Source organism: Rhodococcus jostii RHA1 (assembly GCF_000014565.1).
Lineage (GTDB): Bacteria > Actinomycetota > Actinomycetes > Mycobacteriales > Mycobacteriaceae > Rhodococcus_F > Rhodococcus_F jostii_A.
In genome coordinates, this window is the sequence record NC_008268.1 from 6,764,415 (window position 1) to 6,877,115 (window position 112,701).

Annotated in this window: 116 protein-coding genes (2 of these 116 running past the window's edge); 69 read left to right on the top strand and 47 right to left on the bottom strand. The window is 68.4% G+C overall.

Translation table 11 applies throughout. From position 1 onward, the window contains the following. Positions 1–295, bottom strand: partial view of an ATP-dependent helicase gene (locus RHA1_RS30660; RefSeq protein ID WP_193384941.1) — the 5' portion only. Its footprint begins 4,214 nt before the window's first position; the window shows 295 of its 4,509 coding nt (coding positions 1–295); its start codon is at positions 293–295; its stop codon lies off the left edge, out of view. A gap of 102 nt (positions 296–397) precedes the next feature. Here RHA1_RS30660 and RHA1_RS52085 point away from each other — a divergent pair, with 102 nt between their 5' ends. Then, the gene (locus RHA1_RS52085; protein WP_237726973.1) at positions 398–1,390 is read left to right on the top strand and encodes a DUF222 domain-containing protein; all 993 of its coding nucleotides are present in this window, start codon (positions 398–400) and stop codon (positions 1,388–1,390) included. Then, the gene (locus RHA1_RS52090) at positions 1,336–1,623 is read left to right on the top strand and encodes an HNH endonuclease (protein WP_237726974.1); all 288 of its coding nucleotides are present in this window, start codon (positions 1,336–1,338) and stop codon (positions 1,621–1,623) included. Before RHA1_RS52085 ends, RHA1_RS52090 begins: the two co-directional genes overlap by 55 nt. 14 nt (positions 1,624–1,637) lie before the next feature. Here RHA1_RS52090 and RHA1_RS52960 read toward each other — a convergent pair whose 3' ends face one another. After that, on the bottom strand, positions 1,638–1,769 hold the full coding sequence (locus tag RHA1_RS52960; RefSeq protein ID WP_272942764.1) for a hypothetical protein: 132 nt from the start codon (positions 1,767–1,769) through the stop codon (positions 1,638–1,640). A 95-nt stretch (positions 1,770–1,864) separates the two neighbouring features. Between RHA1_RS52960 and RHA1_RS30670 the strand changes: the two genes are divergently transcribed. Continuing rightward, positions 1,865–2,257 (top strand): hypothetical protein, encoded by a 393-nt coding sequence (locus tag RHA1_RS30670; protein ID WP_011598227.1) that lies wholly within the window; start codon positions 1,865–1,867, stop codon positions 2,255–2,257. Here RHA1_RS30670 and RHA1_RS30675 read toward each other — a convergent pair. Next, positions 2,254–3,258 carry an acyl-CoA dehydrogenase family protein gene (locus RHA1_RS30675; RefSeq protein ID WP_081437485.1) on the bottom strand — a complete coding sequence of 335 codons (1,005 nt, stop codon included), beginning with the start codon at positions 3,256–3,258 and terminating at the stop codon, positions 2,254–2,256. The genes RHA1_RS30670 and RHA1_RS30675 overlap by 4 nt on opposite strands. Positions 3,259–3,288: 30 nt before the next feature. After that, entirely contained in the window at positions 3,289–4,806 is a 1,518-nt protein-coding gene (gene amaB / locus RHA1_RS30680) for an L-piperidine-6-carboxylate dehydrogenase (protein WP_009479482.1), read from the bottom strand. Positions 4,807–5,015: 209 nt separating this feature from the next. Between amaB and RHA1_RS30685 the strand changes: the two genes are divergently transcribed. The 3 genes from RHA1_RS30685 to RHA1_RS30695 all read left to right on the top strand — a co-directional run bounded on the left by RHA1_RS30685 (position 5,016) and on the right by RHA1_RS30695 (position 7,674). Continuing rightward, a complete protein-coding gene (locus RHA1_RS30685; RefSeq protein ID WP_011598229.1) occupies positions 5,016–5,480 on the top strand; it encodes an Lrp/AsnC family transcriptional regulator in 465 nt (154 codons plus the stop codon). Positions 5,481–5,545: 65 nt separating this feature from the next. Continuing rightward, positions 5,546–6,889: an L-lysine 6-transaminase gene (gene lat / locus RHA1_RS30690; protein WP_011598230.1), complete on the top strand. Its 1,344-nt coding sequence runs from the start codon at positions 5,546–5,548 to the stop codon at positions 6,887–6,889. Further along, positions 6,886–7,674, top strand: a complete 789-nt coding sequence (locus RHA1_RS30695) for a tyrosine-protein phosphatase (protein WP_011598231.1) — start codon at positions 6,886–6,888, stop codon at positions 7,672–7,674. The genes lat and RHA1_RS30695 overlap by 4 nt, the downstream gene beginning before the upstream one ends. Here RHA1_RS30695 and RHA1_RS30700 read toward each other — a convergent pair. The 7 genes from RHA1_RS30700 to RHA1_RS30730 all read right to left on the bottom strand — a co-directional run bounded on the left by RHA1_RS30700 (position 7,638) and on the right by RHA1_RS30730 (position 13,425). Continuing rightward, entirely contained in the window at positions 7,638–7,970 is a 333-nt protein-coding gene (locus RHA1_RS30700) for a VanZ family protein (RefSeq protein WP_009479486.1), read from the bottom strand. The two genes, RHA1_RS30695 and RHA1_RS30700, sit on opposite strands and share 37 nt — an antisense overlap. A gap of 2 nt (positions 7,971–7,972) precedes the next feature. Further along, positions 7,973–8,311: a hypothetical protein gene (locus RHA1_RS30705; RefSeq protein WP_009479487.1), complete on the bottom strand. Its 339-nt coding sequence runs from the start codon at positions 8,309–8,311 to the stop codon at positions 7,973–7,975. Position 8,312: 1 nt separating this feature from the next. Then, positions 8,313–8,723, bottom strand: coding sequence for a DUF1707 SHOCT-like domain-containing protein (locus RHA1_RS30710; RefSeq protein ID WP_011598232.1), 411 nt, complete (start codon positions 8,721–8,723; stop codon positions 8,313–8,315). Between the two features lie 68 nt (positions 8,724–8,791). Further along, positions 8,792–10,582 (bottom strand): acetyl/propionyl/methylcrotonyl-CoA carboxylase subunit alpha, encoded by a 1,791-nt coding sequence (locus tag RHA1_RS30715; protein ID WP_050787429.1) that lies wholly within the window; start codon positions 10,580–10,582, stop codon positions 8,792–8,794. A gap of 132 nt (positions 10,583–10,714) precedes the next feature. Next, positions 10,715–12,091: a condensation domain-containing protein gene (locus tag RHA1_RS30720; protein ID WP_011598234.1), complete on the bottom strand. Its 1,377-nt coding sequence runs from the start codon at positions 12,089–12,091 to the stop codon at positions 10,715–10,717. A 21-nt stretch (positions 12,092–12,112) separates the two neighbouring features. Continuing rightward, entirely contained in the window at positions 12,113–12,529 is a 417-nt protein-coding gene (locus RHA1_RS30725) for a SufE family protein (protein WP_011598235.1), read from the bottom strand. Further along, positions 12,526–13,425 carry a sulfurtransferase gene (locus RHA1_RS30730; RefSeq protein ID WP_011598236.1) on the bottom strand — a complete coding sequence of 300 codons (900 nt, stop codon included), beginning with the start codon at positions 13,423–13,425 and terminating at the stop codon, positions 12,526–12,528. Before RHA1_RS30730 ends, RHA1_RS30725 begins: the two co-directional genes overlap by 4 nt. A gap of 147 nt (positions 13,426–13,572) precedes the next feature. Between RHA1_RS30730 and RHA1_RS30735 the strand changes: the two genes are divergently transcribed. Next, on the top strand, positions 13,573–13,989 hold the full coding sequence (locus RHA1_RS30735; protein WP_011598237.1) for a group III truncated hemoglobin: 417 nt from the start codon (positions 13,573–13,575) through the stop codon (positions 13,987–13,989). Here RHA1_RS30735 and RHA1_RS30740 read toward each other — a convergent pair. After that, on the bottom strand, positions 13,949–15,391 hold the full coding sequence (locus RHA1_RS30740) for a condensation domain-containing protein (RefSeq protein WP_011598238.1): 1,443 nt from the start codon (positions 15,389–15,391) through the stop codon (positions 13,949–13,951). The genes RHA1_RS30735 and RHA1_RS30740 overlap by 41 nt on opposite strands. Beyond that, entirely contained in the window at positions 15,391–16,908 is a 1,518-nt protein-coding gene (locus tag RHA1_RS30745; RefSeq protein ID WP_011598239.1) for a condensation domain-containing protein, read from the bottom strand. Before RHA1_RS30745 ends, RHA1_RS30740 begins: the two co-directional genes overlap by 1 nt. 248 nt (positions 16,909–17,156) lie before the next feature. Between RHA1_RS30745 and RHA1_RS30750 the strand changes: the two genes are divergently transcribed. Beyond that, positions 17,157–18,875 carry an MFS transporter gene (locus RHA1_RS30750; protein WP_011598240.1) on the top strand — a complete coding sequence of 573 codons (1,719 nt, stop codon included), beginning with the start codon at positions 17,157–17,159 and terminating at the stop codon, positions 18,873–18,875. Here RHA1_RS30750 and RHA1_RS30755 read toward each other — a convergent pair. From RHA1_RS30755 to RHA1_RS30765, 3 genes are read right to left on the bottom strand one after another with little or no spacing between them, the layout of a single operon-like run. Further along, entirely contained in the window at positions 18,858–19,502 is a 645-nt protein-coding gene (locus tag RHA1_RS30755) for a Maf family protein (RefSeq protein WP_009479497.1), read from the bottom strand. The genes RHA1_RS30750 and RHA1_RS30755 overlap by 18 nt on opposite strands. A gap of 10 nt (positions 19,503–19,512) precedes the next feature. Then, positions 19,513–19,875 (bottom strand): acyl-CoA carboxylase subunit epsilon, encoded by a 363-nt coding sequence (locus RHA1_RS30760; RefSeq protein WP_011598241.1) that lies wholly within the window; start codon positions 19,873–19,875, stop codon positions 19,513–19,515. Then, a complete protein-coding gene (locus RHA1_RS30765) occupies positions 19,872–21,512 on the bottom strand; it encodes an acyl-CoA carboxylase subunit beta (RefSeq protein WP_011598242.1) in 1,641 nt (546 codons plus the stop codon). The genes RHA1_RS30760 and RHA1_RS30765 overlap by 4 nt, the downstream gene beginning before the upstream one ends. Before the next feature lie 116 nt (positions 21,513–21,628). Here RHA1_RS30765 and RHA1_RS30770 point away from each other — a divergent pair, with 116 nt between their 5' ends. The 5 genes from RHA1_RS30770 to RHA1_RS30790 are packed head-to-tail and all read left to right on the top strand — an operon-like array spanning position 21,629 to position 25,687. Beyond that, positions 21,629–22,477: a biotin--[acetyl-CoA-carboxylase] ligase gene (locus RHA1_RS30770; RefSeq protein ID WP_011598243.1), complete on the top strand. Its 849-nt coding sequence runs from the start codon at positions 21,629–21,631 to the stop codon at positions 22,475–22,477. A 16-nt stretch (positions 22,478–22,493) separates the two neighbouring features. Further along, a complete protein-coding gene (locus RHA1_RS30775; RefSeq protein WP_009479500.1) occupies positions 22,494–23,051 on the top strand; it encodes an HdeD family acid-resistance protein in 558 nt (185 codons plus the stop codon). 15 nt (positions 23,052–23,066) lie between these two features. Next, positions 23,067–23,624 (top strand): PH domain-containing protein, encoded by a 558-nt coding sequence (locus RHA1_RS30780; protein WP_009479501.1) that lies wholly within the window; start codon positions 23,067–23,069, stop codon positions 23,622–23,624. Positions 23,625–23,663: 39 nt separating this feature from the next. Then, entirely contained in the window at positions 23,664–24,344 is a 681-nt protein-coding gene (locus RHA1_RS30785; protein WP_025432276.1) for a response regulator transcription factor, read from the top strand. Between the two features lie 8 nt (positions 24,345–24,352). Then, positions 24,353–25,687 carry a sensor histidine kinase gene (locus RHA1_RS30790; RefSeq protein WP_011598244.1) on the top strand — a complete coding sequence of 445 codons (1,335 nt, stop codon included), beginning with the start codon at positions 24,353–24,355 and terminating at the stop codon, positions 25,685–25,687. Positions 25,688–25,690: 3 nt separating this feature from the next. Here RHA1_RS30790 and RHA1_RS30795 read toward each other — a convergent pair whose 3' ends face one another. Continuing rightward, the gene (locus RHA1_RS30795) at positions 25,691–26,236 is read right to left on the bottom strand and encodes a GtrA family protein (protein ID WP_037179117.1); all 546 of its coding nucleotides are present in this window, start codon (positions 26,234–26,236) and stop codon (positions 25,691–25,693) included. A 130-nt stretch (positions 26,237–26,366) separates the two neighbouring features. Between RHA1_RS30795 and RHA1_RS30800 the strand changes: the two genes are divergently transcribed. Together RHA1_RS30800 and purE are read left to right on the top strand one after the other, a co-directional pair. Further along, entirely contained in the window at positions 26,367–27,626 is a 1,260-nt protein-coding gene (locus tag RHA1_RS30800) for a 5-(carboxyamino)imidazole ribonucleotide synthase (protein ID WP_009479505.1), read from the top strand. Continuing rightward, positions 27,610–28,137 (top strand): 5-(carboxyamino)imidazole ribonucleotide mutase, encoded by a 528-nt coding sequence (gene purE, locus RHA1_RS30805; RefSeq protein WP_005563291.1) that lies wholly within the window; start codon positions 27,610–27,612, stop codon positions 28,135–28,137. The genes RHA1_RS30800 and purE overlap by 17 nt, the downstream gene beginning before the upstream one ends. Positions 28,138–28,215: 78 nt before the next feature. On the opposite strand, the gene RHA1_RS30810 is transcribed toward purE, so the two are convergent. Continuing rightward, positions 28,216–28,935 carry an endonuclease domain-containing protein gene (locus tag RHA1_RS30810; RefSeq protein ID WP_011598247.1) on the bottom strand — a complete coding sequence of 240 codons (720 nt, stop codon included), beginning with the start codon at positions 28,933–28,935 and terminating at the stop codon, positions 28,216–28,218. Positions 28,936–29,117: 182 nt separating this feature from the next. Between RHA1_RS30810 and RHA1_RS30815 the strand changes: the two genes are divergently transcribed. After that, positions 29,118–29,531, top strand: a complete 414-nt coding sequence (locus tag RHA1_RS30815; protein ID WP_050787535.1) for a hypothetical protein — start codon at positions 29,118–29,120, stop codon at positions 29,529–29,531. Here the strand turns inward: RHA1_RS30815 and RHA1_RS30820 are convergent. Continuing rightward, the gene (locus RHA1_RS30820) at positions 29,516–30,235 is read right to left on the bottom strand and encodes a TIGR03089 family protein (protein WP_011598249.1); all 720 of its coding nucleotides are present in this window, start codon (positions 30,233–30,235) and stop codon (positions 29,516–29,518) included. The genes RHA1_RS30815 and RHA1_RS30820 overlap by 16 nt on opposite strands. A 23-nt stretch (positions 30,236–30,258) precedes the next feature. Next, positions 30,259–31,788, bottom strand: a complete 1,530-nt coding sequence (locus tag RHA1_RS30825; protein WP_518525572.1) for an LCP family protein — start codon at positions 31,786–31,788, stop codon at positions 30,259–30,261. 68 nt (positions 31,789–31,856) lie between these two features. Here RHA1_RS30825 and RHA1_RS30830 point away from each other — a divergent pair, with 68 nt between their 5' ends. The 3 genes from RHA1_RS30830 to manB are packed head-to-tail and all read left to right on the top strand — an operon-like array spanning position 31,857 to position 34,648. After that, positions 31,857–32,645, top strand: coding sequence for an SDR family oxidoreductase (locus RHA1_RS30830; protein ID WP_011598251.1), 789 nt, complete (start codon positions 31,857–31,859; stop codon positions 32,643–32,645). 34 nt (positions 32,646–32,679) lie between these two features. Continuing rightward, on the top strand, positions 32,680–33,579 hold the full coding sequence (locus RHA1_RS30835; RefSeq protein WP_005264672.1) for a glycosyltransferase family 2 protein: 900 nt from the start codon (positions 32,680–32,682) through the stop codon (positions 33,577–33,579). Continuing rightward, a complete protein-coding gene (manB, locus tag RHA1_RS30840) occupies positions 33,569–34,648 on the top strand; it encodes a mannose-1-phosphate guanylyltransferase ManB (RefSeq protein ID WP_009479513.1) in 1,080 nt (359 codons plus the stop codon). Before RHA1_RS30835 ends, manB begins: the two co-directional genes overlap by 11 nt. A gap of 90 nt (positions 34,649–34,738) precedes the next feature. Here manB and RHA1_RS52095 read toward each other — a convergent pair whose 3' ends face one another. Then, a complete protein-coding gene (locus tag RHA1_RS52095; protein ID WP_337461514.1) occupies positions 34,739–34,852 on the bottom strand; it encodes a hypothetical protein in 114 nt (37 codons plus the stop codon). Beyond that, on the bottom strand, positions 34,801–35,583 hold the full coding sequence (locus RHA1_RS30845; protein ID WP_050787430.1) for a transposase: 783 nt from the start codon (positions 35,581–35,583) through the stop codon (positions 34,801–34,803). Before RHA1_RS30845 ends, RHA1_RS52095 begins: the two co-directional genes overlap by 52 nt. Here RHA1_RS30845 and RHA1_RS53665 point away from each other — a divergent pair. Beyond that, positions 35,582–35,914 carry a hypothetical protein gene (locus RHA1_RS53665; RefSeq protein WP_167540957.1) on the top strand — a complete coding sequence of 111 codons (333 nt, stop codon included), beginning with the start codon at positions 35,582–35,584 and terminating at the stop codon, positions 35,912–35,914. The genes RHA1_RS30845 and RHA1_RS53665 overlap by 2 nt on opposite strands. A 274-nt stretch (positions 35,915–36,188) precedes the next feature. Here RHA1_RS53665 and RHA1_RS30850 read toward each other — a convergent pair whose 3' ends face one another. From RHA1_RS30850 to cofD, 3 genes are read right to left on the bottom strand one after another with little or no spacing between them, the layout of a single operon-like run. Further along, the gene (locus RHA1_RS30850) at positions 36,189–36,737 is read right to left on the bottom strand and encodes an NUDIX hydrolase (RefSeq protein WP_005240029.1); all 549 of its coding nucleotides are present in this window, start codon (positions 36,735–36,737) and stop codon (positions 36,189–36,191) included. A 10-nt stretch (positions 36,738–36,747) separates the two neighbouring features. After that, entirely contained in the window at positions 36,748–38,112 is a 1,365-nt protein-coding gene (locus RHA1_RS30855; RefSeq protein ID WP_011598255.1) for a coenzyme F420-0:L-glutamate ligase, read from the bottom strand. Then, positions 38,109–39,098 carry a 2-phospho-L-lactate transferase gene (gene cofD / locus RHA1_RS30860; protein WP_029539457.1) on the bottom strand — a complete coding sequence of 330 codons (990 nt, stop codon included), beginning with the start codon at positions 39,096–39,098 and terminating at the stop codon, positions 38,109–38,111. Before cofD ends, RHA1_RS30855 begins: the two co-directional genes overlap by 4 nt. A 482-nt stretch (positions 39,099–39,580) precedes the next feature. Here cofD and RHA1_RS30865 point away from each other — a divergent pair, with 482 nt between their 5' ends. Next, positions 39,581–39,841 carry a WhiB family transcriptional regulator gene (locus RHA1_RS30865; protein ID WP_166680705.1) on the top strand — a complete coding sequence of 87 codons (261 nt, stop codon included), beginning with the start codon at positions 39,581–39,583 and terminating at the stop codon, positions 39,839–39,841. A 1-nt stretch (position 39,842) separates the two neighbouring features. Here the strand turns inward: RHA1_RS30865 and RHA1_RS30870 are convergent, their stop codons facing one another. Then, a complete protein-coding gene (locus RHA1_RS30870) occupies positions 39,843–40,334 on the bottom strand; it encodes a metallopeptidase family protein (RefSeq protein WP_029539455.1) in 492 nt (163 codons plus the stop codon). Between the two features lie 80 nt (positions 40,335–40,414). On the opposite strand from RHA1_RS30870, the gene RHA1_RS30875 reads away from it, so the two are divergent. From RHA1_RS30875 to secA, 15 genes are all read left to right on the top strand, one after another. After that, complete coding sequence (locus RHA1_RS30875) at positions 40,415–40,810, top strand: DUF3499 domain-containing protein (RefSeq protein WP_009479520.1); 396 nt, start codon at positions 40,415–40,417, stop codon at positions 40,808–40,810. Positions 40,811–40,914: 104 nt separating this feature from the next. Then, positions 40,915–42,282, top strand: a complete 1,368-nt coding sequence (locus RHA1_RS30880) for a phosphomannomutase/phosphoglucomutase (protein ID WP_011598258.1) — start codon at positions 40,915–40,917, stop codon at positions 42,280–42,282. Positions 42,283–42,359: 77 nt separating this feature from the next. Then, a complete protein-coding gene (locus RHA1_RS30885; RefSeq protein WP_009479522.1) occupies positions 42,360–43,439 on the top strand; it encodes a hypothetical protein in 1,080 nt (359 codons plus the stop codon). Then, positions 43,439–44,671, top strand: coding sequence for a mannose-6-phosphate isomerase, class I (gene manA / locus RHA1_RS30890; RefSeq protein ID WP_009479523.1), 1,233 nt, complete (start codon positions 43,439–43,441; stop codon positions 44,669–44,671). Before RHA1_RS30885 ends, manA begins: the two co-directional genes overlap by 1 nt. Positions 44,672–44,749: 78 nt before the next feature. After that, positions 44,750–45,676: a cation diffusion facilitator family transporter gene (locus tag RHA1_RS30895; RefSeq protein WP_011598259.1), complete on the top strand. Its 927-nt coding sequence runs from the start codon at positions 44,750–44,752 to the stop codon at positions 45,674–45,676. Positions 45,677–45,704: 28 nt separating this feature from the next. Then, entirely contained in the window at positions 45,705–47,213 is a 1,509-nt protein-coding gene (locus tag RHA1_RS30900; RefSeq protein ID WP_009479525.1) for an amino acid permease, read from the top strand. 84 nt (positions 47,214–47,297) lie between these two features. Continuing rightward, positions 47,298–47,918 (top strand): TetR/AcrR family transcriptional regulator, encoded by a 621-nt coding sequence (locus RHA1_RS30905; RefSeq protein ID WP_016883174.1) that lies wholly within the window; start codon positions 47,298–47,300, stop codon positions 47,916–47,918. A gap of 90 nt (positions 47,919–48,008) precedes the next feature. Further along, a complete protein-coding gene (gene ahcY / locus RHA1_RS30910; protein ID WP_011598261.1) occupies positions 48,009–49,493 on the top strand; it encodes an adenosylhomocysteinase in 1,485 nt (494 codons plus the stop codon). A 56-nt stretch (positions 49,494–49,549) separates the two neighbouring features. Next, the gene (locus RHA1_RS30915) at positions 49,550–50,233 is read left to right on the top strand and encodes a dTMP kinase (RefSeq protein ID WP_011598262.1); all 684 of its coding nucleotides are present in this window, start codon (positions 49,550–49,552) and stop codon (positions 50,231–50,233) included. A gap of 45 nt (positions 50,234–50,278) precedes the next feature. Then, positions 50,279–50,956: an MtrAB system response regulator MtrA gene (gene mtrA / locus RHA1_RS30920; protein ID WP_005240059.1), complete on the top strand. Its 678-nt coding sequence runs from the start codon at positions 50,279–50,281 to the stop codon at positions 50,954–50,956. After that, complete coding sequence (gene mtrB, locus RHA1_RS30925; protein WP_011598263.1) at positions 50,953–52,725, top strand: MtrAB system histidine kinase MtrB; 1,773 nt, start codon at positions 50,953–50,955, stop codon at positions 52,723–52,725. The genes mtrA and mtrB overlap by 4 nt, the downstream gene beginning before the upstream one ends. Continuing rightward, positions 52,722–54,515 carry an MtrAB system accessory lipoprotein LpqB gene (gene lpqB / locus RHA1_RS30930; protein ID WP_009479530.1) on the top strand — a complete coding sequence of 598 codons (1,794 nt, stop codon included), beginning with the start codon at positions 52,722–52,724 and terminating at the stop codon, positions 54,513–54,515. Before mtrB ends, lpqB begins: the two co-directional genes overlap by 4 nt. Before the next feature lie 31 nt (positions 54,516–54,546). Continuing rightward, positions 54,547–55,245 (top strand): ComF family protein, encoded by a 699-nt coding sequence (locus tag RHA1_RS30935; protein ID WP_009479531.1) that lies wholly within the window; start codon positions 54,547–54,549, stop codon positions 55,243–55,245. A 171-nt stretch (positions 55,246–55,416) separates the two neighbouring features. Further along, the gene (gene hpf, locus RHA1_RS30940) at positions 55,417–56,094 is read left to right on the top strand and encodes a ribosome hibernation-promoting factor, HPF/YfiA family (protein WP_009479532.1); all 678 of its coding nucleotides are present in this window, start codon (positions 55,417–55,419) and stop codon (positions 56,092–56,094) included. Positions 56,095–56,245: 151 nt separating this feature from the next. Continuing rightward, a complete protein-coding gene (gene secA, locus RHA1_RS30945) occupies positions 56,246–59,113 on the top strand; it encodes a preprotein translocase subunit SecA (RefSeq protein ID WP_011598264.1) in 2,868 nt (955 codons plus the stop codon). Between the two features lie 16 nt (positions 59,114–59,129). Here the strand turns inward: secA and RHA1_RS30950 are convergent, their stop codons facing one another. Next, entirely contained in the window at positions 59,130–59,654 is a 525-nt protein-coding gene (locus RHA1_RS30950) for an Rv3235 family protein (RefSeq protein ID WP_009479534.1), read from the bottom strand. 106 nt (positions 59,655–59,760) lie between these two features. Here RHA1_RS30950 and RHA1_RS30955 point away from each other — a divergent pair, with 106 nt between their 5' ends. The 6 genes from RHA1_RS30955 (at position 59,761) to RHA1_RS30980 (ending at position 66,035) form a co-directional block, all read left to right on the top strand. Next, a complete protein-coding gene (locus tag RHA1_RS30955; RefSeq protein WP_011598265.1) occupies positions 59,761–60,198 on the top strand; it encodes an HAD-IA family hydrolase in 438 nt (145 codons plus the stop codon). Next, positions 60,192–61,616 carry a WS/DGAT/MGAT family O-acyltransferase gene (locus tag RHA1_RS30960; RefSeq protein WP_009479536.1) on the top strand — a complete coding sequence of 475 codons (1,425 nt, stop codon included), beginning with the start codon at positions 60,192–60,194 and terminating at the stop codon, positions 61,614–61,616. Before RHA1_RS30955 ends, RHA1_RS30960 begins: the two co-directional genes overlap by 7 nt. 30 nt (positions 61,617–61,646) lie before the next feature. Beyond that, complete coding sequence (locus tag RHA1_RS30965) at positions 61,647–62,159, top strand: DUF6912 family protein (protein ID WP_020476818.1); 513 nt, start codon at positions 61,647–61,649, stop codon at positions 62,157–62,159. A gap of 91 nt (positions 62,160–62,250) precedes the next feature. Then, positions 62,251–63,366 (top strand): ferredoxin reductase, encoded by a 1,116-nt coding sequence (locus tag RHA1_RS30970; protein ID WP_011598267.1) that lies wholly within the window; start codon positions 62,251–62,253, stop codon positions 63,364–63,366. A gap of 62 nt (positions 63,367–63,428) precedes the next feature. Further along, entirely contained in the window at positions 63,429–64,685 is a 1,257-nt protein-coding gene (locus RHA1_RS30975) for a fatty acid desaturase family protein (RefSeq protein WP_011598268.1), read from the top strand. A 111-nt stretch (positions 64,686–64,796) separates the two neighbouring features. Then, positions 64,797–66,035 carry a fatty acid desaturase family protein gene (locus RHA1_RS30980; protein ID WP_009479540.1) on the top strand — a complete coding sequence of 413 codons (1,239 nt, stop codon included), beginning with the start codon at positions 64,797–64,799 and terminating at the stop codon, positions 66,033–66,035. A 30-nt stretch (positions 66,036–66,065) separates the two neighbouring features. Here RHA1_RS30980 and rsgA read toward each other — a convergent pair whose 3' ends face one another. Next, on the bottom strand, positions 66,066–67,106 hold the full coding sequence (gene rsgA, locus RHA1_RS30985) for a ribosome small subunit-dependent GTPase A (RefSeq protein ID WP_081437487.1): 1,041 nt from the start codon (positions 67,104–67,106) through the stop codon (positions 66,066–66,068). Beyond that, positions 67,052–68,368 carry a 3-phosphoshikimate 1-carboxyvinyltransferase gene (gene aroA / locus RHA1_RS30990; protein ID WP_011598270.1) on the bottom strand — a complete coding sequence of 439 codons (1,317 nt, stop codon included), beginning with the start codon at positions 68,366–68,368 and terminating at the stop codon, positions 67,052–67,054. Before aroA ends, rsgA begins: the two co-directional genes overlap by 55 nt. A 78-nt stretch (positions 68,369–68,446) precedes the next feature. Between aroA and RHA1_RS30995 the strand changes: the two genes are divergently transcribed. Then, the gene (locus tag RHA1_RS30995; RefSeq protein WP_011598271.1) at positions 68,447–69,205 is read left to right on the top strand and encodes an SOS response-associated peptidase; all 759 of its coding nucleotides are present in this window, start codon (positions 68,447–68,449) and stop codon (positions 69,203–69,205) included. On the opposite strand, the gene ybaK is transcribed toward RHA1_RS30995, so the two are convergent. Then, the gene (ybaK, locus tag RHA1_RS31000; protein ID WP_011598272.1) at positions 69,192–69,686 is read right to left on the bottom strand and encodes a Cys-tRNA(Pro) deacylase; all 495 of its coding nucleotides are present in this window, start codon (positions 69,684–69,686) and stop codon (positions 69,192–69,194) included. The genes RHA1_RS30995 and ybaK overlap by 14 nt on opposite strands. Before the next feature lie 112 nt (positions 69,687–69,798). Here ybaK and RHA1_RS31005 point away from each other — a divergent pair, with 112 nt between their 5' ends. Beyond that, the gene (locus RHA1_RS31005; RefSeq protein ID WP_237726975.1) at positions 69,799–70,524 is read left to right on the top strand and encodes a sigma-70 family RNA polymerase sigma factor; all 726 of its coding nucleotides are present in this window, start codon (positions 69,799–69,801) and stop codon (positions 70,522–70,524) included. Further along, on the top strand, positions 70,521–70,802 hold the full coding sequence (gene rsrA, locus RHA1_RS31010; protein WP_009479546.1) for a mycothiol system anti-sigma-R factor: 282 nt from the start codon (positions 70,521–70,523) through the stop codon (positions 70,800–70,802). Before RHA1_RS31005 ends, rsrA begins: the two co-directional genes overlap by 4 nt. 70 nt (positions 70,803–70,872) lie before the next feature. On the opposite strand, the gene RHA1_RS53670 is transcribed toward rsrA, so the two are convergent. Further along, the gene (locus RHA1_RS53670) at positions 70,873–70,947 is read right to left on the bottom strand and encodes a 50S ribosomal protein bL37 (protein ID WP_022597109.1); all 75 of its coding nucleotides are present in this window, start codon (positions 70,945–70,947) and stop codon (positions 70,873–70,875) included. Between the two features lie 94 nt (positions 70,948–71,041). On the opposite strand from RHA1_RS53670, the gene RHA1_RS31015 reads away from it, so the two are divergent. Both RHA1_RS31015 and RHA1_RS31020 read left to right on the top strand, forming a co-directional pair. Continuing rightward, entirely contained in the window at positions 71,042–71,257 is a 216-nt protein-coding gene (locus tag RHA1_RS31015; protein ID WP_005240095.1) for a biotin/lipoyl-binding carrier protein, read from the top strand. 17 nt (positions 71,258–71,274) lie between these two features. Further along, on the top strand, positions 71,275–72,777 hold the full coding sequence (locus RHA1_RS31020; protein ID WP_011598274.1) for a sensor histidine kinase: 1,503 nt from the start codon (positions 71,275–71,277) through the stop codon (positions 72,775–72,777). A 60-nt stretch (positions 72,778–72,837) separates the two neighbouring features. Here RHA1_RS31020 and RHA1_RS31025 read toward each other — a convergent pair whose 3' ends face one another. Next, positions 72,838–73,092, bottom strand: coding sequence for a WhiB family transcriptional regulator (locus tag RHA1_RS31025; protein WP_005240099.1), 255 nt, complete (start codon positions 73,090–73,092; stop codon positions 72,838–72,840). A gap of 239 nt (positions 73,093–73,331) precedes the next feature. Beyond that, entirely contained in the window at positions 73,332–74,288 is a 957-nt protein-coding gene (locus tag RHA1_RS31030; RefSeq protein WP_009479548.1) for a diacylglycerol/lipid kinase family protein, read from the bottom strand. Positions 74,289–74,364: 76 nt separating this feature from the next. Between RHA1_RS31030 and RHA1_RS31035 the strand changes: the two genes are divergently transcribed. Next, on the top strand, positions 74,365–74,802 hold the full coding sequence (locus RHA1_RS31035; RefSeq protein WP_005240102.1) for a hypothetical protein: 438 nt from the start codon (positions 74,365–74,367) through the stop codon (positions 74,800–74,802). On the opposite strand, the gene RHA1_RS31040 is transcribed toward RHA1_RS31035, so the two are convergent. Then, complete coding sequence (locus tag RHA1_RS31040) at positions 74,799–75,278, bottom strand: GNAT family N-acetyltransferase (RefSeq protein ID WP_009479549.1); 480 nt, start codon at positions 75,276–75,278, stop codon at positions 74,799–74,801. The genes RHA1_RS31035 and RHA1_RS31040 overlap by 4 nt on opposite strands. After that, positions 75,275–75,889, bottom strand: coding sequence for an acid phosphatase (locus tag RHA1_RS31045; protein WP_029539453.1), 615 nt, complete (start codon positions 75,887–75,889; stop codon positions 75,275–75,277). The genes RHA1_RS31040 and RHA1_RS31045 overlap by 4 nt, the downstream gene beginning before the upstream one ends. Positions 75,890–75,958: 69 nt before the next feature. Here RHA1_RS31045 and RHA1_RS31050 point away from each other — a divergent pair, with 69 nt between their 5' ends. Then, entirely contained in the window at positions 75,959–76,756 is a 798-nt protein-coding gene (locus RHA1_RS31050; protein WP_009479551.1) for a ParA family protein, read from the top strand. Here the strand turns inward: RHA1_RS31050 and RHA1_RS31055 are convergent. After that, positions 76,728–77,558 carry an SDR family oxidoreductase gene (locus RHA1_RS31055; RefSeq protein ID WP_011598278.1) on the bottom strand — a complete coding sequence of 277 codons (831 nt, stop codon included), beginning with the start codon at positions 77,556–77,558 and terminating at the stop codon, positions 76,728–76,730. The genes RHA1_RS31050 and RHA1_RS31055 overlap by 29 nt on opposite strands. Before the next feature lie 8 nt (positions 77,559–77,566). Next, on the bottom strand, positions 77,567–78,397 hold the full coding sequence (locus tag RHA1_RS31060; RefSeq protein ID WP_011598279.1) for an NAD(P)H-dependent oxidoreductase: 831 nt from the start codon (positions 78,395–78,397) through the stop codon (positions 77,567–77,569). Positions 78,398–78,496: 99 nt separating this feature from the next. Here RHA1_RS31060 and RHA1_RS31065 point away from each other — a divergent pair, with 99 nt between their 5' ends. Both RHA1_RS31065 and RHA1_RS31070 read left to right on the top strand, forming a co-directional pair. Beyond that, entirely contained in the window at positions 78,497–79,483 is a 987-nt protein-coding gene (locus RHA1_RS31065) for a GlxA family transcriptional regulator (protein ID WP_011598280.1), read from the top strand. A 54-nt stretch (positions 79,484–79,537) separates the two neighbouring features. After that, positions 79,538–79,951, top strand: a complete 414-nt coding sequence (locus RHA1_RS31070; protein WP_011598281.1) for a VOC family protein — start codon at positions 79,538–79,540, stop codon at positions 79,949–79,951. A gap of 9 nt (positions 79,952–79,960) precedes the next feature. On the opposite strand, the gene RHA1_RS31075 is transcribed toward RHA1_RS31070, so the two are convergent. Both RHA1_RS31075 and RHA1_RS31080 read right to left on the bottom strand, forming a co-directional pair. Beyond that, entirely contained in the window at positions 79,961–81,175 is a 1,215-nt protein-coding gene (locus tag RHA1_RS31075; RefSeq protein WP_011598282.1) for an Rv3212 family protein, read from the bottom strand. A gap of 9 nt (positions 81,176–81,184) precedes the next feature. Beyond that, positions 81,185–82,852: a DEAD/DEAH box helicase gene (locus RHA1_RS31080; RefSeq protein ID WP_011598283.1), complete on the bottom strand. Its 1,668-nt coding sequence runs from the start codon at positions 82,850–82,852 to the stop codon at positions 81,185–81,187. Between the two features lie 321 nt (positions 82,853–83,173). Here RHA1_RS31080 and RHA1_RS31085 point away from each other — a divergent pair, with 321 nt between their 5' ends. Both RHA1_RS31085 and RHA1_RS31090 read left to right on the top strand, forming a co-directional pair. Continuing rightward, positions 83,174–83,854, top strand: a complete 681-nt coding sequence (locus RHA1_RS31085) for a ferritin-like fold-containing protein (protein ID WP_009479559.1) — start codon at positions 83,174–83,176, stop codon at positions 83,852–83,854. 131 nt (positions 83,855–83,985) lie between these two features. Continuing rightward, complete coding sequence (locus RHA1_RS31090) at positions 83,986–84,216, top strand: DUF3107 domain-containing protein (RefSeq protein WP_009479560.1); 231 nt, start codon at positions 83,986–83,988, stop codon at positions 84,214–84,216. A gap of 57 nt (positions 84,217–84,273) precedes the next feature. On the opposite strand, the gene fasR is transcribed toward RHA1_RS31090, so the two are convergent. After that, a complete protein-coding gene (gene fasR, locus RHA1_RS31095; RefSeq protein ID WP_009479561.1) occupies positions 84,274–84,945 on the bottom strand; it encodes an HTH-type transcriptional activator FasR in 672 nt (223 codons plus the stop codon). 224 nt (positions 84,946–85,169) lie between these two features. Here fasR and RHA1_RS31100 point away from each other — a divergent pair, with 224 nt between their 5' ends. From RHA1_RS31100 to RHA1_RS31110, 3 genes are all read left to right on the top strand, one after another. Further along, entirely contained in the window at positions 85,170–86,309 is a 1,140-nt protein-coding gene (locus tag RHA1_RS31100; protein ID WP_016883160.1) for a DUF3152 domain-containing protein, read from the top strand. A 134-nt stretch (positions 86,310–86,443) separates the two neighbouring features. Beyond that, complete coding sequence (gene moeZ / locus RHA1_RS31105; protein WP_016883159.1) at positions 86,444–87,628, top strand: adenylyltransferase/sulfurtransferase MoeZ; 1,185 nt, start codon at positions 86,444–86,446, stop codon at positions 87,626–87,628. 81 nt (positions 87,629–87,709) lie between these two features. Beyond that, positions 87,710–88,564 (top strand): TIGR02569 family protein, encoded by an 855-nt coding sequence (locus tag RHA1_RS31110; RefSeq protein WP_011598286.1) that lies wholly within the window; start codon positions 87,710–87,712, stop codon positions 88,562–88,564. Here RHA1_RS31110 and RHA1_RS31115 read toward each other — a convergent pair. Beyond that, on the bottom strand, positions 88,561–89,226 hold the full coding sequence (locus RHA1_RS31115; RefSeq protein WP_009479566.1) for a FadR/GntR family transcriptional regulator: 666 nt from the start codon (positions 89,224–89,226) through the stop codon (positions 88,561–88,563). The two genes, RHA1_RS31110 and RHA1_RS31115, sit on opposite strands and share 4 nt — an antisense overlap. An 11-nt stretch (positions 89,227–89,237) precedes the next feature. Between RHA1_RS31115 and RHA1_RS31120 the strand changes: the two genes are divergently transcribed. The 6 genes from RHA1_RS31120 to RHA1_RS31145 all read left to right on the top strand — a co-directional run bounded on the left by RHA1_RS31120 (position 89,238) and on the right by RHA1_RS31145 (position 96,930). Beyond that, complete coding sequence (locus RHA1_RS31120; RefSeq protein WP_011598287.1) at positions 89,238–90,485, top strand: CynX/NimT family MFS transporter; 1,248 nt, start codon at positions 89,238–89,240, stop codon at positions 90,483–90,485. A 131-nt stretch (positions 90,486–90,616) separates the two neighbouring features. Further along, entirely contained in the window at positions 90,617–92,029 is a 1,413-nt protein-coding gene (locus RHA1_RS31125) for an MFS transporter (RefSeq protein ID WP_009479568.1), read from the top strand. A 52-nt stretch (positions 92,030–92,081) separates the two neighbouring features. Continuing rightward, positions 92,082–94,592: a nitrite reductase large subunit NirB gene (gene nirB / locus RHA1_RS31130; protein WP_011598288.1), complete on the top strand. Its 2,511-nt coding sequence runs from the start codon at positions 92,082–92,084 to the stop codon at positions 94,590–94,592. A gap of 81 nt (positions 94,593–94,673) precedes the next feature. Beyond that, on the top strand, positions 94,674–95,075 hold the full coding sequence (gene nirD, locus RHA1_RS31135; protein ID WP_011598289.1) for a nitrite reductase small subunit NirD: 402 nt from the start codon (positions 94,674–94,676) through the stop codon (positions 95,073–95,075). Next, entirely contained in the window at positions 95,072–96,229 is a 1,158-nt protein-coding gene (locus RHA1_RS31140) for a uroporphyrinogen-III synthase (RefSeq protein WP_011598290.1), read from the top strand. The genes nirD and RHA1_RS31140 overlap by 4 nt, the downstream gene beginning before the upstream one ends. Beyond that, the gene (locus RHA1_RS31145) at positions 96,226–96,930 is read left to right on the top strand and encodes a sirohydrochlorin chelatase (RefSeq protein ID WP_011598291.1); all 705 of its coding nucleotides are present in this window, start codon (positions 96,226–96,228) and stop codon (positions 96,928–96,930) included. Before RHA1_RS31140 ends, RHA1_RS31145 begins: the two co-directional genes overlap by 4 nt. A gap of 4 nt (positions 96,931–96,934) precedes the next feature. Here the strand turns inward: RHA1_RS31145 and RHA1_RS31150 are convergent, their stop codons facing one another. Together RHA1_RS31150 and RHA1_RS52965 are read right to left on the bottom strand one after the other, a co-directional pair. Further along, a complete protein-coding gene (locus RHA1_RS31150; RefSeq protein WP_011598292.1) occupies positions 96,935–98,683 on the bottom strand; it encodes an NTP transferase domain-containing protein in 1,749 nt (582 codons plus the stop codon). Positions 98,684–98,705: 22 nt separating this feature from the next. Next, a complete protein-coding gene (locus RHA1_RS52965; protein WP_272942765.1) occupies positions 98,706–98,831 on the bottom strand; it encodes a hypothetical protein in 126 nt (41 codons plus the stop codon). A gap of 61 nt (positions 98,832–98,892) precedes the next feature. Here RHA1_RS52965 and yczR point away from each other — a divergent pair, with 61 nt between their 5' ends. Then, entirely contained in the window at positions 98,893–100,338 is a 1,446-nt protein-coding gene (yczR, locus tag RHA1_RS31155) for a MocR-like transcription factor YczR (RefSeq protein WP_011598293.1), read from the top strand. Between the two features lie 140 nt (positions 100,339–100,478). After that, on the top strand, positions 100,479–101,744 hold the full coding sequence (locus tag RHA1_RS31160) for a lipase family protein (RefSeq protein ID WP_009479576.1): 1,266 nt from the start codon (positions 100,479–100,481) through the stop codon (positions 101,742–101,744). Positions 101,745–101,757: 13 nt separating this feature from the next. Here RHA1_RS31160 and RHA1_RS31165 read toward each other — a convergent pair whose 3' ends face one another. Together RHA1_RS31165 and RHA1_RS31170 are read right to left on the bottom strand one after the other, a co-directional pair. After that, positions 101,758–102,066 (bottom strand): MGMT family protein, encoded by a 309-nt coding sequence (locus RHA1_RS31165; RefSeq protein ID WP_009479577.1) that lies wholly within the window; start codon positions 102,064–102,066, stop codon positions 101,758–101,760. A gap of 10 nt (positions 102,067–102,076) precedes the next feature. Next, positions 102,077–102,862 carry an alpha/beta fold hydrolase gene (locus tag RHA1_RS31170; protein ID WP_011598294.1) on the bottom strand — a complete coding sequence of 262 codons (786 nt, stop codon included), beginning with the start codon at positions 102,860–102,862 and terminating at the stop codon, positions 102,077–102,079. A 56-nt stretch (positions 102,863–102,918) separates the two neighbouring features. Here RHA1_RS31170 and RHA1_RS31175 point away from each other — a divergent pair, with 56 nt between their 5' ends. Together RHA1_RS31175 and RHA1_RS31180 are read left to right on the top strand one after the other, a co-directional pair. Next, entirely contained in the window at positions 102,919–106,215 is a 3,297-nt protein-coding gene (locus RHA1_RS31175; protein WP_011598295.1) for an ATP-dependent helicase, read from the top strand. Further along, positions 106,212–109,559 carry an ATP-dependent helicase gene (locus tag RHA1_RS31180; RefSeq protein ID WP_011598296.1) on the top strand — a complete coding sequence of 1,116 codons (3,348 nt, stop codon included), beginning with the start codon at positions 106,212–106,214 and terminating at the stop codon, positions 109,557–109,559. The genes RHA1_RS31175 and RHA1_RS31180 overlap by 4 nt, the downstream gene beginning before the upstream one ends. Here the strand turns inward: RHA1_RS31180 and RHA1_RS31185 are convergent. Next, positions 109,525–109,923: a DoxX family protein gene (locus RHA1_RS31185; RefSeq protein ID WP_011598297.1), complete on the bottom strand. Its 399-nt coding sequence runs from the start codon at positions 109,921–109,923 to the stop codon at positions 109,525–109,527. The genes RHA1_RS31180 and RHA1_RS31185 overlap by 35 nt on opposite strands. A 121-nt stretch (positions 109,924–110,044) precedes the next feature. Here RHA1_RS31185 and RHA1_RS31190 point away from each other — a divergent pair, with 121 nt between their 5' ends. Then, entirely contained in the window at positions 110,045–111,112 is a 1,068-nt protein-coding gene (locus RHA1_RS31190; protein WP_009479578.1) for a potassium channel family protein, read from the top strand. A 20-nt stretch (positions 111,113–111,132) separates the two neighbouring features. Then, entirely contained in the window at positions 111,133–112,044 is a 912-nt protein-coding gene (nudC, locus tag RHA1_RS31195) for an NAD(+) diphosphatase (RefSeq protein WP_011598298.1), read from the top strand. On the opposite strand, the gene RHA1_RS31200 is transcribed toward nudC, so the two are convergent. Next, positions 112,041–112,295 carry a mycoredoxin gene (locus RHA1_RS31200; protein ID WP_011598299.1) on the bottom strand — a complete coding sequence of 85 codons (255 nt, stop codon included), beginning with the start codon at positions 112,293–112,295 and terminating at the stop codon, positions 112,041–112,043. The genes nudC and RHA1_RS31200 overlap by 4 nt on opposite strands. A gap of 80 nt (positions 112,296–112,375) precedes the next feature. On the opposite strand from RHA1_RS31200, the gene RHA1_RS31205 reads away from it, so the two are divergent. Further along, positions 112,376–112,701 carry the beginning of an ATP-dependent DNA helicase UvrD2 gene (locus RHA1_RS31205; RefSeq protein WP_009479581.1) on the top strand. The gene runs 1,813 nt beyond the window's last position, so 326 of the gene's 2,139 nt are visible here — the first part of the coding sequence; the start codon lies at positions 112,376–112,378; its stop codon lies off the right edge, out of view.

The following is a 112,701-nucleotide window of genomic DNA, read 5'->3' on the forward strand; positions in this document are numbered from 1 at the left end:
TGATCCCGACCAGTGGGGCGCGCAGGTTGCGTTCGACGTCGACACCCAGGGCCTTGAGCGGAGAAATGTAGAGGACCTTGGTCTTGCGGTCCTTCCCGTCGGTGGCGGCGAGTTGGTCGAGGGACCACAGGAACGCGGACAGCGTCTTGCCCGAACCGGTCGGCGCGACGACGAGCGTGTGCGCCCGGCTGGCGATCGACTCCCACGCACCGAGCTGCGCGGCCGTCGGCGCCGGGAAGGCGCCGTCGAACCACTCGCGGGTGGCAGCGGAGAACCTGCCCAGGACGTCGGTCACCGTTCCATAGTGCACCGGGGGTACGACAGGCAGCGGGAACATACCGTGCGGTCCACAACCCGGTTGGGCGAACGTGTCGGTGGGGCGCAGTATTATTCGAACATGAGTTCGACTGGGGGGTTGGCGTCAGATCAGGTGAGGGAACACCTGACGGCGTTGGACGATGCCGTGTCAGGCCTGCTCGACGCAGACCTCAGTGCTGTGTCGGATTCTGATGTGGTGCTGATCATGCAGCAGCTCGAGAAGTCCGTCCGCCGCGCCGGTGCAGTCTCGCTGCGGCTGATCGTCGAGAGTGCCGAGCGCTCGTTACCCGCGACGCTCGGGTTCAACTCACCGAACAAGCTCCTGGTCGAGGTGCTGCGCGTGTCGGCGGCAGACGCGTCTGCACGGGTGGCGGCCGCCCGCGACCTCGGTCTGTTTCATACAACTTCGGGCGAGCAGATGGAGGCAGCGCTGCCGGAAACCGCCTCCGCGCAACGGGATGGCGACATCGGTGCCGACCATGCACGCGTAATCCGGAAGATCATGCGAAAGATCCCGCATGCGGTCACCAACGCCGACGTCGCATCGGCGGAGTCGATCCTGGCGCAGTGTGCGAGAGGAGGTACGCCCGAAGATGTCGAGAGTGCCGGCCACCGACTCCTCGCTCATCTCGATCCCGACGGAAACCTGGGTGACGATCGTGATCGCTTCCGGCGGCGTGGTGTTTCGTTGGGCCGTCAAGATTCCGAATCCGGGATCCTGGGCCGGCATCGGGGTCTGCCCGTCACGGTGATCGTCACCACGACTCTCGACCAACTCGAGAAGGACGCAGGCGGCGTGACCACCACGGCCAGCGGCGGACTCCTTCCCCTCGGCGACGCGCTGAAGCTCGCCGAACGCGCCCACCCGGTGCTCGTCCTGTTCGACCCGACGGCCGGCCCCTGCATCTGGGACGGCGCCGACGAGTGGCGAGCACGGACCAACGCCGCGCTCTCATCGGCGCCGAAGGCGGATGCACACGACCTGGTTGCGCGGCGGCCCCGGCCAGCATGTGCGCGGTGCACCACGTGCTGGAGTGGCGCAACGGCGGATCCACCGACATCGACTCACTGACGCTCGCGTGCGATGCCTGCCACGCCCAGGTCCACGACGGGCCCACAGGCTGGGCGACCACCCGCGCGGCAGCGGGTGACACGTATGCGGGGTGCACCGAATGGATTCCGCCACCGCACATCGACCCGGACGGAAACCCGCGAATCAATCACCGACATCACGCCGGTGAGCTGATCGCTCGCGCTCGCCGGAAAGCCCGTGACCGGCCACGAGCCGAGGACGGTGTGCCCTAGCAGTGCGCCGCCCCTCACGCGGGCGTGAGGTCCGCTGTCGCCGGAACGAACGACGGCGGCGGCAACTCGACGGTGGCGGGCTCGTGCTCGGAGACCACCGCATAGGCGCCCACAGCGAGCAGCGCCAGAGCAACTGCGCGGATCATCCTGAACACGTTGTCTCGCTTCGGTCGAAGGGGCGGTGCGTCACGGGTGGAGCCGTCACACAGTAGGCGAGGGCACCGACAGCTGCGGTGGAGCCATGACTGCTGCAGGGGACAGCCACGAACTCGACCGACTCCGCGAGGCCGCGCAAGCCCGCCTCGAGAAGGGGGTGGGAGACGGAAAGCTCACATGGGAGGAGTATTCGGAGCACGCCGCGATCGTCTGGTCACGTGACGTCGACGTCGAGCGTCTTCGGCGGCTGGTTCCCGTCGAGGCTCCGACGGCACCGGTGTCGCGACCTCAGTCCACGATCATCGGAATCTTCGGCGACACCAAGCGTTCCGGCCGCTGGTCGCTCGCCGTGAAGACACTGGCCCTGCTCGTGTTCGGGGACGTGAAGCTCGACCTCCGGTCGGCCGTGATCGGCGCCCGCACATCGACGATCACGCTTGTCACACTGTTCGGTGACCTGAGGGTCCACACCCGCTAGTCGCGGCCCAGGCGCTGCAGTAACGCCGACTTGATCGCCGGACGTCCCGCCGCGACGAGCGTGAAGGTGGCTTCACGCATGAGACGTTCGGCGGTGTTCCCGGCGAGCAGTGACGAGCTGCCCTTCGCCGTGACGAGGGCGGTGGCGGTGCGGATGGCGAGTTCCGAAGCGCGGGCCCGTGCTTCGGCGATCTCCGCCCGGCCTTCGAGTGCGGCGTTGAGGTCGAGTCGTGCCCGCGCGGCCTGCTCTTCGAACGGGTCGGCGTCGACGCCGAGAGCCTCCAGTTCGCTGATCGCCCGCCGGGTGATCCCCATCGCCATGCACCCGTTGATCCACGACCCGACCAGCTGGCTCTTCGCGAAATCCTCGGGGGAGACGACGGCACTCACCAGATCGCGTGGCACGGCGAGTCCGTCGAATTTCAACCGGACCGTGTTGGACCCGCGGGCCGCGATCAGTGGGAGTTCCTCGGCGGTGAGTCCCCGAAGCGGTTGTGCGGGAATGATGACATGCACGATGGAGTCGTCGAATTCGTCGCGCGCCGACACCTGGAGCAGATCGACGATGCCCCAGCCGGTGACGAACGGCGACACCCCGTCGAGCACGTAGCCGTCGTCGACGCTGCGTGCCCACAGCGTGGGCGGGACGGGAATCGCGCCGGCCAGGGCGACACCGGCCCGCACGGTGCCGTCGACGAGTCCGTCGAGATAGCGATCCTGCAGGGCCGTGTTCGGGGACGCGGCGAGACCGGCGACGACGCCGTGATGCTGCATCCACGTGAACGCCGTCGCGAGGCAGCCGCCGCACAACGTCTCCATCACGTCGACCAGCACCGACGGCGTCACACCTTCTTCACCCGGTGCCGCCAGTCCGTAGAAGCCGTCGGCGGCAAGAGTCTCGAAGTGACTGTCGGGAATCTCGCCGTCGGCATCGACGCTGTCGGCCACCGGGAACAACACGTTCTCGGCAATCTCACGCGCCATCTCGGTCCAGTTGCTCACGCCCCGAGAGTAGCCGGTCGACGCCGCCGATCAGGTGAACTCCACCCCCTGTGCGAGCGGGAGTCGATCGGAGTAGTTGACGGTGTTCGTCGCGCGGCGCATGTACGCCTTCCATGCGTCGGATCCGGACTCGCGTCCGCCGCCCGTCTCCTTCTCGCCACCGAATGCGCCGCCGATCTCCGCACCCGACGTGCCGATGTTGACGTTCGCGATGCCGCAGTCGGAACCGTCTGCCGCGAGGAATCTCTCGGCCTCACGCTGATCGGTGGTGAAGATCGACGACGAGAGGCCTTGGGGCACTTCGTTGTGCAATGTGATCGCCTGATCGAAGTCGTCGTAGGTGAGGACGTAGAGGATCGGTGCGAACGTCTCCTCCTGCACCACCGACGTCTGCGCAGGCATCCGGACGAGGGCGGGCGAGACGTAGTAGGCGGAGTCGCTACCTCCGCTGCGTTCGCCGCCGCAGACGACGGTCCCGCCGTCGGCGCGGGCCTTGTCCAACGCGGTCTGCATGGCCTCGAACGCGGAGCCGTTCACCAGCGGACCGACGAGGACGCCGTCGTCGAACGGATTCCCGACCTTCAACTGGCCGTACGCGGAAGAGATGCGCTGCACCAGTTCGTCGGCGACGGACGAGTGCACGATCAGCCGCCGCAGTGACGTGCATCGCTGGCCCGCAGTGCCCGCGGCGGAGAAGACGATTCCCCGCACGGCGAGGTCGAGATCGGCGGACGGAGCTACCACCGCGGCGTTGTTGCCGCCCAGTTCGAGCAGGCATTTGCCGAACCGCGCGGCGACGCGCGGACCCACGGCGCGACCCATCCGCACCGACCCGGTGGCGCTGACCAGAGCCACGCGTGCGTCGTCGACGAGACGCTCACCGACGTCCCCCGCGCCCTGGACCACGGCGTGGATCCCCGCGGGTGCACCGACGTCACGGGCGGCGCGCGCCAGCAGCGCATCGCAGGCGATTGCGGTGAGCGGAGTCCGGTCCGACGGCTTCCACACCACCGTGTCACCGCAGACCAGCGCGACGGCGGTGTTCCACGACCACACGGCCACGGGGAAGTTGAACGCGGAGATCACCCCGACGACTCCCAGCGGGTGCCACGTCTCCATCAGCCGGTGTCCCGGACGTTCCGAGGCCATCGTCCTGCCGTACAACTGGCGTGACAGACCGACCGCGAATTCGCAGATGTCGATCATCTCCTGCACTTCACCCTGCGCCTCGGACGGAATCTTGCCCGCCTCGAGGGTGACCAGCTCCGCCAGATCCGTCTTGTGTTCCGTCAGAAGCTGACCCAGGCGACGCACGACCGCGCCGCGCTGGGGTGCGGGGACGGTACGCCACTCGAGAAAGGCCTCGTGCGCCGCGGTGATCGCCCGGTCCACGTCGTCCGCGCTGCTCGCTGTCACCGTGCGCAGTTCGGTCCCGGTGATCGGGGTGCGCGCGACGAGCGGTCCACCGGCGTCGGTGATCTCGGCGCCGCACCTGATCAGTGCTTCCTCGGCGCGGCGGCACAACTCCTCGGGGGCGGGAAGGTTCACGATGCTGTCCTCTCGGGTTCGATCCTGCTGCTGTCAATGGAGCGTGAACGGGTCGTGCACGGGCCGGCCGAGTGTCTCGGCGAGCCGCGGTAGGTGGGAGAAGTACGCCGGCGCCCTCGCCTCGAATTCGGCTTCCGCGCCGGGGCAAGACGGGCGCGGAGGTCTGACGTTTCGAGCATGAGGCATCTCCGCTGGGCTAGCCTGCGCTGGTGGTGGATTCTTTTCGTAGCGACGCACCCCATACTCCTCTCGACGACATCGATCGGGTACTGATGCAGGAGTTGGTGGCCGACGGCCGGGCGACTCTGGCGACACTCGCCGAGAAGGCAGGGCTGTCGATCTCCGCCGTGCAGTCCAGGGTGCGCAGGCTCGAGGCCCGCAAAGTGATCCGCGGGTACACCGCGAAGATCGATCCGGATGCGCTCGGGCACGGTCTGTCCGCATTCGTCGCGATCACCCCTCTCGATCCGTCGCAGCCCGACGATGCCCCGGCCCGGTTGCGGAACCTCCCCGCGATCGAAGCGTGTCACTCGGTCGCGGGGGAGGAGAGCTACGTGCTGCTGGTGCGCGTCGCCTCCCCACGGGAGCTGGAACACCTGCTGCAGGAGATCCGTGCCACCGCCAACGTACACACGCGCAGCACCATTATCTTGCAAACATTTTACGACAGGTGAGCGATGTGCCGGATATGTTTCCGAATCGTCGCCGGTTCACAGGAATTTTGACGTAATCTCTGGGTATGAGCACAGCGATTCGATTTACCGGAGATGGGGGCGGGCTGCCGGCTAGCCAGGTACACGACGTGCTGCGCGAGCGCATTCTGGTCGACGGTTTCGACCTGGTGCTCGACTTGGAACGCTCACGCGGTACGCATCTCGTCGACCAGCGGGACGGCACCAGCTATCTGGACATGTTCGGATTCTTCGCCTCGTCGGCGCTGGGGATGAACCATCCGGCACTGGCGGACGACGACGCCTTTCGCCGGGAACTGGCAGCGACGGCGATCAACAAACCGAGCAACTCCGACATCTATACCGTCCCGATGGCACGGTTCGTCGAGACGTTCGCCCGGGTGCTGGGCGATCCCGCGCTGCCGCATCTCTTCTTCATCGACGGTGGCGCACTCGCCGTCGAGAACGCTCTGAAGGTGGCGTTCGACTGGAAGAGCAGGCTCAACGAGAGCCGAGGCCTCGACCCGGCGCTCGGCACCAAGGTGCTCCATCTGACCGAGGCGTTCCACGGGCGCAGTGGATACACCATGTCGCTGACCAACACCGAGCCGGGCAAGGTGGCGCGGTACCCCAAATTCGACTGGCCGCGCCTCGACTCCCCATACCTCGCGGACGGGCGGGACGTCGTGGAAGCCGAGCGCCATGCGCTGGACCAGGCGCGGCGCGCGTTCGCCGAGAACCCCTCGGACGTGGCGTGTTTCATCGCCGAACCGATCCAGGGTGAGGGCGGCGACCACCACTTCCGCCCGGAGTTCTTCCAGGCGATGGAGGCGCTCTGCCGGGAGAACGACGCCCTCTTCATATTCGACGAGGTGCAGACCGGATGCGGTCTCACCGGCACCGCCTGGGCGTACCAGCAATTGGGAGTACACCCGGACGTCGTCGCGTTCGGCAAGAAGACTCAGGTCTGCGGCATCATGGCCGGCGGCCGGGTGGATGACATCCCCGACAACGTGTTCGCCGTGAGCTCCCGGATCAACTCCACCTGGGGTGGCAACCTCACCGACATGGTGCGATCCCGCCGGATCCTCGAGATCGTCGAGGAGGACAGGCTCGTCGACCGAGCCCGGATGACCGGGGCGCATCTTCTCGAACGACTGCGGGAACTCGCACGCGCGAACGCCGAGGTGACCGAGCCGCGGGGACGCGGCCTCATGTGCGCGATCACGCTTCCCACCCCGCAGCGGCGGGACCGCGTCGTCGCCGACCTCAGGGACCGGGAGCGTGTGCTGATCCTGCCGACCGGCAAGCGCGGGATCAGGTTCCGTCCGCCGCTGACGGTGACGACGGCCGAACTCGACGCCGCCGTGGATGCACTGGCCCGAGTGCTGGGCGGTACCGTCGACGCATGACGCCGATACCGCTCACGTCCGTGCCCAATCTGCGAGACGTCGGTGGCTACCGAACCCGGGACGGCGCGAAAGTGCGCACCGGCGTGTACTTCCGTTCGACCGATCTCAGCCGGGTCGCGGACACGGACATGCCGCTGCTCGACGGTCTCGGGATCCGGACGGTGTACGACCTGCGCACCGCGGACGAGCGTGACGCGGCACCCGACAAACTCCCGGACGGCGCCCGCGCGGTTGCGTTGGACGTGCTCGCCGACAAGGGGATCCGGTCGATTCCCGCGCAGATGCTCCAGGTGATCGCCGACCCGATGATCGCCGAACGGGAACTCGGCGGCGGGCGCGCGATCGAATACTTCGAGGGCAGTTACCGCGACTTCGTCGTGATGCCGAGCGCGGTCTCCTCCTACCGGGAGCTGTTCGGCGGCCTGGCCTCGAACAGCAACACTCCTGCTCTCGTGCACTGCACCACCGGCAAGGACCGGACAGGATGGGCCACGGCGGCACTACTGCTGCTCCTCGGAGTCAGCGAGGAAGACGTGTTCCACGACTACCTGCTGACCAACGAACTCCTGCTTCCGTCGTTCGCGGGCGTGTTCGAGAAGTTCGTCGACGCGGGTGGAGATCCGGCGTTGCTCGAGCCCGTGCTCGGAGTCCGTGAGCAGTATCTGGAGGTGTCCCTGGCCGTCATGCGGGAGCAGTACGGGACCGTCGAGCGGTACTTCTCCGACGGACTCGGCCTCGACGCCGGGGTTCAGACCCTGCTGCGGGAGCGCATGATCGCGGACTGAGCGGACAAGCCGAGCGCCACGCCGACCATGTCGGCGCAGAGATCCCAGACCGATCCGTGCCGGCCGATCGGCAGCACGCCCTGCAGAATCTCGGTGATCACCGCGAACGCCGCGAGCCAGAGCACGGTGATCCGTGGCGTCAGAAGCGCATACCGGGAGGCGGCCGCGAGCGCCGCGAACAGCAGGGCGTGCACCACCTTGTCGGCATGCTCGGGACCCGACGGCGTCGCGGACGCGGGGGACAGCAGCATGACCAGTGCCAGCGCGGTGAGGGCTGCCACCGGAACGGATCGCATACTCACCGCTCGACCGTCAACCCCAACGCGCCCTCCGCAAACCGTTGCACCGCATCCGATCCGCTCGCGAGCGCGTCCTCGTGGCCGGTCCGCGCCCAGCCGGTGAGGGTCGCGGAGTCCCCGGACGGAGTGAGCCCCACCTCGGCGAGCAGTTCGCCGGTGTTGGGCTGGCAGATCGCCCACGAATAGTGCTCGTCGCTCAACCACTGCGCGGTTCGGCGGGCGACATATTCGGGTTCGGCGATTCCACCGTCCGCGAGCGCCGGACGATCGTCGACCCGTTCGTCAGCCCGCAGCGCGCGCAGGTACCAGCCACCCGCATTGACCTCGACAGGTTCCACGTCAGCGGTCCCGGTCTCGGCGGCGATCCCGGCCGTGGCGGTCGTCGCGGGTGCCGAACAGGATGGCGCCGGCGGCAGGGATCATCAGGAAGAACAGCCAGCTGTTGTCGACAGGGACGACGAAGAACAGCACGAGAGCGACGAGCGGGATCACCGACATCACGATGCGGCGCCAGTTCTGGTCGTTGTCGGCGCCGGCCGACTCGGCCTTGGCGGGCGTGCCGACCGTGGTCGCGGGGAGGTCGGTGAACACTCGATCGAGCTCGCCGCGGGTGGTGGCATTCGTGACCGCGCGACTGCGCTCGTCGAACTCGGGGACCGTCAGACGGCCCGCCGCGAAATGTTCGCTCAATACGTTCAGGGCCTGCTCACGTTCGGCAGTGCCGATACGGATCTCGGGAACGTCAGACATGCGTACAGACTACTGTGAGTCCTTCTCGACCCCGGGGGCCGAGAAGGACTCACGAGTGGTGCTGGCGCCTATTTCAGTTCGGCGAGGACGGTGCCCTGGGTGATGGCGGCGCCGGGTTCGACGGCGAGGCCGGTGACGGTGCCGGCCTTGTGGGCGTTGACGGGGTTTTCCATCTTCATGGCCTCGAGGACGGCGATGAGGTCGCCCTCGGCGACTTGTTGGCCTTCTTCGACGGCGACCTTGACGACGGTGCCCTGCATGGGGGCGGTGACGGCGTCACCGGAGGCGGCGCCGCCGTGGGCGCCGCCGCGGGTGCGGGCCTTGGGCTTCTTGCGGACCGCCCCGGGTGCGGCACCGCCGCCGGTGCCGAGGGTGAACTGGCCGGGCAGGGACACCTCGACGCGGCGGCCGCCGACCTCGACGACGACGTTCTGCCGGGGCAGGGTTTCGTCCTCGTCGATCGGCTGGGTGCCGGTGAACGGTTCGATCTGGTTGTCCCATTCGGTTTCGATCCACTTGGTGTAGACGTCGAATGAGGTGCCGTCGCCGATGAAGGCGGGGTCGGCGACGACGGCCCGGTGGAACGGGATGACGGTGGCCAGTCCTTCGACCTGGAATTCGGCGAGGGCGCGGCGGGCGCGGGCCAGGGCCTCGTCGCGGGTGGCGCCGGTGACGATGAGTTTGGCGAGCATGGAGTCGAACTGGCCGCCGATCACCGAGCCGGTTTCGACGCCGGAGTCCATCCGGACGCCGGGGCCGGTGGGGGGCACGAACTTGGTGACCGGGCCGGGGGCGGGCAGGAAGCCGCGGCCGGCGTCCTCGCCGTTGATGCGGAATTCGAAGGCGTGGCCGCGGGGGGTGGGGTCCTCGGTGAGGTCGAGGCGTTCGCCGTTGGCGATCTTGAACTGTTGCAGGACCAGGTCGATGCCGGCGGTTTCCTCGGTGACGGGGTGTTCGACCTGCAGGCGGGTGTTGACCTCGAGGAAGGAGACGGTGTCGCCCTGGACGAGGTATTCGACGGTGCCGGCGCCGTAGTAGCCGGCCTCTTTGCAGATGGCCTTGGCGGAGGTGTGGATGCGGTGGCGTTGGTCGTCGGTGAGGAACGGGGCGGGGGCCTCCTCTACGAGTTTCTGGAAGCGGCGTTGCAGGGAGCAGTCGCGGGTGCCGGCGACGATGACGTTGCCGTGCTGGTCGGCGATGACCTGGGCTTCGACGTGGCGGGCCTTGTCCAGATACTGTTCGACGAAGCATTCGCCGCGGCCGAACGCGGCGACGGCCTCGCGGGTGGCGGAGTCGAACAGTTCGGGGATTTCCTCGATGGTGTGGGCGACCTTCATGCCGCGGCCGCCGCCGCCGAACGCGGCCTTGATGGCGACGGGGACCCCGTATTCCTGGGCGAAGGCGATGACCTCGTCGGCGTTCTTGACGGGGTCCTTGGTGCCGGCGGCCATCGGGGCCTTGGCTTTTTCGGCGATGTGCCGGGCGGTGACCTTGTCACCGAGGTCGCGGATCGATTGCGGGGAGGGGCCGATCCAGATCAGGCCGGCGTCGATCACGGCCTGCGCGAAGTCGGCGTTCTCGGAGAGGAAGCCGTAGCCGGGGTGGATGGCGTCGGCGCCGGACTTGGCGGCGGCGTCCAAGATTTTGTCGAACACCAGGTAGGACTCGGCGGAGGTCTGCCCGCCGAGGGCGAATGCTTCGTCGGCCAGGCGCACGAACGGGGCGTCGGCGTCGGGTTCGGCGTAGACGGCGACGCTGGCCAGGCCGGCATCGGCGGCGGCCCGGATCACCCGCACTGCAATCTCACCGCGGTTCGCGACGAGCACCTTCGTGATGTGCGCGCTGGCATGACTGGGCACTGAGCCTCCTGTGGTTCGCATGGTCTGTCTCCGCGGTGGCTCCCGTGGGTGTCACCAGCGGTCGTTTACGGCGTCACTTCGGAGTCTAGGCACCGAACCGATCCGTGTTGTCACCGGACCGAATTTTCCCGGTCAGGGCTGTCCGACGCTTCGCAACCCTACCGATGGGTAGCTGGTTGAAACCTGTTCCAGTTGCCGGCGGAGGCTTCCGACCCACGTGTGGACGCTCGCGGCAGCGATGTCGTTGCCCGGATATCGGACCGCCAGATTGACGCCTCGGGGGGTGCGATTGATCCACGCGTACACGTCGTGGGTGTACTGCCGACTCCGCAGCGCCCGGGCGTTGCGCTCGTGCCAGCGGCCTGCTTCGGGCACGAACCTGACGTCCATGTAGGAGACGACGAAGCGCGGCCGGATGGGGATGTCGAGTTCCTTCTCGATCCGGTCGAACGGGACCACCGAGATCGGTTTCGTCCGGGCCACGCTCTCGGCGGCCTCGCGGGCGACGGCGGCGAAGTCGTCCGACGTCACCTCGAAGTCGATCGGGCTCAGACCCACGAACCATCCCAGCGCGGACGCCCACTGCGGGGAATGCCGCGTATGGACCGGAGTGACCGTCCGAAAGCGTTGATGCCCCGCCACTTCCGACCCGGCCATCCCCAGACACGCGAGCAGGCCGGGGAAGAAACCCACATCCGCTTCGCGGCACGCCGAGTTGAACGCCGCAGCCTGGTCGGCATCGAGAATCCAGGCAGACAGGTTCTGCTGGGCGTACGAGGTGCGCGGGCCGACCTCGAGCGGGAACTCGGGGAGTCCCGGTCCCTCGAGTGCCGACCGCCACACGTCGAGCGCCTCCCGTTTGACCTCGGCGTCGGTGGAGTTCTCACGTTCCTCACGCCCGAAGTCGATGTAGCTGCCGACGGGGAACAGGTTGGCCGTGCGACCGGACAGTGCCTCCTCGTACAGGGTGGTCAACTCGTGGGCGACGAGCACGATGGAGAACCCGTCGATGATCGAGTGGTCTGCCGCGAAGAACACCGTGAATCGGTCGCGTTGGACGGTTTCGAGCGTCGCGAAGACGTACGACGGCCAACTGTGCGGCGAGGCGTACTCGTCGAACAGTTGCTGCAGGTGCGCGAAGTTGTCGCCGCCGGCGGCGTCGTACCCGTGGCTGACGACCCCGACGTGCAGCCCGCCCTGCGGCACGGTGCGCCGGCGCACGCGCTCGGTCTCCGCGTCGAACGCCGTGTGGGAGCGCAGCACCTCGTGACGATCGGTCCACTTCTCCAGCGCCGACCGGAAAGCGGTGACGTTCAGCGTGCCGTGGATCTCGAAGGCGGTGCCCAGCCAGGATTCGCGACCACCGGAGTCGGAGCACCGGCGCAGGTGCGCCTCGTGGATGTACGAGGCCGGGCGGGGATCGTCCACCCATTCCGAGCGGGCGCACGGCAACCACTCGGTGAGCGCGCCCACCGGAACGGGGTAGTCGGCAAGTTCGGTGAATTCCATCAGTGTGTGTTCAGACCCTGCCTAGCCGCGAAGATGCCGCTTGATTCGCGCGAGCATCGCGGACATGCCGCGCAGTCGCAGGGGACTGACGGCGTCGGCGAGCCCGAGCGCGGAATAGAAATCGTCCGGAACGCTGAGGATGGTGGCAGCACTGTGCCCGTCCAGGCCCTGGTGCAGGATCGACGCGAAACCCCGCGTCGTCGGCGCTTCCGCGGGCGCGCTGAAATGCAGACGCACGTGTTCCGGATCGGAGTCGTCGACCGACAGGAAGAGCGGAGACTGGCACTCGGGCACCGGTTCCATCGCGTCCTGCTCGAGTTCGGCAGGCAGAGGCGCCAGTTCGCGGCTGAACTCGAGCAGCAACTGCAGCTTGTCCGAGCCGTCGACGGCAGCGAAGTCGTCGACGATCTCGGCAAGCGAATCGGGTAGTTCGGTCATGACGATGCGCCGGGAACGTCTCCCGGCTCTTCACCCCTGACGATCGGAACGCGAACCATGTTGCCCCACTCCGTCCACGAACCGTCGTAGTTGCGGACGCTGGGGTAACCGAGCAGGTGGGTGAGGACGAACCAGGTGTGGCTGGAACGCTCACCGATGCGGCAGTACGCCACGATGTCGTCGTCGGCGGACACGCCGCCGTAGATCTCGTTCAGTTCACCGCGCGAGCGGAAACGGCTGTCGGGGGCTGCGGCCTTGGCCCACGGAATGCTCAGCGCGCTCGGGATGTGGCCGCCGCGCAGCGCGCCCTCCTCGGGGTAGTCGGGCATGTGGGTGCGTTCGCCGGTGTATTCCTGGGGCGAACGCACGTCGATCAGCGGACCCTTGCCGAGGTGATCGAGCACGTCGTCCTTGAACGCGCGGATCGGGGCGTCGTTGCGCTCGACCACCGGGTAGTCGGTGGGGGAGGTCTCGGGAACGTCGAACGCGGTGTCCCGGTTCTCGGCGATCCACGCGTCGCGGCCGCCGTCGAGGAGACGGACGTCCTCGTGTCCGAACAGCGTGAACACCCAGAGGGCGTATGCCGCCCACCAGTTGCTCTTGTCGCCGTAGATCACGACGGTGTCGTCGCGGCTGATGCCCTTGCGGCTCATCAGGTCGGCGAACTGCTCGCCGTCGATATAGTCACGGGTCACCGGATCGTTGAGGTCGAGGTGCCAGTCGACCTTGACGGCGCCGGGGATGTGGCCGACGTCGTAGAGGAGCACGTCCTCGTCCGACTCCACCACCTTGAGGCCGGGTGTGCCCAGATTCGCGGACAGCCACTCCGTCGACACGAGCCGACCGGGGTTGGCGTACTCGGCGAAGGACTGGGTGGGATCTGGCGCTACGGGCACGGGTGGGCTCCTGGGGCAGATGCGACGGGGACGGCGTCAATTCTAGGCGGACGCCGGAGGTTCTTCCGACCGGCGTTCACACTTACCTTCCGTGGACGGTGAGGGAGGCCGGCCGGGCGCGTAGATTCGCACCCGAACGGAGGCCTCATGCCCGACATCTCGACGCGCGCCGACCTGGAACTGCTGCTCCGGCACTTCTACGGCCGGGCATTCGCCGACCCGGTCCTCGAACCGGCCTTCGAGACGCTCGCGGTGATCGGCATCGACGACCACCTGCCCGTCATGTGCGACTTCTGGGAGACGATCCTGCTGCGCACCGCCGTCTACCGCGGCAGCGCGTTCGCCGTGCACCGGGCGCTGCACGGCCGGCACGGATTCACCGACCGGCACTTCGACCGCTGGGTCGAACTGTGGTCGTCCAGCGTCGACGAGTTGTTCGCAGGCGACGTCGCGGGGCGGGCCAAGGTCGAGGCCGGCAAGATTGCCCGCGCGATGCGGCGGCGACTGTTCGAGCCTCCGGCGGTCAGACGACCGGAGTGCCTTCCAGGTTCAGCTGACTGGTGAGCTCCGCGATGGGAGTGACGCCGTTCTCGCAGATGTCGTGCATGATCTCCCGCAACCGCACCAGGAATTCCGTGACCGCGCGGCGTGCCGTCGACGTCTCCGGGAACCGCGACCGCAGCGCGAGACCCCGCTGGGTGCGGGAGATCCAGAACTGCGCGTCGTCCGCGACCGTCACGTTGCTGATGTGGTGTGCGTTCAGCTCGTCGTGATCGTCGGTGCCGGGCAGTCTGCGGTAGTCGATGTACGAGACCATGAACACATCGGTGCGGGTGCGGCGGTATCCGTCACCGAGCGCCTCCCGCACCTGGGCCATCGTCACACCCTTGAGCGTGAGGGCTGTGCGGAACGAGGCGTGGGTGTGCGCCAGGGAGGACTGGAAGTCGCAGTCGGGGGTCAGTTCGACCGTCAGCGGCGCGCTCGTCGTGAGCCACCCGATCGCATTGGCCCACTGCGGGTCCTGGCGAATGTGCAGCGGAAACTGCAACGGCATCCGGGAGATGCCGTTGATCGAGTGCACCGCCATGCCCATCGCGGTGAGCGTCCCGGTGAACAGGCTTCCCCCCGAGTCCAGGCAGATTTCCTCGAACCGCTCGGTGTCGGCGGCGTCGAGGAGGGGGCGGACGTCCGCTCCCTGTGGTGCGGGCCTGCCCGCTTCGACACCCAGATCGAGCGGGAAACTGGGCGCGGTGCCGCCGCAGCGTTCGTAGAAGCGTGCCCATTCACGCACCCGGGGGTCGCCGAGCTCGGTGACGGGCGTCTCGGCCTCGAGTTCGCAGTACCGCAGGAAGCTCCCGGGATCGCCGAGTTCTTTCGTCAGGTCCGCTTCCGTGAGTTCGGCCGAGCCGCCGAGCCCGGTGAGTCGCTGGTAGATCTGCCGGAGTTCGCCCAGCGCGATGACGAGCGAGTATCCGTCGACGAGAGTGTGATCGAACGCACTGACCACGGTGTAGTGCGAGTCGCGCTCGATGGTGGCGAACAGGTACGCGGGGAACGTCAGCGGGTCGCACGCCTCGGTGAACCGGTACCGCAGATGGTCGCGGAGCTCGTGCGGCGACGTCGTCACCGAGGACTCGGACGCGACGACGGTGATGTCCTCGGGGTCGAGATCCACGCGCGCCATCGCGTCCGGGCTCACGTCGAAGCCGGTTTGCAGCGTGTCGTGCCGGCGGATGAAGTGCACCAGTGCCTGCGCGAGAGCATCCCGGTCGAGTCGCCCGGGAAGGTCGAAAGCTGCTGCCATCCATACGCTTCGGCCGACGCCGTGGGTGCGGGCGGTGTCGAGATGGAATTGCTGGTTGTACGACGGCGGCACCGCGGACGGGGAGACCTTGCCCGGCGCGACGGACCATTCCGTCACCAGGCCGGGTTCGAGCATGTACCGGTCGATCGACGTGACGTGCACTACTCCACCCCTGCGGCAGTCGCGGAGTCCGCCGCCGGCGCGAACGATGTCACCGTGTAATCGCCCTCGCGGGCAACGGTTTTCATGATGGCCGACAACCGTTCCGCATATGCGGTCACGGACCTGTGCGCCTCTTCGGTATCGGGGTGCGAGACGGCCATCCACGTGCCCTCGAGCATGCGGTTCACCCAGATCGACGCGATCTGCGTGGCCTTGCCGCCGACGATGCCGGTCGCCCGGGTCGACGTGAAACTCTCGGTCTGCGGCAACCGCCTGCCGTCGATGTACGACACGATCGGCGGCGGTGCGAGTGTGGTGGCGTGTTGCGACACCGCCTCGGGGCCGGCGTGAGCGACCACGGTGTCGATCACCTGCTGCACGGACACCTCGCCGAGTGCCTTGCCGGACCGGTAGGCGTCCTGCGCGCGCTGGGCAAGGCCCGTGAACGTCGTGGCGTCCTCGAGGGCGAACCCGACCGGAATGAGATTGATGAACCACCCCTGGGACCAATAGAACTGCGGGTCGTTGCGAGTGGTGAGGGGCGAGAGCGCCATGTAGCGGTCGCGCCCGACCAGTTCGTGTTCGGTGATGGCGAGGGCCGCGAACACGCCGCCGATGAAGTTGGAACCGTGGGCCTTGCACACGGCACCGAACCGCTCGCACTCGTCGGCGTCGGCGAGGTCGAACCGGCTGCCGATGGCTGGTTGGGGTTCGTCGGAAGCGCCGAGGTCGAGGGGAAAGCTCGGGAAGGTCCCGCCGTTTCGGGTGAGGTGACCGATCCAGCCGTGGACCTCGGGGGAGGCGAGGGTCAGCGTCGCCGCCTTCTCCCGTTCCCGCCGGCTGTATTCCACGTAGCTGCCCGGGTCCGGCAGTTCGGGCTCCTCGCCGTCGAGTTCGGCCTGATAGATGGTCCGGGTCTCGGCGAACGTGAGGATCATCGACTGCATGTCGGTGTGCGCATGATCGACGGCATGGAACAGGGTGAAGCTGTCCTCGCTCCCGGGCGCCCCGGTGTCGTAGTGCTCGACCACCCCGAACACGAATGCGGGCCAGGCCAGCGCGCTCGTATCGTTCGCGAAGCGCGCGGCGACGTGGTCGCGGACCTGCTCAGGGGTGGTGAGGGTCTCGCCCTCGTGCGCTGTGAGCGCGATGGAGCCGGCGGGCACGACGTGCCGTCGGACGGCATTGGTGGTGTCCGTGGGGTCGGCGTCCGCGTTCTCGAACGAGAACCAGCTGTGCAACGTGTCGTGCCGCAGGACGTAGCGCTCCAGGGTTCGCGTCATCGCGGCGATGTCGAGGTGACCGGGGAAGTCGAAGGCGATGCCGATCCACGGGGACTGCGTCTCGCCGTTGTTCGCCGCCAGCCGAGCCCGGCGCAGGTGCCTCTCCTGCATGGTGGTCGGCAGTGCCGGATCCACCGGCGCCTCGGCAGCCGCTCGTGCACTCGCGTCCGTGACTTTCCACTCGACGACCCTCCCAGGCTCTGGCTTCCAGTGGGTGATCAAGTTCAAGTCCATCGAGCGGCTCCTGGTCGGATTCGAGTTGCGAGTTCGGTCGGGGGTGGCACGGACTTTCTCGCAACAGGATGCGGCACCGAGTGCCTTACCGCGAGAGGTAAAGAAGTATGAGACTGATTACAGGTCGGTCCCGGTCCAGTCAAGTGTCGGGCAAAAGGGTTCCACGCTGCAAGTTCTTCGCGTAAAATCCAGCAACCTTTGAACTACCTCACAGCATTCCGTGAGGTTCGAGCCGCTAGCCTGTCCGGATGCTTGTGACTCAGCGTGACGCACTCTACCGAGGCGAACTCGGTCGCTGGGTCCCGTGGCTGGGTCTGGCCACCAGTCTCGCCGCCGTGTTCATGCAACTCCTGGACGCGACCATCGTCAACGTCGCGCTTCCGAGCATCGCGGTCGATCTCGGCGCCTCGGTGTCGGCGCAGCTGCTGATGGTGAGCGTCTACACGCTGTCGTTCGCATGTTCGCTGATCACAGCGGCGCGGCTGGGGGATCTGCTCGGCCGACGACGGGTTTTCCTCACCGCACTGGCGGTCTTCATCGTTGCCTCTCTGCTCTGCGGACTGGCCCAGTCGCCGACCGCGCTCGTCGTGTCGCGGGCGTTGCAGGGCCTCGCGGCGGGGTCGATGTCGGCTCAGACGTTCGCCATCATCTCGGGACTCTTTCCGAAACGCTCGCACCCGCGCGTATTCGGAATCTACGGCGCGACCATCGGGCTCGCCACAATCTGCGGTCCGCTCGTCGGCGGACTTCTCATCCAATGGGATCTCTTCGACTGGGGCTGGCGGCTGATCTTCTTCGTCAATCTCCCGATCGGGCTCGCGGCCCTGGTCCTCGGTTACTTCTATCTCGTCGACGCGAAGCCGGACGGCATCCGCCGGCTCGACGTGGGCGGCGCCGTGCTGTCGGCGCTCGGACTGTTCCTCCTGATCTTTCCGCTCGCGGAGGGCCGGGAACGCGGCTGGCCGACGTCGCTCGTGGTGATGCTGCTGTGTTCGGTACCGGTCTTGATCGCGTTCGTCGTCTACGAGTGGCGGCTCGGGCGCCGCGGGGGCGACCCCGTTCTGCGCCTCGAGCTGTTCACCGACCGCGCGTTCTCGCTCGGCGCGGCCATCGCGTTCGTGTTCTTCGGGACTCTCACGTCGTTGATCTTCACCATCTCTCTCACCCTGCAGTTCGGGTTCGGGTTCTCCCCGCTCAGGGCCGGGGTGATGACGCTGCCGTGGGCGCTGGGAACCGGGCTCGCCGCGCTGGCCTCCGCTGCCGTGTACCGGCGCATCGGCAACCTCGTCCTGCCTCTCGGGATGCTGCTCTTCGCCGGCTCCCTCGTCGTGCTGGCGGCGCAACTGCAGCACGAGGGCACCGATCCGCGGTGGTCGGCGCTGGCCGGGCCGCTGTTCATCGGGGGAGCCGGGCTAGGGCTGTTCGTGGCGCCACTGCAGACGGCGATCCTCGCGACCGTGCAACCACGGAACGCCGGGTCGGTGTCGGGGCTGCTCCCGACCGTCCAGCAGGTGGGTAGTTCGATCGGCCTCGCGGTGATCGGCGTCGTGTTCTTCAACCTCGTCGCGACGCAGTCGGCGGACGCGGTGCAAGCCGAGCGGCCTGCGTTGACCGCGCAACTCGCCGGGGCCGGGGTGCCGCCGGCGCTGATCCCGCGCGCCGAGGACACGTTCGTGCGCTGCGCGACGGAGCAACTCGGGTCCACGTCCCCGATGAAGGTGCCCGACGAATGCCGTTCGCCGGCATCCGGGGGTGCGGCGCTCGGCGCCGCTCAGCAGCAAACCGCCGACTCCGCTGTGGTAGCCGCACGGGAATCGACCCGATCAGCGGCAGGCGAGGCGTTTCTCCAGGCAGAGCGCCGCATCCTCTGGATCATCGCGGCCGTCGCGGCGGCTATCGGTGTGGCGTCGTTGACGCTTCCGCGCCGGAACCTGTCGGTCGACGAACAGTCAGTCGACGCGGCCTGACGACGCCCACAGCTCGGCGACGCCGACACCGACCTCCGCGAGCAACCTCCGGACGAGCGGCAGGCCGATACCGATCACGCTGGACGGATCGCCCTCGATGCGGTCCACGAACCAACCCCCGAGGCTGTCCAGAGTGAACGCGCCCGCGACCTGCAGTGGCTCCCCGGTGGCGAGGTAGGCCTCCAGATCGGCGTCCGGCGGGCTCGCGAAATGGACGACGGTGGCGCTGTGATCGTGTGCGTCACCCACCACCGCGCCCTCCGCGATCCGCAGGACGCTGTGCCCGGTGAGCAGGGTCGCGCTACGGCCGGCCATCGCCGACCACCGCGCGCGGGCGACGTCGACGGTTCCGGGCTTGCCCTGCAGGGACCCGTCGATCAGCAACATGGAGTCGCATCCGACGACGACGGCGTCCGAGATCCCGTCCCGCGCGAGAACAGGGAGGACGTCGCTGGCCTTGGCGCGGGCCAGTTCGGTGACGACGTGCTCGGGGGCTGCGTCGGCACCGAGTGCCGCGATGACGGCATCCTCGTCGACTCCGGAGACTCGCACGATCGGCTCCACCCCGGCGCTGCGCAGAACAGCCAGCCGCGCCGGGGAAGCCGAGGCGAGAACGAAGGACGTCACCGGATCCTGATCAACGCCGGTACGCCGACACGTTCGGGAACGCGTACGGCGAGAACGGCGCGACGCTCCGGTGCATCCGCGTCGGGGCGCCCCAGGACTCGGGCGGGACGTGCGAATCCGGTTCACCGCTGCCGGCGGCGGCGACCGCGGACAGCACCGCGACGAGCGCCGCGATGTCCTCGTCGGACGGTGAGCCCTTGACCACCTTCAGGCAAGGCTCACGGGCCGCGTCGGCGGCTGTCCCGTCCGTGTCAGTCGGCAAGTCGGTGGCCGCACCGTCCGCGAGCGTGGTGTCCGCTGCGGAACCGTTGACTGACGACGTCGCGTCCGAACCTGTCGCGGTGCGCACGTCGTCCTCGGTGATAGCGGTCATAGGGGGATGTTCCCATGCTTCTTGGGCGGGAGGGTGACCATCTTGCGTTCGAGGAGGCGCAGGGCGGCCACGATCTGTCCGCGGGTGTGGGACGGGGGGATGACGGCGTCGACGTAGCCGCGTTCGGCGGCGACGTACGGGTTGACGAGGGTGTCCTCGTATTCCTGTTGCAGTTGCAGGCGCAGGGCGTCGACGTCGTCGCCGTTCTTGGCGGCCTCGAGGAGGCGTTTGCGGTAGACGAAGCCGACGGCGCCGGAGGCGCCCATGACGGCGATCTGGGCGGTGGGCCAGGCGAGGTTGACGTCGGCGCCCATGTGCTTGGAGCCCATCACGTCGTAGGCGCCGCCGTAGGCCTTGCGGGTGATGACGGTGATCTTCCCGACGGTGGCCTCGCCGTAGGCGTAGAGCAGTTTCGCGCCGCGGCGGATGATGCCGTTGTATTCCTGGTCGGTGCCGGGCAGGAAGCCGGGGACGTCGACGAGGGTGATGATGGGGACGTTGAACGCGTCGCAGGTGCGCACGAAGCGGGCGGCTTTTTCGGAGGCGTCGATGTCGAGGCAGCCGGCGAAGACGGTGGGCTGGTTGGCGACGATCCCGACGCTCCGGCCGTCGACGCGGCCGAAGCCGACGACGATGTTGCCGGCGCGTTCGGCCTGGACCTCGAGGAATTCGTCGTCGTCGAGGATGCGGCGGATGACCTCGTGCATGTCGTAGGGCTGGTTCGCCGAGTCCGGGATGAGGGTGTCGAGTTCGAGGTCCTCGGCGGTCAGCGAGTCGTCGATGGAGCCGGTGATCGGGTCGGTGGGCAGCATCCGGGGGGCCGCGGCCTGATTGTTGGACGGCAGGTAGGACAGCAGGTCCCTGACGTAGTCGAGGGCGTCTTGTTCGCCGGAGGCGACGTAGTGGGCGACGCCGGACTTGACCATGTGGGTGTGCGCGCCGCCCAGATCTTCCATGGTGACGTCTTCGCCGGTGACGGTTTTGATGACGTCGGGGCCGGTGACGAACATCTGGGAGGTCTGGTCGACCATGACGACGAAGTCGGTCAGGGCGGGGGAGTAGACGTGGCCGCCGGCGGCGGGGCCCATGATCAGGGAGATCTGCGGGATGACCCCGGAGGCCTGGACGTTGCGGTGGAAGATTTCGCCGTAGAGGCCGAGGGAGACGACGCCTTCCTGGATGCGGGCGCCGGCGCCTTCGTTGATGCCGATCAGGGGGCGCCCGGTTTTGAGGGCGAGGTCCATGACCTTGACGATTTTTTCGCCGTAGATTTCGCCGAGGGAGCCGCCGAAGACGGTGGCGTCCTGGGAGAACACGCACACGTCGCGGCCGTCGACGGTGCCGTAGCCGGTGACGACGCCATCGCCGACGGGGCGGTTGTCGGCGAGGCCGAAGTTCACCGAGCGGTGCCGGGCGAGGGCGTCGAGTTCGACGAAGCTGCCCTCGTCGAGCAGGGCGGTGATGCGTTCGCGGGCGGTGAGCTTGCCCTTGGCGTGGACCTTTTCGACCGCGGCTTCACCGCTCGGGTGCTGCGCCTCGGCCTGACGATTACGCAGGTCGGCGAGCTTTCCCGCCGTCGTGTGAATATCGGGCGTACTCGCCGACTCCGCCGCGCTCGGCTCCTGAACAGTGGTCATGACAGGTCAGCTTAACGAGAGCCGGCGAGCTTCTGCCAAGGGAGGTGGTCAGGCGGCGGGTTGCCCGGACCCGGCTACTGACCAGTACCTTTTACAGCTCGTCCTAGGCTGTGGTGATGTGGACCGACCTGAACCGACCCCCTCTCAACGCCGACAATCTGCGCGCGGCGCTCGTCCGAGGTGACGACGACAGCGACACCCGCAGGTTCTGGGCGCGGCTCGACGTGGTGCAGGAGACCGGGTCCACCAACGCCGATCTTCTCGCGCGGGCCGCGACGTCGAACTGCGACCGGCACGTGCTGCTCGCCGAATTCCAGGGCAGCGGCCGGGGCCGCCACTCACGCGCCTGGGTGAGTCCGCCGCAGGCGCAGATCGCGGTCTCCGTGTTGCTGACGATGCCGGGGATGAGCGTCCAGGACATGGGGTGGCTGCCACTGCTGACCGGTGTCGCCGTCGTCGACGCGCTCCGCGCTGCCACCAAGGTTCCTGCGGAACTCAAATGGCCCAACGACGTGCTCATCGACGGCCGCAAGGTCGCCGGCATCCTCGCCGAGGTGTCCGCCACCGCACCGGATCCCGCGGTGGTCGTCGGAATCGGTCTCAACGTGAGTCTCACGAGGGACGAACTGCCCGTCGAGCACGCCACGTCGCTCGTCCTCGAAGGTGCCGAGGTCAGTGACCGCGACACCCTCGTGCGGGCGGTGCTGCGCGCCATCGCCGATCGCTGGCAGCAATGGCACGACGCCAACTGGGACGTCACGGAACTCGCCGAGGCCTACCGCGCCCGCTGCGGCACGCTCGGCCAGCGAGTGCGCGCAGAACTGCCCGGCGGGCGTGAACTGATCGGCATCGCAACGGACGTCGACGCGGAGGGCCGGGTCGTGATCGCCCCCGACGGTCAGCCCGGCACGATCGCCGTCGCCGCAGGTGACATCACACATTTACGCCCGGTGCGCACCGAGTAGTGCGACACTGTGGTACATGAGTACCTCAATTCCGGAGTCCTCCGTCACCGCAGCCCGGCGCACGTTGACCGGTCTCACGGTGGTGCTCGGTCTGCTCACACTGGGTCTCGGCATCGCGGTGCTCGTGTGGCCGCACGTGACGCTCACAGTGCTGGCGGTCCTGATCGCCATCCAGTTCTTCGGCTTCGGGATCGTCCAGATCATCCGGGCGTTCGCCGACGTCGAGGCCGGGGCAGCCGCGCGGACCCTGGTGGGCGTATCCGGCGCCCTGGCAATACTTCTGGCGTTCCTCGTGCTGAGGAGCCCCCTCCAGACCGTCGTGATCATCGCGCTCGTCGTCGGTGCGTGGTGGGTGTTCCGGGGTGTGCTCGAGATCGTGGAAGGCGCCTCGGGTTCGGTCGCGGATCGTGGGCTGACCATCGTGCTCGGCGTGATCAGCGTCGTCGCCGGCGGCTTCGTTCTCCTGCAGCCCGAACTGTCGCTCGAGGTGTTCGTGATCGTGGTCGGAGTGTGGATGGTGCTGTACGGCATCATCATCGTCATCACCCCGATAGTGCTCAGCCGCATGCGATAGAGGCACACTCTTCGCATGGGATATCCGGAGGACGCCCTCGCCGAGGACGAGGAACTGCTGCTTCACCGTCATCCACACTGGAAGATGCTGCTGCTCCCCGCCGTCACGTTTCTGCTGGCGACGGCTGTGGCGGGTTTCGCGGCGGGATTCGCCGAGAACAAACTGGACGGCTCCGCGCTGAACGTCGTGCTCGTCGTCGTCCTCGTGGCATGGCTGGGCCTCGTCGTATGGCGCTGTGTCGCGCCGTTTCTCAGCTGGAAGTTCACCCACTTCATCGTCACCGACCGGCGTGTCCTCATCCGCCAGGGTGTGATGACGCACACCGGGATCGACATTCCGATGGGGCGCATCAGCAACGTCCAGTTCCGGCACGGCCTCCTCGACCGGATGCTGCGCACCGGAACGCTGGTCATCGTGTCGTCCTCGGACGATCCACTGGAATTCGACGACATCCCCGACGTGCAGCGCGTCCACTCGCTGCTCTATCACCAGGTGTTCGACGCGATGGATCTCCACCGCGAACGGGAGCGTGACGACCCGCGCGGCGACGCCGACACCGGCAAAGGCTGGTAACCGGTCACAGCCGTCTTCGCACCTCCGTACGCTGTGGAGGTGACTGCTGTATTGCTTGCCGAAGATGACGAAGCCATTGCCGCCCCGCTGTCGCGGGCACTGGGCCGGGAGGGATACGACGTCACCATCGAGCAGACCGGCCCGGCAGCGCTGGAGCAGGCGCTCGACGGAGCGTACGACCTGTTGATCCTGGACCTCGGACTCCCGGGGATGGACGGTCTCGAGGTGTGCAGGCAGGTACGCGCCCACAGTTCGGAACTGGCGGTGCTCATGCTCACCGCACGCACCGACGAAGTCGACTTCGTCGTCGGACTCGACGCGGGCGCCGACGACTACGTGGGCAAGCCGTTCCGGTTGGCGGAGTTGATGGCACGGGTGCGCGCCCTGCTGCGCCGTCGCGGCGGCGGCGAGGATTCCGTCGTCGAGGTCGGCGGCATCCGGCTCGAGCCGGCAGCCCGGAGGGTGCTCGTGAACGGCACCGAGATCGCCCTCGCCAACAAGGAGTACGAGCTTCTCCGGGTGCTGCTCGAGCACGCGGGGCAGGTGGTGTCCCGCGACACCATCCTCGCGGAGGTCTGGGGCGACGTGGAACTGCGCGGCTCGAAGACACTCGACATGCACATGTCGTGGCTTCGCCGGAAGATCGGTGACGAAGGCCCCGCCGCGGAGCGTCGCATCGCGACGGTCCGCGGCGTCGGCTTCCGCATCAACACCGACTAGGCGGGGTAGTGCGCCGCAGAATTCTCCAGTCGATCCTCGCAGTCGTGATCCTGACGGCGCTGCTGCTCGGGGTGCCGCTCATCTACACGGCGTGGTTGTGGGTCGAGGATTTCAACCGGAGCGATCTCCAGGTCCGGCTCGATCGGATGGCGACGGAGATCATCACCCAGGAGGGCGTCAACGGCGTCGTCGAGGGAGATCTCGACACGAACTCCCTGCGTCTGCTGACGCCCGCCGGGGGCCGCCTGGTGGTGGTCTACCCGACCACCGACGACGGCGCAGCGCGAGTGGACATCGGCGAATCGTCCGTGCAGTCGCCTCTCGTGGAATCACTCGCGATGGGCACATCCGGTTCGCTACGCCTCGAGGTGCCGTCCGACGAGATGCGCACCCAGCAACGCCAGGCGGTCGGTGCCGTCGCGCTGCTGGTGCTCGTGTCCATCGCCGCAGGCACCGTGGTCGCCTACGTCACCGCGAAGCGGCTCGCCGATCCACTGCGGGACGTCGCCAACCGGGCGGCCCGACTCGCGGAGGGCGATTTCCGGCCGGACACCCGGCGTCACGGCATCCCCGAACTCGACCGCGTCTCCGACGTCCTGGACTCCGCGACCGTCGAGATCGCGGGACGGCTGCAGCGCGAACACGCGCTCGTCGCGGACGTCTCCCATCAGCTCCGCAGCCGCCTCACAGCCGTCCGACTCCGGCTCGACGAGCTGTCCGTGCACTCGGACCCCGCGGTCGTGGTCGAGGCCGACGAGGCGATGGCGCAGGTGGACCGTCTCACCATCGCGATCGACGAACTGGTCCGCTCGTCACGCAGCAGCGGCACCGAGACCCAGGTGTCGGTGATCCGGGAGCTCGGCGTGGTCATCGCGGACTGGAAGCGTCCGTTCGAAGACGCCGACCGCGAGTTGCTGCTGCGCGGGGACACGAACGTGATGGCGTCGACCACCGGTTCCCGGCTCCGCGAGGCCGTCGCGGTGCTCGTCGACAACGCACTCATGCACGGGGCGGGAACGTGCACCGTGGCGGTGCGCCTGATCCAGGGTCAGAATCTCAGGACGCCCGGCGAGGAGACGTCGCCCCGCGAGACCATGGTGTGCGTCGAGGTGTCGGACGAAGGAGTCGGGGTCAGCAACGACCTCGCGCCGCACATCTTCGACCGCGGATTCTCGGGGGCCGGTTCGACCGGTGTGGGCCTGGCGCTGGCCCGTGCGCTCATCGAGGCCGACGGCGGCCGGCTGGAACTGCAGCGTCGCCGCCCGGCCCTGTTCGCGATCTTCGTTCCCATCGCCCGCGAGCACGTGCCGACGCGGGTCACCGGGATCCGGGAACCGCGCTGACGATCAGGAGTGGCCGAACTCTTCCTCGACGGCCTCGTCGACGAGGTCCGGATCGATGATGTGCACGTTCTCGTCGGGGAAGGCGAACCGGCGGAGTGCCCAGAAGCGGAACACCATCTGCAGCAGGTTTCCGATGATGTAGTTGAGCACGAAGTCGACGACCACCAGCGTGGTCAGGTTCTCCTGGCTGGCGCGGATGTCGAACACGTTGTTGGCGATCCACAGCGGCGCCGCCGCGAGGAGCACACCGATCCCGCTGATCGTGAAGAACAGCAGGGCCTCGTGGTGACGTTCACGCCCGCCACGGTTCTTGAACGACCATTCGCGATTGAGAATGTAACTCAGGACCGTCGCGAGAATTCCGGACAGAACTTTTGCGACAACGGGCTTCTCTTCGAGAATCGTCAGGCTCAGCGAATAGAAGATCGCGAGGTCGAAAATCATGGTGGTGCCGCCCACAATCGCGAACTTGATCAGTTCGTGATGCCGCAACGCGAGAGCCCGAAAAGGCTGGGGAACGCGTGCTAGGACGCCGTCGACAAATGACACAACGGATGAGTTTACGAAAGTCGGACCGGATACCACCAATTGGCGGCGAGATCATCAGGAGAATCACAGAAACTGCCCACCGGCACCTCGGCGGCGGAACCCCGCGCCGGACGTGACAAACTAGTGACCCGTGACCGGCAACTCTGACTCCACACCGCGTCCCACGACACCCCGCGATCTGACCGCCGGGCAACCCGTCGTGACGATGATCGGTGGCGGCCAACTCGCGCGGATGACCCACCAGGCCGCGATTGCGCTCGGCCAGACCCTGCGGGTGCTCTCCGGCACCGCCGACGAACCCGCAGCCCAGGTGAGCCCCGACGTCGTCCTCGGCAGCCACACCGACCTCGACGCGCTCCGCAGAGCCGCGGTCGGGTCGCACGCGTTGACCTTCGACCACGAGCACGTGCCCACCGAGCACCTCGACGTCCTGGTCGCCGAGGGCGTCAACGTGCAGCCGCCGCCGACGGCGCTCATCTACGCACAGGACAAGCTGGCGATGCGCCGCAAGCTCGCCGAACTCGGCGCACCTGTCCCGGCCTATGCCGAGGTGACCTGGGCCGAGGACGTCGTCAAGTTCGGCGCCGAACACGGATGGCCTGTCGTGATCAAGGCCGTCCGCGGCGGATACGACGGTCGTGGCGTGTGGATCACCGACGATTCCGACGAAGCCGAGCGCATCGTCACCCAGCAACTCGACCAGGGTGTCTCCCTCATCGTCGAGGAAAAGGTCGAGATGCGGCGTGAGCTGTCCGCGATGGTGGCGCGGTCACCGTTCGGTCAGGGCGCCACGTGGCCCGTCGTGGAGACGGTACAACGCCACGGACAGTGCGCCGTGGTCCTCGCCCCCGCCCCGGCGCTGCCCGACTCGGTCGCCGAGGCCGCCGAGGAACTGGCGCTCCGCATCGCTTCCGAACTCGGAGTGGTCGGCGCGATGGCCGTCGAACTGTTCGAAACCACCGACGGCACGCTCGTCGTCAACGAACTAGCGATGCGCCCGCACAACTCCGGTCACTGGACCATGGACGGCGCCCGCACCTCACAGTTCGAGCAGCACCTGCGCGCCGTCCTCGACTACCCGCTCGGCGACACCGCACCGCTCGCACCGATCACGGTGATGGCGAACGTGCTCGGCGCACCGACGGCCCCCGAGATGAGCATGGACGAACGCGTCCACCACCTCTTCGCCCGAATGCCCGACGCAAAGATCCACCTGTACGGCAAGGGGGAACGTGAGGACCGGAAGATCGGCCACGTGAACATCGTCGGCGGACCCGGCTCGATCGACGACCCCGAGTACGTGGCGCGGGTGCGCGAGCGCGCCGAGCGCGCCGCGCACTGGCTCTCGCACGCTGAATGGACCGACGGATGGGATGTACACGGTGAGTGACACGGCAGCACGGCAGGGCGCACAGGTCGGGCTCATCATGGGCAGCGACTCCGACTGGCCCACCATGGAGGCCGCCGCCGAGGCGCTCGCCGAGTTCGGGGTGCGTTTCGAGGTCGGTGTCGTGTCCGCGCACCGCACACCGCAGCGCATGCTCGACTACGCGAAGGACGCGGCCGGCCGCGGCATCCAGGTGATCATCGCCGGCGCCGGGGGCGCCGCACACCTGCCGGGCATGGTGGCATCGGCCACCCCACTGCCCGTCATCGGTGTGCCCGTCCCGCTGAAATACCTCGACGGGATGGACTCGCTGCTCTCGATCGTGCAGATGCCCGCAGGTGTCCCCGTCGCGACCGTGTCCATCGGTGGCGCCCGCAACGCGGGCCTGCTCGCCGTCCGCATCCTCGGCGCCTCCGACCCCGCCCTGCAGCAGCAGATGGTCGCGTTCCAGGACGGGCTCGAGAAGATGGTCCTGGACAAGGACAAGGCACTCCGCGACAAGCTGCTGGGCTGACCGCGTCGAACTGAGCCGCCACTCTTCGCTGCTCCGGGGCTGAACCAGCCCTGGGGGAGCAAGGAGTGGCGGCTCAGTTCACTTCGGGCGCCGACTGCGACGCCGTCGACGCACCGAATCGAAGATCTCGCCGGCGACCACATCGGGATGCGCCAGCACGTCGTAGGCCGCGAAGCGGAGCACCATCCACCCCTCACTGACGAGCCAGTTCTGACGCCGTCGGTCGGTCCGGAACACGTCGGGCTCGCTGTGGAACTCGCGGCCGTCGACCTCGACCACGATCCGCGCCTGCTCGTCGGCGAAATCACCCACGTACGGACCGATCGGGTGGTTGGCCTCGAGCGGGAAACCGCGAAGGCTGAGCTCGCGACCGAAGGCAGCGTGGCCTAACAGCCGTCGTGCCGCGGGCGCGCCGTGCCGGCCGTGGTGAGCGGCGCAGAGGTCACGGTGCGGACCGACGCTCCGGTCGAGTTCGCTGTCGACGAGGGAGGCCACGTCTCCTTCGGGCATGACGCCTGCGCAATCGAAGAGCGCCTGGGCGGGCGACACCGCCGGAAGAAGGGACACCATCGACACCGTGTGCGGTGCGAGGTCGCGGCGGTAACAGCCGAAGCCAGTCCGGCGGCGTGACGCGCAGCCCCGGGGAATCGTCGCCTCGACGACCGCCGGCTCGGGCAACCAGCCGTAGAGCCAGGCCGCGGTGCGGTGGCTCAGGACCGCGGCCGGCCGCCACGCCGACACGGCGGCGCACCGGATGTATGTGTCGGGTTCGACGAGGGAGTACACCGTGGGCAGCACGCGGTGGTAGCTGCCACTTCGGCACAGGGCGGCGATGGTGCTGCGGGGGATCCGGCGTCGGTGAGTTCTTTCAGGGTACGAATGCGTGCGGTCATGATCGGCAGCATCGTGGCGGGCGCGTCATCCCTGCCGCGCGCGAACTGAGACTTCAGGTTGGTCTGTGGATGGGCGAGAAGTTGTGGATGAACGTCGCCTCGAGCACTTATCCTGCGCCTGTGAAACGCAGCCGCGGTGTGCCGATGATCCGAGCGTCGCGGGGGAGCTCGCAGTCCGCGGCGATCACACGGCTGGCGTTGGCGTATGCCCGGCTGTGGGGTGCGCGCATCGCGTTCGACGCCGAGTTCGGCATCTTCGTGTGCAGCGGGATGCGGGGTGGGTACGCGCGCGGCGGGACGACGATCGGCGGCGCATTTCTCACCGGCCGGGAGCCGGCGAGATCGCTCGTGCGACACGAAGCGGTCCACGCCGACCAATGGGCTACGTACGGGTGGACCTTCGCTCTGCGGTACCTGTTCGAGGAGTTGCGGCACCGCGGTGCCCGGAACAGGTTCGAGGTCGCCGCGGGCCTCGCGGACGGCGGCTACCGGGTGAGCTGACGGGTGATCTTCTCGGTGTCGACGCGCCTCGACCGGGCTGCGGCGTCGGCGTTGGTGACCTGCACGAGTGACGCGCCGGCCGCGAAGACCGCCACCAGACCGTCGATCAGGGCGTCGGGGGAGTCCCACGCCTCTTCGGACAGCACCCGGTCGGTCCCGGTGATTCCCTGCGATTCGGCGGAGGCGAGTGCTGCGGCGAGGACGTCGTCGACGCTCTTGCCCGCCAGTGCGGGTCCGGCGACCGTCGGCCGGAACTGGTCGCCGTGGACGCGCACGGACGTGGCGTAGTCGGTGATGCCGACGGGGAGGTCGGGGACGGGCCTGCCGAACGCGTCCAGCGACAGCGCCGCGACCTCGGGTACGTCCTCGACGTCGCCCAGGTGCTGGGCCGAGACGAGTGCGATCTCGGCGTCCGCATCGGCTTCGAGGACGACCTCGGCGCCGGCCCACCATGCGCCGAGCAGAACTGCGGCGGTTTGCCAGTGCGCGGGAAGGAGCACCGCGACGCGGGCGCCGGGCTCGACGCCGAACTCGTCACGCAGCAGGTTGGCGGTCTTGGCCGCCCAGTTGGCGAGGGTGAGGGCCGAGAGTTCGACCCGTTCGCCGGTCGCGTCGTCATAGAACGTGACGCGCGGGCCGGCCGGGTCGTTCTTCAGGATGGGGTCGAGCAGGGCGTCGGTCAGCGTGCGGGACGCATGGTTCATGGACACGATCCGTCTCTCGTTTTCTAGTTCACACAACGCGGGCCCGACGAGCCGGCATCGATGGGCGGGCCGGGCGGTGCCGGGGTGGGGGTCGTTCCTGCTGCGGACGCGGGCTCGAGGCCGGTCTCCGAGGACTCGGACGACGTGGTGGTGCCGGTGGTCTCGGCGGACGTCGGGCCCTGGTAGTCACTCGACAGCACCACCCGCACCGAGCCTTCGGGCAGCGTCGCGTCGGTGTCGGTGGGGAGTCCGCCGAGTGCTGCGGCGACCGCCTTGGCGCTGTCGTCGTCCGCGGAGTGCGCGAAGACGGTGGTCTCGCTCACCGACTGACCTGTGTAGTTGCCGACCTCGCCCTGGCCGTAGCCGAGCGACGTGAGGGCGTCGGCGACGCCGTTCGCGAGGCCCCCGACGTCGCTGGCATTTGCGACGTCGACGGTGACGGTCGAGGCGTCGATCTTGGGCGTCTCGGACGTTGTGGTGTCTTCCGAGTCGGTGGGCTCCTCGCCGACGAGACCGGCCACGTACTTCTTCACGTCCTTCGGCTTGACCTCGACGATGGACTCGCCGTAATCGGTCATGCCGTTGAGATCCGCGACCGGAATCGTCTCGAACTGCACCTTGCCGCCGGCGAGGTCCTGCAGTTGGGTGGCGAATTCGATGATGTCCCAGTCGTCGTCGAGCACCACCGAGCGTTGCACGGCGCCGCTGAGTTCGTTCAGCTTGCCGGGGTCGCTGAGTGTCTTCGCGGACAGCACCTTGCCGACGAGCGAGGCCATGAACACTTGTTGACGCACGATGCGGTCGAGGTCGCCGCGGGGAAGGTCGTGGCGCTGGCGGACGAAGCTCAGTGCGTCGGCACCCTTCAACGTCTGCTCACCGGCGGGGAAGTGCGCGCCGGACATGTCCTCGTCCACCGGTTCGTTGAGGCAGACGTCGACGCCGCCGACGGCGTTGGTGAGGAGGACGAACCCGAGCAGCCCGACCTCGGCGTAGTGGTCGACGGTGACCCCGGTGAGGTCGGCCACCGATTGGATGAGCGCCTCGCGGCCGGCCTTCGTCGACTCCTCCTCGGCTTCCTCGTCGGTGGCGCCGTCCTCGACGAGTTCGAGCCGCTCGGTCTCCTTGGTGGCCCCGTACGCGGCGTTGATCTTCGACATGCCGATGCCCGGCACGTCGACGTAGGAGTCGCGGGGGATCGAGATGGCGGTGGCGGAACTCCCGTCGTTGGGCACGCGGATGAGGACGATGGTGTCGGTGTTGGACGCCACTTCCTCGCCGGCCCGAAGCGAGTCGAGTTCGTCCTGGGACAGGGGGTTACCGTGGGCGTCGGTGCGGCTGTCGGTGCCGACCATGAGGATGTCGACGGCGCCGTCGGCGCTTCCGCCGAGTCCCAGACCGCCCGCGGTTGCCAGATTGTTGCGCAGCGAGTCGATACTCCGCCAGGCGAATCCCGTCACGACGAGGGCGAGCACCGACAGCACCGCCACAGCGATGTGAATCGGCCGCCGAGCCGTGCTCGGGGGTGCGTCTGGTGCGGGTTGCTCGTGTGACACGGAAACCAGGCTACTGGTCGACGCGCCGGGAGCAGGGAGGCGTCGATCGGCGTGCCAGACTGACCCCCGTGACGAAGATCCTTGTGACCGGCGCCCGGGGACAGCTGGGTGGGCACCTCCTCCGACGAGCCGAGGCGACGGGAATTCCCGCCCGGGGGGTGGGGTCCGCTGAGCTCGACATCACCGACCCCGGCGCGGTGAACGAGCAGGTCGAACCCGGATCGGTGGTGATCAACTGCGCGGCGTACACGGCGGTCGACGCTGCGGAGTCGGACGAGGACACCGCCCGGCTGATTCACGTCTCCACCGACTACGTCTTTGCCGGGCAGGGCGACACGCCGTACGAGGTGGACGCCCCGACGGGTCCGGCGACCGCCTACGGACGCACCAAACTCGCCGGCGAACGCGCCGTCCACGCAGCGCTTCCGTCCGCCCACGTCGTGCGCACAGCATGGGTCTACACGGGGGTCGGCTCCGACTTCGTCTCCACCATGCTCCGGCTCGAGCGCGAACGTGACACGGTCGACGTCGTGGACGATCAGGTGGGCTCGCCCACATTCGCCGGCGACCTGGCCGATGCACTGCTCGAACTCGCGGGGCGCAGCGACGTCGACGCGCCGGTGCTGCACGCCACCAATTCGGGCCGGGCGAGTTGGTTCGACCTCGCGCGCGCCGTGTTCGAGGAAGCAGGCGCGGACCCGGAGCGAGTCCGGCCGTGCACGAGTGCCCAGTTCGTGCGGCCCGCCCCGCGACCGGCGTTCTCGGTGCTGTCCGGCCGCGCGTGGGCCGACGCCGGGCTGACCCCGTTGCGGCCGTGGCGAGACGCGTTGCATGCGGCTGTGCGTGAAGCGGTGTGAGGCGGACCTGCTCCCAACGGCTACGCTTGCCCGCGTGAGTTCGAAGCTGGCCGTGGTGACGGTGACCTTTTCGCCAGGTGAGCATCTGGAGCAGTTCCTGGGCACTCTCGCCGAGGCGACGAAAGAAGATCCGCAGGTCGTGATGGCCGACAACGGATCGACGGACGGCGCCCCCGAGGCCGCGGACGCGGCGCACGAGCACGTGCGCCTGCTGCGCACCGGCGGGAACATCGGCTACGGCGGTGCCATCAACAGGGCTGTGGCGGAGATCGACGACGAGATCGAATTCGTCGTCATCGCCAATCCGGATGTTCGCTGGGCGCCCGGATCGATCGACGTACTACTCGCGGCCGCCGAGCGCTGGCCGCGAGCGGGGGCGCTCGGACCTCTCGTTCTGGAACCCGACGGGAGCATCTACCCGTCGGCGCGCCAGGTGCCCGACCTCGTGTCGGGTGCCGGGCACGCGATTCTGGGCACGGTGTGGCCGTCCAACCCGTGGACTGCCGGCTACCGCCAGGAGAACGAGACGGTCAGCGAGCGGTCGGTCGGCTGGTTGTCCGGTTCGTGCCTGCTGATGCGGCGCGCAGCCTTCGACTCGATCAACGGCTTCGATTCCCGCTACTTCATGTACATGGAGGACGTCGACCTCGGCGACCGCCTGGGCAAGGCCGGGTGGCTGAACGTGTACGTGCCCTCCGCCGAGGTCACCCACGCGAAGGGGCACGCCGCGGGCAAGCATCCGGAACTGATGCTGCCCGCTCACCATCAGAGCGCGTACCGGTTCCAGGCCGATCGTCATCCCCACTGGTGGCAGGCGCCGCTTCGGTGGGCACTTCGGGGAGGATTGGCAGTGCGGTCGAAGATCGCCGTGGCTGCCGCAGTCCGGGAACGACGCACGAACCAGAACGAGGGGGGAACGACTCATGGCAATTGAGAAGACGACCGACGCAGTGGTGCTGGTCGGCGGTCAGGGAACGAGGCTCCGCCCGCTGACGTTGTCGGCGCCCAAACCCATGCTGCCGACGGCGGGTCTGCCGTTCCTCCAGCATCTGCTCGCGCGGATCGGGGCGGCCGGGATCAGGCACGTGGTCCTCGGGACGTCCTTCAAGGCGGAGGTCTTCGAGGAGTACTTCGGCGACGGTTCCAAGCTCGGGCTCGAGATCGACTACGTCACCGAGACCGAACCACTCGGCACCGGTGGCGGCATCCGCAACGTTCTGCCGAAGCTGCGCGGTGACCACGCCATGGTCTTCAACGGCGACGTTCTCGGCGGTACCGACCTGGGCGCGATCCTCGACACCCACCGGAACCGGGACGCCGACGTCACCCTGCACCTCGTGCGAGTGGGGGATCCGCGGGCGTTCGGCTGCGTGCCCACCGACGCCGACGGCCGGGTCACCGCGTTCCTGGAGAAGACGCAGGACCCGCCGACCGACCAGATCAACGCCGGCTGTTACGTCTTCAAGCGCGAGATCATCGAACGGATCCCCGAGGGCCGTCCGGTGTCGGTGGAGCGCGAGGTGTTCCCGTCGCTGCTGGCCGAGGACGCCCGCATCTACGGACACGTCGACTCCTCGTACTGGCGCGACATGGGCACCCCCGAGGACTTCGTGCGCGGTTCCGCGGACCTGGTGCGCGGCATCGCTCCGTCGCCTGCGCTCGACGGACCGCGCGGCGAATCGCTCGTCCACCCAGGCGCGGGTGTCGCCCCGGGCGCGCTGCTGATCGGCGGGACCGTAGTCGGCCGCGGCGCCGAGGTGGGTGCGGGCGCGCGACTCGACGGCGCGGTGCTGTTCGACGGCGCCGTGGTCGAGGCCGGAGCGACCGTCGAACGGTCCATCATCGGTTTCGGCGCGCGCATCGGGCCGCGGGCTCTGGTGCGTGACGCGGTGATCGGTGACGGAGCGGACATCGGCGCCCGGTGCGAACTCCTGCGCGGGGCCCGGGTGTGGCCGGGCGTGACGTTGCCCGACGGCGGGGTCCGGTTCAGCACGGACGTGTGAGAGATCAACGTACCCCTGCCCTGAAGGGCCGGGTTTGCCAGTCGCGTCCCCGACTGGCTGTCAGGTGCGCGCCGACCGTAGGCCGGTTGATTAGGCGGCCCAATAGCCGTGCGTCGTGGTCATGTACTTCGCGTATCCCAGGTAGGCGATGTTCAACGCGGCATTGTGATCTGCCTGATCGACATGTCCACACACCCGGCACACAAACCGATCCTGTGTGATCCGGTTCGCCTTGTCCGCGTGTACTTGCCGCGGCGTGCGGTGACCGCCCCACCGGACCAGTCCGCCGACGCAGCGGTGTCATCGGAGGTGACCGCGAGGTTCACGATCCCCAGGTCCACGCCGAGGAACTCCTCGACCACTACCGGTTCGGGTGCCGGGACGTCGACCGTCGCGTGGAGGAACCACATGTTGTCGCGGAACACGAGATCTGTCTCACCACAACAGTGTTCCAGGAGTGCACGCTGCCACGGCGCGCACACGTACCGCACCGCTTTGAGTCGGTCTTCGCTTGTCCAGATACTGATCGTCGAGCCCTGCTGTTTCCAGGACAGGCACCGATCGTCGAACGGTTGCGCCGCCAACGCCCGGAACCCGATCGCCGCGGCGGCGATATCCGTGGCGCGTTTGCCGCCACGCGGACCATAATTACCGGCCTCGAGGTTCGCGCCCCGCGTCGCGTAGGCGTCCGCGACCTTCTTGATCGTGCGGACCGCCGGTTGCGCCGACAGTCCCAACGCCTTCAACTGGTGGTAGACGGCCTTCTGCAGGGCGAACGCGCGGCAATCCTCGCTCGCTTGCGCGACCCGTGACACCACGCCTGCGGCGGTGTTACACAACATCAGCGTGTCGTGCAGCGCATGCGCCTGCGCGTCGGTGGGGGCAAGTTTGATCTTCACCACCCGTCCGATGCTCACCCGCTGTGAGGAGATCATGGCAGAGGTGTGTGACGCGTTCGGTGTGGCGCTGACCGAGTTCAACGCGAAGCACGATCACGTGCATCTGCCGATCCACGACCCACGACCCACGACAGTTGAACCGTCAATTCTGGCACCAGCCTCGAGGGTGTCTCGGCACGGCATCCGCGACAGCAATTTCCCCCGACCACACCCGGGCAAACCTCTGCAGTCACTCTTCGCCACCATCGTATTTCGTTGCCTCCGCCGGAGAGACCCCGCAATCAAACGTCGCCCCATACATCACCAACCAGAAACAGCCCTGATCCCGGGGGAGTCGTGCAGTCCCGGCTCTACCACGCAACTCTGATCGGCTACCTCCGGCTATGAAGGGCCCGGCTTCCGCCGAAGCGCTGGTGAAGTGACGCACGGCTTCACACGCTAAGTGGCGCCCGACGATTCGTTTACGGAGGGATCGGCGATCCGGACCCGAGGCGTCCCAACGGATTACGCGGATGATCGGATCGGGTTGCCGAGCAACGTGCGGCCCGTTCGGGGGATCTCGGCTACGCCGACCCGGCGATCTGGGGAACATCCCCCGGCGACCGTATCTCGGCGAAACGCCCGACGTCGGAACAGCGCCGCTAGCGCAGTCCGGCCAGGTGCACGAGCTGGTCGATCGTGGACTTCTCCGCGTTCGGCGGCAGTGCGTCCACCGGCCACCAGCGGAGGTCCGTCGATTCGGAGCTGCGCACGATGTGGGCGTCGGGCCGCGCGCGGACGAGGAAGCGGAGATCCAGGTGCCGGGTGGGTTGTCCGAGTGAGCACGTGATCGGGTGGGTGTGCGCCGACAGCAGGTCGGGATCGATCCGGAGGTCGGGAATTCCCGATTCCTCGCACGCCTCCCGCAGCGCGGCGTCGACGACGGTCTCGTCGGAAGGCTCGCAGTGCCCGCCCAATTGGATCCACCGGCCGACCCTGGGGTGCAGGGTCAGGAGCACGTGACATCCTCCCTCGTCCAGGACGAGGGAGGACGCCGTGATGTGTCCGGGTGCGTGCTCCCGCAGGCACCCGAGCGGCGCCGACGCGAGGAACGCGAGCATGGTGTGCCGCAATGATTCGTCGTTCTCGTCGAGCGTCTTCCAGCCCTCGAGTGCGGCGGTCGCGGTGCGGTGCAGTGATTCGGCGCTCATTGCGCGTGGGTCATCTCTCGATCAGGGCGTCGCCGGGGTCGGCGGCGTGTCGGGGGGTCAGTGGTTCGAGGGGGTGGCCGACGGCGATCGCGCCGAGGGGTTGCCAGTCGGCGGGCAGGTCGAGGGTGCCGCGGACGGTGTCCGGGGCGAAGATCGTCGACCCGATCCAGCAGCTGCCGATTCCCTTGGTCGCCAACGACACCAGCAGCCCCTGCACCGCGGCACCGACCGCGACGGTGAACATCGTCGACTCCGCCGCCCGCCGGCGCTGATCGGGGTAGTGGTGGGCGCCGTCGGGGACGCAGAACGGGATGATCACCTCGGGTGCGTCGAGCAGGATGTTGCCGCGGGCCACCCGTGTGTCGATCGCGTCGGCGCTCATCGCGTCGGCGGCCAGGTCGGTGCGCCACTGCTCCCGCATCCGGGTCAGCAGTGCGTCGCGGACCGTGCGGGTGCGGATCCACACGAACCGGACCGGTCGGGTGTGGTGCGGGGCGGGCGCGGTCAGCGCGTCCGCGATCGACGCCCGCACCGCGTCCGGGTCGACCGGGTCGGTCGCGAAGTGGCGAACCGAGCGGCGCAGCAGCACCGCCTCCGCCCGTCCCAGCTCGACGGATTCGGCGGTGCCGAGCCAGAACAGGTCCTCGGCGCCGCGGCGGATCAGATCTTGTGCCCGCGAACCGTCGTCGACCAGATCCAGGCCCCGCACCACCGCGACCGGTACCCCACCGAGCTTGCCCTTGACCAGATCGCCCGCGGCGGCGATCTCGTCGGCGACCGCCACCTCCGTCACCACCAGTTCATTGCCCTGACTGTCGCGGGACCCGGCGTACCCGTGCAGCACCGGCAACCCGACCGCACCGATCGCGGCGTCGATCTGACCGTTGCGCCACGCCCGGCCCATGGTGTCGGTGACCACCACCGCCACCCGCACCCCCAACGCCACCTCGATCGCCTCGCGCAGGGCGGCGGCGCTGGCATCGGGATCCTCCGGCAGCAACGCCAGTTCGGAACCCGCCACGTTCGAGCCGTCGATCCCCGACGCGGCCTGCACGATCCCGAGCCGGTTCTCGGTGATCAGGGTCCGGCCCTTGCGGGCCACGATCCGGACCGCTTCCTGCTCGACGAGGCGTCGGCGGGCCGCGTCGCGTTCCTCCGGGTCGGTCGGGGAGGACACGATCCGGCCCTCGACCTTCGAGAACACCTTGCTGGTGACCACCAGCACGTCGCCTTCGGCCAGCCACGGCGCGGCCGCGACGATCGCGGCCGCCAGGTCGTCGCCGGGCCGGAACTCGGGCAGGCCCGCGATGGGCCGGATTTCGATCGCACCGCCCGGGGCGTGATCGAGCCCGGACGCACCCGCGGGTTCGGTCACAACGTCACCCCCGCCACGTCCAGCGCCGCCCGCGCCATCGCCGCGGTGGCGTCCGGGTCGGTCATGATCAGCGGCACACTCCGCACCTGCACCCCGGGGACCTCCGCGGTGTCGGTGTCGTGCACCAGCCAGCCGTCGAGGATCCCGGTCCCGGACCGGGCCCCGTACCAGCGGCCGATCGCCTCCGCCGAGGTGTCCACCCCGATCACGTCGAGGCATTCGTCGGCCATGCCCCGCAACGGTTTTCCGCCGACGATCGGCGAAATCCCGACCACCTTCGCGGCGGTGGTGCGCAGGCCGCCCCGGATCCCCGGCACCGCCAGGATCGCCCCCACACTGACCACCGGATTCGACGGCGCCAGCAACACGATGTCGGCAGTCTCGATCGCCTCGAGCACCCCCGGCGCCGGCGCGGCCTGCTCGGCGCCGATGTGCGCGAAGCTGTGCGTCGGCACCTGGGCGCGGTACCGCACCCACCACTCCTGGAAATGGATCGCCCGCTGCTCCCCGTCCTCGGGATCGGTGATCACGACGTGAGTTTCACTACGATCATCGGTCACCGGCAGCAAGCTCACACCCGGTTGCCACCGGTTGCACAACGCCTCGGTCACCGCCGACAACGGATACCCCGTCCGCAGCATCTGGGTGCGGATCAGATGGGTGGCGATGTCCCGGTCCCCGAGCCCGAACCAATCCGGTTTCGCACCATAGGCGGCGAGTTCCTCCCGGGCGTTCCAGGTTTCCCCGGCATGCCCCCACCCACGCTCGGTGTCGATACCACCGCCGAGGGTGTACATGCAGGTGTCCAGGTCCGGGCAGATCCGCAACCCGTGCATCCACACATCGTCACCGACATTGACCACCGCAGTGATCCGGTGCGCGGAATCGGCGCCCCCACCACCGGGCGCATCGGCCCCCAGAAGTCTCCGCACGCCTTGCAGGAACCGGGCCCCACCCACCCCGCCAACCAATACAGTCACGTTCACGGTGCAAGCCTAGGCGGTGGCCGCCCGCCTCCCGTGTGCTGCTTCCCCGGAGCGAATCGAGAGCGCGAAATAGTAATCGACTTTCAACGGTTAGCTTGACCGCGACACGCTGGGCGTGTCTAATCACAAATATGTCATTCCGACGTTGTGGGCGTGGGATCGCTTGCAGCGGGGATCAATTCGAACGGTTGTTCGAACGGGTGGCAGGGGTGTTCGGTTCGGGGTACATGATCGATCGAAATTTTCTGCGCTATCACAGGTGAGGAGGCGGAACGATGCCCAATGAGCAGATCGAGTCGGAGACTCGCTGGAGCACAGTAAGCGACGAACCGCAGACCAATTCCGAAGCAGGCGCAGCGGACGGCGTCTGTGTTCAAGAAGTCTGTGTTCAAGAAGCCAGTGTGCAAGAAGACAGTGTGAAAGTAATTTCTGTGCCGGAACTCGTTGCACAGGAAGTCGAGACGACGGGCCCCCGCCCGGCGTTGAGTCTGGTGACCGGTTTCGACGAATTGTTCGAGACCATCGAGGATCAGTGGCAGGAGCGCGCGCTCTGTGCGCAGACCGACCCTGAGGCCTTCTTCCCCGAAAAGGGAGGCTCCACCAGGGAAGCGAAGCGCATCTGCCTGGGCTGTGAGGTGCGGGACGAATGCCTCGACTACGCACTGGCCAACGATGAGCGGTTCGGTATCTGGGGTGGCTTGTCGGAGCGTGAGCGCCGGCGCCTGAAGCGGGGGATCGTCTAGTTCAGTCTTCGTCGCCCGGCAGATCCGGGTCGATGACCTCGGGTTCGACTCCGAGGTACGTACTCACCTGCTGTACGAGCACGTCGTGCACCAGGTCGGTGAGATCGTCCGGGTCCTTGGCGCGCTGTTCGAGCGGTCGCCGGAACAGGACGACTCGCGCCCGCGTCGTGGATCCGTGCCGGTCGATGCCGGCCGGGATCAGTCGGGACAGTGGCACGGGCCCGTCCGCCACGACCTCGGCGGGCCAGTTGACCGAATCCGGGTCGAGAGCATGAATCTTCGGGACCTCGTCGACCGCGATGTCCAGCTTCGTCAGGCGTTCGCGCCAGCGCGCGTCGATCGGCGCGAACGCCTCGAGCACCACCAGATCGAACTTCTCTGCGCGGCTCCGTCGTGCCGGCGCGTCCGGAGGGAACACGGACCCGCGGATTCCCCGTCCCCGTCGGTCGACGGATCGGGTGGTCACGGGACGCCTGCGTCGTGCTCTGGACATGGTGTGGACATTACGACAGCCGCACACTCTCGGTGTGTCCGAGTAGGTGTCGGGCCTTCGTGGGGCTAGGCTCCCTAGCTGTGAGATCTCTGCGTCGATGCTGCCGCCCCGGGTGTAAGAACCCCGCTGTCGCGACGCTCACGTACGTCTACTCCGACTCCACCGCCGTCGTCGGCCCGCTCGCCACGGTCGACGAGCCGCACTCGTGGGATCTGTGCGAAACGCACGCGTCGAGGATCACCGCACCCAAGGGCTGGGAACTGGTTCGGTACGAGGGTGGGTTCTCGTCGAGTACCCCGGACGAGGACGACCTGACCGCGCTGGCGGAGGCCGTGCGGGAGGCGGGCCTCGGCGATCGCTGGCGGTCCGAACGGACCGTGTCCACCGAGGATCGCGCGGAGACCGGCACCCAGCCCGGCCCGGCGCGCACCGGTCGCCGCGGCCACCTGCGGGTACTTCCCGACCCTTCCAACTGACGTCCCCGCCTGCTTCCGGGCCTGCGGCCCGCGGCGTGCCGTGCCCGCGACGGGCAGGCATTAGGCTTGCGCCAGCACTGGTGCTCGTAAAGGAGAAACAAGAAGTGGCGCGATCAGCCGAGTCCGTACATGCCGTGATCAAGGCTTACGACGTGCGGGGTGTCGTCGGTGAACACATCGACGCCGCGTTCGTGCAGGATGTGGGTGGCGCATTCGCACGACTCGTTCGCGAGGACAGCGCCACGAAGGTCGTGATCGGCTACGACATGCGCGCGTCGTCCCCGGAACTGGCCCGCGCATTCGCCGACGGCGTCACCGCCCAGGGCCTGGACGTCGTACTCATCGGTCTCGCGTCCACCGATCAGCTGTATTTCGCGTCGGGGCTGTTCGACTGCCCGGGTGCGATGTTCACGGCGAGCCACAACCCGGCGAGGTACAACGGCATCAAGCTGTGCCGCGCAGGCGCGAAGCCGGTGGGGCAGGAGACGGGCCTCGCCACGATCGCGGCCGAGGTCATCGACGGGGTTCCGGTGTTCGACGGCGCTCCCGGCGCGGTGTCCGAGGAGGACGTGCTCGAGCGGTACGCGAGCTTCGTCCGCGGACTGGTGAGCCTGTCCGACCTCCGCCCGCTGACGGTGGCCGTCGACGCGGGCAACGGCATGGGCGGGCACACCGTTCCCGCGGTGTTCGAGCCGATGCCGGTGAAGCTGGAGCCGCTGTACTTCGAGCTCGACGGCACGTTCCCGAACCACGAGGCGAATCCGCTCGACCCGGCGAACCTCGTGGATCTGCAGCGATACGTCCGTGAGACCGGTGCCGACATCGGTCTGGCCTTCGACGGCGACGCCGACCGCTGCTTCGTGGTCGACGAGCTCGGCAACCCCGTGTCGCCGTCCGCCGTCACCGCCCTGGTCGCGGAGCGGGAGCTGGCCAAGGAGCCCGGCGCCACCGTCATCCACAACCTCATCACGTCCCGCGCGGTGCCCGAGCTGGTGACGGAGCTGGGCGGACACCCGGTCCGCACCCGGGTGGGGCATTCGTTCATCAAGCAGCAGATGGCCGAGACGGGCGCGATCTTCGGCGGCGAGCACTCCGCGCACTACTACTTCCGCGACTTCTGGGGCGCCGACTCCGGGATGCTCGCCGGACTGCATGTTCTCGCGGCGCTGGGGGAGCAGGATCGTCCGCTGTCCGAGCTGATGGCGAAGTACGAGCGGTACGCGGCGTCGGGAGAGATCAACTCGACCGTCGCGGACGCCGCCGAAAGGACCGACGCGGTGTTGTCGGCGTTCGCAGACCGCACCACGGTCGTGGACCGGCTCGACGGTGTCACGGTCGAACTCGCGGACGGTGCGTGGTTCAACTTGCGGGCCTCCAACACCGAGCCGCTCCTGCGGCTCAACGTGGAGGCGGCGACGGCGGCCGAGGTAGATGCACTCGTTACCGAGATACTGGGCATCGTCCGAGCCTGACTGCCATAGTTGGAACTACAGGTTCTGCACGTGTTGCGAATGTGGCTTGCACTGACGAAGAAAGGGGGTGCGGTGTCATGACAGCGCCGACGCCCCTGTTCGATCTGGACGACGGGGACGCACTGGTCGCGGCGGACACCGAGGGCGTGTTGCGGTCCGCCGCCATGGGGGGTGCCCAGATCCGGGCCACCCGGTCCGCGGTCGAGGAGGGGGCTCTCGAACGACTGCAGGGGCTGCGTCCGCGCAGCGTGGTGGTGGTGACCGGCGCGGGGCGTGCCAGCCGCGGGGCGGCGATCCTGACGGCGGTCCTCGCCGAACGGATCGGTTTCCCGCTGGTGCGCGCCACCCGGACCCCCGTGTGGGTGGGCCCGCTCGACGTGGTGGTGGTGGCCGGCGACGACGCAGGCGACCCCCGGCTCGTGCAGGCCATCGACGCGGCGGTGCGCCGCGGCGCCGAAGTGGTGGTGGCGGCGCCGGACGAAGGGCCGTTGCAGGCCGCGGCGGCCGGACGGGTCGTCATGTTCGCGCCGCGGGTCCGGGCACTCACCCGGCACGGTCTGCTGCGGTACTTCGCCGTACTGCTGGCCGTCCTTCGGGTGGTCGGTTCGGAACGCTGGGGCGACGAGGTTCCCGACCTCGAGCAGATCGCCGACGCCGTCGACGGTGAGGCGCTGCGTGACAGGCCGAACAGCGAGGTGTTCCACAATCCCGCGAAATCGTTGGCCTCCCGCATGCAGGGACGCCGCATCGTGCTCACGGGTGACACGGAGAGCACGGTGGAACTGGCCCGGCACGGCGCCGAGGCGCTGCTGCACGCGGGTCGTGTGGCGACCGCGTCGGAACTTCCGGACGTTCTGAGCGCGGCGGGCACGTTCCGTGTCGACCAGGCGCTCTCCGCGCACGACTCGATATTCCACGATCCCGAGTTGGACGGTCCGCCCTCGGCCAGCCCGGTGCGCACGTTCGTGTTGTCGGCCGACGCCGATCGTATGCTCGTCGAACGCAGGATCGCCGCCCTGGGCGACGTCGACCTCGTCGTCGCATCCTCGGACGAGGGCCAGGTTCCATCGCAGCGTCCCGAGCTGGAACAGGCGGCGGTTCTCGTCGGCAGGCTCGACATGACTGCCGCGTATCTCCAGTTGATCGGCGGTATCTAGTGCACCGACTCGAAGGTGCGCTCCGGTCCTACGCGTGGGGATCGCGCACAGCCATCGCACAGCTGCGTGGACTTCCGGTTCCCACCGCGCATCCGGAGGCGGAACTGTGGTTGGGCGCGCACCCGGGTGATCCCGCCCGCGTCCTCACCGAGGAGGGGCCCCGGTCCCTTCTGGACCTGGTGCACTCGGAACCCGAACGCCAGCTCGGCAAGCGGAGCGTGGAGACGTTCGGCGATCGCCTCCCGTTCCTGCTGAAGTTGCTCGCGTCGGAGGAACCCCTGTCGTTGCAGGCCCACCCGAGCACCGAGCAGGCGTGGGAGGGGTTCGCCCGGGAGAACGAGGCGGGAATCCCGCTCGAATCCTCGGTGCGCAACTACAAGGACGCCAGCCACAAACCCGAACTCGTCGTGGCCCTCAGCCGGTTCCACGCGCTCGCCGGTTTCCGGGACCCTCAGCGGACGGTCAAGCTGCTCGAGGCGATCGCGGTTCCGGAGCTGCAGCCCTACGTCGGCCTGATTGCCGGACAACCCGACTCGGACGGTCTCCGCGCGCTGTTCACCACGTGGATCACGTTGCCGCAGCCGGTGCTCGGCGCGCTGATGCCGAGGGTGCTCGACGGATGCGTCGCCTATCTGTCGAATACGAAGGACGGCGAGTTCGCAGCGGAGATCCGCACGGCCCTCGAATTGAGTGAGGTGTACCCGGGAGACGCGGGGGTGCTGGCCGCGCTCCTCCTGAACCGGGTCACCCTCGAACCGGGGCAGGGCCTGTACCTCGACGCGGGCAACCTCCACGCCTACCTGCACGGAATGGCCGTGGAGATCATGGCCAACTCCGACAACGTGCTGCGCGGGGGACTCACACCCAAGCACGTGGACGTTCCGGAGTTGCTGCGCGTCCTCGACTTCGACACCGTCGACATTCCGATACTGGAGGCGCAAGAGCGCCCGGGCAGTGGCGAATTCGTGTACTCCACGCCGGCGCCGGAATTCGTTCTCGCGCGGATCGATCTGTCACCGGACGGCCCTACGGAGCACCGGCTCGACTCGGAGGGACCGCATATTCTGCTGTGCACCTCGGGTTCGGTGGAGTTGCGGTGCGGAACCGATGCCCTCGAACTGTCCCAGGGCAACGCCGTCTGGATCGCGGCCGAGGACCCCGAAGTGGTGGTGACCGCGGGCACCGAGTGTGCCCAGTTGTTCAGTGCGAGGGTCGGCCCGCCGATCGCGTAGCCTGTGACCCGCCCTGCGATCCGAGAAGGGCTCCGCGGCCCGTCGTGAGGGTCGTGCGCGACCGAGAGGAGAAGTCAGTTGTCGGCTCATGGGGGAAAGAAGGCGATTCTCGCCGCGCTCGGCGCCAATGCCGGTATCGCGGTAGCCAAGTTCGCCGGCTTCCTGATCACCGGCTCGTCGTCCATGCTGGCGGAATCCGTGCACTCGGTGGCCGATACCTCCAACCAGGGCCTGCTCCTGCTCGGCCAGAAGAAGGCCGAACGCGCCGCAGACGATCTGCACCAGTTCGGGTACGGGCGTAGCCGCTACTTCTACTCGTTCGTCGTCGCGCTCGTGTTGTTCAGCCTCGGTTCGCTGTTCGCGATCTACGAGGGCATCCACAAGATCCAGCACCCCGAGGAACTCACGTCGCCCCTCGTGGCGGTGGTCATCCTGGTGATCGCCATCGGGCTCGAGACGTTCAGCTTCCTCACCGCCGTGCGGGAGTCGCGTCCCCTCAAGGGGACAGCGAGCTGGTGGGGATTCATTCGCACGTCGCGCAGCCCGGAGCTTCCCGTCGTGCTGCTCGAGGACACCGGTGCACTGGTCGGTCTGGTTCTCGCGCTCGGTGGTGTCGGACTGACGATGCTCACCGGGGATCCGGTGTGGGACGGTGTCGGCACCCTCTGCATCGGCGCCCTGCTCGGAATCATCGCGATCATCCTCATCGTCGAGATGCAGAGCCTGCTGATCGGTGAAGGAGCCACCGCCGACGAGGAGTCGCGCATTCTCGCAGCCCTCGTCGACGGCGAGAAGATCGAGCGCGTCATCCATTGCAAGACTCAGTACCTCGGACCCGAGGAAATCCTCGTGGCCGCGAAAGTGGCCGTGGCCGCCGGAGCGGACATCAGCGCGGTCGCCGAAGCCATCGACGAGGCCGAGGCGCGAGTGCGCGGCGCAGTCCCCGCGGCTCGCCGCATCTACATCGAACCCGACCTGTTCCGGGCAACCGAAGGCATAGGCTGAACGGCAACTTTCGATTGAGGAGGCTGATGTGGCCATCCAGGACAAAGGCAGCGGAGAACCGCACCTCGGCGGCAGGCCGACCGGATTGTTCCGCACCAAGTCGATCGAGCAGTCGATCCGAGACACGGACGAACCGGAGACCAAACTCCGCAAGGATCTGACGGCGTGGGACCTGACCGTCTTCGGTGTCGCCGTGGTCATCGGTGCCGGCATCTTCACGCTCACCGCGCGCACGGCAGGCAACGTCGCCGGTCCCTCGGTGTCGGCGGCGTTCGTGATCGCCGCCATCGCGTGCGGGCTCGCCGCGCTCTGCTACGCCGAATTCGCCTCCACCGTTCCGGTCGCGGGCAGTGCGTACACGTTCTCCTACGCGACGTTCGGTGAACTGATCGCGTGGATCATCGGATGGGACCTCATCCTCGAATTCGCGCTCGCCGCGTCGGTCGTGGCCAAGGGCTGGTCGCTCTATCTCGGTGAGGTGATCGGCAACCACACGCCGGTGGCGCAGATCGGCTCGGTCACGTTCGACTGGGGTGCGGTACTCATCGTCGCGATCATCACCGTCGTGCTGGCGACGGGCACCAAGCTGTCGTCGCGGGTCTCCCTCGTGATCACCTCGATCAAGGTGGCCGTGGTGCTCGTGGTGGTGGTCGTCGGCGCGTTCTACATCGACACCGACAACTACTCCCCGTACATTCCCCCGTCCGAGGCGGGCAGCACGGGCGAGGGCATCCACCAGTCCCTGTTCTCCTACGTCACGGGCGCCGGCGGCAGCACGTTCGGCTGGTACGGCCTGCTGGCGGCGGCGAGCCTGGTGTTCTTCGCGTTCATCGGTTTCGACATCGTCGCCACCACCGCCGAGGAGACGAAGGATCCGCAGAAGGCGCTGCCCCGCGGAATTCTGGGATCGCTGCTGATCGTGACGATCCTGTACGTGGCGGTGACGCTGGTGCTCACCGGCATGGTCGACTACCACGAATTGGCCGGGGACAGTTCCAATCTGGCCACCGCGTTCGGCATCCACGGGATCACGTGGGCGAAGAACCTGATCTCGTTCGGTGCGCTCGCGGGCCTCACCACCGTGGTGATGGTGCTGATGCTCGGGCAGACCCGGGTGCTGTTCGCCATGTCCCGCGACGGACTGATGCCGAGGCGGCTCGCGCCGACCGGCAAGCACGGCACACCCGTTCGGATCACCGTGCTCGTCGGTGTCGTGGTGGCGGTGCTCGCGGGGATCTTCCCGATCGGCACCCTCGAGGAGATGGTCAACATCGGAACGCTGTTCGCGTTCGTCCTCGTGTCGGTCGGCGTGATCGTGCTGCGCCGGACGCGACCGGACCTGCCCCGCGGATTTCGTGTCCCACTGGTCCCGTGGGTGCCCGTCCTCGCCGTCCTCGCCTGCCTGTGGTTGATGGTGAATCTGTCCGTCGAGACGTGGATCCGGTTCATCGTGTGGATGGCGCTCGGCGTGATCATCTACTTCGCCTACAGCCGCCGCCACTCGATGATGGAGAGACGAAGCCGCGGCGAGGTCTGACACGCAACGGGATTCGACGTCCGGGTGCCGGAGCGGCAGTACCGGGCGAGTACCCCGGAGGCAGCGGGCACTAGTGTCTTGGCCATGACTTCGTCGCGTGTCCGGGTGCCCTATCAGGAGGCTGCGCGCCTGCTGCTGCGTCAGTCGGTACTCGATGCGATGCGAGATCTCCTGTTCGAGAAGGACTGGTCGGACATCACGATGTCGGATGTCGCGGCCGGCGCCGGGGTGAGCAGGCAGACGCTCTACAACGAGTTCAAGTCCCGGCAGGGGCTGGCGGAGGCGTACGCCCTCCGGCTGGCCGACGAACTGGTCGACGCCGTCGACGAGGCGCTCGTGGCGAATGTCGGGGAAGGTCGTGCCGCGCTGCTCTCCGGGTTCACCGCGTTCTTCGCGGCCAGCCTGTCCGACCCGCTCGTGCAATCACTTCTGCGCGGCGAGACCAAGCCCGATCTGCTGCGTCTGATCACGACCGAGAGCGCGCCGATCATCGAGCGGGCGTCCAGGCGGCTCGCCGACGTCTTCCAGCGGTGCTGGGTGCGGGCGAACCCGTCGGACGCGGGGATTCTCAGCCGCGCCATCGTGCGCCTCGCTATGAGTTACATCTCGATGCCACCCGAATCCGAGGCCAACGTCGCCGAGGATCTGGGAGCTCTTCTGGGGCCTTTCGTGGACGAGGCGGTCGACGGGGCCGATCGGGAGTGACCGCCCCGCGGCGCAGCCTCACGTGAGTGTGACCCTCGGGCCGCAGTACCGATAGCCTTGACCGAAACAGCAGTCAAACAGGAGAGGCAGATGACGACCTCAGTTTCAACCACGCCCGTGGCCGAGAGCCGAAACGGGATCGATTTCAAGGTGGCGGACCTTTCGCTTGCCGAGTTCGGCCGCAAGGAGATCCGGCTCGCCGAGCACGAGATGCCGGGACTGATGGCGCTTCGCCGCGAGTACGCAGAGGTGCTGCCGCTCAAGGGCGCTCGCATTTCCGGTTCGCTGCACATGACCATCCAGACGGCCGTCCTCATCGAGACGCTCACCGCTCTGGGCGCCGAGGTCCGCTGGGCCTCGTGCAACATCTTCTCGACGCAGGATCACGCCGCCGCCGCGATCGTCGTCGGCCCGCACGGCACGCCCGAGGAGCCGCAGGGCACCCCGGTCTTCGCGTGGAAGGGCGAGACGCTCGAGGAGTACTGGTGGGCCGCCGAGAAGATGCTCACCTGGCCGGACGCCGACAAGCCCGCGAACATGATCCTCGACGACGGCGGCGACGCCACGATGCTCGTCCTCAAGGGCGCGCAGTTCGAGAAAGCCGGCGTCGTGCCGCCCACCGACGACGAGCAGGATTCCGACGAGTACAAGGTGTTCCTCGCCCTGTTGCGTCAGTCCCTCGAAGCGGACAAGACCAAGTGGACCAAGGTTGCGCAGTCGGTCCAGGGCGTCACCGAGGAGACCACCACCGGTGTCCTGCGTCTCTACCAGGTCGCGGCCGCCGGTGAGCTCACGTTCCCGGCCATCAACGTCAACGACTCGGTCACCAAGAGCAAGTTCGACAACAAGTACGGCACCCGGCACTCGCTGCTCGACGGCATCAACCGCGGCACCGACGTGCTGATCGGCGGCAAGGCTGCGCTCGTCTGCGGTTACGGCGACGTCGGCAAGGGTTGCGCGGAGGCTCTGCGCGGACAGGGAGCCCGCGTCGCGGTCACCGAGGTCGACCCCATCAACGCCCTCCAGGCGCTGATGGACGGCTTCGAGGTGAAGACGGTCGAGCAGGCCATCGGCTGGGCCGACATCGTCATCACGTCCACGGGCAACAAGGACATCATCACGTTCGAGCACATGAAGCAGATGAAGCACCAGGCCATCCTGGGCAACATCGGCCACTTCGACAACGAGATCGACATGGCCGGCCTCGAGCGTTCCGGCGAGGTCACCCGCATCAACATCAAGCCGCAGGTGGACGAGTTCCGATTCAAGGACGGCCACTCGATCATCGTGCTGTCCGAGGGCCGCCTGCTGAACCTCGGCAACGCCACCGGACACCCCTCGTTCGTGATGAGCAACAGCTTCTCCAACCAGGTGATCGCGCAGATCGAACTGTGGACGAAGCCGGAGGAGTACGACAACGAGGTGTACCGCCTCCCGAAGCACCTCGACGAGAAGGTCGCGAAGATCCACGTCGAAGCGCTCGGTGGCACGCTCAGCAAGCTCACGAAGGAGCAGGCGGAGTACATCGGCGTCGACGTCGAGGGCCCGTTCAAGCCCGAGCACTACCGCTACTAGAGGCCGCGGCGTCCCCCGGCCCGTCGCGTGCGGGCCGGGGGATAGCCTTCTTCCTCGTGGGAAAACTGATTGCGCTGGAAGGCCTGGACGGCGCCGGCAAGCGAACACTCGTCGGCGCAGTGGTGGGACGCCTCACCGAACAGGGCCTGACGGTCGGCACCCTCGACTTTCCGCGGTACGGCAGGTCCGTGCACGCGGATCTGGCGTCCGAGGCCCTCAAGGGCGCGCACGGTGACCTCAGCGACTCCGTGTACGCGATGGCCGTGATGTTCGCGCTGGACCGGTCCGGTGCCGTCGGGGAGCTCGCGGAGCTGCTCGCCGAACACGACCTGGTGATCCTCGACCGCTACGTGGCGTCCAACGCCGCTTACGGTGCGGCCCGGTTGCATCAGGGGGCCGACGGGGAGTTCGTCGGCTGGGTGCAGAACCTCGAATTCGAGCGGCTGGGGCTGCCCCGGCCCGACCTGCAGCTGTACCTCGACGTCCCCGTGGCGCTCGCCGCGCAACGCGCCCGCGGCCGCGAATCGGCGGATGCGAGCCGGTCGCTGGACGCCTACGAACGCGACCGTGGACTGCAGGAACGTACCGGCGAGGTGTACCGCGAGCTGGCCGTGAAGGACTGGATTTCGCCGTGGTGGGTGCTCACCCCGGACACCGATCCGATCACGCTCGCCGAAAACCTGGCACTCTTGAGTGACGACACGGCACGCCGTGACGAGAAAGAACACGGCACGCCGTAACGGCGAACGGGCTGTTACGGCCTCCGAAGATGCAACGATAGGGACATGAAGCCAAGGATTCTGGTTGTCGACGACGACACTGCGCTCGCGGAGATGCTCACGATCGTCCTCCGCGGCGAAGGATTCGATCCGTATGTGGTGGGGGACGGGACCCAGGCGCTCACCGCGGTCCGGGAGACACGCCCGGACCTGGTGCTGCTCGACCTGATGCTGCCCGGCATGAACGGCATCGACGTGTGCCGCGTCCTGCGGGCCGATTCCGGTGTCCCCATCGTGATGCTGACCGCCAAGACGGACACCGTCGACGTGGTCCTCGGATTGGAATCCGGCGCGGACGACTACATCATGAAGCCGTTCAAGCCGAAGGAACTGGTGGCGCGGGTCCGGGCACGGCTTCGCCGGACCGAGGACGAGCCGGCCGAGCTGCTCAGCATCGCCGACATCGTCATCGACGTCCCCGCCCACAAGGTGAGCCGGGGCGAAGAACTGATCTCCCTCACCCCCCTCGAGTTCGATCTCCTGGTGGCTCTGGCGCGCAAACCGCGACAGGTGTTCACCCGTGAGGTCCTGCTCGAGCAGGTGTGGGGTTACCGACATGCAGCCGACACCCGACTGGTCAACGTGCACGTTCAGCGTCTGCGGGCCAAGGTCGAGACTGATCCCGAAAATCCCGAAGTGGTTTTGACGGTCAGGGGGGTCGGCTACAAGGCCGGACCGCCGTGACAGGTGTTTCCCGATGGCGGCGTCGTGTCAACCGACGCGTTTCGCCGATCCTTCGGTGGGGTCACTCACTGAGCAATACCCTCGCGCACACGTGGCGTCGTTCGCTGCAGCTGAGGGTTGTCGTCTCGACGTTGACATTGTCGCTCATCGTCATCGTCGTGCTCGGCGTCGTGCTCACGAGCCAGATCACCGACCGTCTGCTCGAAACGAAGATCAACGCGGCGACCGAGGAGATGGACCGTGCCCGCAGCACGGTCGAGGGGCAGCTGGCCGGCGCGGACGACAGTAGCTCGCCCACCACCCAGCTCGACGGTGCCCGGGCCGCGCTGACGAACCGGGAGCCCGACGCCGGTCAGGCGTCGGGGTCGGCGGGAACGTTCGATCCCGTGCTGATCGTGCCTGGTGACGGCCCCCGCGCCCCGACGTCCAGCGGTCCGGCGGACCAGATCCCGGAATCGCTGCGGGCGTTCGTCCAGGCCGGTCAGGTGGCATACCAGTTCGCCACCGTGAACGATCCCGAAGGCTATTCGGGGCCGGCGTTGATCGTCGGGAGCCCGACCGCGTCCGCGATCTCCACGCTCGAGCTGTATCTCGTGTTCCCACTGGCCAGTGAGGACCGCAGCCTGTCGCTGGTCCGCGGCACGCTGCTGGTGGGTGGTGCGGTGCTCGCCGTGCTGCTCGCGGCCATCGCGCTCCTCGTCGCCCGGCAGGTGGTTCTGCCCATCCGGTCGGCGTCCCGGATCGCCGTGCGCTTCGCCGACGGCCGGCTGAAGGAACGCATGCCTGTGCGCGGCGAGGACGACATGGCACGGCTGGCGATGTCGTTCAACGAGATGGCCGAGAGCCTGTCCAAACAGATCACCCAGCTCGAGGAGTTCGGAAATCTCCAGAAGAGATTCACCTCCGACGTGAGCCACGAGCTGCGGACCCCGCTGACGACCGTGCGCATGGCGGCCGACCTCATCCACGACGGCAGCGACGACCTCGACCCCGTGCTCCGGCGGTCGTCGGAATTGCTGGTCGCCGAACTCGACCGGTTCGAGGGGTTGCTGGCCGACCTCCTCGAGATCAGCAGGCACGACGCCGGTGTGGCGGAACTGGCCGCCGAGCAACTCGACGTCCGGATGTGTGCGCGTGCGGCGGTCTCGACGGTCCGTCACCTCGCGCGCGAGAGCGGGACCGAACTGATCGTGGACCTGCCCGATCAGGCAGTCATGGCCGAGGTGGACCCGCGTCGCGTGGAACGCATTCTGCGGAACCTCCTCGCGAACGCGATCGATCACGGAGAAGGCAAACCGGTGCTGCTGCGCCTGCGCGCCGACGACAGCGCCGCGGCGTTCATCGTGCGCGACCAGGGCGTGGGACTGCGGCCGGGCGAGGAGAAGCTGGTGTTCAACAGGTTCTGGCGGTCCGACCCGTCGCGCGTGCGACGGTCGGGCGGTACCGGCCTCGGGCTCGCGATCAGTGTGGAGGACGCGAATCTCCACGACGGCAGGCTCGAGGCGTGGGGCGAACCCGGCCAAGGTGCCTGCTTCCGGTTGACGCTGCCGCGGGTGCGGGGCCGCAAGGTCGTGTCGAGCCCGTTGCCGCTGAAGCCGGGAACCGCGAAATACGTTCAAGGGCAGCCTGTCCCGGGCGACACCACGTTGCCGGTGCGTAACGGGAGCCCGGAGACGGCGGCCGACGAGTCCCGCACGATTCCCCAGAAGCGTGAGCGAGCACACGTCGGTGACCGAGACGGTTCGCATCGACCGGAGCAGGACCTGTGACGCCCGGCCGGCGATCTGCCCTGCTGTCGCGGTCGGTGTGCGGGGCGATCGTCCTCGCGGTGCTCGTGACGGTCAGTGGGTGCGCGAGCCTCCCGGACTCCTCCACGCCGCAGGCGATCGGCACGATCAACCGTGACTCACCGGGCTCGAGTGTCGCGGCCCCCGCGCCGGGGCGTGAACCCGACCTGCTGCTGCGCGACTTCTTCAAGGCCAGTACCGACCCGTCCAACCGGCATCTCGCGGCCCGCCAGTTCCTCACCCCCGGTGTGTCCGGCAGGTGGGACGACGCGGCCAGCGCAACCATCGTCGACAAGGTCGACGTCCTCCCGGAGACACGGTCGGCCGACCAGGCAACGTACACGATCCGCGCCAACAAGGTGGGGCAGCTCGAGCCCGGTGGGTTGTACGTGGCGGAGGAGGGCAGCTTCGAGACGAAGATCAGTCTCGAGCTGCAGGGCGGTGAGTGGCGGATCTCCGAGCTCCCCGCGGGCGTGATCCTCGACCGAGCGCAGTTCCTCAACACGTACCAGCGCAAATCGCTGTACTTCCTCGACCCGGCCGGGACGACGGTGGTGCCCGATCCGCGCTGGGTGTCGGGCGCTCAGGATCAGATGGCGTCCCAGCTGATCGGCCTGCTGATCGACGGGCCGAAGGCCGCCCTGGCCCCGGCCGTGCGCAACGAGCTCGGTGACGGCGTGTCCGTGCGGGGCCCGATCACGAAGGCCGACGGCCGCACCGCGCAGGTGGGGGTGGGGCTCGGCGGCATCCGGATCGACTTCGCCGGCGTGCCGCCGATGGACGCGCAGGCGAAACAGCTGTTCGCGGCGCAGGTGATCTGGACGCTGGCCAACGCGGAGATCTCGGGCCCCTATGTGCTGCTCGCCGACGGCGAGCCGTTCGACGAGCGGTTCCCGAACGGGTGGACCACCGCCGACGTCGCGTCGATGAATCCGTTCGCGACGTCGAGTGCCACCGTGGGGTTGCACGCGCTGCGCGAGGGGTCGATGGTGAGCGTCACCGAGACCGGTGTCACTCCGGTGCCCGGGTACTTCGGTTCGGCCCGCAACATGCGTTCGCTCGCACTGTCGCAGGACGGAAAGCTGGTCGCCGCCGTCGCGGACACCGGGCGTCCGGCGCCGGAACCCGCGAGTTCGCTCATGGTCGGCGCGTACGAGGACGGTGCCGCGTCGGTGCTCGAGGGCGGCGCGATCACCCGCCCGACCTGGGCACCCGACAATTCGGCGATCTGGGCAGCGGTCAACGGTAACACCGTCATTCGGGTGTTGCGCGAGCCCGGCACCGGCCGCACGTCGGTGGTCAACGTCGACGCCGGCGCCGTCACCGCGCTGGGTGCAACGATCACCGAGTTGCGGCTGTCCCGTGACGGGGTGCGCGCGGCGCTGATCGTCGACGGCAAGGTCTATCTCGCCATCGTCACCCAGATGCCGGGCGGTGAGTACGCGTTGACGAATCCCCGTGCAGTCGCGATCGGTCTGGGCAGCCCGGCGCTGTCGCTGGACTGGAGCACGAGCGACACGATCGTCGTCGCGCGCGCGGCCTCGGACATCCCGGTGGTCCAGGTGGCCGTCGACGGCTCGCGGATGGACGCGCTGCCGAGCCGCAATCTGACCGCGCCGGTGGTGGCCGTGGACGCGTCGACGACCACGGAGTTCGTCGCCGACTCGCGGGCGGTGTTCCAGTTGAACAACAACGATCCGGCGGGCGACCGGTACTGGCGGGAGGTTCCCGGGTTGACGGGTGTGAAGGCGATCCCGGTCCTGCCGGGCTGAGGCTGTCGGTGCGGTCGCCGATACTGCCCGCATGCGCGCCCTGCCCGGCCTCCGGAGTCTGCTCGACCTGATCCTGCCCGCCGAATGCGGCGGGTGCGGGGTCCCGGGCACGCAGTGGTGTGCCCGCTGCGCCACGGAGTTGGCCGACGATCCCGTGTTGCTCCGGCCCCGCGTGGATCCCGGGGTCGGGGTGTGGGCCCTCGGTCCGTACTCAGGTGCCCGCCGTCGGGCCGTGATCGCCGCGAAGGAACGCGGGCGGCGTGATCTCGCGGCGCCCCTCGGGTCCGCCGTCGCGGGCGCCCTGGGCCGTCTGCAGCAGTGGGGTGAACTCGACCCGCCGGACGTCGCCCCGGTGGTTCTGGTGCCGGCTCCGACGCGTCCCCGGGCCGCCAGGGGACGCGGCGGCGACCCCGTCACCCGGATCGCCGTCGCCGCGGTGGGGGGCAGGCGCGTGTGCCCCGCGCTCGTGATGCGGCGCGCCGTGCGCGATTCGGTCGGACTGAGCGCAGATCAACGTCGAGTAAACCTCGAGGGTGGTGTCCGGTTGACGCGGAGCGGCGAAGGATTCGCGCGACATCTTGCGTCGGAACCGGCTGCACTGCAACGGATATCGGTGGTATTGCTGGACGACGTGTCGACCACCGGGGCGACCGCCACCGAGTCGGTCCGGGTGCTGTCGCGAGTGGGTATCCGAGTGAGCGCGGTGGTCGTCGTGGCGGGTGTCGGATGAAATTCTGCCGAACAGTGGCACTCGCGCGCGTTACGTACTAGCGTCGCGGACACACCCGAAAACACAGGTAGGAGGTGGAACTTCGAACCTGGTGCCGGGCGGACCCCCTTCCGGCATTGCTCAAACTCGCCGCCGCCCATCAAGGGGCGGGGCCGTAATCGGGAGGTACGAGTGACGACCCCTTCGCAAGCCTCGGTTTTCGTCGACGACCGCACAACGGATGCACAAGAGAAGACGGATACCCCCAACGCCGAGATCGTCGTCAAGGGACGCAACGTCGAGGTACCCGACCACTTCCGCGTGTACGTCTCCGAGAAGCTGTCGCGCCTCGAGCGCTTCGATCCCTCCATATTTCTGTTCGATGTCGAACTTCACCACGAACCTAATCGACGCCAGAGAAAGAACTGCCAGCGCGTCGAGATCACTGCCCGAGGCAAGGGGCCGGTAGCCCGAGCCGAGGCATGCGCCGACAGCTTCTATGCAGCATTCGAGTCGGTGACCGCCAAGCTCGAGAGCAGGCTCCGCCGCACCAAGGACCGCAAAAAGGTCCACTACGGGGAAAAGACCCCGGTGTCGGTGGCGGAGGCCACCGCCGCACTCGCCGAGGACGACAGTCTCGGCATCAGTCCCGACATCTCCCTGGACGGTCAGATGCCGGACGAGCACACACCGGGTCATGTCGTGCGTACCAAGGAACACAAGGCCACGCCGATGACCGTCGACGATGCTTTGTACGAGATGGAGCTGGTAGGACACGATTTCTTCCTGTTCCACGACAAGGAGTCGGACAGGGCGACCGTCGTCTACCGGCGGCACGCGTTCGACTACGGATTGATACGTCTGGCGTGATGTACTCCCGTTCCGCCTGACGATCCGAGCGGTCGGTCTACTCGTCCGATCGCGGAAGCGCCTACCATGGAATCCGGCCGGGGTTCTCGGACCTCCGGCCGGATTTTGTGTGTCACCCATCCACTGCCGAAGATTGAGGACGAACAAGACTGTGCCGTCGCTGTCGCTATCGAAGCTGCTCCGTGTTGGTGAAGGTCGCATGGTCAAGCGGCTCAAGCACATCGCCGACCACGTTTCCTCGCTGTCGCCCGAGGTCGAAGACCTGACCGACGAGCAACTCCGCGCGAAGACCGAGGAGTTCCGCGCCCGCTACCGCGACGGCGAGACGCTCGACGAACTGCTGCCCGAGGCGTTCGCGGTCGCCCGCGAGGCGTCCTGGCGCGTGATCGACCAGCGGCACTTCCACGTGCAGATCATGGGCGGTGCCGCCCTCCACTTCGGCAACATCGCCGAGATGAAGACGGGTGAGGGCAAGACCCTGACCTGCGTGTTGCCCGCATACCTCAATGCGATCGCCGGAGACGGCGTGCACGTCGTCACGGTCAACGACTACCTCGCCAAGCGCGACTCCGAGTGGATGGGCCGTGTCCACCGCTTCCTCGGACTCGACACCAGCGTGATCCTGTCCGGCATGTCGCCCGCCGAGCGTCGCGCAGCCTATGCGGCCGACATCACATACGGCACCAACAACGAGTTCGGGTTCGACTACCTGCGCGACAACATGACGCACTCCCTGGACGATCTCGTCCAGCGCGGTCACAGCTTCGCCGTCGTCGACGAGGTCGACTCCATCCTCATCGACGAGGCCCGGACCCCCCTCATCATCTCCGGTCCCGCCGACGCCTCGAGCAAGTGGTACGCGGAGTTCGCCCGCATCGCGCCGCTGCTCAAGCGGGACGTGCATTACGAGGTCGACATCCGCAAGCGCACCATCGGCGTCCACGAGGCCGGCGTCGAGCTCGTCGAGGACCAGCTCGGCATCGACAACCTGTACGAGGCCGCCAACTCGCCGCTCGTGAGCTACCTGAACAACGCCATCAAGGCCAAGGAGCTCTACACCAAGGACAAGGACTACATCGTCCGCGAGGGCGAAGTGATCATCGTCGACGAGTTCACCGGCCGCGTCCTCGTCGGCCGCCGGTACAACGAGGGCATGCACCAGGCGATCGAGGCCAAGGAGAAGGTCGAAATCAAGGCCGAGAACCAGACCCTCGCCACGATCACGCTCCAGAACTACTTCCGTCTCTACGACAAGCTGTCGGGCATGACGGGTACGGCCGAGACCGAGGCCGCCGAGCTGCACCAGATCTACAACCTCGGCGTCATCCCGATCCCCACCAACCGGCCGATGGTCCGCGTCGACAACGGCGACCTGATCTACAAGACCGAGGAAGCCAAGTTCGACGCCGTCGTCGACGACGTGGTGGAGCGGCACGAGAAGGGCCAGCCGGTCCTGATCGGCACCACCAGCGTCGAGCGGTCCGAGTACCTGTCGAAGCAGTTCACCAAGCGCGGCGTGGCGCACAACGTGCTGAACGCGAAGTTCCACGAGCAGGAAGCGCAGATCATCGCCGAGGCCGGCAGGTCGGGCGCCGTCACCGTGGCGACCAACATGGCCGGTCGTGGTACCGACGTCGTGCTCGGCGGCAATCCCGACATCATCGCGGACATCGCGCTCCGCAAGCAGGGACTCGACCCCGTCCACACGCCCGACGACTACGAGGCGGCGTGGGACGACGTCCTCGACCAGGTCAAGGCCGAGGTCAAGGCTGACGCGGACAAGGTTCGTGAGGCGGGCGGACTGTACGTCCTCGGTACCGAGCGGCACGAGTCCCGGCGTATCGACAACCAGTTGCGCGGCCGGTCCGGCCGTCAGGGCGATCCGGGTGAGTCGCGGTTCTACCTGTCGCTCGGCGACGAGTTGATGCGACGGTTCAACGGCGCGGCGCTCGAGTCGATCATGACCCGCCTCAACCTGCCCGACGACGTTCCCATCGAGGCGAAGATGGTCTCGAAGGCCATCAAGAGCGCTCAGACGCAGGTCGAGCAGCAGAACTTCGAGATCCGCAAGAACGTCCTCAAGTACGACGAGGTGATGAACCAGCAGCGCACGGTCATCTACAACGAGCGCCGCCAGATCCTCGAGGGCAAGGACATGGAGGGCCAGGTCGAGAAGATGATCACCGACGTGGTCACCGCGTACGTCGACGGCGCCACCGCCGAGGGATACGTCGAAGACTGGGATCTCGAACAGCTGTGGACGGCCCTCAAGACGCTGTACCCGGTCGGCGTCGACTACAAGGAACTGGTCGGCGACGGCGACGGTGAGACCAACGACATCACCGCCGACGAGCTGCGCGAGACCCTGCTGACGGACGCACACGACGCCTACGCCCGGCGTGAGGCTGAGATCGACGGTGTTGCCGGCGCGGGATCGATGCGCGAACTGGAGCGCCGCGTCCTGCTGAGCGTGCTCGACCGCAAGTGGCGCGAGCACCTCTACGAGATGGACTACCTCAAGGAAGGCATCGGCCTGCGGGCGATGGCCCAGCGTGATCCGCTCGTCGAGTACCAGCGCGAAGGCTTCGACATGTTCGGCGGCATGCTCGAGGGCCTGAAGGAGGAGTCGGTCGGATTCCTGTTCAACCTTCAGGTCGAGGCAGCCGCCCCGCAGGCGGCGCAGGCCCCGGGCGTCAGCGTCACCGCGGCGTCCGCAGCGGCGACGGCGGCGGCCTCGCCCGCTCCGGCCGCGCCGCGGCCACTGCCGACCCAGGAGGCGGCGCAGCAGGCGCAGGGCACGGCGGCACCGTCTGCCCTCCGCGCGAAGGGGCTGGACGACGGCGAGCCCCGCGGGCTCACGTACTCCGGACCTGCCGAGGACGGCAACGCCCAGCTCAGCCGCCGCGGAGCAGCCGAGTCGGACGATGCCGCCGACGCCGGAACCCGTCGTCAGCGGCGTGAGGCCGCGCGGTCGCAGTCGAAGGGCAAGAAGGCCCCGCGGACCAAGCGCAAGCGCTGACCGCGGGAGAAGTCGATCAGCCGATCACCAGCGAGGTGACGGTCCAGCCCGTGTCGGACTGTTGTTCGACACGGGCTGCGATCACGAAGATCCGCGGTCCCCGGCCGTAGGTGCCGAAGGCCTCGAACGCGCACGGCTCCACGGCGCGCAGGTGCACGCGGACGAGCGTCGCGACACCGAGTCGCCGGGCGGGCGACTCCGACAGCGCGAGCGTGCGCACGACGTCGATGAGCGACGGCGTCACCAGCGGCCGCAGTTGCCGCACGTTGCGGCGCCGATCCAGCACTTCGAGGACCAGCCGGAACGCCTGCTCCGTGAATCGCTGGACGTCCGGCGACGGAAGGGGCAGCGTTCCCGGCTGCGTCGTGGCGGTGCGTGGCGACGCCCCCGAGTGGGGCGACGACCGGTGCCTGCTGCGCCCGGCCGCGTGCCGCCCGCTCGACGGCACCGCCGAATGCCCCGGCAGAGGCGGTGCGGGAACGTCACCGGCGGCCGGCTCGAAGCGCGGCACCCGTGACAGGAACGTGTAGGACTCACTCATTTCTTACCCCCCCGGTTTCGGCATGAGACGGCCGTCGTAGCGGTCATACTCGCACGGATCCCGTCGTCGTGTCGCCGAACCGGGGAGCGGACCCTAGGGTGGGAACGTGCGGGGATTGATATTGGACTTCGGAGGAGTTCTCGCGGGTCCCGGTTCGGACATGGACGGCCTGTCGTCCGTCCTTGCCGGTGCCCGGACTCGTGGGGTGCGGACCGCGATCCTCAGCAACGATCCCGGTGGTCCCGGCGCGCAGTGGCTGCGAGAACTCGGTGACGGCCGGCTGGTCGATCAGGTCGTGTTGTCCGGGGATGTCGGTGTGGCCAAACCTGATCCGCGGATCTACCGGCTGACGGCCGACGCGCTCGGTCTGGCCCCGGGGGACTGTATCTTCGTCGACGACCTGTCGGTCAATGTCCGGGGTGCGGTGGCCGTCGGGATGGTGGGTGTCCACCACGTCGACGGCGGCGCCACCGCGGACGAGATAGCGATACTTCTCGAGGTCGATCGAGACGGGATGCAAGGGGGACAGGCGCCGACATGGTGACGAGACTGACTACGCAGGACGCGTCGTTCTACTTTCTCGAGGCGAGCAGCACGCCGATGCACGTGGGATCGCTCGCGATCTTCCGCAAGCCGCGAAACGGGTTGTCCTACGAGGAATTACTGAGCCTCGTCGAGGAACGGCTGAGCCTGGTGCCCCGCTACCGGCAGAAGGTGCGGGAGGTGGCGCTGGGACTGTCGCGGCCGGTGTGGGTGGACGACCAGGACTTCGACATCGAGTACCACGTCCGGCGGTCGGCGCTGCCGAAGCCCGGATCGGATGCCCAGTTGCACGATCTGGTCGCGCGGCTCACGTCCCGGCCGCTCGACAACACGCGACCGCTGTGGGAGATGTACCTGGTGGAGGGGTTGGCGAACAATCGCTTCGCCATCTTCACGAAGTCCCATTCCTCGCTGGTCGACGGCGAGACGGCGCTCGAGATCGGCCAGGTGATCCTGGACCCGGCGAAGACCCGGCGGCCCATGGCCGAGGAACTGTGGATGCCGAGCCCCGCCCCCAGTGAGTCCACGCTCATCGCCGGGGCGCTGGCGGAGATGGTGGCGCGGCCGGGCGAAGGGCTCGCGGCGCTGCGGATGACGTTGGGCGACATGGCGTCTGCGCTCGGCGAGACCGTTCGCGCTGTCGGCAAGGTGGCCGCCGTCGTGCGCACCGCCACGCAGGTGGCGCCGGCGAGTCCGCTGAACGCGACCATTTCCCGCAATCGGCGCTTCGCGGTGGTCAAGACCGAACTGGGTGACTACCGGAAGATTCGCGCGCAGTACGGGTGCGAGGTCAACGACGTCATCCTCGCGGTCGTGTCGGGTGCGATGCGGTACTGGCTGCTCTCCCGCGGCGAGCCGGTGGCCGAGTCGACCACGGTCCGGGCGATGGTTCCGATGTCCGTGTACGCGACGGATCCCGAGGCCGACGACGAGGCGTCACGCCGCGGCGAGTGGGCGGATCCGCGGAGCATGGTGTCGTCGTTCCTCATCGACCTGCCGGTCGGGGAACCGAATGCCGTGGTGCGGCTGTCACACGTGGCGCACGCCATGGAGGCGCACGCGAAGCAGAGTCAGCGGGTCACCGCGGAGACCCTGGTGCGTTTGTCGGGGTTCGCGCCGGCCACCCTGCACGCGATGAGTGCCCGTGTCGCGAGCAGTTTCTCGCAGCGGATGTTCAACCTGATGATCACCAACGCGCCCGGTCCGCAGCTGCCGCTGTACGTCGGGGGAGCGCGGATGCTCGAGATGTATCCGGTGTCGCCGCTGCTGAAAAACCAGACTTTGAGCATCGGTCTGACGTCCTACGACGGCAACGTCTACTACGGTTTGAATGCAGACCGTGATGCCATGGCCGACGTGGATGTGGTGGCGGCGCTGCTGTACGAATCTCTCGAGGAGTTGTTGGATGCCAGCCGGTGAGAAGTCCGCGGTGCGAATGACGGGTGACGCATGACGAGGGTGTACGTTCCCGCGACGATCGAGATCCTCCAGCGGCTCGTCACCGACCGGGAGTTCGATCCGATGAGCCGTACCGCGTTCGCCGTCACCCCCACGCTCCGCGAGGCGTATTCGTCGGGCGACGACGAGGAACTGGCCGAGGTCGCGATGGCCGAGGCGGCCCGGGCCTCGCTGCGACTGATCGCGGGCCGGGTGGGGGAGAGCGGGAGCGACGGGGTTCGGTTCCGTCGCGCCGTGGTCGCCGCGGACGTGGACGACGTGACGCCGCGCCCGGACCTCGACGACGCCGTGGTCCGGTTGCCCGGTCCGGTGACGATCGGCACGGTCGCGTCCGTGCACGTCGACCTGGCGGAGGCGGAGCCGGACATCGAGCGGGCCGTGTCGGCGATCGACGAGGCGGATCTCGGGGACCCCGATGCCGAGTTCGTCCTCGGTGACGCGGAGGATCATGTGCTGGCGTGGTACGCCACTCAGGAGCTTCCGTTCCTGCTCGAACTACTCTGACCGGTACGCCCGCTTACCTCGGGGTAACCTACGGTACCGTAACTTGATAACCTTCGGTAGCGTAGGTCATGACGGAAAAGGTGGAGGTCGGATGGGTCTGAAGGATTGGATCGAGGCGCCCGCAGCAGCGGTCGTGCCCGCCAAGCGGTCCAAGCTCAATTGGTTGCGTGGCGCGGCGGCACGGCTCACGACGCCGTTGCTGCCCGACGACTACCTGCATCTGGCCAACCCGCTGTGGTCGGCTCGCGAACTGCGTGGACAGATCGTGGAGGTGCGCGCGGAGACCGCGGACTCGGCCACGATCGTCATCAAGCCGGGCTGGGGATTCGATTTCGACTACGAGCCCGGCCAGTACATCGGCATCGGTCTGCACATCGACGGGCGCTGGCACTGGCGCTCGTACTCCCTCACCTCGCCGCCGAACTGGGACGACAAGCTCATCTCCATCGCCGTCAAGGCGATGCCCGAGGGATTCCTGTCGAGTCACCTCGTCAACGGTGTGCCCTCGGGGACGATCGTGCGGCTCGCGACCCCCACGGGCAACTTCGCGCTGCCCGACCCGCCGCCGGAGCGGATCCTGTTCCTCACCGCGGGCAGCGGCATCACGCCCGTGATGGCGATGCTGCGGACCATGAACCGGCGCGGTCAGCTTCCCGACGTCTTCCACGTCCACTCGGCGCCCACCGACGCCGACGTGATGTTCGCCGACGAACTCACCCAGCTCCACGAGGAGCACGACGACTTCCGGTGCAAGATCCAGCTCACCCGTAGTCAGGGCAAGTTCGCGTTGTCCTCGCTCGACGAGGTGTGCCCCGACTGGCGCGAACGTCAGACGTGGGCCTGCGGCCCGCTGCCGATGCTCGACGAGATCGAGACGTTGTGGCGCGACGAGGGCATCGAGAACAAGTTGCACCTCGAGCGGTTCGCCGTCTCCCGTGCGGACACGTCCGGCGAGGGCGGGACCGTCACGTTCGCCAAGGCCGACAAGACCGTGTCGGTCGACGGTGCCACCACTCTCCTCGAGGCCGGGGAGCAGGTCGGGGCACTGATGCCTTTCGGCTGCCGGATGGGTATCTGCCAGACCTGTGTCGTGCCGATTCTCGCCGGGCATGCCATCGACCTGAGGTCGGGTAAGCAGCACGCCGAAGGTGACCGAGTCCAGACTTGTATCTCCGCGGCGGCAGGGGACTGCACGCTCGACGCGTAAGCGTGAGCGTGTTGTTCACATGACTCCGCTATTCTCGGACTCTCACCAGACGGAGGAGCACGGTGGCGATCACCGACATCAAAGAGTTCGCGCATCTGACCGAAGCGGACATCGAATCGCTCGGGCGTGAGTTGGATGGTATCCGGCTCGACGTGGAGGATTCGCGGGGCGTTCGCGACGCCCGCTACATCCGCCGGGCCATCAGGGCGCAACGGCTGTTGGAGCTCGGCGGCCGGCTTGCGTTGTTCGGAAGCCGCTACCGCCCGGCCTGGCTCGCGGGCACCGCGATGCTCTCCCTCTCGAAGATCATCGAGAACATGGAGCTCGGCCACAACGTGATGCACGGCCAATGGGACTGGATGAACGATCCGGAGATCCACTCCATGTCGTGGGAGTGGGATCAGACGGGCCCCTCGGAGCATTGGAAGCGGGCGCACAACTACTCCCACCACACGTTCACCAACATCGTCGGAATGGATTCCGATGTGGGGTTCGGCATCCTCAGGATGACCCGCGACGAGGAGTGGCGGCCGATCAACCTGCTGCAGCCCTTCGCCAACATCATCCTGGCCGCCACGTTCGAGTGGGGGATCGCGCTCCACGACCTCACGTTCGCCGCCGAGCTCGAGGGTGCGGAGAAGGGGCAGCTCAATTCCCAGGCCAACAAGGATTTCGGGCGCAAGATCTTCCGCCAGGTCGGCAAGGACTTCCTCCTGTTCCCGGTGCTCGCGGGACCGGCGTGGAAGTCGACGCTGACGGCCAACGCCACCGCCAATCTCGTGCGGAATCTGTGGGCCTACGTGGTGATCTTCTGTGGGCACTTCCCGGATGGTGCCGAGAAGTTCACGGTGGACGAATACGAGAACGAGACCCGGCACGAGTGGTATCTCCGGCAGATGCTCGGCAGTGCGAATTTCGATTCCGGCAAGATCATGGGTTTCATGAGCGGGAACCTCAGCTACCAGATCGAGCATCACCTGTTCCCGGACCTGCCGAGCAACCGGTACCCGGAGATCGCAGTGAAGGTCCGGGCGCTGTGCGAGAAGTACGACCTGCCGTACACCACGGGTTCGCTCGCCAAGCAGTACCTGCTGGCTCTGCGCACGATCCACAAACTCGCCCTGCCCGACCGGTTCCTGCGGGCGACGGCGGACGACGCCCCGGAGACGTCCTCGGAACGCAAGTTCCGCGACGCCCGTGATGCGGGCGCCGCCATGGTCGAGACGTTGCGTACGGATCCCGTCACGGGGCAGCGGCGGGGTCTGCTGTCGGCGTTGCGCGCCCGCGCGGAGGCCAAGATTCCTCGCCGTCGACGGTGATTTCACTCACACCTACACCCAGGTAACCTACGGTGTCGTAACTTACGGTACGGTAGGTCGAGTCAGCGCCCACGGGTGTGAACTGTCGACCCAGCCAGGAGGAGGTCCCCCATGGCGATTGCAGACGTCAAGGAATACGCACATCTCACCGAAGCCGACATCGAGTCGCTCGGACGCGAGCTCGATGCGATCCGGCGCGATATCGAAGAGTCCCGCGGGGAGCGTGACGCGCGGTACGTGCGAAACACGATCAGACTGCAGCGTTCCCTCGAAATCGGTGGCCGAGCCGTCCTCTTCGCGAGCAAGCGGCGTCCCGCCTGGCTGGCGGGCACGGCCATGCTTTCCCTCTCGAAGATCATCGAGAACATGGAACTCGGCCACAATGTCATGCACGGCCAGTGGGACTGGATGAACGATCCCGAGATCCACTCCACCTCGTGGGAGTGGGACGTGACGGGACCGTCCGCTCACTGGAAGCAGACGCACAACTACATTCACCACAAGTACACCAACGTCCTCGGCATGGACGACGACGTGGGATACGGACTGCTGCGCGTCACGCGCGACCAGCGGTGGAAGCCGTTCAACACCGGCAATCTCCTGTACAACACGCTGCTCGCGCTGTTCTTCGAGTACGGCATCGCGGCGCAGCATCTCGAACTCGGCAAGGTCGCCAAGGGGCGCGTGCCGAGCGAGGAGACCCAGCGCAAGCTCCGCGAGGTCGGCGAGAAGGTCGGCAAGCAGATCCTCAAGGACTACGTCATCCACCCTGCGGTCACGGGTCCCGCGTGGAAGAGCACTCTCACCGCCAACATCGCCGCGAACATGATCCGCAACGTGTGGACCAACGCGATCATCTTCTGCGGGCACTTTCCGGACGGCGCCGAGAAGTTCACCAAGGCGGACATCGACAAGGAAACGCAGCCCCAGTGGTACCTGCGGCAGATGCTCGGTAGCGCGAACATCGAGGGCGGCAAGCTGATGGACTTCATGTCCGGCAACCTCAGCTACCAGATCGAGCACCACCTGTTCCCCGACCTGCCCAGCAACCGCTATTCGGAGATCGCCGTGCGGGTGCGGGAACTGTGCGACAAGTACGACCTGCCGTACACCACCGGGCCCTTCCTCGTGCAGTACGCGAAGTCGTGGCGCACCATCGCCAAGCTGTCGTTGCCGAACAAGTACCTCAAGGCGACCGCGGACGACGCGCCGGAGACGGCGTCGGAACGCAAGTTCGGTGGAAACACCACAGCGACAATCGATCCCGTGACCGGCCGCCGTCAGGGGCTGAGTACCGCGATCAAGCGCACCCGCAAGCGCCGCGGTCTGCGCGCGCTGCTGTCCCGCTAGAAAAGTTCCGCTACAGACGCGGTTCGTCCCTCACCAGGCTTCGTTGGATGCGATGGCCGTGAGGAGGTGACGGACCGCGTCGACGCGTTTGGCGGCCTTGCCCTCCAGTAGGTCGAGCGCGCATTCCGGGTCCGCGGGCGGGCCGAGGTGGGTACACCCTCTCGGGCAGTCCTCGATGGCCGCGGCCAGATCGGAGAACGCGGCCACCACGTTCTCCGGGGAGATGTGGGCCAGTCCGAACGACCGGATGCCGGGAGTGTCGATCGCCCAGCCGCCCGTCGGAAGCGGCAGCGCGACCGATTGCGTGGACGTATGCCTGCCCTTGCCGACGCCGGAGACCACGCCGACGGCCCGGTCGGCGTCGGGCACGAGGCGGTTGACGAGAGTCGACTTCCCGACCCCCGAATGGCCGATCAGCGCGGTGAGCCGGCCCGACAGCATCGACAGCACCTCGTCGACGGGATCGTCGCGACCGGCCACGACGACGGGAACGTCGAGGTCGGCGAACGCGCTCGCGAACTCCTCGGGCGGCTCGAGATCGCTCTTCGTCAGGCACACGATGGGACTCAACCCGCCCGCGTACGCGGCGACGAGCGCACGCTCGACGAATCCCGTCCGTGGCGGCGGGTCCGCGAGCGCCACGACGATCAGCAGCTGCTGGGCGTTGGCCACGACGATCCGCTCGTACGGATCGGTGTCGTCGGCGGTGCGTCGCAGCACCGTGGAGCGTTCGGCGACCCGCACGATCCGCGCCAGGGTGTCGGGTTTGCCGGACAGGTCACCGACGACGCTCACCTCGTCGCCCACCACGATGGGGGTGCGGCCCAGTTCCCGGGCGCGCATGGTGACGAGGGGACGTTCGGGGTCGCCGCCCAGCACGCAACCCCATCGGCCGCGGTCGACCGAGACGACCATCGCCGACTCCGCGGCGAGGTGTTCCGGCCGGGTCTTCGTGCGCGGGCGCGTTCCTCGGCCCGGGCGTACCCGGACGTCGGACTCGTCGTACTGCCTGCGACTCAGAAGCTCGCCTTCCGCTCGGTGCCCGCAGCTGCGGACAGCATTGTGGCCCACAGGTTCTCGAAACCGGGCAGGGTCTTGGCCGTGGTGCCGACGTCCTCGATCCGGATGCCGTCGACCCGCAGCCCGACGATGGCGCCCGCGGTCGCCATCCGATGGTCGGCGTACGAGCGCCACGTTCCACCGTGCAGGCCTGCCGGGACGATCGTCAGGCCGTCCTCGGTCTCGGTGACGTTTCCGCCCAGCGAGTTGATCTCGTGTGCGAGCGCGGCGAGCCGGTCGGTCTCGTGACCGCGCAGGTGTGCGATGCCCCGCAGGTGCGACGGCCCGTCCGCCAGTGCGGCGAGCGCCGCGACGGTCGGGGTGAGTTCGCCCACGTCGTGCAGGTCGATGTCGATGCCGGTCAGCTGCTGCGGCCCGCGGACGGTGAGATTCGCGCCGTCCAGTCGGACGTCCGCGCCCATCGCCAGGAGGATCTCGCGGATCGCGTCTCCGGGTTGCGTCGTCCTGCTCGGCCACAGGGGAACGGTCACCTCACCGCCGGTGACGGCGGCGGCTGCCAGGAAAGCGGTGGCATTCGACAGGTCGGGTTCGATCGCGCGGTCGACGGCCCGGACGACGCCGGGGCTCACCCGCCATGTGTCGGCCTCCCCGCCCGTCGCCGGGGTCGTGACCTCGACGCCCGACTCGCGCAGCATCTCGACCGTCATGTCGATGTGCGGCATGGACGGGACCGTCTTGCCGTCGTGATGCACGGTGACGCCCTCGTCGAATGCGGCCGCCGACAGCAGCAGCCCGGAGACGAACTGTGACGAGCCGGACGCGTCGATGGTGACCCGTCCACCGCGCAGCGAGCCCGCACCGCGGACCGTGAACGGGAGGGAGGCGCCGTCGATGTCCGCGCCGAGACCGCGCAGCGCGTCCAGGATCGTGTCGAGGGGCCGGGTGCGCGCCTGCTCGTCTCCGTCGAAGTGAACCGTTCCGCTCGCGAGTGCGGCGACCGGCGGCAGGAACCGCATGACGGTGCCGGCCAGGCCGCAGTCGACCGCACCACCCTGGAGCGGTCCGGGGGTGACCCGCAGCGTCGTGTCGGCGCCGACCGTCTCGATGCTGATGCCGAGCGTGCGGAGAGCCTCGATCATGAGGTCGGTGTCCCGGCTGCGCAGTGCCCCGGTGAGGGTGGACGGACCGTCCGCGAGTGCGGCGAGGATCAGCGCGCGATTGGTGATCGACTTCGATCCGGGGAGGGCGACCGTCGCGACGACGGGCGCTTCGGCGCGGGGGGCGTTCCACAGGCTCAGGCTCACGGTCTCCATCTTCGCCTATCGGGCGGGTCGCCGGGCGGGGTGGGCGGCGTGTCGCGGGTGTCGGTGGTTCGTGCCACTCTGGTGGGCATGTGCGGCAGGTATGCGACCACTGCGAATCCGGCGACACTCGCCGCCGACCTCGATGCGATCAACGAGGCGGGCGAGGAGGAGAGTCCGCCCGACTACAACGTGGCGCCCACCACGCAGGTCCTGACGGTGGTCGACCGTCACGACGCCCGGCGGATCCGGCGGATGCGGTGGGGGCTCGTGCCGTCGTGGACGAAGGAGCTCGGCAAGGGGCCGGTGCTGTTCAACGCGCGAGCGGATTCGGTCGACAACAAACCGGCATTCCGGAACGCGTTCAAATACAAGCGCTGCCTCGTTCCGATGGACGGCTGGTACGAGTGGCAGACCGAGGTCGATGCGGCGGCCGCGGGGAAGAAGTCGGGTAAGGCGAAAAAGATCCCGTACTACATGTCGCCGGAGGACGGCTCGCACCTGTACATGGCCGGGCTGTGGTCGGTGTGGCACGATCCCGCGGTCGCGGAGTCGCACCCGGTCCTGAGCTGCAGCATCATCACGGTCGACTCCGCCGCCCAGCTCGAGAACGTGCACGACCGGATGCCGCTGGTGATGCCCCGCGACCGCTGGTCCGCGTGGCTCGATCCCGAGCATCCCGCGTCGACGGATCTGCTCGAGGTGTCACCCGACGCCATCGCCGACATCACCGTCCGGCGGGTGTCCACGCTGGTCAACAGCGTGAAGAACAACGGGCCGGAACTCCTCGACCCCGATGCCGCCGGTCGTGACGAGGCTCAGGTGGGGGAGCAGATCAGCCTGCTGTGACCGCCGCGGTGACGGCTCCGCTGAGCCGCACCAGGTCGGCGGGCGCGAGTTCGATCTCGAGTCCGCGCCTGCCCGCGCTGCACAGCACCCGGTCCCAGTCGAGCGCCGACGCGTCGACGACGGTCGGGAGTGCCTTGCGCTGCCCGAGCGGTGAGATGCCCCCGAAGACGTACCCGGTGGAGCGCTCCGCCTCGGTACGGTCCGCCATCACGGCCTTGCCCGCGCCCAGCGCCGCGGCCGCCGCCTTCAGCGACAGTTTCTCCGGCACCGGCACGACCGCCACCGCCAGCTTGCCGGTGTCGAGTTTGATCACCAGCGTCTTGAACACCTGATTGGCGGTGACGCCGACCGTCTCGCCCAGGGCGTCGACGGCCTCCGAACCGTACGATTCCGCCCGCGCATCGTGCGCGTAGCTGTGCACGGTGTGGTCGATGCGGTGTTTCGCGAGCAGCTTCGTCGCGGGAGTGGCAGTTCCGGCCATGGACAGACACTCTGCCACGCGGTCGGGAACACAGCGGACGGGAGGCGTGTTGGTACCTGCAGAAGAACAGAGTGCATCGAAGGGAGTGGTCCGTATCGTGATGTCCTCGGTGATGGAGCCCACGTCGCGTCTGCAGTTGGCGGTAACGTTGACGCCCACGGCGACCGAAGGGATCAGCGTGCAGGAACATGACCGTCCGACGGCAGACCAGGCCGAGCCACAGGACGAGTTGATCGCGCGTTTCGAAAGGGACGCGCTCCCACTTCTGGATCAGTTGTACGGCGCTGCTCTGAGGATGACCAGGAACCCGGCGGACGCCGAGGACCTCGTGCAGGAAACGTACGTGAAGGCCTACACGGCGTTCCGTTCGTTCCGTGAGGGCACCAACCTCAAGGCGTGGCTGTACCGGATTCTCACGAACACGTACATCAACTCGTACCGCAAGAAGCAGCGCCAGCCCGCGCAGTACCCCACCGACGAGATCACCGACTGGCAGCTGGCGGCGACGGCGGAACATTCGTCGACCGGGCTGCGATCCGCCGAGGTCGAGGCCCTGGACGCGCTGCCCGACGACGACATCAAGGAGGCACTCCAGGCCCTGCCGGAGGAGTTCCGGATGGCCGTCTACTACGCCGACGTCGAGGGATTCCCCTACAAGGAGATCGCCGAGATCATGGGCACCCCGATCGGGACCGTGATGTCGCGACTGCACCGCGGGCGCAAGCAGCTGCGGGGTCTGCTCGCCGACGTCGCACGCGAACGTGGATTCAACCGTGGGGGCACCGACGACGTGCCCGGCGACAGTGTAGTGAGCGCGGAACAGGAGGTTTCTCGGTGAGCGAGCAGGACGAATTCGAGCAGCTCGACTGCTCCGCCGTCATCGCGGACGTCTGGCTGATGCTGGACCGTGAATGCGACGCGGCGTCGCGGGCGCGGCTGCAGAGGCACCTCGACGAGTGCGGGTCGTGCCTCGAGGCGTACGGCATCGAGGAGAAGGTGAAGTCTCTCGTGAACCGCAAGTGCGGCGGGGAGCACGCACCGGAAAGCCTCCGTCAGAGGCTCTCCATAGAGTTACGGCGGACGATCCTCATCACGAACACCGAACCCGACGCATAACTCGTCAGAACAGCAATCAGGGGCCGGAAAGCATCGCTGCTTTCCGGCCCCTGGTGCGTTCTACGGCGCGTCAGGCGTTGGGACGCTTGCCGTGGTTTGCGGCGTTGCCCTTGCGACTGCGCTTCTTACGACCACGCTTACCCATGAGTAGATCTCCCTTCTTTTCACCACAGTCTTCCACGTGTGGTTGGGTGTCCTTGCAACAGGGCTTTCTCGACACCCGGGAGTGAAGGATCACAATGGCAGAAGACGTGCGCGCCGAAATGGTTTCGACGGTGTATCAGGTTGTGGTGAGCGCGGGCGACGAGGTGAAGGAGGGCGACACCCTCGTCATCCTCGAGTCGATGAAGATGGAGATCCCCGTCATCGCCGAAGAACCCGGCACGGTCACCTCCGTGGACGTCAAGGTCGGCGACGTGATCCAGCAGGGCGACCTGATCGCAGTGATCTCCTGAGCTGACAGCCACCGACGATGTCCACACTGAGCGACCTGCTCGCCGAACACACCGACCTGCCCGGCGAGGCCGTCGATCATCTCCAGCGCGTCGTGGGTGAATGGCAGTTGCTCGCCGACCTCTCCTTCGCGGACGTTCTGCTCTGGGTCGGAACGGATTCCGCGGCCACCAACCCGACCGGCACCGTGATCTGCGTCGCGCACTGCAGGCCCACCACCGCGTCGACCGCCTTCCCGGAGGACGTCGTCGGGACCGTCGTGTCGGAGTCGGAACATCCGCAGGTGCTGCAGGCGCTGCTCGAGGGCCGCGTCGTGCGACCCGAGGACGGCGGCGGGCACGCCGGTCTGCCGCCGCGCCGGGAAGCGGTCCCGGTGCGGTGGAACGGCGAAGTGATCGCGGTCCTGAGCCGGGACACCAACCTGTCGCACCAGCGGGCGCAGAGCCCGCTCGAGGTCGCGTATCTCGACTGCGCCGAGGATCTGTGCCAGATGATCAGCGACGGCACCTTCCCGATCCGGGAGGCCCGGTCGGATACCAACTCGAGTCCTCGCGCCGGCGACGGCTTCATCCGCCTCGACACCGACGGCCGCGTCGTCTACGCGAGTCCCAATGCGCTGTCGGCCTATCACCGGATGGGTCTCAGCTCGGACCTGATCGGCCAGAACCTGGCGGCCACCACGCGGTCGCTCGTCACGGATCCGTTCGAGTCGCAGGAGGTCGCCGGGTACATCCGCGACACCATCGCCGACAAGCCGGGCCGCCGCATGGAGATCGAGGCCAGGGGAGCGACCGTCCTGCTCCGGGCGCTGGTCCTCAAACCCGGCGGGAAGCGCGTCGGCGCCGCCGTCGTCGTGCGGGACGTCACCGAGGTGAAGAGGCGGGATCGCGCCCTGCTCAGCAAGGATGCGACGATCCGCGAGATCCATCACCGGGTGAAGAACAATCTGCAGACCGTGGCGGCGCTCCTGCGACTGCAGGCCCGCCGCACCAACAACGAGGAAGCCCGGCAGGCGTTGAGCGAATCGGTGCGCCGCGTCACGTCGATCGCCCTCGTGCACGACACGTTGTCGATGTCGGTGGACGAGGAAGTGAACCTCGACGAGGTCGTCGACCGTCTGGTGCCGATCCTGTCCGATGTGGCGACGGTGAGTACGCCGATCAAGGTCCGCCGGGAGGGCAGCTTCGGGGTGTTCTCCGCGGAGCGGGCCACGCCGCTGGTGATGGTGCTGACCGAACTCGTGCAGAACGCGATCGAGCATGCCTTCGAACCCGGCGCTCCGGGCACGGTCACCATGAGGGCCGAGCGTTCTGCGCGGTGGCTGGACGTCGTGATCCACGACGACGGCAGGGGATTGCCGCCCGGTTTCAGCCTCGAGCGGTCCGACCGTCTCGGTCTGCAGATCGTCCGGACTCTGGTGGCCGCCGAGCTGAACGGTTCCCTCGGGCTGCACCCCGGGCCGGAGGGTGGAACGGATGCCGTGTTACGCGTACCGCTGGGCCGTCGTGGGCCGCGGTACTGATCGGCGGGCAAGCAAAAGGCCCGGCACCATGTGGTGCCGGGCCCGTCTCCTTCTGAAGTATCAGACGGTGGTGCGGGCACGCGTCCGAGCGTTGCGGCGCTTGAGTGCGCGTCGCTCGTCTTCGCTCATGCCGCCCCACACACCGGCGTCCTGGCCCGACTCGAGTGCCCACGAGAGGCATTCGGCGGTCACCGGGCAGCGGTTGCAGACAACCTTGGCATCAGCAATCTGCGCGAGAGCCGGACCGCTGTTTCCCACAGGGAAGAACAACTCGGGGTCTTCGTCGCGACAGATTGCCTTGTGGCGCCAGTCCATCCTTCTGCTCCTTAACTGGGTGCGTAATGCACCGTTTCGTCTTCATGAGTTCATGTGTGCGTAGAGAATGTTTCCGCACTGTTGCTTGTGAATGCTTTCACGAACTGGCGGGATGTCAATAGAAAACCGCCGCACCGTGGGGGAGCTCACGTTCTTAGGCTGCCCTTCGAGGTGCGCCGTCCTTTGTACCCGGTGCAGGCACTTCCCGCTAGGTGAAAACGGCAATTCTCGAGAATTGCTCAGGGTCGCGCCGGCGCGACGACATCCAGCGCCTCGGGCACCGACACGAACTCGACGACTTTGCGCAGTCCGATGTAGTCGCCGTCCATCTGCAGTCCGATGGGCTCCGACGCGGATATCCGCACGGACGGCACGTCGTCGACCCGGACCAGCTTCTTCGCCTTCGGACGGGTTCCGGGGGTCAACAGCTGGCGGGCCACCCGCAGCGTGGTGAGAATCGCGGTGGACCGCATCGCGAAGACGCCGAGGCCGGTGTCGTAGGTGGTGTCGGGATTCGTGTGGACCTCCCGCTTGTTCAGATACGTCCAGGGACTCGCGTTCGACACGAATGCGTAGTGAACGCCCTCGACGGGATCGCGATCGGGGACCTCGACGGTGAGGGTCGGCTCGGCGTATTTCGATCGGAAGAACACGCGCACCGCCGCGCGGACATATTGCGCCGGTGTGGCCGGCCGCCCGTTCTTGCGGTGCATGTCGACCGCCTCACACACCTGGGCGTCCCAGCCGAGACCGGCGTTGAACGTGAACCAGCGGCTGTCGCAGTGCGCGAGCCCGATCCGGCGCCGCTGCCTGCGGGCGAGGAGATCGATGAGCTGGTTGGTGGCGTCCACCGGGTCGGGCGCGATGCCGAGCGAGCGGGCGAACACGTTCGCCGACCCACCGGGGACGACGGCGATCGGGGGAATCGGCCCCACCGTCACGGCGCTCATCGACTTCGGTGCCGGGGTGCCGAGCAGTCCGTTGACCACCTCGTTCACGGTGCCGTCGCCGCCGTGGACGATGATCAGGCCCATCCCGTCCACGCAGGCCTGCTGCGCCAGTTCCGCGGCGTGACCGCGGTGTGTCGTGTGCGCGACCGTCAACCGCACCCGGCTCGACAGCGCGTGGGCGAGGAGATCACGCCCGGCCGGAGTCGTCGATGTGGCATTGGGGTTGACGATCAGCAGCGCGCGCACGGGGCCCAAGCCTAGCGGGGGCGGCACGTGTCACCATGCGAGGCCGCCGGCGACGGGGTGTTCTAGGCTGGCCGACGTGCCGAAGCCGTCTCTCAGCAAGTCCACGCCCACCACGGTCCGCGCGGCGGGCGCCCTGGTGTCGCTCGAGGGCGCGGTGGCGGTCGGTGTCGCCGTGGTGCTGGTCATCAGGGGACTGCTCGGGCACGACCAGAGCGTCAGCAGTGGATACGGCACCGCAGCCTGGTTCGCGATTCTCGGTGGCGCCGTGCTGGCCGCCGGGCTCGCGCTGATCTTCGGCCGGCGCTGGGGGCGGGCGATCGCGATCGTCGCCCAACTTCTCCTGCTTCCGGTGGCGTGGTCGCTGCTCACCGATTCGCACCAGCCGTTCTTCGGTGTGCTGCTCGGCGTCGTCGTCGTGGCGGCCCTCGGGTGCCTGTTCAGCAGTCCCACGTCGAAGTGGATGGCTGCCGAGTACGGCCAGGAGGCCGACGCCGACAACCCGTCGGACCGCTAGCCCACCTCGGACGCGAGGCGGCCGAGCGGCTCCCCGGTCAGCCGGTAAGTGGTCCACTCGTCCTGCGGGTGCGCGTCCAGCGACTCGTAGAACGCGATCGACGGCTTGTTCCAGTTGACCACCGACCACGACAGTCGGGTGTAGCCGTTGTCGACGCACTCCTTCGCGAGTGTGGCGAGCAGGGCCTTGCCGTGCCCGGCGCCGCGCTCGGACGGGCTGACGAACAGGTCCTCGAGGTAGATGCCGTGTGTTCCGTCCCAGGTGGAGAAGTTGCGGAACCACACCGCGATCCCGACGACCCGGTCGTCGTCGTTCACCGCGACGTGGGCGAACGTGGATGGCTGCGGGCCGAACAGCGCGTCGTCGATCTGGTCGGCGGTGACGGTGCACTCGTCGCGGGCCCGCTGATGTTCGGCGAGTTCGTAGATCATCGCGGTGATCGCGGAGACGTCCTCGGGTACTGCGCGTCGGATCATCGGGCACCTTCCTCGCTTGTGACGTTGTGGCTGACCACCTGTTGCGCCCCGTGCTCGAAGCCGAGGACGGAATACGCGCCCGGCGACATCGCGAACCGGCGCCCCTCGCTGATGGGAAGCTCCGCCCAGCGGGCGATGAGCGCCCGCGAGAAGTGGCCGTGCCCGACGAGGATCACGTCGCGGTCGACGAGTTGCGAATGCGCGACGGACAGTACGAGGTCGCACCGGGTGTGCACCTGCTCGGCCTGTTCGCCGCGAGGGCACGGATGCGTCCACACGGTCCAGTCCGGCACCTGCTGCCTGATCTCGGGAGTCGTCATGCCCTCGTAGATCCCGTAATCCCATTCGGCGAGTGCGTCCCAGGTGCGCTGGATCTTCAATCCCGCCAGCTCCGCCGTCTCCTGGGCGCGTTGCCGCGGACTGACGATGACGAGGGGGTCGCGCAGTTCGAGGGCGTCCATCGCCGGGCCCACCCGCCGCGCCTGGGCTTCACCCAGTTCGGTGAGGTGAACGTCGGTCCGACCGGTGTGTTTACCCCAACGGGCCCATTCCGTTTCGCCGTGTCGGAGGAGGACGATCCGACGGCCGCGCGGCGAATCACTGGGTGGCATCCATCCATCATGTCAGTCAATCTGCGTGTATGGCTCGCCTCCGGGGACGAAGTAGGTAAGGATCGAGCCGTGACAACGGTTCTTGCAGTGGCAAATCAGAAGGGTGGGGTCGCGAAGACCACCACGGTCGCTTCTCTCGGCGCAGCCCTCGTCGGGCTGGGCCAGAAGGTTCTGGTGGTGGATCTCGACCCGCAGGGATGTCTGACGTTCTCCCTCGGGCACAACCCGGACCGCCTGGACGCCTCCGTCCACGAGGTGCTGACGGGTGATCTGACGGCGCAGGAGGCCGTGATCGACACCGAGGACGGTGTCGCCCTTCTGCCCGCGACGATCGACCTCGCGGGCGCGGAAGCGTTGCTGCTCATGCGTCCCGGTCGTGAGTTCGCTCTCAAGCGCGCTCTGGCGCCGCTGCTGGACGACTACGACACGATCATCATCGACTGCCCGCCGTCGCTCGGTGTGCTCACGCTCAACGGGCTCACGGCGGCGCAGTCGGTACTGGTGCCGCTGCAGTGCGAGACGCTCGCCCACCGGGGTGTGGGGCAGTTGCTGAGGACGGTCACCGAGGTGCAGCAGATCACCAACCCCGACCTGGTGCTGCTCGGAGCGCTGCCGACGCTGTACGACGCCCGCACGACGCACAGCAGAGACGTACTCTCCGACGTGTCCGACCGCTACAACCTGCCGGTCCTCGCTCCGCCGATTCCGCGGACGGTGCGATTCGCGGAGGCGACGGCGTCGGGTGCCACGGTGCTGGCGGGGCGGAAGAACAAGGGTGCCCAGGCATACCGGGACCTGGCCGAGAACCTCGCCAAGCACTGGGCGGGATCCGAGCTGGCTACATTTTCGCCTGGAAGTGCCGAGTAAGTTCTTCCGGCGTCGGATTCCACGCGGCGGGCCAATCCTGTTGGCGTAACTGGGCGTCCGTGCCCCCGTCGGCGAAGACGACGCTGCCGCAGAACAGTGTCGACCCCGGTCCGAGCAGGAACTCGACGAGCGTGGCGATCTCGTCCGGGCGTCCGCGCCTGCCCAGCGGGACCGGATAGAAGTCCAGCGCCTTCGCCAGTTCGGGGTCGAGGTCGTCCCCGCTGGTCATCGGTGTGTCGATCATGCCCGGCGCGATCGCGTTCAGTCGTATGCCGCTGCCGATCCACTCGGGCCGTACCGCTTCACGCCGAATCCACCAGGCCAGTGCGAGCTTGGACGCCGGGTATGCCGGGATGGCGGTCACCTGGTCGCCGATGCGCACTGCCTCCGCCTCGTCACCGTCGAGGCACGCGGTCACCAGATTCTCGGGAATCCCCGGCTGCGTGGTGGTGCTGCTCGACGAGATCACCACCACCGAGGCGCCGCCCGCGCGCTCGAGGGCGGGCTTCAGTGCGGTCACGAGTTCCACGGCCCCGAAATAGTTGACCGCGACGAGTGTGCCGCCCGGGACGTGCGACAGCGACCCGAGTCCGGCGCAGCAGACGAGACCGTCCACGACGCCGCCGCTCGCCTCGGTCACGGCGTCGGCCGCCGCGGTTCGTCCGCCGGGGGTCGACAGGTCGGCGGTCACGTCGGTGTGTGCGAGGTCGACTCCGATGACGGTATGACCGCCGGACTCGAGTGTGCGGCGGCTCGCCGCCCCGATGCCCGAGGCGGCGCCGGTGATCACGTAGGTTGCCATGCCGTGAATTAGAACACGTTGCAGATCGCGGTGATGCGGACTTCGGCCTCCGATTCGCATGTGCCGGAATCCGCGTCGGCATAGTGGGCGCGCAGTCCCGTGACGCCGGGCGCCCGGTCCTCGTGCAGCACGAACCGGGCGTCGTAGTCGCCGCCGTTCTGGGAGCGGAAAGGCAACGGCGCGTCGGTGAACAGGCCGGACAGGCGATCGATCAGCCGGGCCGCGACACCGGGGTAGTGCTCGGCGGGCAACCGGTCCGCGCTGTCGATCAGGACCGGTGGCAATACGGACATCCCCGTGTACCAGAAGATTCCGTGGTGGATCGGGAACAGGACCTCGTCCATCTGGCCGTTGATCCCGCGTGGGCCTGCGCTGTCGGCGCTGCCGCCGAAACTGACGACCGTCATCGCCCGCTTGCCGGCCAGGGTTCCGTCGCCGTACCGCCGGGTGGAGCCGTCCTCGCGGCGCAGTCCGTAGCCGTAACCCTCGACGAAGACCCGGTCGAACCAGCCCTTGAGGATCGCGGGCATGCCGTACCACCACAACGGGAACTGCACGACCACCGCGTCGGCCCACGCGAGTTTGCGTTGCTCGGCGCGGATGTCGGGGGCCAGGGTGCCCTCGGTCAGGGCCTGACCCGACCGCGCGCCGACGAGGAGGCGGCGGTGGGGGTTGTGTCCGAAATCGTCTGCTGTCACCACCGGGTTCCATCGCATCGCGTACAGGTCCGATGTCCGGATGTCGTGGCCGGCCCCGCGCAGTGCCGCGAGGGCGTCGCTGCGGAGTGCTGCGTTCAGGGACTTCGGTTCGGGATGTGCCGATACCCACAGGATCTTCATGGTTCGCCTTCCGCTCGGTCGTCCTGACCTCTCCGATCATGGACGCGTTGCGGTGGCCGCGACAGTGGCCGGTGGGACGATATGTGAAACAATCGGGCCATGTCCGATTCGAGAGGCAAGCGGACGCTGCGTCGTCATCGCGTGGTCGTGTTCGTGCGCGACGGTCTGCTCCCGATCGAGTTCGGAATCGTCCACCGACTGTTCGGTGAGGCGCGATCGCGGGAGGGTGAACCGCTGTACGAGGTCCTCACGTGCACCCTCACACCCGGCGCCGTCCGGACCGACACCGACGTGACGATCACGGTCGAGCACGGCCCGGCACTGCTCGGCACAGCCGACACCGTCGTGATCCCGGCGTCCGATCAGGACTACGACCCGCCGGAGGACGGGCGCCTGCCCCGTCACCTCGCGGACGCCCTCGCGCACATTCGCCCGGGCACTCGGGTCGCATCGATCTGCACGGGTTCGTTCGTTCTCGCCGCGGCAGGCCTTCTCGAGGACCGGCGTGCCACGACGCACTGGAAGTCGGCGGACGCGTTCCGGCGGCTGTACCCGGACGTGCACCTGGACCCCGGCGTGCTCTACACGCACGACGGAGCCGTGCTCACCGCCGCCGGCGTCGCGTCCGGAATCGACCTGTGCCTGTACATGATTCGTCTCGACCACGGTGCGTCGGTGGCCAACGAGGTGGCGCGGGGGACGGTCGTGCCGCCTCATCGCAGCGGTGGTCAGGCGCAGTTCATCTCCGAACCCGTCCCGGACGCCGACGGTGTGTCCACGGCGCGAGCGCGAGCCCGGGCGCTGTCGCATCTCGATCAACCGCTGTCGCTGCGGGAGCTGGCCGCGTGGGAGTCGATGAGCGTGCGCACGTTCACCCGGCGATTCCGGGCCGAGACGGGGATGTCGCCGACGCAGTGGATTCTCGAACAGCGGATCATCCGCGCCCGCGAACTGCTCGAGAACACCGACCTGCCGGTGGACGACGTGGCGGCGGCCGCGGGATTCGGCACCGCGACGTCTCTGCGACAACACCTCTCGCGCACGGTCGGCGTCTCACCGTCCGCGTACCGCGCCACTTTCCGTTGACGGCATGCTCATTCGTCCAAGTGCGGGGGAGAGCACGGCGCTAACGTCGGGGCCATGACAGTCTCGGATACGCCTCGAAGCAACACCCTGACGATGCGGGCTCAGCCGCTCCTCGCCGTCGACGACGTCGAACGCGCAGGCGAGTGGTACCGGAAGGTCCTGGACGCGCGCCGCGGCCACGGCGGACGGGACTACGAGCAACTCCTCGTCGACGGGCACATGATCCTGCAACTGCACCGGCTCGACGATGGCCACCACCACGGCCCCCTCGGCGATCCTTCGCTCCCGCGGGGAAACGGGGTGGCGATCTGGTTCGAGACCCCCGACTTCGACGGCACCGTCGCGCGGGTGCGTGAGGCGGGTGCCGACGTGGTCACGGACGTGCACGTCAATCCCAATGCAGGACATCGCGAGATCTGGATCCGCGACCTCGACGGCTATCTCGTGGTATTCGCCGAACCTGCGTGAGGGGCGACCTCAGCGCAGCGCCACGACAGCATCGCCGCGCTGTTCGAGGACGACGTCGCCGGCCACCGTCGTGAGGATCGGCCCCGCCGCGGCATCACGCGTCACCGGAATCGTGCGAAGCAACGCGCCGGTCGACAGGTCGAGCACGGCGATGCCGGATTCCACCGGAACCAGCAGGTTTCCGGCCATCACCGCTCCCGGGCCGAGAGCGCCGGGGAAAATCCAGTGCGGTGCGAGATCGGAGGCGCCGAGCGACACCACGTCCGAACCGGTCCACCAGGTGACCACCGAACTGCTCGTCGACGTGACGGGATTCGGGCCGACCCCGAGGGTGAGCGCGTATTCGGACACGGCGTTGCCGGTGCCGTCGAACAGGCCGATCCGCGGTCCGTGCGACGGGCCCGCGGGTAGGTAGACGGCCGTGGTCTCGCCGGACACCCCGAGGATGCGGGCGCCCTCGACGCCGGCATCCACCCCCGCCAAGACGCTCGACCCGTACTCCTCGGGTTCCTGATTGTCCTTCGGCGACGGGTTCATGACCGTCAGACGATCGGCCACCTCGCCGGGGCAGCGCTCCAGAACAGACAGTCTGCTGCTGCTCGAACCGACGTCGATCAGCGTGCATCCGCTACGCGGCTGCTTCCTGGGATTCACGGGCGCGTCCACCCGGCCGTACTCGACGGTGCGGACGAGGTCGGAGCGCCACAATTCCAGCCGGCGGTCGCCGAGGGACGCCACATACGTACCGTCGGCCTTCAGCGTCACATCGGAATCGGCGTCGCTGCTCCGCTGCGCCAGGCGCTCGCCGGTGCCGCCGTCGAGTTCGGTGACCTGGGAGCAGCCGCGGTCGTCACGGTAGACGGCCACGACCTTCCCCCACGACGCCGTCACACCGCACAGGTCGAGATCACGCTCGTACCGCCACAGTTCGGTACCCGACATCCGGTCCCGTCCCACGACGTCCCCACCGTCGGCGGTGACGACCGCACCACCGACGACGAGGGGTGCGGAGGTGGCGGAACTGGCGGAGTCCCAGATCGGGCGCAGCGTCTCCGGAACCATCAGGGCGGTGACGAGCGCAGGCGGCGGCTCGGCGGCGGTGACCGAGGTGGTGCCCCGGGCATCGCTGCGGAACCACACCACGGTGAGGGCGACCACGACCGCAACGGCGATTCCGGCAGCGACGACGTGATCGGCGCGCGAGCGCCGCTCAGGTGCGAGCACGGTGGATGTTTACTCCGCGTTCGTCGCGGCGGCGCCGACCTTCGTGGTCCGGCGGCGGCGACGCCGGCGGGGCTTGGAGGCACCCTCGCCGTCGGTGTCCCCGCTCGGAGCGGCAGACTCGGGTGCCGTCGGCTCCGGCGACACGGACTTGGGGCCCACGGAGTCCGCGGGGCGGCCACCACGGGTGCGGCGGCGGGTGCGGGTGCGTGCCGGACGCTCCGTGCGCTCGGCCTTCTCGCCCTGCCCGGTATCAGTGTTCTCGCTCCGCTCGGCGCCCGTGTTCTCGCTCCGCTCGGCGCCCGTGTTCTCGCTCCGCTCGGGTGCGACCTTCTCGGCCTTCTCCACCCGGGGGCGCTTGATCGTGCCGGTCGTGCCGGCCGGGATCGACAGCTCCTCGAACAGGTGCGGGGAGCTGGAGTACGTCTCCGCCGGATCGGGGATGCCGAGGCCGAGAGCCTTGTCGATGAGCTGCCAGCGCGGGATGTCGTCCCAGTCCACCAGCGTCACCGCGATGCCGGTGCGGCCCGCCCGGCCGGTGCGGCCGATCCGGTGGACGTACGTCTTCTCGTCCTCGGGGCACTGGTAGTTGATGACGTGGGTGACATCGTCGATGTCGATACCGCGGGCCGCGACGTCCGTTGCGACCAGCACGTCGATCTTGCCCGTGCGGAACGCCTTCAGCGCCTTCTCGCGAGCGACCTGATTGAGGTCGCCGTGGACGGAGCCGACGGAGAAACCGCGCTCGGCGAGATCGTCGGCGACCTTCTGGGCGGTGCGCTTGGTGCGGGTGAAGATCATCGTCGCGCCGCGGCCCTCGGCCTGCAGCACGCGGGCCACCATCTCCGCCTTGTCCAGCGCGTGCGCCCGGTAGATGTGCTGGCTGGTCCGGTCGTGCACCGCCGAGTCGTCGGCCTGCTCGGCGCGGATGTGCGTCGGCTGGGTGAGGAACGTGCGGGCGAGCGTGATGATCGGACCCGGCATGGTCGCCGAGAACAGCATCGTCTGGCGCTTGTCCGGCACCATTCCGAGGATTCGCTCGATGTCGGGCAGGAAGCCCAGGTCGAGCATCTCGTCGGCCTCGTCGAGAACGAGGACCTCGACCTTGCCCAGGATCAGATGACCCTGGTTGGCGAGGTCGAGCAGACGGCCCGGGGTGCCCACGACGACGTCGGCGCCCTTCTGGAGCGTCGCGATCTGCGTCTCGTAGGGGCGGCCACCGTAGATGGCGAGGACCTCGAGCTTGTTCTTCTCGCCCTTCAGGTACTTCGCTGCGCCCTCGAGGTCCTTGGTGACCTGGATGCACAGCTCGCGGGTGGGGACGATGACCAGTGCGCGGGGAGTGCCGTCGAGTGCGGCCGTCCCGGTGGTGCCACTGGAGATGCGGTGGAGCAGCGGGACGCCGAAACCGAACGTCTTGCCCATGCCCGTACGGGCCTGACCGATCAGGTCGTCGCCGGCGAGGGCGAGGGGGAGCGTCAGCTCCTGGATCGCGAACGTCCGCTCGATGCCGATCTCGTCGAGAGCGCGGACGATCTCGTCACGAACTCCGAGCTCGGCGAAAGTGGGGGCGACGTGCGTGGAGTCGAGTTGCGCAGACAGCGTGGTCTCGGTTGCGTCGTCTTCATGGTCGACAGTGATCTTGCTCAGGGGACTGGCCTTCCTCGTAGCTGCACGCACGCACGAGGTAAGGGCCAGGCCGCTGGTCGGCCCGATTTCCCAGTCGACGCTCGTCGATGTCCTCTTCCGAGTCGATCCTGCCACTGCCTCAGCGCTGAAATCGGAGATTTCGGCGAGGCGCGGCTGGGACCGTCGATCAGGTGCGCGCACATTATCGGTGGGAACCGCTGATCGGATCGTGATCGATCATCACTCAAACCGCGTTCTCCGTGGAGGCGAACGTGGTGACGAGCGGTTGCCCACGATCATTGTAGCCGGAGAACGCCCCACAACCGGTTCGCATGGCAAACATCACTGGGTGACCCACTAGGCTGTGGCGCCATGGAGCCCAACACGCCTGCATCCTCTGATTCCACCATTCCCGCTGATCACCCCGGCGTCAGTGAACTCTTCGCGGTCCTCGCGTATGGCGAGATCTCCGCGTTCTACCGGCTGTCGGAGGACGCGCAGATGGCGCGGACCCTGCAGGGCAAAGTGGCGCTCGCCAGCATGGCCGCCGCCGAGATGGGCCACTTCGAGATGCTCGAGAAGGCGCTGACCGCGCGTGGGTTCGACATCTTCGAAGCGATGGATCCGTTCGTCCGCCCCCTGAACAACTACCACGCGTCCACCACACCGTCGACGTGGCTCGAGGCATTGGTGAAGGCCTACGTCGGTGACGGGATCGCCGCCGACTTCTACCGCGAGATCGGGCACTCGCTGCCCGCCGAGGTGTCGCGGACGGTCGAGGAGGTGCTCTCGCAGACCGGCCACTCGGAGTTCGTCGTCCACGAGGTACAGCAGGCGATCAAGGCCAGCAACCGCGACAAGGACCGCCTCATGCTCTGGGGCAGGCGACTGCTCGGCGAGGCCATCACCCAGGCACAGTTCGTCCTCGCGCAGCGGGAGGCGCTCACCGAACTCGTCATCTCCGCGTCCGGCGACCTCAACGGCGTCGTCGCGCTGTTCGACCGCATGCAGGAGATGCACGCCGAACGCATGGCCGTGCTGGGTCTCGTGTGACGGCACCGCCGTCGTGCCTGGTATGACGGCATGTTCGCTCAGGGCACAGCCCACAGACGCGCACCGGCGGCGGCCACTGCATTAGCCTGGCCAGGACAGCTGATGTTTCTCGGAGAGTTCGGAGGTTGACCGTGGAGGTCAAGATCGGTGTAATCGACAGCCCGCGTGAGCTCATCGTCAGCAGCGAGCAGACCCCGGACGAGGTCGAGACATTGGTCTCGGACGCCCTCACCGGTGGCGACGGGATCCTGTCTCTGGAAGACGACAAGGGACGCAAGTACCTCGTGCAGTCCAGCAAGATCGCCTACGTGGAGATCGGCCCGTCCGATATCCGCAAGGTCGGATTCGCTCCGACCAAGTGAACACACGGGAAAGGGCCCGCAGTCGACTCGACTGCGGGCCCTTTCCCATGCGCGGTGTCAGCGCTGTTCGGGATGCAGCGGCACGCGGGACAGACCGCCCCACGCGAGCGTGACCGTCGTGTCGACCGCTTCTTCCTTCGGGATCGGGCGCGACGCCTCGAGCCAGTACCGCGCGGTGAACTGGCTGGCGCCGACGAGGCCGACAGCGAGGATGCGGGCGCGGTAGGGATCGAGACCGGAGTCGTGGCTGACGAGGTCGAACACCGCGTCCACGCACGCCTCGGTGGCCTGCTCGACGCGGCTCTGCACCTGCGGCTCACCCATGAGGTCCGACTCGAACACGAGCCGGAAGCCCTGCGAGTCGTTGTCGACGAAGTCGAAGAACGCCTGCACCGCGGCGCGGACACGCTGCTTGTTGTCCGTGGTCGAGCGCAGTGCCTGCCGGACGCCGGAGATCAGGCTGTCGACATAGCTCTGCAGCACCGCCACATACAACTCGAGCTTGCCGGGGAAGTGCTGGTAGAGGACGGGCTTGCTCACACCGGCGCACTCGGCGATCTCGTCCATACCGGCAGCGTGGTATCCGCGTGTGACGAAGACCTCGCTGGCTGCGGCGAGTAGCTGCAGTCGCCGGGCGTCACGGGGGAGTCGCGTGCTGCGACGGGCCCCGGTGCCCTTTCCGGGCGTGGCATCGCGATCGGAGTTCGTCCGATCCGCGAGTTCAGTCATAGCGCTTCCAATCTGCACAAGTATTCCGCGTCACATTCTGTGTAACTGTCTGAACGATACCCGCGCGTAGTGAACCGTTCATGGTGGACTCGCTGGACTCGCCCGGTCAAGGATATTGCCTGACCGGTAACTGGGGTCCTGTGGGGTTCGGGGGCGCCTGGTGATCCGGGTAGCCGCGACGTTGCGGATCGCATCTGCGTGACACGCCGAATGACCTGCGGACGGTGCGCTGGGACGAGGCGGTGCCGGACTGTGAGATTCTGGGCTGCGTGACTGACCGAGGAGGACCGCGGGTTCGCGGCCGGGCTCCCCAGAGCTCCGAGGACGGGGAGCGACGATCGCGCAGCATCGACCAGCGTGACGTCCGTCCCCGCGCTTCGCAGTCGGCACCGCAGGCGCAGTCGCATCAGCCGCTCCGTGCGCAATGGGACCCGACCAGCCGCGACGTCGGCAGGCCCCGGAACCCGCGCCCCGAGCGGCAGGCGAGGAAGCAGAGCCGCATCGGCCGGTTCGTCTCCACCTACGGCTGGCGGGCCTACGCGATCCCGATCCTGCTCGTGGTCACCGTTCTCGTGGTGGTCGACGCGGTCCGGGACACCGGCAGTGGCAGCGAGACGACGGCCGAGACCGACACACCCGGATTCGGCACCCTGTCCCGCGACACCGATGGTTCGAGCGTCATCGGGATCCCGCCGGAGGCCGACGGTAACTTCGCCGCCGAACTTCCCTCGGGCGCGCTGCCCGAGGGAGGCCCGTTCACGGCGGTCGGCGCAGGCACCTGGCACGTGGTTCCCGGAAGCGGGACCAAGATCGGGCAGGGCACCGAGCGCGAATTCACGTACAGCGTCGAGATCGAGGACGGGGTCGACACGTCCGGGTTCGGCGGTGACGAGTCGTTCGGCCGGATGGTCGACCAGACGCTGTCGAATCCGAAGAGTTGGACGAAGGACCCGCGGTTCGCGTTCCGCCGCGTCGACCAGGGCGACCCCGACTTCCGGGTGTCGCTGACGTCGCAGATGACCATCCGTGAGGCGTGCGGCTACGACATCCAGCTGGAGGTGTCCTGCTACAACCCCGGCATCGATCGCGTCGTCCTCAACGAGCCGCGCTGGGTGCGGGGGGCCATTGCGTTCCAGGGCGACATCGGGTCGTACCGGCAGTACCAGATCAACCACGAGGTCGGGCACGCCATCGGCTACCAGGACCACCAGCCGTGCGAAACCGAGGGCGGACTCGCGCCGGTGATGATGCAGCAGACGTTCGGCACGGCCAACAACGACATCGCGCAGCTCGACCCCGAGGGTATCGTCCCGATGAACGGTCTGACCTGCCATTTCAATCCGTGGCCGTTCCCGAGGGCGTGAGCAGGGGCCGCCCCGCGCGACTGCCGGCGGGAGGGGAAGAATGGACCCCGTCGGAGCGTTGAATTCAATGCTGTCCGACGCATCGGAAGCTGTCGCGCAATCGTCAGGAGTGGACCGTGTCGCTTGACCGTTCTGTGAAGACCACCGAGGCACTGCCGCCGCTGGTGGAACCGGACGCCGAACTTTCCCGCGACGAGGTGGCGCGGTACAGCAGGCACCTGATCATCCCGGACGTCGGCATGGCGGGGCAGAAGCGCCTGAAGAACGCGAAGGTCCTCGTCATCGGCGCGGGCGGCCTCGGCTCACCCGCCCTGCTGTACCTGGCGGCGGCGGGTGTCGGGACGCTCGGCATCGTCGAGTTCGACGAGGTCGACATGTCGAACCTGCAGCGGCAGGTGATCCACGGCCGGTCCGACGTGGGCCGTCCCAAGGCAGAGAGTGCGCGCGACTCGATCCGCGAGATCAACGACAACGTCGACGTCCGGTTGCACGAGTTCCGGCTCGAGCCCGACAACGCCGTCGAACTGTTCGAGCAGTACGACCTGATCCTCGACGGCACCGACAACTTCGCCACCCGGTACCTCGTCAACGACGCCGCCGTCCTCGCGCACAAGCCGTACGTGTGGGGCTCGATCTACCGATTCGAGGGCCAGGCGTCCGTGTTCTGGGAGGACGCGCCGAACGGTCGCGGACTCAACTACCGGGACCTGTACCCGGAGGCGCCCCCGCCGGGAATGGTGCCGTCGTGCGCCGAGGGCGGTGTGCTCGGCGTGCTCTGCGCGTCGATCGGTTCGATCATGGCCACCGAGGCGGTCAAGTTGATCACCGGCATCGGGGAGTCGCTGCTCGGACGGCTGATGGTCTACGACGCACTCGACATGACCTACCGCACCATCACGTTGCGCCGGGATCCGGCGCGGACCCCGGTCACCGAACTGATCGACTACGACGCGTTCTGCGGCGTGGTGTCCGACGAGGGTCAGGCGGCGGCGGCCGGTTCGACCATCACGGCCACGGAGCTGCGTGATCTCCTCGATTCCGGCAAGGAGATCGAACTGATCGACGTGCGCGAGCCGGTGGAGTGGGACATCGTCCACCTGCCCGGTGCCGTGCTGATCCCGAAGGACCGCATCCTGTCGGGGGAGGCGCTGTCGGAGCTTCCGCAGAACAAGCCGATCGTGCTGCACTGCAAGACCGGGGTCCGGTCGGCGGAGGCGCTGGCCGCGCTGAAGAAGGCGGGATTCTCCGACGCCACACATCTGCAGGGCGGCGTGATCGCATGGGCGAAACAGGTGGACACCAGCCTGCCTGTCTACTGACCTCCGCCACGGCATGATTGCCGTCTCCGGGCCAGCGCGCCTTGCAGTGCCACCGGCCCACCCGGCGGTAGCGTTGAGTCCGTGAGCACAGGCCAACCCCCTCAACACGTGTGCTCCACGTTCGGCCTCCGGGAAGTCGAGCCCATCCCACTCGGTGCGGACTGGGACGGCGGGTGGCTCTGTGGAGACGTAGTCCTGTCAGCCGTCGCCGACCACGCGCGCGCCGCATGGTCGGCGAAGGTCCGCGAGACGCTCGAGGTGGACGGGGTGCGGCTCGCGCGTCCCGTGCGGTCCACCGACGGCCGGTACGTGGTGTCCGGGTGGCGCGCCGACACGTTCATCGAGGGCACGCCCGAACCGCGTCACGACGAGGTCGTGTCGATGTCGGGTCGGCTCCACGCCGCCACCTCGCAGCTCGACCGTCCCCGGTTCCTCGTGCAGCCCCCGGTCGCGCCGTGGGCGGAGGTCGACGTGTTCGTGGCGGCGGATCGGGCCGCCTGGGAGAAGATCCCGCTGCGCAGCGCGAAGGGTGCGGAACAGCTCGAGACGCCGTCCCCCGACGGTCGCAAGAGCCTGGAACTGATCACCGGACTCGCGACGCTGCGCAAGCCCGTCACGAGCCCGGACCAACTGGTGCACGGAGACCTGTTCGGCACCGTCCTGTTCGCCGGGGCGCTCGCGCCCGGGATCACCGACATCACTCCGTACTGGCGTCCCTCGTCGTGGGCGGCGGCGGTGGCCGTGGTGGATGCCATTTCCTGGGGTGGGGCCGACGAGGCCCTCATCGGACGTTGGGAAGATCTGCCCGAATGGCCGCAGATGCTCCTGCGTGCGGTGCTGTTCAGGCTCGCCGTCCACGTGCTGCACCCACGCTCGACCGCGGAGGCGTTTCCCGGACTCGCCCGCACGGCCGACGTGGTACGCCTCCTGCTCTAGGTGAGCAGCTCCGCGAACAGATCGCGGGCGGCCGCGGTCGCGGCGGCCTCGTCTCCGTCGACCACCGCCTGGATCAGCCGCCCGTGCTCGTCGTGGAACCCTGCACCGGTCGCGTGCACGTGCCGGTCGACGGTCTGGGCGATCGAGGGCAGTAGCGAGTCGTAGAACTCCAGGTACACCGCGTTGTGACTCGCTTCGACGATCGCGCGGTGCAGGCTGATGTCCGCAGCGACGGCGGCCTCCGTGTCGGATTCGGCCCAGCACCGGGAGCGCTCGTCGAGGAGGCTCTGCAGGCGTGTGACGTCGTCCGGGGTGCGGCGCCGGGCGGCGAGAGCGGCGGCGGTGACGTCGAGCGCCTGCCGCAGTTCCGTGACGTCGCGCTCGTGCGCGCCTGCGAAGTACTTGCCGAGGGTGCCCCCGACGTCGGAGGTGGCGACGACGTATGTGCCGGATCCCTGCCGCCGTTCGAGCAGGCCGGTGTGGACGAGGGCCTGCACTGCCTCGCGGACGGTGTTGCGTCCCGTTCCGGTGAGTTCGGACAGCGCGGTCTCGGTGGGGATCTTCGCGCCGACCGCCCACCGGCCACTGCAGATCTCGTCGCGCAGCTGCTCGGTGACCTGTGAGATCAGACTCGAGCGGCGCACGGGTTTTCCAAAGGTCATCCTGTCATCCTATGATTTCTCATGTGACTCTTCTACGCGGCCGCCTCCTCGTCTTCTGTGCGATCGCCATGTCGGCTCTCGTCCTGAGGCTGGCGGTCACCTCGTTCACCCCACTTGCCTCGCAGATCCGGGAGGACATCGGATTCTCACCGACGGTCGTCGGGGTGTTCGGAATGGTGCCGACGGCAATGTTCGCGCTGTTCGGACTGGGGACGCCGCTCATCGCCAAGCGGTGGGGCCTGGAACGGACCGCCCTCGTCGCGATGCTGATGGCCGCGGTCGGCATGCTCACCAGAGCCCTGATGAGCGACACCTGGTCGTTGCTGGCGCTGTCGGCGCTCGCGCTGGCAGGCATGGGAATCGGCAACGTGGTGATTCCGCCGCTCGTCAAGCGTTACTTCTCCGACCGGCTGGCCGTGATGAGCTCGGTGTACATCGTCGGCGTGCAAATCGGCACGATCGCGCCCGCCTTCGTGGCCGTCCCGCTCGCCGAGGCATTCGGCTGGCGGTTCTCGATCGGCGTGTGGGCGCTCCTCGGCTTCGTCGCGGCGGTCCCGTGGATCCTCCTCCTCACCCGCGAACGACGTCGCGTTGTCGTGACGGCGCAACCGCCCGCGGACGTTCCGGCGGACCGTCCCCACGGGAAGGCCTGGCGATCGCCCGTCGGCTGGGGAATGGCCGGCATGTTCGGGATGACGTCGATGATCACGTACTCGATGTTCACCTGGATCCCCGACATCCTGTCCGACGCCGGCGCGAGTGAGGCGTTCGGCGGTGCCATGGTGGGACTGTTCTCGTTCATGGGACTTGTCGCGGCGTTCGGCGCCCCGACGCTGTGCGCGCGTATGCGCAACCCGTTCCCGATCGTGATCGGCTGCGCGGTCTGCTACCTCGTGTCCTTCAGCGGACTGCTGCTCGCCCCGATGAGCGCGCCGATCCTGTGGATCGTGCTGCTCGGGCTCGGGCCCAGCACGTTCCCGATGTCGCTGACACTGATCAATCTCCGCACGCGCAGCCACGTCGGCTCGGCGACGCTGTCCGGTTTCACCCAGGGTGTGGGTTACGCCGTCGCGTGCCTCGGCCCGTTGCTGTTCGGGGTGTTCCACGATGCCTCCGGCGGGTGGACACTGTCGTTCGGATTCTTGACGTTCGGCGTGGTGATCCTCCTCATCGCAGCGTTCCAGGCGTGCAAGCCGCGCATGCTCGAGGACAGCTGGCACGTCGATTCGGAGCCGCAGGACGCTCTTCGACACGTCTAGGAAACATGCGGGAAACCTCACATCGGCCCAGCTGAAAAGTGAGGATCAGTTGACGCTGCGGTCACCGACCGCAGCACCGCCGCAACACCGGTTTTCTACCTTTGGGTCTCCCACACAACGAGGAGGCCCGGGTGAAGAAGCACTACATCGAGCACTGGGACGCGGAAGACGTCGACGCCTGGGAGGCGGGCGGCAAGGACATCGCCAAGCGGAACCTGATCTGGTCGGTAGTCGCTGAGCACGTCGGCTTCTCCGTCTGGTCGATCTGGTCGGTCATGGTGCTGTTCATGCCGACCGACATCTACGGCATCGACGCGGCGGGCAAGTTCTTCCTCGTCGCGGTCCCGACCCTCGTCGGCTCGATTCTGCGAATCCCGTACACGGTGGCGACGGCCCGCTTCGGCGGCCGCAACTGGACGGTCTTCAGTGCCCTGGTCCTGCTCGTGCCGACGCTGTTCACGCTGTACCTGATGATGAACCCCGGCGCGTCGTACACGACGTTCATTCTCGTGGCCGCCCTCGCCGGCGTCGGCGGCGGCAACTTCGCCTCGTCGATGACCAACATCAACGCGTTCTACCCACAGCGCCTCAAGGGCTGGGCGCTCGGCCTCAACGCAGGCGGCGGCAACATCGGCGTCCCGATGATCCAGGTGATCGGCCTGCTCGTGATCGCCACCCTGGGTAACACGGAGCCGTGGATCGTCTGCGCCGTCTACCTGGTGTTCATTGCCGTCGCCGCGGTCGGCGCCGCCCTGTTCATGGACAACCTCGGCAACCAGAAGTCCGATCTCCGGTCGATGGCCAAGGCGCTGAAGTTCTCCGACTCGTGGGTCATCAGCTTCCTCTACATCGGAACGTTCGGATCATTCATCGGCTTCAGCTTCGCGTTCGGCCAGGTGCTGCAGATCAACTTCCTCGCCGGTGGCGCCACCCCCGCCGCGGCTGCGCTGCACGCCGCGCAGATCGCCTTCATCGGACCGCTGCTCGGCTCCATCGCGCGGCCGATGGGCGGCAAGCTCGCCGACCGCATCGGCGGCGGCAAGATCACGCTGTACACGTTCGTCGCCATGGCGCTCGCCGCCGCAGTGCTGGTCACCGCGGGGACCATCGACGACGGCACGCCCGGCGCGGCCACGGCCGGAGTGCTGGTGGCGTTCGTGTTCGGCTTCATCACCCTCATCCTGCTGGCGGGTATCGGCAACGGCTCGGTCTACAAGATGATTCCGTCGATCTTCGAGGCCAAGGCGCAGGGACTCGAGGGACTGAGCCGGGACGCCAAGGCGGCGTGGTCGCGGGCGATGTCCGGCGCCCTCATCGGGTTCGCGGGCGCCATCGGTGGTCTCGGCGGTGTCGGCATCAACCTGGTGCTGCGCGCGTCCTACGGCGGCACCGCGAAATCGGCGACCATGGCTTTCTGGGTGTTCCTCGCCTTCTACATCGCGTGCATCTTCGTCACCTGGTTCGTCTTCCTGCGCCGCCCGTCCGTCACTCGTGGGCTCACCGTCTCCGACGGCGACGACGAAAAGGTGTCGGTTTCGGCGTGACCTCGCGCAGTACCGCATGAACTCGAGTAATTCAGCTAGAAGGAGCGACGGCATGAGCCGCAAGTCAGCAGTGGTCATCGGGCACGGAATGGTCGGACATCGATTCGTCGAGGCGTTGCGTGCGCGCGACGAGTCGGACGACTGGTCGGTGACGGTGCTCTGCGAGGAGCCCCTCCCCGCGTACGACCGGGTGGGACTGTCCTCCTACGTGGGGGCGTGGGACCCCAAGGAGCTTGCGCTCGTGGGTAACGACTACCCGGACGACGCTCACGTCGATCTCCGGATCGGCCGTCGGGCCGCGACCATCGATCGGGAGTCCCGCAAGGTCACCACCGATTCGGGCGAGGTCGTCGCGTACGACGCTCTCGTGATGGCCACCGGTTCGTACCCGTTCGTGCCGCCGATCCCCGGGCACGACCGGCCGGAGTGCTTCGTCTACCGCACGCTCGACGACCTCGACGGCATCCGGAAGCGTGCCGACGCGGCCGGTCCCGGCGCCGTCGGTGTCGTCGTCGGCGGTGGTCTGCTCGGACTCGAGGCCGCGAACGCGCTCAAATTGATGGGCATGACACCGCACGTGGTCGAGTTCGCGCCCCGGCTGATGCCGCTGCAGGTGGACGAGGGCGGTGGAGCGCTGCTCGCCAACCTGGTCACCGACCTGGGTCTCACCGTCCACACGGGTGTCGGCACCGCGGGCATCACCGAGGGTCCGGACGGGATCAGCGTCGAACTGTCCGACGGTTCGGTGATCGAGGCCGCGCTGCTGGTGTTCTCCGCGGGTGTGCGGCCGCAGGACCAGCTGGCCCGCGACGCCGGCCTCGAGGTCGCCGAGCGGGGCGGGATCATCACGGACCTCGGCTGCCGCACGTCGGACGAGAGCATCTACGCGGTCGGCGAGTGCGCCGCGGTGGAGGGACGGTGCTACGGCCTCGTCGCTCCCGGCTACACCACCGCGGAGATCGTCGCGGACCGGCTGCTCGGCGGGGCGGCGGAGTTCCCGGGCGCCGACCTGTCCACCAAGCTCAAGCTGATGGGTGTGGACGTCGCCAGCTTCGGCGACGCACACGCTCAGACCCCCGGCGCCCTGGAGGTGGTGCTCAGCGACGCGGCCAAGGGCACCTACGCCAAGCTGGTCGTGTCCGACGACGCGAAGACGCTGCTCGGCGGCATCCTCGTCGGCGACGCCTCCGCATACGCGTCGCTGCGCCCGCTCGTCGGCCGTGAACTGCCGGGCGATCCGGCCTCGCTCATCTCACCGGCGGGGGAGAAGCCCGGCGCCGGGTCCCTGCCCGACGACGCCGAGGTGTGCTCCTGCAACGGCGTCACCAAGGGTTCGATCTGCGGCGCCATCGTCGACGGTGCCTGCGACATCGCGCAGGTCAAGAGCTGCACCAACGCCGGAACGACGTGCGGCGGCTGCCTGCCGACGATCAAGCAGCTCCTCGCGTCGTCCGGCGTGGTGATGTCGAAGGCGCTGTGCGAGCACTTCGAGCAGTCCCGCGCCGAACTGTTCGAAATCGTGCAGGTCACCGACACGCGCACGTTCTCCGCGCTCATCTCGAAGTACGGGAAGGGTTCGGGCTGCGACATCTGCAAGCCCGTCGTCGCATCGATCCTGGCGTCCACCGACTCGGACCACATCCTGCACCGCAACCAGGCGGGCCTGCAGGACACGAACGACCACTTCCTGGCCAACATCCAGAAGAACGGCACCTACTCGGTGGTGCCGCGGATGCCCGGCGGCGAATGCACGCCCGAACAGCTCATCGTCATCGGCGAGGTGGCCCGCGACTTCGGCCTCTACACCAAGGTCACCGGCGGTCAGCGCATCGACCTGTTCGGCGCCCGCGTCGAGCAGCTGCCCGCGATCTGGAAGCGTCTCGTCGACGCGGGCATGGAGTCCGGTCAGGCCTACGGCAAGTCGCTGCGCACCGTGAAGAGCTGCGTCGGATCCACCTGGTGCCGGTACGGCGTGCAGGACTCCGTCGGCATGGCGGTCGACCTCGAGAACCGGTACCGGGGCCTGCGGTCCCCGCACAAGATCAAGTTCGGTGTCTCGGGTTGCGCCCGCGAATGCGCCGAGGCGCGCGGCAAGGACGTCGGCGTCATCGCCACCGAGAACGGCTGGAACCTGTACGTCGGCGGCAACGGCGGCCAGTCGCCGAAGCACGCCCAGCTGCTCGCCGGCGGGCTCGACGACGAGACCCTGGTCCGCTACATCGACCGGTACCTCATGTTCTACATCCGCACCGCGGATCGTCTCCAGCGCACCGCGCCGTGGGTCGAGTCCCTCGAAGGCGGGCTCGACCACCTCAAGGCCGTGGTGTGCGAGGACAGCCTGGGCATCGCCGCCGATCTCGAGGCGGCCATGGCCAAGCACGTTCTGGGATACAAGGACGAGTGGGCGGGCGTGCTCGAGGACCCGGAGAAGCTGTCGCGGTTCGTGTCGTTCGTCAACGCGCCCGAGGAAGCCGATCCGACCGTCTCGTTCGACGACACGGGCGTCCGGAAGGTCCCGGTGTTGATGGGAATGCCGAAATTCGCAGCTTCTACATCGGAGTAATCCCCACTTAACGCTGCGGAAACACCGACCCCGAACGATGTATCCAAGCACGGATACACACCAGCCCGAAGGAGGACTGTGATGACCGTCGTCGACATGAATGTGCACAGTGCCAGTGGAACCAGGCGTGAGAGCGTCAAGTCAGGCCGTCTCGAATGGACGTCCGCGTGCCCGCTCAGCCAGCTGATTCCCGGTCTCGGGGTGGCGGTGCTGCTGCGGGGCGGGGAGCAGGTGGCACTGTTCCTGCTCGAGGACGGATCGCTGCGCGCCGTGGGCAACATCGACCCGTTCGGGCGCGCGGCCGTGATGTCCCGCGGCCTCGTGGGTGACCGGGCAGGCGAGCCCACCGTGGCGTCACCGCTGCTCAAGCAGGTGTTCTCGCTGGTCGACGGTCGCTGCCTCGACGACGAGTCGGTGCGGTTGCCCGTGTACGACGTGCGGGTGTGGGCCGGCGTCGTCCAGGTTCACAGCACGAACGCGTGAACGACGACACGCCGCTGTGCGGGTTCACGATCGGGATCACGGCGTCCCGGCGTGCGGAAGAGTTCGCCACACTGCTGACGCGGCGTGGTGCCACCGTGGTGCACGCTCCGGCGATCCGCATCATCCCGCTGGCCGACGACACCGAACTCGAGCGCGTCACCCGCCAGATCATCGACAACCCGCCGGAGATCGTCGTCGCGACGACGGGGATAGGCTTCCGCGGCTGGATGGAGGCCGCGGACGGCTGGGGTGAAGCGGAGGAACTGGGCCGCGCACTGGCGGCGAGCCGCCTGCTGGCCCGCGGACCCAAGGCGAAGGGCGCGATCCGGGCCGCGGACCTGCGGGAAGAGTGGTCACCCGCCTCGGAGTCGTCGGCGGAGGTGCTCGATCACCTGCTCGGTGAGGGCGTCGAAGGCAAGCGCATCGCGGTCCAGCTGCACGGTGCCACCACGGAATGGGAGCCGGTCGCGGACTTCTGCGAGGTGCTCCGCTGTGCGGGCGCCGACGTGATCGCCGTCCCCGTCTACCGGTGGACGCCGCTCGAGGACCAGGCCCCGATGGACCGGATGATCGAACTGATCGCCTCCGGCGGCCTCGACGCGGTCAGCTTCACCAGCGCACCGGCGGTGGCCTCGCTGCTGACCCGCGCCAAGGAGACCGGAATGATCGAGATGGTGCTGCACTCGTTCCGGCACCGCGTGCTCGCGGCCTGCGTGGGGCCGGTGACCGCCGGACCGCTGCGCGAACTCGAGGTGCCGACGACGATGCCGGCGCGCTCGCGGCTGGGTGCGCTCGCGCGGCACATCGCCGACGAACTGCCCAGGCGGGCGAACAAGATCCAGACCGCCGGACACGAGCTGAGCATCCGCGGCGGCTGCGTCGTCGTCGACGGCGAGGTGCGGCAGCTGCCCCCCGCCGCGATGTCGCTGATTCGCACGCTCGGCGCCCGGCCCGGCCGGGTCGTGCCCCGGGACGAACTGCTCGCGGCGCTGCCCGGCGGTGGCGGCGACACCCATGCCGTGGAGACGGCCGTGGCGAGGCTGCGGGCGTCCCTGGGTGCACCGAAAGCCGTTCAGACGGTGGTCAAGCGGGGATACCGCCTCGCTCTCGACCCCGTCGACTGCGTCGATTCACGTGAGGAGGGACAGCAATGAAGGAGACAGCACTGGTACTGGTGGCACACGGAACGCGGAGTCCCCGGGGCGTGGAGATGATCGCCGCGCTCGCCGACGCCGTCGCCGAGCAGGTCGGACCCACCCGGGTGTCCTTCGTGGACGTTCTCGGGCCCTCACCGGCCGAGGTGCTCCGCGACATCACCGGGCCCGCCGTCGTGGTCCCGGCGTTCCTCGCGTCCGGCTACCACGTCCACACCGACGTTCCGCGGGAAGTCGCGGACAGTGGTCACCCCTCGGTGGCCGTGACCCGGGCGCTGGGACCGGACCCCGTTCTCGCGGAGGTCCTGCTGCGGCGCCTCGTCGACGTGGGCTGGCGGCCCGGCGACGCGGTCGTGCTCGCCGCGGCCGGATCGTCCGACCCGCGGGCCCTGCGTGACGTCCGGCGCGCCGCGGCGTTGCTGTCGGAGCTCGTCGCGTCGCGGGTCCGGATCGGCTACGTGGCGACAGCGCAGCCGCGCGTCCCCGACGTGGTGGCCGGATTGCGTGCGGGCGGCGAGAAGCGCGTGTTCGTCGCGTCGTATCTCCTGGCCCACGGACTGTTTCACGCGCGCCTCGCCGATGCCGGTGCGGACGGAGTGGCCGAGCCGCTCGGTGTCGATCCGGCCGTCGTCGACCTCGTGGCGGAGCGCTATCGCAGCGGAATTCCGGCCGCGCAGCGAACCCTGTCGTTCCAGCGCTGACCCGTCAGCGCGGTAGCGGCACCAGTTCGGCCAGATCACCGTCGGCCGCACCGGCAGGGACCAGCGCCAGCGCTTCGCGGTCGATCAGGCCCGCGAGATGCGCGGTGCGGATTCCGGGGTCGACGCGCCACGTGCCGTCCGGTTGGGGGACCGCGGGCAGGATGCGGGTGGCGTCACCACTGACCTCGGACGCATTCGCGAGTCGCGCCAGCTGACGCGGTGCCGGGCCGCGGCCCGTGAGTGCGGCCGCGATGGACGGAACCGTGGTCAGGAGCGTCACGACCGCGGCGTACGGGTTCCCGGGCAGCCCGACTACCACCCGTCCGTCGGGCAGCAGCGCGGTGACCTGTGAACCGCCCGGGCGGCACCGCACCCGCCCCACCACGATGCGGGCCTCCGCCCGGTCGAGCGCCGCACGCAACTGGTCGGCCGCGCCGCCGCCGGTGGCCCCGACGATCACGATCAGATCCGGCTGGCGGACTTCCCTGAACAGTTCGTCGAAGCTGGCGGACGTGTCCCGCAGGTGGGTGTCCGCGACCGTCCGGATCCCGCACCACGAGAGGAACTGGGGGAGAACGGGTCCCAGAGCGTCCCGCGTCTGCCCATGGCGCAGCGGACCGTCCCGCCGGATCTCGTCCCCTGTCACCACCACGTGCGCGCGGACGGGTCCGCGGACCCCCGCGGTGGTCACCTCCGCGCTCGCAGCCGCGGAGACGAGGGCGGGCGTGACGGCCGTGCCCTCCGCCGCGAGCCGATACCCCTCGTGCCAGTCCTCTCCACGCCGCCGCGCGTCGTCGCGCACGGGGGCGTCCTCCCGGCGGGACAGTCGCGGCCCCTCGGAAGTGTCTGTGGCCACGGCGAATTCGTCGCGCACGACGGCGGTGGCGCCGGTGGGGAGGTGCGCACCCGTCGCGATCCGGGCCGCCTCGCCCTCCGCCAGTTCGAGTTCCTCGGAGCTTCCCGCGTAGCGTATGTCGTCGCGCAGCATCCACGGACCGTCGCCCGCGACGGCGTATCCGTCCATGGCGGAGACGGCGATGCGCGGGAGAGCTTCGGCGGCGAGCAGCGGCTCGGCGAGGGTGGCGCCGAGCGCTGTGCCGAGCGCCGCGGACCGCGGCGGGAGCGGGGGGACGACAGACAGGATCGCCTCCCTTGCCTCGGTGATCGTGACCGGTGCCGCCGCGGCCCTGCTCCGGGCCCGCTCGACGTCCTCCGGTGTGTCGCAGTCGGTGACGCCGCGGAACAGGACAGTGTCGAACGTGTCCGGAACGAGCGCCTTCATCGGCTGGTTGACCGCCGACCCGAGCGAGCGCACACGGTCGGTCAACGCACCGACACGCCACGCGGACAACAGGAACTGCAGGCGGCCCGACTCGTCGATCGCGAACACGGTGTCGGCGTCCTGCACGGCGGCGGCGAGGGCCGCCACCATCGTGGGTTCCGCGAACGGCAGATCCGACGCGAGCAGAATCACCCGGTCGTCCGGTTCGGCGTCGAGCACGGCGAGTCCGGCGGCCACCCCCGCGACCGGCCCGGCGCCCGGCGGCGTCTCCTGTGTCTGGAGCACCGTCGAATCGAGGTCGGCGCGCCGAGGTCCCACGACGACGATGCGCTCACAGTCGTCGACGGCGTCGAGGGCGGTGTCGAGCATCCGGCGTCCGCCGACCACCACGGCGGGCTTGTCGACGCCGCCCATCCGAGTGGCTCGTCCACCGGCGAGGACGATCGCGTGAACGGGTGCGGCAGAGTTCATTCCCTCATGCTGCCGCACACCCTCAGTCGCTGTGCAGGTGGCTGCGCGGAGGTCCGGCGAGCCCGGACCGTCCGCCGCGCGCCGTGCTGACGCAGAGCCAGGCCACCGACGCCAGGCTGAGGGTCAAGAGGATTCCAATTACGAGCATGTATCGATTGTCGGGGCAAAGTGGACCGCGAATTCCAGTCCTCTGTGGAAAAGTGGCCTGTATGAGTGTCGAACCAGTCCGAAGCGTCTCGGCAACCGAATTGGCGGTGCTGCTCGGGGCGGCGCCCACCGGCGGGCAACCGCTGTACCGCGGGCTCGCCGACGCCCTCCGCGAGAGAGTGGCGGACGGGTCGATGGCCGTGGGAGTCCGGCTGCCCGCCGAACGGGCCCTCGCGGAGGAGCTCCGGCTCAGCCGGGTAACCGTCAGTGCCGCGTATCGCGAACTCCGCGAGTCCGGTTGGGCGTCGGCGCGACACGGATCGGGAACCTTCGTGGCGATGCCGTCGGGACCTCCGGCGTGGGGAAGCATGGTGGGCGCGCCGGTGGACGGTGTCATCGACCTCGTCAATGCCGCGCCGGCGGCCGCCCCCGAACTCAGGGAGGCCTACCTGGACGCCGTCGACGAGTTGCCCCGCTTCATGCCCCAGCACGGATACCACCCCGGCGGACTGACAACGCTGCGGGCGGCGATAGCAGGCCACTACACCCGCAGGGGTCGCCCGACCACCCCGGACCAGATCCTCGTCACGGGTGGCGCGGGTGATGCCACCGAAGTGGTCTTCGAAGCGCTGGTCGAGGCAGGCGATCGCGTCCTGGTCGAACACCCGACCTACCCCGGCGCGGTCGAGTCCGTGCAGGCGGCCGGCGGCAGACCCGTTCCGGTGGCGATCGATGCGACCGACCCGGACGCGTTCGTCGCCGAGGTCGACCGGGCGGCGCGGCAGAGCGCCCCGACGGTGGCGTACCTGATGCCGGACTTCTCCAATCCCTCGGGAGCCAGGGCGACCCCGGAGGGCAGGCGGCGACTGGCCGCGACCCTGGCGCGCCACGGCGTGGTGACCGTCGTGGACGAGGTGGCGGCGGAACTCGTGCTGGACGGTTCGGACGACCTCGAGCCCTTCGGCGTCCCGGTCCCGGAATCGGCGGTTGTGGCGATCGGCAGCCTCAGCAAAACCGTGTGGGGAGGTATCCGCATCGGCTGGGTGCGCGCCGAGGCCGCCCGCACCGCGCAGATGGCCAAGATCATGGCACGCAGGCAATTGTCGGTCTCGGTGCTGGATCAGCTTGCGGCCGTGCGCTTGTTCGCCCGGCACGACCGCCTGGTCGCGCAGCGGCGCCGCGACCTCCGGGTGCAGCGGGACGCGCTCGCGGCGGCGGTCGACGATCGGTTGCCCGGGTGGAACTACGTGCTGCCTGCCGGGGGGCTGTCCCTGTGGTGCGCGCTCCCGGCCGGAACGGGTTCGACGGATCTCGTCGCCGCGGCACGGTCGAGGGGCTTGCTCCTGGCGCCCGGGCCCCGGTTCGGCACCGGCCATCTGTTCGACGACCACCAGCGGTTGCCGTTCACGCGGCCGGTGTCCGAGCTGACCGCGGCCGTGAATATCCTTGCCACCCTGGTCGTGTCCGGCGACGCGTCGATGTCCGCGTCGCCGACGCTCGTCGTGTGACGCGCGGGTGTCCGACGAGAAAGTACCTGTGAATCCAAGTATCAGTCAGAGACCAGTTCGGTACCGGGAAAGGGGCTGATCTTTATCGACGCTCTGGCATAGTGATGCCGTCGACCGCTCGCTGAATTGTGGGGTATGTCATGGGCTCGTTGTTCCGCAGATCCTTCGGCACCGCTGTACTCGGCTCGGTCCTCGCGCTGACTGCCGCCCTCGCGGGCGCAGGCACCTCCACGGCACAACCCCCGTTGCCGTTGCCCCCCTTGCTGTCCCCACCCGCCGCCGACGCGATCTTCCCCGTCGCCGACCCCGACCCCTTCTACATCCAGCCCGCGGACGTCGCCGACCATGCACCGGGCGAGGTCCTGAAGATCCGCCAGCTGCCGCCGTCGTACTACTTCCCCGGCAGCGCGATGTGGGAGCTGCTCTTCCGGACCACCGACTCCGAGGGCAAGCCGATCGCGGCGAACACCACATACGTGCTGCCCCCGAACCACGTCCCGGACGGACCGCTGGTGTCGTACCAGCACATCATCAATTCGCTGGGCAACAAGTGCAAGATCGTCACCGAGCTCTACACCACCGACCCCCTGCACCAGATCCGCGAGGCTGCGGGACTCAACATCGCACTGGCGCGCGGGTGGGCAGTGGCGCTGCCCGACCATCTCGGACCGAGGATGGCGTACGGCGCGGCGAAGCTCGGTGGCCAGATCACCCTCGACGGCATCCGCGCCGTGCAGCAGGTCCCGGAACTGCAGGTGCAGAACAGCAAGGTCGGACTGGGCGGATACTCCGGCGGCGGCATGGCCACGGCCTGGGCGGCGGCGCTGGCGCCGAGCTACGCCCCCGAACTGAATATCGTCGGTGCCGCCGAGGGCGGAACCCCGATGAACCTGGTGAAGATGGCGGAGGCACTCGGCACCAACCCGCACCCCGCGTTCGGTCTCGCGATGGCCGCCGCACTGGGCCTGGAACGCGAATACCCGGACCGCATCGACGTCAGCGGCCAGCTCAACGACGAGGGCCGCTGGATGAAGCAGATGATCGGCAACGGATGCACCAACGAGATCATGCTGTTCGGACTGGGGCGCAGCGCGTCACAGATGACCGACAACAAGAACTTCATGGACGATCCGGAAGCGTGGAAGGTGATGGAGGAGAACAGCTTGGAGCTGTATCCGGGCGTGCCCACCACGCCGATCTTCGAATGGCACAGCCCGACGGACGCCCTGATCCCGGTCGATTCGATCGACACCACCCTGCGGCGGTACTGCGACGCGGGCACACCGGTGCAGACGCTGCTCACTCCGACCCCCGACCACCTGTCGGCGGCGGCGCTGGGACTGCCCCAGGGGCTGGACTGGATGGACGCCCGGTTCCGCGGTGATCCTGCGCCGAGCACCTGCTGAGGCGGGCGGGACGTCAGCCGGACCGATCGAACCGGTGCCGGGCCGCCGCGAGATCCACGCGGCCGTCGCGGATGGGAACACCCTCGAGTTCGAGCTTCGCGATCTGCCGGTGCGCGAGGTGCGGTGCCGGTCGTCCAGACGCGCCCAGCACCCGGTGCCAGGGGAGGTCTGCGGAGTCGGTGCGCATGATCCAGCCGACCGTCCGCGCACTGGACAACCCTGCCGCCGAGGCGATGTCGCCGTACGTGGCCACCCGCCCGGGCGGAATCGACGCGACCAGCGCGCGGACCGCCTCGACCTGTTCCTCCGTCGTCGCGACCATCACACGACCATCAGAGGAGTGTGCGGACGAGCTCGGCGACCTCGTCGGGCCGGGCCTGCGGCACCATGTGATCGCAGTCGAGGTCGACGGCGGTGAGGTTGTCGCCCAGATGGTCGGTGAGAGCCTGGCGGAACTCGGGTGTGACGTACGGCGGTTGCACCCTCGACGCCTGCACGAGGACGGTCGGCAGGTGCGCGGGCGGCAGGACGGCCTCGCGTGCGAGCTCACCCCACGCCGTGACGACGGCGGGGGTGGACAGCCGCCAGTTGACCCGGCCGTTCGCCAGCGGCACCAGGTGTTCGGCGATCTCGTTCTCGAGGACGTCGCGGGCCACTTCACCCCACGAGCCGTGCACCTTCTCGGACCGGGCCTCCGCGACGTCGGTGTAGTCGGGGGAGGAGATGGTGAGATCCGCCACCGATTGCATCAGCTCGGGATCGAGCCCGATCGCGGGATCGAGCAGCACGAGTCCCCGGACGCGGTCGGGGACGGCACGCGACAGGTGCAGTGCCAGGGCGCACCCGAACGAGTGGCCCACCACGAGCACGGGTCCCCGGGCGTATGCGTCGAGCGTGTCGACGAGACTCGCGACGTGGGCCTCGAGATTCCACGGCGGCGCCCACGTGGAGCGGCCGTGGCCGAGCAGGTCGGGGGAGATCCAGCGGGCGTCCGGCAGTTGGTCGGTGGCCAGCGCCTCCCACCGTCTGCCGTGACCGGTGAGTCCGTGCAGGGCGAGGATCTCCGTGCCGTCCTCGGCGCCGAACAGGTACGTATTCAGTGCTGACACGTGACCCATGATGCCGGATCGGGTCGCCGCACGAGATGTCGGACCGTTCTGGTGGAATGCCACCCATGACGGAATCGGCGGTGCGCACCAGGACGTCGGTTCCCCGTGCCCGGCTCGTGCACCGCCAGAACCCGGTCCGCGAGGCCCGGGTGTGGGACGACGCCACGCAGCAGGTCCTCACCGCACCGCCCCTCGGCCTGGGCTGGAATCCCTGGCAGGTGCTCGGCGGCCCGGGAACGGGCAAGACGTCGCTTCTCGTCGACGTCGCGGTCGACCGGATCGCCGGCGGCGAGGACCCGGAGTCGGTGCTGGTGCTGACGCAGTCGAAGCGAGCGGCGGGGCGGGTGCGCGAAGAGGTCACCGCCGCCCTCATCGGCCACGACGAACACCACGGCCCCCGCGCCACGCGCGAACCGCTCGTCCGCACCGTCCACTCCTACGCCTTCGCGGTGCTGAGACTGCAGGCCGCCGCCCACGGAAATCCGCCCCCACGGCTCATCACCGGCGCCGAACAGGACGCGGTGCTGCGCGAGATGCTGCACGGCGACATCGCGGACGGCGGCGAGATGTGGCCCGAACGTCTGCGTCCCGCACTGGCGCTGGGCGGCTTCGCCGTCGAACTACGCGACCTCATGCTGCGCTCGAGCGAGCGCGGACTCGGCCCGGAAGACCTGATCAGGCTGGGGCAGCGGCACTCCCGTCCCGAGTGGGTGGCGGCAGGAATGTTCGCCGCCCGGTACGAGCACGGGATGCTGCTGCGCGGAGCCGTCGGTGTCGAGGCCCCCGAGGCCACGGCGCCCGCGCTCGACGCCGCCGAACTCATCGGTGCGGCCCTCACCGCGTTCGCCACCGACCCGGACCTGCTGCGCACCGAGCGGGCCCGGGTGCGGCACCTGCTCGTCGACGACGCCCAGCACCTCGACCCGCAGGCCGCGGAACTCGTCCGGCTCCTCGGCACCGGCACTCGCACCACGGTCGTCGCCGGCGACCCGGACCAGTCGATCTACGGCTTTCGCGGAGCCGACCCGACGTTCCTCGCCGACCTGGCCGACAAGGGCGATCCCCGGCAGGTATTGCTGCCGGTCAACTTTCGCAGTTCGGCGGAGGTCGCGACCACGGCGGCCCGGATCACGTCCCGGCTTCCGGGACACCTGCCGCATCGGAGCTGGAGCCCCGCGCAGGACGGTGGACGGACGTCGGTCCGGGTGCTGAGCACGGTGGCGAAAGAGGCCGCGCTCGTCGCCGACACCCTGCGTCGCGCCCACCTCCTCGACGGGGTGCCGTGGTCGGAGATGGCGGTGATCGTGCGCTCGGTGCCGCGGGCCCTGGCGCCGCTGCGCCGCGCCCTGCTGGGTGCGGGTGTGCCCGTCACCACCGCGGCGTCCGAGTTGCCGCTGGCCCGTCAGCACGGGGTGTCGGGATTGATGCTGGTGCTGCGGGCCCTGTCGGGGCAGGAATTCACGGGCGAGGACGCGCTCGCCCTGCTCGCCGGCCCGGTCGGCGGCGCAGAACCCGTGGCGCTCCGGCGTCTTCGCCGTGGTCTGCGGCGCGCCGAGCTGGCGTCCGGCGGCGACCGCGACTCCGCGGAGCTCCTCCGTCTCGTGCTGGTGGGCGAGACCGACAGCACCCGCAGGGTCACGGCCAAGCTGACCGACGTCGAAGCGGCATCCCTGAACCGGGTGCTGTCCGTGCTGCGCAAGGCGAAGGTTCCCCTGGACCGCGGGCGCGGCATCGAGGACGTGCTGTGGGCGGCATGGCAGGCCACCGGACTCGAACGCCGCTGGTCGGCGGTCTCCGCCCGCGGGGGTCCGATCGGCGCACAGGCCGACCGCGACCTCGACGCCGTGGTCGCCCTGTTCGATGCCGCGGCGAGTTACGTCGACCGCCTCCCGCGCGCACAGCTCGCCGGGTTCGTCGACTACCTCACCGGGCAGGCCATTCCCACCACCCGGAACGTCTCCGCCGTCCCGGTCGACGCGGTCTCGGTGCTCAGCGCCCACTCCGCTGCCGGCCGCGAATGGGACGTCGTCGCGGTCGCGGGTGTGCAGGAAGGGCTGTGGCCCAGTCTGCGGGCTCGCGGAAGCCTGCTCGGCACCGAGGCGCTGATCGACCTGACGGCCGGAGTGTCCGACGGCAGCGAGACGGCTGCCGACTGGATGTCGCGCACCGCACCTCTCCTGGCCGAGGAACGCAGGCTCTTCCTGGTGGCGTGCAGCCGGGCGCGGCGGAGTCTGCTCGTCACCGCGGTCGACTCGGCCAGCGGCGACGCCGACCTCGTCCACTCCCGGTTCGTCGACGAACTGCTCTCCGGAGACCAGGATTCGGACGTCGTGGAGGCGGTCGTGCAGGCGGAGGATCCCGCGACCCGGGTCCTGGCCCTCCCCGCCCTGGTCGCCGAGTTGCGCAGCGTGGTCTGCGATCCGGACGTCGCGGAATCCGACCCCGCCCGGCAGGAACGCGCGGCGCGCCAACTCGCCCGGCTCGCCGACGCCGGAGTGCGTGGTGCACACCCGGACCAGTGGTACGGCACCGCCGAACCGAGCACCGGCGTGGCGTTGTGGAACGAGGAGGACGGTCCGGTGTCGTTGTCGCCGTCCACCATCGACCTGCTCAACACGTGCCCGCTGCGGTGGCTGCTCGAACGCCACGGCGGGACGGACGGCGACAACACTCACGCCATCGCCGGAACGCTCGTGCACACTCTGGTGCAGGCGCTCGCCGGGCGGATCCCGCCCGATCAGGTGGCACGCGCGCTCGAGAATGCCTGGGATTCGATCGATCTGGGATCTCAGTGGTACTCGCGGCGTGAACTCGACCGCACCCGGGACATGCTCGCCACGTTCACCGCCTGGCTCGGTAACACCCGGTCCGAACTCACCGAGGTCGGTGTCGAGGTGGCAGTCGACGGCGTCCTGGAACCGCGGGAAGAGGGTTCCCCGACGATCCGGCTGCGGGGGCGGATCGATCGGCTCGAGCGCGATGCGGAGGGCAGGCCCGTCATCGTCGACGTGAAGACCGCCCGCTCACCGGTCACCAAGGACGACGCCCAGCAGCACGCCCAGCTCGCGGCGTACCAGGTGGCGGCGGCGGTCGGCGCGATCGACGGGGAGCCGGCGTCGAAACCCGGTGGGGCGCGGCTGGTCTTCGTCGCCAAACCGCACAGGAAGGAAGGCGCGACCCAGCGGGTGCAGGCACCGCTGTCGGACGAGGACCTCGAGACGTGGCTCGCGGTCATCCACGCGGCAGCGGCGGCCACCAAGGGGCCCGAGTTCCTCGCCCGCGTCAACGACGGTTGCCGGCACTGCCCGGTGCGCACGAGTTGCCCCGCGCACGACGAGGGACGGCAGGTGACGTCGGAATGACGATCCGTATCGATCCGGTGGAACTCGCTGTCGGCCTGGGGCAGCACCCACCGACCCCGGAGCAGGCTGCCGTCATCGCGGCACCCCTCGGCCCGACCCTCGTCGTCGCGGGGGCAGGCGCGGGCAAGACCGAGACGATGGCGGCCCGCGTCGTGTGGCTGGTGGCCAACGGTGTCGTCGACCCCGAGGCGGTGCTGGGGCTGACGTTCACCCGCAAGGCGGCGCAGCAGCTCACCGCCCGGATCCGGAAACGCCTTGCCCGGCTTGCAGGTTCGGACCTGCTCCGCAGGGTCGATCCGAGCGGTGACCTGCGATCGCGAATCCTCGCGGGCGAACCGGAAGTCAGCACCTACCACTCCTACGCCGGGCGACTGCTGTCCGAGCACGGGCTCCTGCTGCCCATCGAGCCGTCGGCGACGCTCCTGTCGGAGACGGAACTGTGGCAGCTGGCGCACCGGGTGGTCAGCTCGTGGGACGGCGACCTCGACACCGACCGGAATCCGGCGTCCGTCACCGAAGCCGTGCTCGCGCTGTCCGGGCAACTGGCCGAGCATCTCGTCGAACCGGACGATCTGCGGGAGGCGCACACCGAGCTCGACAAACTCGTCCACACCCTGCCCGCCGGACCACGGCAGCGCGGCGGCCCCGGCAAGGAACTGCTCGACATCCTCGACACCCAGCACCGGCGGGTGGAACTCCTTCCACTGGTGCAGCGTCTCGCGGACACTCTGCGCCGGGAAGGTGCGCTCGACTTCGGCAGCCAGATGTCGCTGGCGGCACGGGTCGCCGCGGACCACCCCGAGGTCGGACTCGCCGAGCGCACCCGCTTCCGGGTGGTGCTGCTCGACGAGTACCAGGACACGGGACACTCGCAGCGGGTGCTGCTGTCGTCCCTGTTCGGCGGCGGTCTCGACGGCGAACTCGCGCTCACCGCGGTGGGTGACCCCATGCAGTCCATCTACGGCTGGCGTGGTGCCTCGGCGGCCAACCTGCCCCGCTTCGCGACGGATTTCCCGCTGGCGAACGGAGATCCGGCGCCGACCCTGGAACTGCTCACGAGCTGGCGTAACCCGCCGGAGGCCCTGGCGCTGGCCAACATGGCGTCGGCGTCCCTGCGCGAGCGGGGTGTGTCGGTCAGCACGCTGCGGGCACGACCACAGGCCGTCCCGGGTGATGTGCGGCTGGCCCTCACCGGTGACGTCGTGCAGGAACGCGAATGGGTCGCCGACCGCATCGCCGAACAGTACGCGGACGCCACCAGTAGGGGCGAGGATCCGCCGACCGCCGCGGTGCTGATCCGTCGCAACGCGGACGCCGCACCGATCGCGGAGGTCCTGCGGTCCCGGGGGCTGCCGGTCGAAGTGGTCGGGCTCGGCGGGCTGCTCCACACCCCCGAGGTGGCCGACGTGATCGCGATGCTCCGGGTGGTGGCCGACCCGATGGCGGGCAGTGCCGCCGTGCGGATGCTGACCGGGGCGAGATGGCAGATCGGGGCCGCCGACCTGACGGCGCTGTCGCGGCGAGCATCCGAACTGGCCATCGGAACCGGCTACGGCACCACCGGCGCCGTCACCGATTCGTCCGCTCTGGCCGACGCCGTCGGCCAGGCGTTGCCCGGTGAACACGCGGAGCAGGCCGGGCTGGCGGATGCCCTCGCGGATCCCGGCCCCGCCGAACGCTATTCGCAGGTCGGCTACGCCCGGATCACCGCCGTCGCGGCGGAGTTGGCGTCTCTGCGTGAGCGGATCGGGCAGCCACTCACCGAGCTGGTGGCCGAGGTGGAACGGGCGCTGGGTATCGGCATCGAGGCGCAGGCCCGGACACGTCGGTCGGCGCGGGGCAGTGCCGGCCGTGAACATCTCGACGCCTTCGCCGACGTCGTTGCCGGGTACGCGAGCCGCACGTCGGCCACCGTCACCGGACTGCTCGCCTTCCTGTCGGCCGGGGAGTCGGTCGAAAAAGGTTTGGCGCCGGGCGAAGTCGAGGTGGACCCGCACCGCGTCCAGGTGCTGACGGTGCACTCCGCCAAGGGGCTGGAGTGGGAAGTGGTGGCGGTACCGCACCTCACGGCAGGCGTCTTTCCGTCGCGGACGGCGTCCGGATCCTGGCTCGGTGCCGTCGGTGAACTGCCGCCCTCACTGCGCGGAGACCGTGCGCGGCCGGGGGAGTCGGCAGACGGCGTGCCCGTTCTCGAGCTCGAGAACCTGTACGACCGGAAAGACCTCGAGGAGGCCGTGAAGGCGCACAAGGCGGCGCTGGCGGCGCGCAAACTCGACGAGGACCGCCGGCTGTTCTACGTCGCACTCACCCGCACCGAACGGGTGCTGTTCGCGTCGGGTCACCACTGGGCAGAATCCGGAACCGAGCCGAAGGGTCCCTCGGAGTTCCTCACCGAACTGCGTGACACGGTGACCGACGAGGAGCACGAGGGAATCGGGATCGTCGACATCTGGGCGCCCGCACCCGAACCCGACGAGCAGAACCCGCTGACGAGTACCCCCAAGTCGGCAGTGTGGCCGCGGGATCCGCTCGGGCTCCGCCGGGAGTCGGTCGAGCGGGGCGCGGCGCTGGTCGTCGCGGCGCTGAAGCGTGCCGGCGCGCCGACACCGGCAGGCGAGGACGACGATCCCGAGAACTGGGCAGCCGACGTCGACGCGCTTCTCGCGGAGCGCGAGGCGCGGGCGAACGCACGCACCGAGGTGGTGTTGCCCGGTCAGTTGTCGGTGAGCCAGCTCGTCGAACTGGAAGCCGACCCGGACGCCCTGGCCGCCCGGCTGCGGCGTCCGCTGCCGTTCCCGCCGAATCCGCTCGCGCGTCGCGGTACCGCGTTCCACGCCTGGGTGGAGCGCCGTTTCGGGGCCACCCGGCTGCTCGACCTCGACGAGCTGCCCGGTGCCGCCGACACGGACGCGGGCCCCGACACCGATCTCGCGACCCTGCAGGATGCGTTCCTGCGCTCGTCCTGGGCCGACCGCAACCCGACCGAGGTCGAGGTGCCGTTCGAGACGTCGGTGGCGGGCACGGTGCTGCGCGGCCGGATCGACGCGGTGTTCACCGACCCCGACGGCGGGTGGACGGTGATCGACTGGAAGACCGGCGCCGAGCCGAGCGCGGCCAACGAGAAGGCCGTCGTGATGCAGCTGGCCGCGTACCGGCTGGCGTGGGCCGAACTGATGGACGTTCCGATCGAGCGGGTGCGCGCCGCGTTCCACTACGTGCGGACCGGGCGGACGATCGCGCCGGACCACCTGCCCGACGCCGACGCGCTCGCCCGTCTGCTCCGTTCCGCCGGTTCTCCCGACGAGGAGATCAGGCCTGACGCCGAGCCTTCAGCGACTCGGTGACCAACGGGATCTGCAGCGGAAGGCGCAGCAGCACACCGGCTTTCTGCACATTCGTCGTCTTGGAGCTCGTCAGCCAGTCCACTGCCATGGTGACGTTGGCGGGGAAGACGGCGACGAACAGGAGAGCAGCGAGGCCGCCACCGAGCCTGCGGGTTCGCGGCACGGCGAGCGCGGTGCCGATGGCGAGCTCGGCGACCCCCGACACGTACGTGTAGGTGCGGGCCTCGCCCGGAAGTTGGGTGGGGACCGTGGAGTCGAAGAACTTGGGGGCGACGAAGTGCATGGTGCCGGCGCCGAGCAGCAGCGCGGCAAGGCGGAGTGCGGGCTTCTGGCTCGGTCGTGGTGTGTGGCTCTCTCGTTGCATGACGTCAGCTTGCCCGAGCAACTCGGTTCGCGACAACGAGGCTCCGACGTGTCACCGATGGGACAATCGGGGTTAGGCTGCCAGCCGATGTCGGAGTTCAGTGCAACGTGGGGACGAACATATGGCCGGTAGGCTGCGTGAGAGATTGACCAGGTCGGACACCCTGACCGACCGGCCTGACTTCGCGTTGGTGGGGGTGCTCCGGATTCCGGAGCTGCAGACCAGTCCGGCGCGGGCGATCTACCGCCGCGTGGGTATCGCCCTGGCGGCGTTGATGTTGGCGGTTCTCATCGTCTACATCGACCGGGCGGGCTACCGCGACGCGCAGGACAACGAATTGTCGCTGCTCGACTGCATCTACTACGCGACGGTGTCGTTGTCCACGACGGGCTACGGCGACATCACGCCGTTCACACCGTCCGCGAGGCTCGTCAACGTTCTCCTGATCACGCCTCTTCGAATCTTCTTCCTCATCGTCCTCGTCGGTACGACTCTCTCCGCGCTCACGCAGAGCTCCCGGCAGGCGTTCAAAATCCAGCGTTGGAGGCAGCACGTGCGCAATCACACCGTGGTGATCGGCTACGGAACCAAGGGACGCACCGCGATCGACGCGATGCTCGGCGACGACGTTCCGCCGTCGGAGATCGTGGTGGTCGACACCGATCATGCGGTGCTCGACTCGGCGGCCAGCAAGGGGCTCGTCACGGTCCACGGGTCCGCCACCAAATCGGACGTGCTGCGGTTGGCGGGCGCGCAGAACGCGTCGGCGATCATCGTCGCGGCCAACCGTGACGACACCGCGGTGCTGGTGACGCTGACGGCGCGGGAGATCGCACCGAAGGCGAAGATCGTCGCGGCGATCCGCGAATCCGAGAACACGCATCTGCTCCGGCAGTCCGGCGCCGATTCGGTCGTCGTGTCGTCCGAGACCGCGGGCCGGCTCCTCGGCATCGCCACGAAGACGCCGAGCGTCGTCGAGATGATGGAGGACCTCCTGACTCCGGAGGCGGGTTTCGCGATCGCGGAGCGCCCCGTCGAGCGGGACGAGATCGGCGGCTCCCCACGTCACCTCGCGGACATCGTGCTCGGTGTGGTGCGGGACGGGCGGCTGATCCGGGTCGGCTCTCCGGAGGTCGATTCGATCGAGGAGAACGACCGACTGCTGTACATCCGTCGGGTCGCCAACTGACCGGCAGTAGTGTCGAGGGCGTGACTGAATTCCGGCTCAACGACACCCCGCTCCTGTCCCGCTCCGCTGTCGGGCGGGCCGAGGAATTGCGTTCGGACACGGACGCCCTTCGAGCGGGCTGGCGGGATGCGCTGCTGCTGCGCGTCAATCACCGCGGACAGGTGCGGGTGGGGGACGACGGCCTCGTGTTCGCGGAGGCCACCGAACTCGGCCCCGAACCGCAACGCGGGGCGGTCTTCCTCGGCATCCGCAAGGACCGGCACGTATGGGCGGTGCGGGTGCAGGCGCTGACCGGCGAGCTCGCCGATCTCCGGATTCTGGGCGGGACGCTGGACGACGCGGACGCGGGCGTACTCACCGGGGCCCTCGCGATGCTCAACTGGCACGACAGCGCAGGCTTCAGCGCGCTCGACGGCGCGCCGTCCGAACCGACGATGTCGGGGTGGTCGCGGATCTCGACGAGCACCGGGCACGAAGAATTTCCCCGCACGGATCCGGCGGTCATCTGCCTCGTGCACGACGGCGGAGACCGCGTCCTGCTGGCCCGGCAGCCCACGTGGCCTGCGCGGCGGTTCTCGATCCTGGCTGGATTCGTCGAGGCCGGTGAATCGCTGGAGACGTGCGTCATCCGGGAGATCAAGGAAGAAGTGGGTGTCGACGTTCGTGACGTGCGCTACCTGGGCAGCCAGCCGTGGCCGTTTCCCCGGTCGGTGATGATCGGGTTCGCGGCCGTCGGCGATCCCGACGCCCCGCTGACGTTCGCGGACGGCGAGATCGCCGAGGCCCGGTGGTTCACTCGGGACGAGGTGCGGACGGCACTCGAACTCGGCGACTGGGCGTCGGACACGGACGCCCCGCTGCTGCTCCCGGGCTCGATTTCCATCGCGCGGGGAATCATCGAGTCCTGGGCGGGAGCAGCGACGGAGTCCTAGGCGCCGAGGAGCTGCTTGACCTGCGCCAACGACGGGTTGGTCGCGGTGCTGCCGTCGGCGAACTTGACGGTGGGGACGACATGGTTGCCGCCGTTGACGCTGCCGACGAACTCCGCCGATGCCGGGTCGTCCTCGATGTCGATCTCCAAGTAGCCGATGCCGGATTCGTCCAGCTGGGTCTTCAGGCGCCGGCAGTAGCCGCACCAGGTGGTGGAGTAGATGGTCAGGGCGGGGGTGTCGGTAGCAGTCACGGCGGATATAACACCACGACTCCGTCGTGTGTTCCCACTGCGGTGTTCGTCCGCTTCGCGCCGTGTCGGTTGCCCCTGTCATGATGGACGCCATGTCAGCAGCCGGCGCAGCAGAGGTGACGAGTACCGGTCTCGATCCCGAACAGTCCGCAGCGGTACTCGCTCCCCGGGGCCCGGTGTGTGTGCTGGCGGGGGCCGGAACAGGGAAGACCCGGACCATCACCCGGCGTATCGCGCACCTCGTGGCCAGTGGGCACGTCGCCGCGGGGCAGGTGCTGGCGGTCACGTTCACGGCTCGCGCGGCGGGCGAGATGCGCGGCCGGCTGCGCAGCCTCGGGATCGGCGACGGGGGAGCGCAGGTTCAGGCGCGCACGTTCCACGCCGCCGCACTGCGACAGCTGAGGTA

Excerpts from the sequence above, each read along its gene's own strand:
- RHA1_RS30670 (WP_011598227.1), top strand. The coding sequence starts at position 1,865 with ATGACTGCTGCAGGGGACAGCCACGAACTCGACCGACTCCGCGAGGCC.
- RHA1_RS31065 (WP_011598280.1), top strand. The coding sequence starts at position 78,497 with ATGTCCGATTCGAGAGGCAAGCGGACGCTGCGTCGTCATCGCGTGGTC.
- mtrA (WP_005240059.1), top strand. The coding sequence starts at position 50,279 with ATGAAGCCAAGGATTCTGGTTGTCGACGACGACACTGCGCTCGCGGAG.
- RHA1_RS30770 (WP_011598243.1), top strand. The coding sequence starts at position 21,629 with ATGTGGACCGACCTGAACCGACCCCCTCTCAACGCCGACAATCTGCGC.
- RHA1_RS30695 (WP_011598231.1), top strand. The coding sequence starts at position 6,886 with ATGACGCCGATACCGCTCACGTCCGTGCCCAATCTGCGAGACGTCGGT.
- RHA1_RS31055 (WP_011598278.1), bottom strand. The coding sequence starts at position 77,558 with ATGGCAACCTACGTGATCACCGGCGCCGCCTCGGGCATCGGGGCGGCG.
- RHA1_RS31085 (WP_009479559.1), top strand. The coding sequence starts at position 83,174 with ATGGAGCCCAACACGCCTGCATCCTCTGATTCCACCATTCCCGCTGAT.
- RHA1_RS30775 (WP_009479500.1), top strand. The coding sequence starts at position 22,494 with ATGAGTACCTCAATTCCGGAGTCCTCCGTCACCGCAGCCCGGCGCACG.
- RHA1_RS30820 (WP_011598249.1), bottom strand. The coding sequence starts at position 30,235 with ATGAACCATGCGTCCCGCACGCTGACCGACGCCCTGCTCGACCCCATC.
- RHA1_RS30710 (WP_011598232.1), bottom strand. The coding sequence starts at position 8,723 with ATGTCTGACGTTCCCGAGATCCGTATCGGCACTGCCGAACGTGAGCAG.
- RHA1_RS30745 (WP_011598239.1), bottom strand. The coding sequence starts at position 16,908 with ATGGACTTGAACTTGATCACCCACTGGAAGCCAGAGCCTGGGAGGGTC.
- RHA1_RS31145 (WP_011598291.1), top strand. The coding sequence starts at position 96,226 with ATGAAGGAGACAGCACTGGTACTGGTGGCACACGGAACGCGGAGTCCC.
- RHA1_RS30815 (WP_050787535.1), top strand. The coding sequence starts at position 29,118 with ATGAACGTCGCCTCGAGCACTTATCCTGCGCCTGTGAAACGCAGCCGC.
- RHA1_RS31170 (WP_011598294.1), bottom strand. The coding sequence starts at position 102,862 with ATGGGTCACGTGTCAGCACTGAATACGTACCTGTTCGGCGCCGAGGAC.
- RHA1_RS31190 (WP_009479578.1), top strand. The coding sequence starts at position 110,045 with ATGGCCGGTAGGCTGCGTGAGAGATTGACCAGGTCGGACACCCTGACC.
- aroA (WP_011598270.1), bottom strand. The coding sequence starts at position 68,368 with ATGGAGACCGTGAGCCTGAGCCTGTGGAACGCCCCCCGCGCCGAAGCG.
- RHA1_RS31175 (WP_011598295.1), top strand. The coding sequence starts at position 102,919 with ATGACGGAATCGGCGGTGCGCACCAGGACGTCGGTTCCCCGTGCCCGG.
- RHA1_RS30735 (WP_011598237.1), top strand. The coding sequence starts at position 13,573 with ATGCCCGACATCTCGACGCGCGCCGACCTGGAACTGCTGCTCCGGCAC.
- RHA1_RS31020 (WP_011598274.1), top strand. The coding sequence starts at position 71,275 with ATGTCCACACTGAGCGACCTGCTCGCCGAACACACCGACCTGCCCGGC.
- RHA1_RS30720 (WP_011598234.1), bottom strand. The coding sequence starts at position 12,091 with ATGGAATTCACCGAACTTGCCGACTACCCCGTTCCGGTGGGCGCGCTC.
- RHA1_RS31150 (WP_011598292.1), bottom strand. The coding sequence starts at position 98,683 with ATGAACTCTGCCGCACCCGTTCACGCGATCGTCCTCGCCGGTGGACGA.
- RHA1_RS30780 (WP_009479501.1), top strand. The coding sequence starts at position 23,067 with ATGGGATATCCGGAGGACGCCCTCGCCGAGGACGAGGAACTGCTGCTT.
- RHA1_RS30850 (WP_005240029.1), bottom strand. The coding sequence starts at position 36,737 with ATGAGCGCCGAATCACTGCACCGCACCGCGACCGCCGCACTCGAGGGC.
- RHA1_RS31005 (WP_237726975.1), top strand. The coding sequence starts at position 69,799 with ATGGAGCCCACGTCGCGTCTGCAGTTGGCGGTAACGTTGACGCCCACG.
- RHA1_RS30845 (WP_050787430.1), bottom strand. The coding sequence starts at position 35,583 with ATGATCTCCTCACAGCGGGTGAGCATCGGACGGGTGGTGAAGATCAAA.
- RHA1_RS30995 (WP_011598271.1), top strand. The coding sequence starts at position 68,447 with ATGTGCGGCAGGTATGCGACCACTGCGAATCCGGCGACACTCGCCGCC.
- RHA1_RS31045 (WP_029539453.1), bottom strand. The coding sequence starts at position 75,889 with ATGCCACCCAGTGATTCGCCGCGCGGCCGTCGGATCGTCCTCCTCCGA.
- nirD (WP_011598289.1), top strand. The coding sequence starts at position 94,674 with ATGACCGTCGTCGACATGAATGTGCACAGTGCCAGTGGAACCAGGCGT.
- RHA1_RS31180 (WP_011598296.1), top strand. The coding sequence starts at position 106,212 with ATGACGATCCGTATCGATCCGGTGGAACTCGCTGTCGGCCTGGGGCAG.
- manB (WP_009479513.1), top strand. The coding sequence starts at position 33,569 with ATGGCAATTGAGAAGACGACCGACGCAGTGGTGCTGGTCGGCGGTCAG.
- RHA1_RS52960 (WP_272942764.1), bottom strand. The coding sequence starts at position 1,769 with ATGATCCGCGCAGTTGCTCTGGCGCTGCTCGCTGTGGGCGCCTATGCG.
- RHA1_RS31185 (WP_011598297.1), bottom strand. The coding sequence starts at position 109,923 with ATGCAACGAGAGAGCCACACACCACGACCGAGCCAGAAGCCCGCACTC.
- RHA1_RS30885 (WP_009479522.1), top strand. The coding sequence starts at position 42,360 with ATGACAGCGCCGACGCCCCTGTTCGATCTGGACGACGGGGACGCACTG.
- RHA1_RS30725 (WP_011598235.1), bottom strand. The coding sequence starts at position 12,529 with ATGACCGAACTACCCGATTCGCTTGCCGAGATCGTCGACGACTTCGCT.
- RHA1_RS30965 (WP_020476818.1), top strand. The coding sequence starts at position 61,647 with ATGACGAGGGTGTACGTTCCCGCGACGATCGAGATCCTCCAGCGGCTC.
- yczR (WP_011598293.1), top strand. The coding sequence starts at position 98,893 with ATGAGTGTCGAACCAGTCCGAAGCGTCTCGGCAACCGAATTGGCGGTG.
- ahcY (WP_011598261.1), top strand. The coding sequence starts at position 48,009 with ATGACGACCTCAGTTTCAACCACGCCCGTGGCCGAGAGCCGAAACGGG.
- RHA1_RS30960 (WP_009479536.1), top strand. The coding sequence starts at position 60,192 with ATGGTGACGAGACTGACTACGCAGGACGCGTCGTTCTACTTTCTCGAG.
- RHA1_RS30765 (WP_011598242.1), bottom strand. The coding sequence starts at position 21,512 with ATGACCACTGTTCAGGAGCCGAGCGCGGCGGAGTCGGCGAGTACGCCC.
- RHA1_RS30905 (WP_016883174.1), top strand. The coding sequence starts at position 47,298 with ATGACTTCGTCGCGTGTCCGGGTGCCCTATCAGGAGGCTGCGCGCCTG.
- RHA1_RS31040 (WP_009479549.1), bottom strand. The coding sequence starts at position 75,278 with ATGATCCGACGCGCAGTACCCGAGGACGTCTCCGCGATCACCGCGATG.
- RHA1_RS31060 (WP_011598279.1), bottom strand. The coding sequence starts at position 78,397 with ATGAAGATCCTGTGGGTATCGGCACATCCCGAACCGAAGTCCCTGAAC.
- RHA1_RS31070 (WP_011598281.1), top strand. The coding sequence starts at position 79,538 with ATGACAGTCTCGGATACGCCTCGAAGCAACACCCTGACGATGCGGGCT.
- lat (WP_011598230.1), top strand. The coding sequence starts at position 5,546 with ATGAGCACAGCGATTCGATTTACCGGAGATGGGGGCGGGCTGCCGGCT.
- nirB (WP_011598288.1), top strand. The coding sequence starts at position 92,082 with ATGAGCCGCAAGTCAGCAGTGGTCATCGGGCACGGAATGGTCGGACAT.
- RHA1_RS30750 (WP_011598240.1), top strand. The coding sequence starts at position 17,157 with ATGCTTGTGACTCAGCGTGACGCACTCTACCGAGGCGAACTCGGTCGC.
- RHA1_RS30935 (WP_009479531.1), top strand. The coding sequence starts at position 54,547 with ATGCGCGCCCTGCCCGGCCTCCGGAGTCTGCTCGACCTGATCCTGCCC.
- RHA1_RS31025 (WP_005240099.1), bottom strand. The coding sequence starts at position 73,092 with ATGGACTGGCGCCACAAGGCAATCTGTCGCGACGAAGACCCCGAGTTG.
- fasR (WP_009479561.1), bottom strand. The coding sequence starts at position 84,945 with ATGACTGAACTCGCGGATCGGACGAACTCCGATCGCGATGCCACGCCC.
- RHA1_RS30760 (WP_011598241.1), bottom strand. The coding sequence starts at position 19,875 with ATGACCGCTATCACCGAGGACGACGTGCGCACCGCGACAGGTTCGGAC.
- RHA1_RS31165 (WP_009479577.1), bottom strand. The coding sequence starts at position 102,066 with ATGGTCGCGACGACGGAGGAACAGGTCGAGGCGGTCCGCGCGCTGGTC.
- purE (WP_005563291.1), top strand. The coding sequence starts at position 27,610 with ATGTACACGGTGAGTGACACGGCAGCACGGCAGGGCGCACAGGTCGGG.
- ybaK (WP_011598272.1), bottom strand. The coding sequence starts at position 69,686 with ATGGCCGGAACTGCCACTCCCGCGACGAAGCTGCTCGCGAAACACCGC.
- RHA1_RS30980 (WP_009479540.1), top strand. The coding sequence starts at position 64,797 with ATGGCGATTGCAGACGTCAAGGAATACGCACATCTCACCGAAGCCGAC.
- RHA1_RS31160 (WP_009479576.1), top strand. The coding sequence starts at position 100,479 with ATGGGCTCGTTGTTCCGCAGATCCTTCGGCACCGCTGTACTCGGCTCG.
- RHA1_RS31115 (WP_009479566.1), bottom strand. The coding sequence starts at position 89,226 with ATGACCTTTGGAAAACCCGTGCGCCGCTCGAGTCTGATCTCACAGGTC.
- RHA1_RS52965 (WP_272942765.1), bottom strand. The coding sequence starts at position 98,831 with ATGCTCGTAATTGGAATCCTCTTGACCCTCAGCCTGGCGTCGGTGGCC.
- RHA1_RS30700 (WP_009479486.1), bottom strand. The coding sequence starts at position 7,970 with ATGCGATCCGTTCCGGTGGCAGCCCTCACCGCGCTGGCACTGGTCATG.
- RHA1_RS52085 (WP_237726973.1), top strand. The coding sequence starts at position 398 with ATGAGTTCGACTGGGGGGTTGGCGTCAGATCAGGTGAGGGAACACCTG.
- RHA1_RS30870 (WP_029539455.1), bottom strand. The coding sequence starts at position 40,334 with ATGTCCAGAGCACGACGCAGGCGTCCCGTGACCACCCGATCCGTCGAC.
- RHA1_RS31120 (WP_011598287.1), top strand. The coding sequence starts at position 89,238 with ATGATTTCTCATGTGACTCTTCTACGCGGCCGCCTCCTCGTCTTCTGT.
- RHA1_RS31015 (WP_005240095.1), top strand. The coding sequence starts at position 71,042 with ATGGCAGAAGACGTGCGCGCCGAAATGGTTTCGACGGTGTATCAGGTT.
- RHA1_RS30950 (WP_009479534.1), bottom strand. The coding sequence starts at position 59,654 with ATGAGTGAGTCCTACACGTTCCTGTCACGGGTGCCGCGCTTCGAGCCG.
- RHA1_RS30970 (WP_011598267.1), top strand. The coding sequence starts at position 62,251 with ATGGGTCTGAAGGATTGGATCGAGGCGCCCGCAGCAGCGGTCGTGCCC.
- RHA1_RS53665 (WP_167540957.1), top strand. The coding sequence starts at position 35,582 with ATGGCAGAGGTGTGTGACGCGTTCGGTGTGGCGCTGACCGAGTTCAAC.